The organism is Actinacidiphila yeochonensis CN732 (assembly GCF_000745345.1).
Lineage (GTDB): Bacteria > Actinomycetota > Actinomycetes > Streptomycetales > Streptomycetaceae > Actinacidiphila > Actinacidiphila yeochonensis.
On sequence record NZ_JQNR01000005.1, the window covers coordinates 115,344 to 230,686 of the forward strand.

Consider the following 115,343-nt stretch of genomic DNA (forward strand, 5'->3'; position numbering starts at 1 on the left):
GGCTACCGGCTGCCGGACTCCTACCGCACCTTCCTCAAGGCGGCGGGCGGCTGCGCGCCCAAGGGCGTCGCGCTCGACCCCCGGTTGGGGCTGCTGGTCGACCAGCCCTTCTTCACCGTCCGCGAGGACGCCGCGGTCAACGACCTCGTGTACGTCAACAAGTGCCTGCGCGACCACCTCACCAAGGACTACCTCGCGATCGGCTACGTGCAGGGCGGTCTCCTCGCGGTCAAGGCCCGCGGGCCGGAGCGGGGTTCGGTCTGGTTCTGCGCCTACGACGACGTCCGCGACGACGACCGCCGGGCGACACCCGCCGACCGGGTGGCGGAACTGCTGCTGCCGTGCGGCGAGTCGTTCGACGCGTTCCTGCTCCGCCTGGCCGGCAGCCCGCCCGAGCTGGAGACGGTGGCGAACCTGATGGTGGACGGCGGCTTCGCCGCCGCCGTCCCGGTGGAGGGGTGAGGCGGCCGATGGTCACCTTCGCACAGGCGCAGGAGCGCGCCGAGCGCTGGATCAACACCGATGTCGAGGCGTACGCGGCCCGGGAGGTCCGGGTGCGCGAGTTCGACCTGGGCTTCGTGGTGTGGTCCGAGCAGCGGGAGGACGGCCCCTCCTCCGACGCGGGGTCCATGCGGGTCGTCATCGCCCGCGACACCGGAGAGGCCACCTTGTGGCCGGGCCTGCCGATAGGCGAGCTCATCCGCCGCTACGAGGAGAAGTACGGTCAGGCGGCCGAGGAAGCGCCACCCGGGCCACCCCAGCGCGTCGACCTTGAGGCCACCTCCTTCTTCCTGAGCCCGCCGCAGTGGCTCCAGGAGGCGGCCGACCGCAGGAGTGTCCCCGACCAGCGGTCCTCCGCCCCGTCCGACACGGCGAAGCCCGCCCCGCAGGAGGGGCCCGCGGAACCGGCGGCGCCGGCCGCCGCGAGCGGCGGAACGCCGGCCGACGGCATCGACTACCGGCGGCACCGCGACGCCGCCCCGTCCCCGGTCCCGGCCCCGGCCCCCGCCCCGGCTCCGTCCGCGACAGCCGAGGCTCCGCCGACCGCGTCCGCACCGGAGCGGGCCGTTCCCGCACAGGCCGTTCCCCCGCAGGCCCCGCAGCCGGTTCTTCCGCAGACGCCGCAGACGCCGCAGGCCGCTCAGGCCGCTCCGAACGCGAAGCCCGGCGTCGACTTCCGGCGGCCTGCCGCCCGCGCGGCCGACGACAGCTGGGCCGGCAAGACGGTGAACGACTCCGGCGAGAGCCCGTCCGTGCCGGTGCCGGCCACCGTGTTCGCCCCCCCGATCAGCGGGTCCGACCTGCCCGAGGTGCTCCTGCCGTCCGGCGCCCAGCCGCCGAGCGCGCCGCCGCATCCGGGCGTGCCGCACACCATGGGCGGGTCGCCCTACCCGCCGCCCGCGGGCCCGGCTGTGCCCCTGCCGCCGCCTCCGGGCCTGGGTGCGCCCGCCGCACCGGGTGCGCCCGGCCACCCGCACGGCCAGGTGCCGCCGCCGTATGCCCCCGCTCCTGGCGGCCCGCTTCCCCAGTCGGGCCCGGGCGTCCCGCCGCCACCGCCCGGCGTCGGCACGCCCCGCCTCCCGGGCAGACCGCCCCGCACCACGCCGCGGCCATGCCCGCCGCCCCGGGCACACCGCCCACCGGTGCCGGAGCACCGCCCCACCGCCGTTCCCGGCCCCGCCCACCCCGCCGACCGGCCCCGTGATGCCCCCGCCGGCCTCGTACGGCTACCCGCAGGGCAACGTGCCCACGGTCGGCCCCGGTTACATGGCCGTGCTCCGCTACCGCGGCCAGGACGGCAGCGAGCAGCAGCTCATCCGCCGTTCGGCGCCCGGCACCCCGCACCCGGAGTGGCAGGTCCTGCACGAGCTGCGCTCCCTGGGCGTACGGCCCGAGCAGGTGCTGGAGCTCCACACCGAACTGGAGTCCTGCGACCTGCCCGGCGGCTACTGCGCCCGGATGATCCGGGAGACCTGGCCGCAGGTGCGCGTCAGCCACACCGCCCCCTACGGCCGTGACCACGCCGGCCGCCGCCAGGGTGTGCAGCACCTGCTCACCCATCAGGGAGAGCTGCACCAGGTGGCGGGTGCCCCGGCCCGGCCGCAGCCGCAGCGGGTTCCGATGCCGGACCCGCACAGCGTGCCGCGGGTGCCGCCGGTGGGCCTCGATGTGATCGGCCAGGAGCTCGCGGGCGCGTTCGGCCCCCAGGGTGTCGTCCGCTTCGACCAGCGGGCCGTCTCGCGCCAGGGCGTGCCCGACATCGTGGCGCAGACCCTGGTGTGGTCGGGGCTGCCGCTGGACTTCGGTCCGTTCTTCTGGGCGCAGGCCCAGCCGGGCCAGCCGGTGCCGACGCTCGCCGAACTCGCCGCGCAGCGCGGGGTCCAGGCGGCTCCGGACGCCGCCTCGTACCTGGTGATGGGGAACGACTTCGGACGGCAGCTGTGCGTGCAGTACGGCACCGCGCACATCGTGGCCGTGCCGCTGGAGGCCGGACCGGGCGGACAGTCCGCGCCGCCGCAGTTCGTCAACTCCAGCCTGCCGGAGTTCGCCCGCTGCCTGGCGCTGCTCGGCCGGATGTGGCGGCTGCGGATCGGGCTGACCCCGGAGCAGGCCGGCCGCTGGACGGTCGACTTCCAGGCCGAGTTGGCCGCGCAGGACCCGGCGGCCATCGCCTCGCCGGACAACTGGTGGTCCGTGCTCGTCGAGCAGATGTGGGACGGCCTGCTGTAGTCGCGGCCCCGGCCGCGCCCGCCGACAGGGGGACGCGGCCGGGGCACATCGGGTGGAGGACCACCCGGGGCCCCCTCCCTTCCTCCCCCTCCGCCCCCTCGCCCAGCCCCGACCCGCCCGGCAGCCGAGGGACGCCGCCCGCAGAAGCAGCCGCCCTCGCCGCCTGCCCGCCCGCGGCGCTGCCGCCATGCCTCCACCGCGTCGCCCCGTGGAGCCGGCCGCCGCCGTAGAACCGTGCCGCCCCGTGAAGATGCCTCGGGTGCCTCGGGCGGCAGCCCGCCCTTCCTCCCCTCCGTGTCTTCTTCGTTCTCTTCGTTCTCTTCGTTCCTTCCTTCTTCGCCTCCCGTCCACCCCGCCCACCGCCGTTTCCTGGGTAGGAGAGAGGTCGGAGTGTCGACACTCGTACAATTCGCTCATAAGACATAAATAGGACGTAGGGATCGGCTCGACGGCGCGAGAGGCAGTGGTCATGACCAGTGGGACGGCCGCATCGGCGGGGGCGGACGCACGGGGACGGTTCACCTCGGGTCGCGGGCGCGGCTACCGGCCGGACCAGGTGGACCGCTTCCTGGACGAGCTGTCCGAGGACCGTGACGCGGCCTGGGAGCGGGCGTCCCGCCTCACGGTGCTGGCCGGCGAGCTGGAGGCAGAGTGCGCCGAGCTGCGCCGCCAGGTCGAGGCGCTGGAGCCGGTCGACCTCACCTCCCTCGGCCCCGGGGCGCAGGAGCTGCTCCAGCTCGTCGAGGAGGAGGCGGCGGCCGTCCGGGAACGGGCCGAGGTCGAGGCGCAGTACGCGCGGGACGCGGCGGACACCGCCCGGCGCACCCTTCAGGACGAGACCCGGGCCGCCGCGGCGGCCCGGGTCGCCGCCGCCGAGGACGAGGCGCAGCAGGTACTGGACGACGCCTGCGGGCAGGCGGCGCAACTCCTCGGCGCCGCCCGGGCCGAGGCGGACGCCGTGCGCGGTGAGGCCGCCGCCGCGCTCGAAGCCACCCGGCAGCAGGCCGTCCGCGACGTGGCGACGGTCGACGCGGAGCAGCGGCGGCGCCTCCAGACCCTGGAGCGGGAGCTGGCCGAGAGGCAGACCGAGGTCGACAACCGCCTGACGGCCCTGCTGACCGAGGCGGAGCGCCGCCTGGAGGAGGCGCAGCACGAGCGGGCGGAGGCCGAGGAGGCGCTGCGGCTCCAGCAGGCGGAGGCGGACGCCCGGGCCGACGCGCTCATCGCCGCGGCCCGCGGGCACGAGGAGCGGGTACGGCGCGAGGCCGAACGGGTGCTGCGCGAGCACGAGGAGCACCGCGACCAGGTCCGCGCGCACCTCGCCCACATCCGGGCGACGCTCGCCTCGCTCACCGGCCGCGAGTAGCCCGGCCCGACACGGCCCGGCCACCCCGGTGCCCGCCCCCGGCCGCGCCCACGCCCCGCTCCCCGGCCCGGCAGTGCCCGGCGCCTCCGCCCGGCAGCGCCCGCCGATGCCCGGTGACACCCGCCGATGCCCGCCGACAGCCGGCAGTGCCCGACGCAGCGTCCAGCGGGACCGCCCTTCCCCGGGCTCAGACCACGCGGAGCGGAACCATCGCCGAGACGCGGAAGCCGCCGTCGGGGGTGGGCCCCGCGGCGAAGCCGCCGCCGTGGGCGGTGACCCGCTCGCGCATGCCGAGCAGTCCGTGCCCGCCACCGGGCAGCGCGGCGGGGGCGGTCCCCTGCTGGCAAGCCGGCCCGTTGACGATGAGGACGGCCACCTCGGCCTCCCGGTAGGCGAGCCTGACCTGGGCCGTCGCACCCGCCGCGTGCTTGCGGACGTTGGTCAGCGCCTCCTGCACCACCCGGTACACGGTGGCCTCGACGCGCTGCCCGCAGGGCCGTTCGTCCCCCTCGACGGCCAGCTCGACGCCCATCCCCGCCTGCTGCGACTCCCGTACCAGCTGGCCGAGCTGGGCCAGCGACGGCCCCGGCGGGACCTCCGCCCGCGGCGCGCCCCGGCCATCCGCGCGCGCGTCCCCGGGCAGCCCGTCCGCCGCCGGCGCGGCCGCGGTCGCGCCGACGGCGGACGGTGCGGTGCCGGAGCCCGCCGCGTTTCCACGGAAGCCCCCGGCGCGGGACGCGGCATCGTACGCGCCGGCGTCCGTGCCCTCCCCGTCCGCTCTGTCCCGCCCGTCCTCCCCGGCGCCGTCCGCCGGGCCGGAGAGGGCCGGACCGTCCCCGGCCGCCCCCGCCGTGCCGCCCTCGCTGCGCAGCACCCCGAGCATCTGGCGCAGTTCGGCCAGGGCCTGCCGCCCCATGTCGCCGACGAGTTCCGCGCCGGCCGACGCCTTCTGCGGGTCCTTCAGGGCCACCGCCTTCAGGGCCGCGGCGTGCACCACCATCAGGCTCACCCGGTGGGCGACGACGTCGTGCATCTCGCGGGCGATCCGGGCCCGCTCCGCCGCCCGGGCCCGCTCCGCCCGCTCCAGCGCCTTCTCGGCCAGCAGCTCCAGCTCCCGCTCCAGGCCGTCGGCACGGTCCCGCAGGCTCTCCACCAGCCGCCGCCGGGCCCGTACGTACAGGCCGAGCAGGACCGGCGGGCCGGTGAGACCGAGCGCCATCAGCACCGACACGATCAGCACCAGCGGCGGCGACATCCGGCCGCCGCTGGTCGAATGGCGCAGGCTGTGCTCGAAGTTGACGTACGCCACCAGCATCGTGCCCAGACCGCTCACGCCCGCCAGTGCCGAGGTGAGCCGCCGCGGTACCTCCGACGCCGCCAGCGTGTACAGGCCCGCGAGCGAGAGCAGGTAGCCGGTCTGTGCCGGGGTGACGGCCACCCCGACCAGCACCACGGCCATCGGCCAGCGCCTGCGCAGCAGCAGTACCGCGCCGACCAGCATGCCGAGCAGTGCGCCCAGCCAGGTCGCGGCTCCGACCCGGCCGGCGAAGGTCGCGCCCTCGAAGGACGCCTCGACCGCCGACACCGCGGCCAGGGCGGCGTCCAGCAGGAATCCGCGCCGCCGCGCCCACCACCACCAGGACGGGAGCCGTCGTCCCGCCGTCACCGCCGCCACGTCCCCTGGTACGCGCGCCCCCGTCGTACTCATGGCGTCCAGCGTAGGCGGTGGCTCCGGCGCGGTACCGGCCCGTCCCCGCCGCCCTGGCGGGGGCCGCGTCCGCCCCGCACCGCGGTGGCGGCCACGCCGCCGCCCCGGTGCCGCCGCGACGCCCTCGCGGCCGCTCCGGACCCTCCACCGGCTGTCCCCGCCACCGGACAACCGGCGGACGGTCGTCGCACATCGCCGGACGTCGCCCCACGTCACCCCGTATGCCGCCGCCGGCGGCCGCACCCCTCACGCCTCGCCCGGGCGCCGCGGGCAGCCGCCGCGTGCCGCCACCCGGCGTCCGCCTGCTGGGCCGACCGTCTCAGCGCGGCGTGCGCGACCTATCCTGGACCGGTCGGACAGCGCGGTCCGCGAGCCCTTGTTCCTCCAGCCGTCGCCCATCCCACTGCCGAAGGAGCCGCACCTGTGAGCAGCGCCGACACCCCCCCGGGCACCGCACCGGAACCCCGGCGGACACCTCGACGAGCAGCACGGCCCGCACCACCACAACCGACAGCGGCGGCGGTACGGACACCGCCGCCGCCAGCAGCAGCGCTCTGCGCGCGGATATCCGCCGCCTCGGAGAACTCCTCGGCGGCACCCTGGTCCGGCAGGAGGGCCAGGACCTGCTGGACCTGGTCGAGAAGGTCCGCGCCCTGACCCGCAGCGACGGCGAGGCCGCCGCCCGGCTGCTCAGTGAGACCGACGTCGCCACCGCCGCGCAGCTGGTACGTGCCTTCTCCATCTACTTCCACCTGGCCAACGTCACCGAGCAGGTGCACCGCGGCCGGGAACTGCGCGCCCGCCGGGCCTCGGAGGGCAGTCTGCTGGCGCAGACCGCCGACCTGCTCAAGGACGGCGACGCCGAGCACGTGCGGGAGACGGTCCGGAACCTCAACGTCCGCCCGGTCTTCACCGCGCACCCCACCGAGGCGGCCCGCCGCTCGGTGCTGAACAAGCTGCGCCGGATCGCGGAGCAGCTCGACGCCATCCCGGACACCACGGCCGACCGGCGCCGCGCCGACCTGCGGCTGGCGGAGAACATCGACCTGCTGTGGCAGACGGACGAGCTGCGGGTGGTACGCCCGGAGCCGGCCGACGAGGCCCGCAACGCGATCTACTACCTGGACGAACTGCACGCCTCCGCCGCCGGCGACGTGCTGGAGGACCTGGCGGACGAGCTGGACCGGGTCGGCGTGCCGCTGCCCGCCGGCACCCGCCCGCTGACCTTCGGCACCTGGATCGGCGGCGACCGGGACGGCAACCCGAACGTCACCCCCGAGGTGACGTGGGAGGTGCTGATCCTCCAGCACGAGCACGGCATCACCGACGCCCTGGAGCAGGTCGACCTGCTGCGCGGCTCCCTGTCGAACTCGATCCGCAACTCCGGCGCCAGCCAGGAGCTGCTGGACTCGCTCTCCGACGACCTGGTGGCCCTGCCGGAGATCAGCCCCCGCTACAAGCGGCTCAACGCCGAGGAGCCCTACCGGCTCAAGGCGACCTGCGTCCGGCAGAAGCTGGTCAACACCCGGGAGCGGCTGGCCGCCGGCACCCCGCACGTGCCGGGCCGCGACTACCTGGGCAGCTCCGGGCTGGTGCACGACCTCCAGCTGATCCAGGACTCGCTGCGGGCCCACCGCGGCGGCCTGATCGCCGACGGCCGGCTGGACCGCACCATCCGCACGCTGGCCGCCTTCGGCCTCCAACTGGCCACGATGGACGTGCGCGAGCACGCGGAGGCGCACCACCACGCGCTCGGGCAGCTCTTCGACCGGCTCGGCGAGGAGTCGTGGCGGTACGCCGACATGCCGCGCGACCAGCGGCGCAAGGTACTGGCCAAGGAGCTGCGCTCGCGCCGCCCGCTGGCCCCCACCCCGGCACCGCTGGACGCGGCCGGCGCGAAGACCCTCGGCGTCTTCCACACCATCCGCGAGGCGTTCGACCGGTTCGGGCCCGAGGTGGTGGAGTCGTACATCATCTCCATGTGCCTGGGCTCCGACGACGTCTTCGCCGCGGCGCTGCTGGCCCGCGAGGCCGGGCTGATCGACCTGCACGCGGGTGTCGCCAAGATCGGTATCGTGCCGCTGCTGGAGACCACCGACGAGCTGAAGATCGCGGACAGGCTGCTCGACGAGATGCTCTCCGACCCCTCCTACCGGCGGCTGGTGTCGCTGCGCGGGGACGTGCAGGAGGTCATGCTCGGCTACTCCGACTCCTCGAAGTTCGGCGGCATCACCACCTCGCAGTGGGAGATCCACCGCGCCCAGCGCCGGCTGCGCGACGTCGCGCACCGCCACGGGGTGCGGCTGCGGCTCTTCCACGGCCGCGGCGGCACCGTCGGCCGCGGCGGCGGCCCCTCGCACACGGCGATCCTCGCCCAGCCCTGGGGCACGCTGGAGGGCGAGATCAAGGTGACCGAGCAGGGCGAGGTGATCTCGGACAAGTACCTGATCCCGTCGCTGGCCCGGGAGAACCTGGAGCTGACGGTCGCGGCCACCCTCCAGGCCTCGGCGCTGCACACGGCGCCGCGCCAGTCGGACGAGGCGCTGGCCCGCTGGGACGCCGCGATGGACATCGTCTCGGAGGCGGCCAACGGCGCCTACCGCGAGCTGGTGGACGACCCGGACCTGCCGCGGTACTTCTTCGCCTCCACCCCGGTGGACCAGCTGGGCGAGCTGCACCTGGGCTCGCGCCCGTCGCGCCGCCCGGACTCCGGGGCCGGCCTGGACGGCCTGCGGGCCATTCCGTGGGTGTTCGGCTGGACCCAGTCCCGGCAGATCGTCCCCGGCTGGTACGGGGTCGGCTCCGGTCTGCGGGCCGCCCGGGAGGCGGGCCTGGAGTCGGTGATCGAAGAGGCCTTCGGGAACTGGCACTTCTTCCGCAACTTCCTGTCCAACGTCGAGATGACGCTGGCCAAGACCGACCTGCGGATCGCCCGCCACTACGTGGAGACGCTGGTGCCGGAGAACCTGCGGCACGTCTTCACCCGGATCGAGGCCGAGCACGAGCTGACGGTGCGTGAGGTTCTGCGCATCACCGGCGAGAGCGAGCTGCTGGCCGGCAGCCCGGTGCTGGCCCAGACGTTCCACATCCGCGACCAGTACCTGGACCCGATCTCCTACCTCCAGGTCAGCCTGCTGTCGCGGCAGCGGGCCGCGGCCGAGCGCGGCGAGGAGCCGGACCCGCTGCTGTCGCGGGCGCTGCTGCTGACCGTGAACGGCGTCGCCGCGGGCCTGCGCAACACCGGCTGAGCCGGCCGGGCCGGCAGGGCAGCCGCACCCGCGGCGCCGCGCCGGCACCGTTCCGGTACCGGGTCGGTACCGGGTCCGCGCCGCGCCGGCAGCCCCGCCGGGAACCGGAACCCGCCGCGGTTCCGGTTCCCTGCGCCCCGTCCGGAAACCGGAACCCGCCACGGTTCCGGTTTCCGGGCGGAACTTCCGCCAAGACGGCGCCATTCCGGCGTACAGCCCCTACTCTTTTCCCACGACGCCGGTGGGGGCCGGCGTTCATCAGGGGGCGAGACGCACGGGGTCCGGCGCCCAGGAGCGGGGACGGCGGTCCGCGCTCCCGGCGCCGGGCTCCACGCGCGACCACGCCCCACCGCCACTGGGGGAGTGCCCTGAAGGGGAGTGGTGTCCGTGGGTCGGATCCGGGTCCTCGTCGTCGACGACCACCGCATCTTCGCCGAGTCGCTGGCCGCGGCGCTGGCGGCCGAACCGGACGTGGACGTGTCCGCGGCCGGCAGCGGGGCCGCCGCGCAGCGCTGCCTCGACCGGGCGGCGGCCGACGGCCGCCGCTACGACGTCCTGCTGGTCGACGCCGATCTCGGTGTCGCCCCGCCTCCGCCGGTGGCGCTGGCCGCCGTCCCGGTGACCGCCCACGCCCAGCCGCGGCCGCTGGAGCCGCGCGACCCGGTGCTGGACGGGCTGGCGCTGGTCGAGCGGGTCCGGGCCGCGTACCCGGGCACCCGGCCGGTGGTGCTGGCCGAACGCGACGACCCGGCGCGGGCCGCGCGCGCCCTCCAGGCGGGTGCCTGGGGGTGGGTGGCCAAGGACTGCTCGCTGTCCCGGCTGCTCGCGGTGGTCCGCGGGGTGCTGCGGGACGAGACGCACCTGCCGCCGGCGCTGCTGACCGGGGTGCTGCGCGAGCTCACCGCGGCCCGCCGCCACCGTACGGAGAGCGAACGGCTGGTGGAGTCGCTGACCCCGCGTGAGCAGGAGGTGCTGCGCTGCATGGTGGCGGGGCTGGGGCGCAAGGCGGTCGCCGAACGGCTGTTCCTGTCCCCGCACACCGTCCGCACCCACATGCAGAACGTGCTGGGCAAGCTGGGCGTGCACTCCACGCTGGCGGCCGTGGCCCTGGCCCGGCGGGCCGGGGTGGGTCCGGTGGAACTGGTGCCCTCAGCCGGGGACGTTGTCGAACGGCGCGGTCAGCTGTCGTAGCAGCGCGGCGAGTTCGGCCCGCTGCCGCTGCGACAGCTCGCCGAGGATGGCCCGTTCCTGCGCGAGCAGCCCGGCCAGCGCCTGGTCCGCCCGGTCGCGGCCCTCGGCGGTGAGGCGGACGAGCACCCCGCGCCGGTCGCTCGGGTCGGGCAGCCGTTCGACCAGGCCCTTGTGGGCGAGGCGGTCGATGCGGTTGGTCATGGTGCCCGAGGTGACCAGCGTCTGGGTGAGCAGTTGCCCCGGCGAGAGCTGGTACGGGGGCCCGGCCCGGCGCAGCGACGTGAGCACGTCGAACTCCCAGGGCTCCAGGCTGTGCTCGGCGAAGGCCAGCCGCCGCGCCCGGTCCAGGTGCCGGGCCAGCCTGCTGACCCGGCTGAGCACTTCCAGCGGCTCCACGTCGAGGTCGGGGCGCTCCCGCCGCCACGCAGCCACCAGCCGGTCGACCTCGTCCTCCATGCGCTCAGTGTAGTAGGTCTGTCGACGTGAAGTCTCTTGACATCAAGAGACTTGTGGAGGGAGGCTGGCTCCGGAGGGCGGCCCGTGCCCACGCCGCCCGCCGAGGAGGAGCACCATGCCCGCAGCAGAGCGGAACCCCGGCCCGCGGCCTGAGCCGTCCCCCGCCTGGGACCCCGGCCAGTACCTGCGCCACGCCGGCCACCGCGTCCGGCCCTTCGCCGATCTGCTCGCCCGGGTCACCGGCCTGCCGGGCGGCCGGGCACCGCGGATCGCGGACCTCGGCTGTGGCCCGGGCAACGCCACCACCGTGCTCACCGGGCGCTGGCCCGGCGCCCGCGTCACCGGCTACGACAACTCCGCGCCGATGCTGGAAGCGGCCGCCGCCCACGCCGGCCCCACCCCCGGCGGCGGCAGCCTCGACTTCCGCCCCGCCGACCTGCGCACCTGGACGCCCGATGAGTCGTACGACCTGATCGTCTCCAACGCCGCGCTCCAGTGGGTGCCGGGCCACACCGACCGCTTCGGGGACTGGCTGGCGGGGCTGAACCCGGGCGGCACGTTCGCCTTCCAGGTGCCCGGCAACTTCGGTTCCCCCAGCCACACCCTGCTCGCCGAGGTGTGCGCCCGCCCGCGCTGGCGCGCCCGCCTCGGCCCGAACCCGCTGCGCCACGACCACGTCATGGAGCCCGCCGGGTACCTCGACGCGCTGGTGGGCCTGGGATGCGCCGCCGTCGACGTCTGGGAGACCACCTACACCCAGCTGCTCCAGGGCCCGGACCCGGTACTGGACTGGACGAAGGGCACGGCGCTGCGCCCGGTGCTGAGCCTCCTGGACGGCGATCCGGCCGCGCGGGCCGAGTTCACCGCGGAGTACCGCGACCTCCTGCGCGCCGCCTACCCGGCGAGGCCGTACGGTACGGTCTTCCCATTCCGCCGGATCTTCGCCGTGGCCAAGGCACCGGAGCGGCCGTAGCCGCCCCGCCCCCCGCGCCCGCCCCGCCGCTTACACGGGCTCGGCCCGACCGTTGACACGACGTGCCGCACGACCTCAGTACGACCGTTCGGAGGTGCTTGTCCGATGATCGCCGGCCTGGACCACGTGCAACTGGCCGCACCGCCCGGCAGCGAGCCGCGGTTGCGCGCCTTCTACACCGGCGTGCTCGGCATGGCGGAGCTGGCCAAGCCGCCGGTGCTGGCCGGCCGGGGCGGCTGCTGGTTCGCCGCCGGCGGCGCCGTACTGCACCTCGGTGTCGAGGAGGACTTCCAGGCCGCCCGTAAGGCGCACCCGGGGCTGCGTGTCACCGGCATCCACGCCTTCGCCAAGCGGCTCCAGGCCGAGGGCACCCAGCTGGTGTGGGACTACGACCTCCCCGGCCACACCCGCTTCTACTGCCACGACCCGGTGGGCAACCGGCTGGAGTTCCTGGAGCCCCACGAGCTGAGGTGAGCGGCCGGGGCACGAGCGGGTCGGAAGGCCGGAAGGCCGCAGGGCGTCAGGGCGTCAGGGCCAGGGGCGCGCGACCTCACGACGGCAGCGTCAGGTAGGCCCCGCCGAGCAGCAGCACGCCCGCCAGTGCCAGGCTCCACACCGTCCGCGCCGCGCGCAGCCCCAGGCCGACCACCGCCGCGGCCAGCAGCAGCGCCCCGCCCAGCGGCAGGAACGCGTACAGCACGCCACCGCCGCCGGACCGGATCGCGGTGTCGGTGCCGGGCCTGAGCACCACGTCGACCGTCTCGCCCACCCGGTGGCGCACCGGCAGGCTGACCGTCACCCGGGGCCGGGCCGAGGCGGTGCCCTTGGGCACGAACGGCCCGGTGCAGGTGGTGTCGCCGCAGGCCGCCAGCGTCACGCTGCCCTGCTCGCGGCCCTTGGTGAGCACCGCGTACTGCGCGGTGCGCCACGACGCCCACGCCCCGGACGCCAGGACGAACAGCGCCACCACCGACACGGCCACCACCCGGGCGGCGTGCGCCGCTCCCGCGGCGCGGCCCCGGCTCGTCTTCGCCATGCCGGTGATCTTTGGCCATGGCCTGCCGTGAGGTCAACCTGCGGAGCGTGACACCCGCCGGGCCGCGGCGCACCCGGCACCCGACCACGGCTCCCGGCGCTCAGTCAGCGGCTCGCGGCTCGCCGCTGCGGGCGTCCGGCTCCGACGGCGGAGGATCAGTCGTTGAACGTGTTCTGCGCGCGCTCCAGGCCCTCGGTGACCAGCGCCTCGACCGCGTCGGCGGCCCGGTCGACGAACCAGTCCAGCTCCTTGCGCTCGCTCGTCGAGAAGTCCTTGAGCACGAAGGCAGCGACGTCCATCCGGCCCGGCGGGCGGCCGATCCCGGCACGCACCCGCAGGTAGTCCGGCCCCATGGACTTGGTGAGGGACTTCAGCCCGTTGTGGCCGTTGTCGCCGCCGCCGAGCTTGAGCCGCAGGGCGGCGTAGTCGAGGTCGAGTTCGTCGTGGACGGCGACGATCTGGTGGGTCGGGACCTTGTAGAAGTCCCGGAGCGCGTTGACGGGACCGCCCGAGAGGTTCATGAACGACTGCGGCTTGGCCAGCACCACCCGGCGGCCGGCCGGTCCGGGCGGCCCGAGCCGGCCCTCGACGACCTGTGCCTGCGCCTTCTGGGCCCGCTTGAAGCGGCCCCCGATCCGCTCGGCCAGCAGGTCGGCCACCATGAAGCCGATGTTGTGCCGGTTGCCGGCGTACTCGGGCCCGGGGTTGCCCAGGCCGACGACCATCCACGGTCCAGCGCTGTCGCTCATCGGCGTCTCCGTCTCGTCTGCGGTCGTCCGCGGTCGCCCGCGGTCCTCCGCGGTCGTCTGCCGGTCGTCCGCCTGTCGTCCGCGGTCGTCTCGGATGGTCTCAGATCCCCCGTCGGCGGTCTCGGCGCGGCCTCGGCGCGTGCCCCTCCGACCCCGCGCACCGCCGCGCCCGCCGACCCTCCCGGAGAGGGCCGGCGGGCGCCGGACGGTGTCGCGGTGGAGTGACCCGGAGGATCAGTCCTCGGCCGGGGCCTCGGCGGCCTCGGTGGCCTCGTCGGCCTCGGCGACCGCGGTCTCCTCGGCCTCGCCCTCGGCGGGCTCCTCCTCGACCTCGATCTGGGCGGCGACGACCTGGATCACGGCGGTGTCACCCTCGACGGCGAGAGCGGAGCCGCGCGGCAGCTCGATGTCCTTGGCGAGGATCGCGGCGCCCGCCTCCAGGCCCTCGACCGACACGGTGAAGGACTCGGGGATGTGGGTGGCCTCGGCCTCGACCGGCAGGGCGGTGAGCAGGTGCTCCAGGAGGTTGCCGCCGGGGGCCAGCTCGCCCTCGGTGAGGACGGGGACCTCGACGGTGACCTTCTCGCCGCGCTTGACGGCCAGCAGGTCGACGTGCTCCAGGAAGCCCTTCAGCGGGTCGCGCTGCACGGCCTTGGGGATGACCAGCTCGGAGCCGCCGTCGATCTCCAGGGAGATCAGCACGTTCGGGGTGCGCAGCGCGAGCAGCAGCTCGTGGCCCGGGATGGTGACGTGCTTCGGGTCGGCGCCGTGGCCGTAGACGACGGCGGGGACGCGGTTGGCGCGGCGCACGCGGCGGGAGGCGCCCTTGCCGAACTCGGTACGGATCTCGGCGGGGATCTTGACCTCGGCCATGATCGACTCCTCTGTGTGGACGGTGGTGGACGGTCGCCCGACCCCGACGGGCCGTTCCCACGTTCCGAACACGAGGAGCGCGTCGATCACGGAGGCATCACCGGAAACACGTTCCGGCGACCTCCCTCGCCGAGCAACGCCCGACAGCGTAACCGGAGTGCGGCCCGTGGACGAAATCGGCCCTCTCCGGAGCCGGACCGTCCGCGCCCGGACACGGGTACGGACACGGGTACGGCGCCGCACCCGCGAGGGGTCCGGCGCCGTACCGATTCTGCTCAGCCGCGGGGCGGGCCCGCCGTCAGTGCGCGCCCTCGAAGAGGCTGGTGACCGAGCCGTCCTCGAAGACCTCGCGCACCGCGTTGGCGATGGTCGGCGCCATCGACAGCACGGTGATCTTGTCCAGTTCGAGCTCCGCCGGAGTGGGCAGCGTGTCGGTGAAGACGAACTCGCTGACCTTGGAGTTCTTCAGCCGGTCCGCGGCCGGGCCGGACAGCACGCCGTGGGTGGCGGTGACGATGACGTCCTCGGCCCCGTTGGCGAACAGCGCGTCGGCGGCGGCGCAGATCGTGCCGCCGGTGTCGATCATGTCGTCGACGAGCACGCACACGCGGCCCTTGACGTCACCGACCACCTCGTGGACCTTGACCTGGTTGGCGACGTCGGGGTCGCGGCGCTTGTGGACGATGGCCAGCGGCGCGCCCAGCCGGTCGCACCAGCGGTCGGCGACCCGCACCCGCCCGGCGTCCGGGGAGACGACGGTGAGCTTGGAGCGGTCGACCTTGGAGCCCACGTAGTCGGCCAGCACCGGCAGCGCGAAGAGGTGGTCCACCGGGCCGTCGAAGAAGCCCTGGATCTGGTCGGTGTGCAGATCGACGGTGAGGATGCGGTCCGCGCCGGCGGTCTTGAACAGGTCCGCCACCAGGCGGGCAGAGATCGGCTCGCGGCCGCGGTGCTTCTTGTCCTGCCGGGCGTAGCCGTAGAACGGCACGATCACGGTGATGCTCCGCGCGGAGGCCCGCTTCAGAGCGTCCAGCATGATCAGCTGTTCCATGATCCACTGGTTGATCGGGCTGGTGTGGCTCTGCATGAGGAAGCAGTCCGCGCCGCGGGCCGACTCCTCGAAACGCACGTAGATCTCGCCGTTGGCGAAGTCGAAAGCGCGTGTGGGTACCAGCTCGACGCCGAGTTCGCTTGCCACCGCCTCCGCCAGATCGGGGTGGGCGCGGCCGGAGAAGAGCATCAGCTTCTTCTCACCGGTCGTCTTGATCCCGGTCACTGCACCGTCTCCTTGGGGTTCGACTGGTGTTCGAGGCAGCGCCGCGCTGAGGTCAGGCGGGCTGGTCCGAGGCAGCGCCGTCCCAGGGCAGGCGGGCCGGCGGAATTGTGTGCACCACACACGGTACGCCCCATCCGGTGTACCTGTGCACCTCAGGAGGGCGGGATGAGACGACCCTCACTCCGGGTCGGGACGTGGTCAGTCCTGCTGGTCACGGGCCCGTTCGGCGGCCTGGGCGGCGGCGCTGCCCGGACGCTTGCGGGCCACCCAGCCCTCGATGTTGCGCTGCTGCCCGCGGGCCACGGCCAGCGAGCCGGAGGGCACGTCCTTGGTGATCACCGATCCGGCGGCGGTGTACACGCCGTCGCCGACCACCCGCGGGGCGACGAACATGTTGTCCGCGCCGGTCCTGCAGTGGCTGCCGATGGTGGTGTGGTGCTTGGACTCCCCGTCGTAGTTGACGAAGACGGTGGCGGCGCCGATGTTGGTGTGGTCGCCGATGGTGGCGTCGCCGACGTAGCTCAGGTGCGGCACCTTGGTGCCCTCGCCGATCCGGGCGTTCTTCATCTCGACGTAGGTGCCGGCCTTGGCGTCCTTGCCGAGCCGGGTGCCCGGCCGCAGGTAGGCGTAGGGGCCGACGCTCGCGCCGGGGCCGACCTCGGCGTGGTCGGCGACGGCGTGGGTGATCCGGGCGCCGGCGCCCACGGAGGTGTCGGTGAGAGTGCAGCCGGGGCCGACCTCGGCCCCCTCGGCGAGGCTGGTGGCGCCCAGGAGCTGGGTGTTGGGGTGGACCAGCGAGTCGGGCGCGAAGGTGACATCGACGTCCACCCAGGTGCTGGCCGGGTCCACGATGGTGGCGCCGTCGCGCATCGCGCGCTCCAGCAGGCGGGTGTTGAGCACCCGCCGGGCCTCGGCGAGCTGCACCCGGTCGTTGACCCCGGCGACCTCGCGGTGGTCGGCGGCGGTGAACGCGCCGACCCGGTGCCCGGCCTCGCGCAGGATGGCGAGGGTGTCGGTCAGGTACTCCTCGCCCTGCGCGTTGTCCGCGGTGACCTTGCCGAGCGCCTCGGCCAGCAGCCGCCCGTCGTAGGCGTACACGCCGGAGTTGATCTCGCGGACCGCGCGCAGCGCCTCGGTGGCGTCCTTCTGCTCGACGATCGCGTCGACCTGGCCGTCCGGGCCGCGCACGATCCGGCCGTAGCCGGTCGGGTCGGGCACCTGGGCGGTGAGCACGGTCATGGCGTTGCCGGCCTCGTGGTGGGCGGCGGTGAGGGCCTCCAGCGTCCCGGCGGTCAGCAGCGGCACGTCACCGTAGGTGACGACGACCGTGCCCTCCGGGACGGCGCCGCGGCGGGCCAGCTCGCCCAGGGCGGCACGGACGGCGTGCCCGGTGCCGAGCTGGCGGTCCTGGACGGCGGCGACGACCCCGGCGTCCACGCCGGCCAGGTGCTCGGTGACGCGCTCGCGGGCGTGTCCGACGACCACGACCAGGTGCTCGGGCCGCAGCGCGCGGGCGGCGGCCACGGCGTGGCCGACCAGGGTGCGGCCGCAGATGGCGTGCAGGATCTTGGGCGTCGCCGACCTCATACGGGTGCCCTCGCCCGCAGCGAGGATGACGACGGCGGCCGGACGGTTCGGGCTCACGCGGAGACTCCTCGGCATCGGATCTGGGAACGTCCGCAGCTTACCGAGGGTGCCGGGACTTCTCCCGGTCCGCTCCGCCGCCAGGACTCGAACCCGGACTTAAGGCACCAAAAGCCCCAGTGCTGCCAATTACACCACGGCGGACCGACATCACCGCCCGCCGGTGAACCGGCCGGGACGGTCGGCACCATCATGCCGTACGACCACCTCCCGGCGCGACGGTGATCGGCGGTCGCCGCCGAGCGGAACCGTCCGGCCCGGCCCGTACGGCCCGCACCGCCCGTCCGCTCCGGGCCCGTGACCAGCTCCCCTCCACCGCGCGGGAGTTGCCGCCGGGGGGTCGTCCGGCGCCACCCGGAACGCCCAGGACAGGCGGTCGCGGCACCCCCGGCGGAGAGGGGCGTCCTGGGCGCGCCGGGCGGCCGGAGACGGGGCACGGGGCCGACTCCTACCCCGGCTGGTCCTGTTGTCGGCCGGGCGCCGCTGCAATACTTACGGAGCCGTAGGTTGTGCGGCTCATCACCCCCACCCACTCCGACCAGGGGAAACACATGACCACACAGACGGAAGTGATCTCAGGGGCCCGGGAGCCCGGACCCTCCGGACAGGAGCCGCTGCCCAGCGCGACGCGGGGCGGTGAGAGCAAGCGCTCCATCGAGCAGATCACCCTGCTGCTGTTCATCTGCATCCCCTTCGTCGCGCTGGCCGCCGCCGTCCCGCTGGCCTGGGGCCGCGGGCTGAGCTGGCTGGACGTCGGCCTCATGGTGGCGATGTACTTCCTCGGCTGCCACGGCATCACCATCGGCTTCCATCGGCACTTCACCCACAGCTCGTTCAAGGCGAAACGCCCGCTGAAGATCCTGCTGGCCATCGCCGGCTCGATGGCCGTCGAGGGCCCGATCGTGCGCTGGGTGGCCGACCACCGCCGCCACCACAGGTTCAGCGACGCCGAGGGCGACCCGCACAGCCCCTGGCGGTACGGCGAGACCGTCCCGGCCCTGATGAAGGGCCTGTGGTGGGCGCACATGGGCTGGCTCTTCGACGAGGAGCAGACCCCGCAGCACAAGTACGCGCCCGACCTGATCAAGGACCCGGCCATCCGCCGCATCTCCCGCGACTTCTGGCTGTGGACCGCCATCTCGCTGCTGCTGCCCCCGCTGATCGGCGGCCTCGCCACCATGTCGTGGTATGGCGCGTTCACCGCGTTCTTCTGGGGATCACTCGTCCGGGTGGCTTTGCTGCACCACGTGACGTGGTCCATCAACTCCATCTGCCACGCGGTCGGCAAGCGCCCCTTCAAGTCCCGCGACCGCTCCGGCAACGTGTGGTGGCTGGCCGTGCTGTCCTGCGGCGAGTCGTGGCACAACCTCCACCACGCCGACCCCACGTCCGCCCGCCACGGGGTGCTGCGCGGCCAGATCGACTCCAGCGCCCGGCTGATCCGCTGGTTCGAACTCGCCGGCTGGGCCTCTGACGTGCGCTGGCCGAGCCCGGAGCGGATCGCCGCCCGCCGCCAGGAAAAGACCAAGGAAGGCGTCGGCGAAGCGGCATGATGATCGGGTGACCGACGGCAGAGACGACGCGACGGGCGGACCAGTCCCTGCCCGCCACGCACCGCCGGACCGGCCGGCCCGCCCCGTCCCGCGGGGCCGCCACCGCCGGACCGACCGCCCGGCGGGCCCGCCGGGTCCGGATGACCGGCAAGGAGCGGCGCGAGCAACTGCTGGACGTGGGGCGGGTCCTCTTCGCCGAGCGCGGCTACGAGGGCACGTCCGTCGAGGAGATCGCCCACAAGGCGGGGGTGTCCAAGCCGGTCGTCTACGAGCACTTCGGCGGCAAGGAAGGGCTGTACGCGGTCGTGGTCGACCGGGAGATGCGCCGGCTGCTGGACATGGTGACCGGGGCGCTGACCGGCGGTCATCCGCGGGAACTCCTGGAGCAGGCCGCGTTCGCCCTGCTGGACTACATCGAGCAGTACACCGACGGCTTCCGGGTGCTGGTGCGCGACTCGCCCGTCGCCCAGTCCACCGGCACCTTCGCGTCGCTGATCAGCGACATCGCCACCCAGGTGGAGGACATCCTCGGCCAGGAGTTCTCCCACCGCGGCTTCGACGCCAAGCTGGCCCCGCTGTACGCGCAGGCGCTGGTGGGCATGGTGGCGCTCACCGGCCAGTGGTGGCTGGACGCGCGCCGCCCGCGCAAGGCGGAGGTGGCCGCGCACCTGGTGAACCTCTCCTGGAACGGCCTGTCGGGTCTGGAGCCGCACCCGCGGCTGATCGGCCACCGCAAGAGCTGACCGCCTCCTCCCCCGCCGGGCCACGGGACGCCCGCCCGAGGGACGCCGCCCCACGCGGGGCGCCGCACGGCGCGGACGCGGCCGGAGACGCGCCAGGGCCGCCCGGAGTGGCTCCAGGGCGGCCCCGTCTCACCTCACCACAGGCGGCGCGCACCCTCCGCCGGGGTCGTGGAGAAGTGCCGCGCCTGCGGCAGTGCCTCGGCCACCGTCCGCGCGATCCGCTCCTCGTCGCCCGCGTCGACCAGGACGATCGCCGAGCCGCCGAATCCGCCGCCGGTCATCCGGGCGCCGAGCGCGCCGGCCGCCAGCGCGGTGTCGACCACCAGGTCGAGCTCCGGACAGGAGACCTGGAAGTCGTCACGCAGCGAGGCGTGGCCGGCGGTCAGCACCGGGCCGATGTCCCGGGTGCGGCCGGCCTCGCACAGCGCCAGCACCTGCCCGACCCGGGCGTTCTCGGTGACGATGTGGCGGGTCAGCCGGCGCAGCCGGTCGTCGGGCAGGGCGGCGAGTGCCTGCTCCAGACCGTCCGGCTCGATGTCGCGCAGCGCCGGTACGCCCAGCACCGCCGCCGCCTCCTCGCACCCGGCCCGGCGCTCGCCGTAGGCGCCGTCGGCGTGGGCGTGCTTGACGCGGGTGTCGACCACCAGCAGCCGCAGCCCCTCGGCCGCCAGGTCCAGCGGCACCTGGCGCTGGGCCAGGCCCCGCACGTCCAGGTGGAGGGCGTGGCCCTCGGTGCAGCAGGCGGAGGCGGTCTGGTCCATCACGCCGACGGGCGCGCCGACGTAGGTGTTCTCCGAGGACTGGCAGAGCACCGCCAGCTCCTGCCGGGAGAGGCCGCCCACCCCGTACAGCTCCGTCAGCGCCAGGGCGGTGACCACCTGGAGGGCCGCGGAGGAGGACAGGCCGCCGCCGACCGGCACGGAGCTGTCGTAGTGGATGTCCGCGCCGCCCACCGGGTGGCCGGCCTGCCGCAGCGTCCACAGCACGGCCGCCGGGTAGCGGGCCCAGCCCTCGGTGGCGCCGGGGGCCAGGTCGTCGATCCGCAGTTCGACGACGCCGCCGTCCATGTCGGCGGAGTGCAGCCGCAGGAGGCCGTCCTCGCGGCGGGCGACCGCCGCCCGGGTGGCCTGCGGCAGCGCGAACGGCATCACGAAGCCGTCGTTGTAGTCGGTGTGCTCGCCGATCAGGTTGACCCGGCCGGGCGCCGCCCAGGCGCCCTCGGGTGCGCGGCCGAAGGCGTCCTTGAAGGCGGCCTCGAACGCGGGGTCCGCGGTGCCCGCCTCCACCGTGGCGGCGCTGCCCCTGGTGTCCGTCATCGTGCGTCGTCCTCCCCTAGCGATTGCGTGAAGTTCCAGGCGTCGCGGACGATCTCCGCGAGGTCGGTACGGCGGGGCCGCCAGCCCAGCTCGCCGCGGGCCCGGTCGGCCGAGGCGACCAGGGAGGCAGGGTCGCCGGGGCGGCGCGGGCGGGTCACCGCCGGGATCGGGTGGCCGGTGACCGCGCGGACCGTCTCGATCACCTCCCGCACCGAGAAGCCGCTGCCGTTGCCCAGGTTGCACACCAGGTGGCGGCCGGACTCGGCCTTGTCCAGGGCGAGCAGGTGCGCCTCGGCGAGGTCGGCGACGTGGATGTAGTCGCGCACGCAGGTGCCGTCGGGCGTGGGGTAGTCCTCGCCGAAGACCGCCACCTCGGCGCGGCGGCCCTGGGCCACCTGGAGCACCAGCGGGATCAGGTGCGACTCGGGGTCGTGCCGCTCGCCCTGGCGACCGTAGGCGCCGGCCACGTTGAAGTACCGCAGCGAGACGGCGGCCAGGCCGTGCGCGTGGCACTCGGAGGCGATCATCTGGTCCACGGCGAGCTTCGTGGCGCCGTAGGGGTTGGTCGGCGCGGTGGCGGCGTCCTCGGCGATCGGCACGGACACCGGCTCGCCGTAGGTGGCGGCGGTGGAGGAGAACACCAGGGTGCGCACCCCCGCGCCGCGCATGGCCGACAGCAGTTCGAGCGAGCCGACGACGTTGTTGCGCCAGTACTTCTCCGGGTCGGCCACGGACTCGGCGACCTGGGAGGAGGCGGCGAAGTGCAGCACCGCGTCGAAGGAGCCGTCGAGCACCTTGGCGGCCTCGTGCACCCGGCCCTCCACGAACTCGGCACCCTCGGGGACGCCGGCCCGGAAGCCCGTGGAGAGGTCGTCGAGGACGACCACCTGGTGGCCGGCCTCCAGCAGGTGCGCGGCCACCACCGAACCGACGTAGCCGGCACCGCCGGTGACCAGCAGCTTCCTGGGTCGCTCGGGATCGGATGCGGTCATTTCGAGGCCACCTCTCGCAGTCGTGCGGCAGCGGCCTCCGGCGGCACGTCGTTGATGAACGCGCCCATGCCCGACTCGGAGCCCGCGAGGAACTTCAGCTTGCCCGACGTTCGCCTGATGGTGAAAAGCTCCAGGTGCAGCGCGAAGTCCTCGCGCCCGGGCGCGGCGAACGGCGCCTGGTGCCAGCCGGAGATGTACGGGGTGGGCGGCTGGTCCTCGCCGAAGATCCGGTCGAAGCGGCGCAGCAGCTCCAGGTAGAGCCCGGGGAACTCGGCGGCGGCGTCCTCCTCCAGCCCGAGCAGGTCGGGCACCCGGCGGTTGGGGTGGAGGTGGACCTCGTAGGGCCAGTGCGCGGCGAACGGGACGAACGCCGTCCAGTGCTCGCCCTCCAGCACGATGCGGCGGCCGTCGGCCCGCTCGTCGGCCAGTACGTCGTCGAAGAGGTTGCGGCCGGTGGCGGCGCGGTGCTCGGCGAGCGAGCGGAGCACCAGTGCCGTGCGGGGGGTCGTGAAGGGGTAGGCGTAGATCTGGCCGTGCGGGTGGCCGAGGGTGACGCCGATCTCCTCGCCGCGGTTCTCGAACGGGAAGACCTGTGCGACCGACGGCAGTTGCGCCAGCTCGCGGGTGCGGTCGATCCAGGCGTCCAGCACCAGCCGGGCGGCGGCGGGCGTGAGGTCGGCGAAGGACGCGTCGTGGTCGGAGGTGAAGCAGACGACCTCGCAGCGGCCCTTGTCCCCGGCGAGCGACGGAAAGCGGTTCTCGAAGACCGCCACCTCGTAGTCGGGCGCGGGGATCTCGGTGTGCCGGTCCCCCCGGGACGGGCACAGCGGGCACTGGTCGGCCGGCGGGTGGTAGGTGCGGCCCTGCCGGTGCGAGGCGATGGCGACGGTGTCGCCGAGCAGCCGGTCACGGCGCGTCTCGGACGTGGTGGCCACCCGCTCCAGCGGGCGCGGGTCGACCGCGTCCCTGACCACGGAGTCGGTGGAGTCGTAGTAGATCAGCTCGCGGCCGTCCGCAAGCCGGGTCGGCGTCTTCTTCACCTACGGCACCTCACACCACAATCAACCAACAGAACCGAACACAATGAATCACAACGCAACAGTACAGTCAATGCGCGGCGCAGGTCGAGTCAACGCGGTTTTCCGCACGGGCAACGGGCTGTCCGGACGCCGACAAGCGGGAGAACACGCCCGGACACACAACCGAACAGAGCCGAACAGAGGCGTGGGCGCCACCCACCCCGTTCGCACATCGGGCCCGGTGGTTGGTCGGAAGGACCCGCGGCGGCCGGGTCAGGGGCGCCGGGCAGGGTGAGGCGGCAGGCGGCAGGCGGCAGGCGGCAGCTGGCGGCGGCCATGAAGGGGCGGCGGCCGTGGGCGGCTCGGAGCCGGACCGCGGGCACGGCGGTGCGGCTCGGAGCCGGACCGCGGGCACGGCGGCAGGGAAGGCGGCGGGCGCACGGGGACCGGCCCGCCCGCACGGAAGGCGAGGCAGGCCCCGGCACGGGCGTGAGCGGGTGCGCGGGGCCGGCGGGTGCCCGGGGCTAGCCGAGGCGCAGCGGGCCGCCCGCGGCGCGCTCCAGCAGCCCGGTGCGGGCGGCGAGGGCGGCGGCCTCCAGCCGGGACCCGACGCCCAGCTTCATCAGCACCCGCTGCACATGGGTGCGGGCGGTGCTGGGCGCGATCCGCATCCCCGCGGCGATCACCCGCGTGTCCTCGCCCTCCGCCACCCGCACCAGGACCTCGACCTCGCGCGGGGTGAGGATGTCGAGCAGTCGGGCGCCCTCGTCGTCGGGCTGCCGGGCGGGGTTGAGCAGTTCGGCGAACGCGCCCTGGAGCAGCGGCTGGGCGACCGCGACCTCGCCGGCCCTGGCCTTGGCCATGGCCCGCTCGACGCCCTCTATCCGCTCGTCGTGGCGTACGTAGCCGGAGGCACCGGACGCGAAGGCGGCGGCGATGCCGCGCGGGTCCGGCACCGGGCCGAGCACCACCACGGCCACTCCGGGCCGCTCCCGGCGGATGCGGGCCACCGGCTCGAACGCCCCCGGCTCCGCGGGCGCGGCGGTGCCGAACAGGCACACCTCCGGCGAGCGGTTCAGCACCACCTCGGCGGCCCCGCCGGACGGCGCGGTCGCGGCCAGCACGCGGTGCCCGCGCAGCCTCAGGGCCGAGGCCAGCGCCTCGGCGAGCAGCCGGTGGTCGTCGACCACGACGAGCCGTACACCCATGTCGGGTCTCCCCCCATCCCCCGGTGTCCGGCGGGCGGCCGGTCCAGGTCCGCACTCCCTACCGCGGCCGGGCCGGTCCCAACCGTGCCCGCGGACGAGGACCCGCGCGCTCGCGGCGAAAGTACCCGGTTCCGGGCGCGGACGCGCCCCCTCGGCGGGGAGCGCGTATCGCGGCCGGAGCCCTCCGGGGTGATCCGGAGCATTCCGGGCTTGCCGCCTCCGTGGCCGCCGATCGGTCGGTTCGGCGGACACGGAGGACACGTACGGCGGCGGGCACGCGCCGGGCCGGCGCGCGCCCAAGGGGGTCAGCCGTAGACCAGGAAGTAGGTCTGGCCGCTCTCGTCCGAGTAGATCGTCTTGGACACAAAGTACAGCCGGCCGCCGTGCCACACGTAGTAGTTGTGCAGTCCGCCGTTATCCAGCTTGTCGAAGGCGTCCTGCCCGAGCGTGGCGTAGGGGGTGACGGAGCCCGTCGCGGGATCGAGGGTGACCAGCCGGCCCGGCCTGCCGTAGTCCGGCGCCTCGTAGGCCAGCGGCCTGCCGTCCTGGAAGCCGATCCCGTCGACGCCGTAGCCGCCGGTGGTCCTGGCCACCCACTTCGGCTTGCCGTCGCCGAGGTCGAAGGCCGCGACGCCGCCGACCGTCTTGCCACCGCTGTCGCTCCGGCCGTCGAGGGCCAGGTAGACGGTGTCCTTGTCGACGAGCACGTCGTGCACGGCCTGCTTCTCCGCGCCGTCGGCGTCGACGAGGTACGTGTCCCTGCCCAGCGAGATCCGCGAGCGGAGGCGGCCGTTGTCGAGCACCGCCACGTCCGTGTACAGGTTGTCGTCGGTGCCGAGCAGCACCACCACGGGGTCGGTGGAGACGATCGCGCTCACCTGGAGGCCACTGGGCGCGGTCCACGACCACTTGGCGGCACCGTTCCTCGCCGGGTCGACCACCTGCACCTTGTAGGTGTCCAGGTCGCATTCGACGACGCCCACGAACTGGGCGCCGCCGGCGTACCCGTCGTCGTCGCACCGGCCCGCGCCCGACCGCCACAGTTCCTTGTGGTCGCTGAGCCGGTAGGCGACCGAGCCGCCGGTCCAGTCGACGCCGACGGCGTCGCCGCTGATCGCCATCTCGGAGAAGTCGAAGGCGGACTCCAGGGAGGGGTCTCCGCTGGGCAGTTCCTCCGTCCACAGCTCCCGGCCCGCGGCGAGGTCGATCGCCATCACCTTGTCGCAGTCGGCCCCGTACTGAATGGCGGTCATGTTGTCGTACTGATCGCGGGCCGCTGTGCACTCGGTCCCGGAGGGCGCGGCGATCGACCAGGCCCTGGCGCCGGTATCGATGTCGTAGCCGACGACCTGGCCGACCTCGTTCTTCACCACGTACCTGTCGGTGAACCAGATGCCGAGCGCGTCCTTGAGGTCGTCCTTCTTGGCCACCGCGGCGGCGGGCTCGCCGTACAGGTACGCCAGCTCGCTCTTGTGCGCGGCCGGCGCGGTCGGACTGCCGACGGGGCCGCCCTTGGCGCCTCCGCTGTCCGCCTGCGGCTTGGACGCGTGCTTGTCCCCGCCGTCCTTGGTGGCGAACCAGGCGCCTCCGCCGATCACGAGGACCGCGGCCACGACTGCCGAGACGACGACAGCCAGCCGGCCGTTGGACCGGCACCAGGCGCGGGCCGCCCACCGTACGGGGGCTGGCCGTAGGACGGCTGCCGCGCCGCCGGGTACCCGTAGCCGGAGGCCGGGGGTGCGGGCGGCGCGGCGTACGGGTTCGGGCCGGACGGCGGCGAGGTGGCATACGGGTTCTGGCCGGACGGCGGCGACGTGGCGTACGGGTTCGCGCCGGACGGCGAGGTGGCATACGGGTTCGCGCCGGACGGCGGCGGGGTGGCATACGGGTTCGCGCCGGACGGCGGCGGGGTGGCGTACGGGTTCGCGCCGAACGGGGCGCCGGGAGCCGCCGGCGCCGGGTGGCCGTAGCCGGATGCCGGCGGGGCGGGGGCCGCGGCGGAGGGGGTGGCGGCACGGCGTCGGCGGCCGGCTCGAACGGCGGCGGGTTCCCGGCGGGCGGGGGCGGCTGCGACATGGCGGGGCGTTCTCCTCACCCGGGCGGGCGCGGGCCCGGTACGCGCCGAGCCGAACGGCCGGGCGCACCACGGTCTCCGGTCGATTCGGGCAGTAGTACGAGCGGTCACTCTTTCTACCACCGCCTGGCGGAGCGCCTTCCCGCCGCGAACGCATCCGCCGCAGGGCCGCCGACCGCCCCCGCAGCGGACATCGGAGCCCGCCCCCGCAGGCCCGGCCGGACGCCGAATCACCCAGGTCACCCCGTCGCGGACCGTTCTGACGCCGCGTCAGTCCAGGAGGACGACGGTCCCCGCACGAGCCGCCCGGGACGCGGCGGCACCGGACCGGCCGAGGGGCGAGGCGCCGCCGCGAAGGCTCAGGCGTCCTCGGCGAGTTCGAGCCACCGCGTCTCCAGGTCCTCGCGCTCCTCGCCCAGGGTGCGGAGCTCGGCGTCCAGGGCGGCCACCTTCTCGAAGTCCGTGGCGTTCTCGGCGATCTGGGAGTGCAGCTCGCCCTCGCGCTCGCTGACCTTGTCCAGCCGCCGCTCGATGCGCTGGAGTTCCTTGGCGGCCGCCCGCGCGTCGCGCGAGCTGCTGCGGGGCCGTTCGGCGGGGCGCTCGCGGGTGGCGGGCGCGGCCGCGGCCTCGGTGACGGCCTGCCGGCGCTCCAGGTACTCGTCCACCCCGCGCGGCAGCATCCGCAGGGTCGAGTCGCCGAGCAGCGCGTACACCCGGTCCGTGGTGCGCTCCAGGAAGTACCGGTCGTGGCTGATCACCAGCATGGAGCCGGGCCAGCCGTCGAGGAGGTCCTCCAGCTGCGTCAGGGTCTCGATGTCGAGGTCGTTGGTCGGCTCGTCGAGGAAGAGCACGTTCGGCTCGTCCATCAGCAGCCGCAGCACCTGGAGGCGGCGGCGCTCACCGCCGGACAGGTCGCCGACCGGCGTCCACTGCTTCTCCTTGGTGAAGCCGAACCGCTCGCACAGCTGGCCCGCCGTCATCTCGCGGCCCTTGCCGAGGTCGACGCGCTGGCGCACCGACTCCACCGCCTGGAGGACGCGCTGCGCCGGGTCCAGCTCGGCGACCTCCTGGGAGAGGTAGGCCAGTTTCACGGTGCGGCCGACGGTGACCTTGCCCTGCGGCGGCTGCACCTCTCCGCCGCTGGCCGCGGCCTCGGCCAGGGCGCGCAGGAAGGAGGTCTTGCCGGCGCCGTTGACGCCGACCAGGCCGAACCGGTCGCCGGGCCCCAGGTGCCAGGTGATGTGCCGCAGCAGCTCCTTGGGGCCGGCGGTGACCGTCACGTCCTCCAGCTCGAAGACGGTCTTGCCGAGCCGGGAGTTGGCGAACCGCATCAGCTCGGCGCTGTCGCGCGGCGGCGGCACGTCCTCGATCAGCGCGTTGGCGGCCTCGATCCGGAACCGCGGCTTGGAGGTGCGGGCCGGGGCGCCCCGGCGCAGCCACGCCAGCTCCTTGCGGACCAGGTTCTGCCGCTTGGCCTCCTCGGTGGCCGCGATCCGCTCCCGTTCGGCCCGGGCGAAGACGTAGTCGCTGTAGCCGCCGTCGTACTCGTGGACGGTGCCGCGCTGCACGTCCCACATCCGCGTGCACACCTGGTCGAGGAACCAGCGGTCGTGGGTGACGCACACCAGCGCGGAGCGGCGGCTCTGCAGGTGGCGGGCCAGCCAGGAGATCCCCTCGACGTCGAGGTGGTTGGTCGGCTCGTCCAGCACGATCAGGTCCTGCTCGCCGATGAGCAGCTTGGCCAGCGCGATACGGCGGCGCTCACCGCCGGACAGCGGGCCGATCACGGTGTCCAGCCCGTCGGGCAGGCCCGGCACCTCCAGGGAGCCGAACAGGCCGGTGAGCACGTCCCGCACCCGGGCGTCGCCGGCCCACTCGTGCTCGGGGCGCTCCCCCACGACCTCCTGGCGGACGGTCTTGCGGGGGTCGAGGGAGTCGCTCTGGGTGAGCACGCCCATGCGCAGGCCGCCCTGGTGGGTCACCCGGCCGGAGTCCGGCTCCTCCAGTCGGGACATGATGCGTACGAGGGTCGTCTTCCCGTCGCCGTTGCGGCCGACCACCCCGATCCGGTCTCCCTCGGAGACACCGAGGGAGAGCGCGTCGAGCAGGACGCGGGTGCCGTAGGTCTTGCTGACGGCTTCGACGTTGACGAGGTTGACGGCCACGGACGAGATCTCTCCACATGCTTCCTGGGGGTGTCCACAGTAGTGCCCGCCCACGGGGGCGCGGGCGGGCGCGGTCGGCGCCTGTGGAAAACGTGGACAACCGGTGGCACCGGCCGGGCCGCGAAGGCCCGCGGGCGGGGGCGGTGTGCGAGCAGGCGCACGGGGTGCGCGTCGGGCGCGGGGTGCGCGTCGGGCGCGCCCGTACGCGGGTCCGCGCGGCGGGGTCGGGCGACGGGCTCGGGCGCTACGGCAGGACCGCGGCGCCCGCCGCGGGGGCGGTGGCCACGCGGGCGGACGGGCCGAGCGCGGAGGCGGTCTTGGCGGCGGCGTCCGCGTCGGCGACCAGGAAGGCGACGGTGGGGCCGGAGCCGGAGACGATCCCGGCCAGCGCCCCTGAGCCGAGGCCGGTCTCCAGGGTGTCGGCGAGCGCCGGGCGCAGGGCCAGGGCGGCGGGCTGGAGGTCGTTGGTGAGGGCCGCCGCCAGGGCGGGGGCGTCCCCGGCCGCCAGGGCCGCCAGGAGGGCGGGGTCGGCGGCCGGCGCGGGCACGTCGGCCACGCCGTCGCCGTGGCCGGCCTCCCGGCGCAGCCGGTCGCACTCGCGGTAGACCTCGGGCGTCGACAGGCCGCCGTCGGCGACCGCGAACACCCAGTGGAACGTGCCGGCCACCTCCAGCGGGGTCAGCAGCTCGCCCCGCCCCACGCCGAGCGCGGCCCCGCCCAGCAGCGGGAACGGCACGTCACTGCCGAGTTCCCCGGCGATCTCCAGCAGCTCCTTCAGCGGGGTGCCGGTGCCCCACAGGGCGTCGCAGGCGAGCAGGGCCGCGGCGCCGTCCGCACTGCCCCCGGCCATCCCGCCGGCCACCGGGATGTCCTTGGCGATGTGCAGGTGGACGGCCGGTGCGACGCCGTGGCGGCGGGCCAGCGCGATCGCGGCCCTGGCGGCGAGGTTGCTCTCGTCGAGCGGTACCGAGGCGGTGTCCCGGCCCTCCGCGGTGATCGTCAGACGGTCCGCTGGTGTGGCCGTCACATGGTCGTACAGTCCGACGGCCAGGAAGACGTTGGCGAGGTCGTGGAACCCGTCGGCGCGCCGCCCGCCCACGGCGAGCTGGACGTTGACCTTGGCGGGCACGCGTACGGTGACGGCGGTCACGATCGGTTTCTCCTCGGTTCCTACTACGGGTGGTCGTCGGATCGTCGGGTCAGTCGGGGTTCCGCGGGCCTGGGCGTCGTGACGCCCTGGATGCCCGGTCCGTCCTCAAGGGTGCCGGGCCGGTCCGGGCCGGCGGCGGGCGGGGGCGCTCACGCCGGCCGGTTCTCCGCCACCGCGGCGAACTGCTCGACGGTGAGCTCCTCCCCGCGTGCCTGGGGCGACACCCCGGCGGCCAGGAGCGCGGCCTCGGCAGCGGCCGGTGATCCGGCCCAGCCGGCGAGCGCTGCCCTGAGGGTCTTGCGGCGCTGCGCGAAGGCGGCGTCCACGGCGGCGAACACGTCCTCCCGGGAGGCGGTGGTCGTCGGCGGGTCCCGGCGCACCAGGGACACCAGGCCGGAGTCCACGTTGGGCGCCGGCCAGAAGACGTTCCGCCCGATCGAGCCGGCCCGCCGCACCTCGGCGTACCAGTTGGCCTTCACCGACGGCACGCCGTACACCTTGCTGCCCGGGCCGGCGGCGAGCCGGTCGGCGACCTCGGCCTGCACCATCACCAGCGTCCGCTCGATGGTGGGGAAGGTCGCGAGCATGTGCAGCAGCACCGGCACGGCCACGTTGTAGGGCAGGTTCGCCACCAGGGCGGTGGGGGGCGGTCCCGGCAGCTCCCGCACCGCCATGGCGTCGCTGTGCACCAGGGTGAAGCGGTCGGCCCGCTCAGGCAGCCTCGCAGCCACGGTGGCGGGCAGCGCGGCGGCGAGCACGTCGTCGATCTCGACGGCGGTGACCCGGTCGGCCACCTCCAGCAGCGCCAGCGTCAGCGAGCCCAGCCCGGGACCCACCTCGGCCACGGTGTCGTCGGGGCGCACTCCGGCGGTGCGCACGATCCGGCGCACCGTGTTGGCGTCGATGACGAAGTTCTGGCCGCGCTGCTTGGTCGGCCGCACCCCCAGCGCGGCGGCCAGCTCGCGGACGTCGGCCGGACCGAGCAGGGCACCAGGGTCTGTCGTACTCACACCGGCAAGGCTATCCGCAGGCGGCGACGGCTCCGCACACGCGCTGCGCCGGCGGAGCGGCACCGGACCTGCTGCCCCCGCACCCGCACGGCCCTCCCGCACCGGTTCCGGTGCGCGGGGCCGGAGCCCCCGCGCACCGCGCCGCAGTGCCCGGTAGCGGTGCTCAGTACCCGAAGGCCGCCGCTGTGTTCACCGCCACGGCCGCCGCCAGGGTGTCCTCGTCCTCACCCCGGGCGGCCGCCATGGCACGCAGGGTGAGAGGGATCAGGTAGGACGCGTTGGGCCGGCCCCGGTACGGCACGGGCGGCAAGAAGGGCGCGTCGGTCTCGACGAGGAGCCGCTCCCTGGGCGCCGCGGCGGCCGCGTCCCGCAGGTTCTGCGCGTTCTTGTAGCTGATGTTGCCGGCGAAGGACAGGTAGTAGCCGCGCTCGGCGCACAGCCGTGCCATCGCCGCGTCCCCGGAGAAGCAGTGGAAGACCACCGTCTCGGGGGCGCCCTCCTCGCTCAGGACGCGCAGTACGTCCTCGTGCGCCTCGCGGTCGTGGATGACCAGTGCCTTGCCGTGCCGCTTGGCGATGTCGATGTGCCGCCGGAACGAGTGCTCCTGCGCCGCCATGCCCTCCGGGCCGGTGCGGAAGTAGTCGAGGCCGGTCTCACCGACGCCCCGCACCTGCGGCAGCGCCGCCAGGGCGTCGATCTCGTCCAGGGCCGCCTCCAGGGCCGCGGCACCGCCTGCGGGGCGCTGACCCCCGGGGTCCTCCCGCGGGGCGCCGTGGACGAGCCTGGGCGCCTCGTTGGGGTGCAGCGCGACGGCCGCCCAGATGTCGTCGTAGGCGGCCGCGGTCGCCGCCGCCCAGCGTGAGCCGTCCAGGTCGCAGCCGACCTGGACGAGGGTGCGCACGCCCGCGGCGGCCGCGGCGGCCAGCGCCTCCTCCACGGTGCCGGACTGCATGTCCAGGTGGGTGTGGGAGTCGGCGACCGGGACCCGCAGCGGCTCGGGCGCGGGAGGCGCCTCCTGCGCGTCCCGCCGCCGTGCCCCCTGCCTTCCGGTGGCCTTCCCCGCCTCCTGGTGGGCGGACCCGGCCGCCGGACGAGGTGCCCGGCCACCCGCCGTCGCAGGCGAAGGCCCGCTGCGCCCGGTAGGCCCGCTCTGTTCGGTCGCCCCCGGCGACCCGGTCGGCTGGGTCGGCTGGGTCGGCGCTGAGGGCCTGTTCGGCCCGCTCGGCATGGAGGACATGCCCTTGATCCTAGGGACGCGCGGCGGAGTCGCCGCGACCTGACCTCCAGGGGAGACCGTCCGACCTCCCCTTCTGGCCCTCGGGCGCCCCCGGCCCCTCGGGCTCCTCACAGACAGGGCTCGCCCCGTACGCCTCGTACGCCTCGTACGCCTCGAACGCCTCGAACGCCTCGGCGGACAGCACGAACCGGCGCCCAGGGATGCCGGTCGTCTGCCTGGTGCGGCATCGGCCCTCCTAGGACGCCGTCTGCCGCCCTAGGAGAGCCGATGAGCCTCGGCCGCGGCTACCGGTGCGTTGCCGATACCAGTGCCCGTGCCCGTGCTGGTGCCCGTGGTGGTGCTGGTGCCGGGATGCCGTCGGCCGAACAGGTGCAGCAGCCGCCAGCACCGCGATGCCGCCGCCTCCCCGGGCTTCCGCCGCACGCCGGTGCCGCCCGCCTCCCCGGGATGCCCTGTCCGGTCGTCGGCGCCGTGGTGCTCCCTCCCGTGCCAGCGGTGCCCGCCCTGGTGGGCCGTACCCCGGCGGGAGACGGCGGCGACCGGTCCCGAGCGCGTGATGCGCACCAGGTGGCCCCCGCAGTTGCCGCAGCTGGGCCGGGTCAGCGGCGACGGCACCTCGACGCCGTCGGCGAGATAGGTCACGTAGGTGCGCCCCGAGGTGTCGGCGTGGTGCTGGATGACGTACGCCTGCTCCCAGCCGTGTCCGCATCGCACACAGGAGAAGGCGTACGCCTCGGTGGCGTCGGACTCGGTCGCGGGGGGCGGCCCCGGTCGCGGGGAGGTGGCACCCGGGTGCGGCATGCGTCCCGCGGCGGGTCCGCTTCCTATGGTTTCGCTCATGGCAGCTCCCACTCGCCCGCCGGACGCCCTGCCCAGTCGGGACTTCCGCCTCCAGCGAACGCCTCGCGGACGGTGCCCGAAGGGCTCGGGGGCCAGACTTGGCGGAGTTTTGGGCTCTGTGTGGAAGTCGGCCGCGATCACTTTGCCGAGCTGCGGGTTTGTCCGCCGGACGCCCCTGGACGGCGCCCCCGCGCGCGCCTGGCGCCCGTCCCCGGGGAGGTCGCGCCGCCCGTGAGCGGTCACGCCGTGCGGCGGAGTGCCGCCGCATCCCTCCAGAGCCGCCGGGACGCGGCGCCCGCGGACACGCTGAGCGCCGCCTGCCCGCCGCCTGCCCGCCGCCTGCCCGCCTCGGGGCCGGACGCGGGGCCGGACGCGCGGAGATCCCGTCTCGCAACAGCCGTTCCCACCGTTCCGACAGCCGTTGGCGCGCCGGAGGCCGTACAGCTCCCTCCGGAGGGAGCTACGGCTCTCTTTCGGCCCTCTCAGGCCGTCTGGTGCTTGGCGGCCACCACCGCGTCGAAGACCTCCCGCTTGGGCAGCCCCGCCTCGGCCGCCACAGCGGCGATGGCCTCCTTGCGCCGTTCTCCGGCGGCCTCGCGGACGGCGACCCGCTCGACCAGCTCCGCCGGCCCGAGGTCCTGCGGCCCGGGCGCGGGCGCGCCGGCCACGACCACCGTGATCTCGCCGCGCACCCCGTCGGCGGCCCAGCGCGCCAGCTCCTCCAGGGGGCCCCGCCGGACCTCCTCGTAGGTCTTGGTCAGCTCCCGGCACACCGCGGCCGGGCGCTCCGCGCCGAACGCCTCGGCCATGGCCTCCAGCGTGGCGGCGATGCGGTGCGGCGCCTCGAAGTACACCAGCGTCCGCCGCTCGGCGGCGGCCTCCCGCAGTCTGGCCAGCCGCTCGCCGGGCTTGCGGGGCAGGAAGCCCTCGAAGCAGAAGCGGTCCACCGGCAGACCGGAGACCGCCAGCGCGGTCAGTACCGCCGACGGGCCCGGTACGGCCGTCACCCGGATGCCGCGTTCCACGGCTGCGGCCACCAGACGGTAGCCGGGGTCGGACACCGAGGGCATGCCCGCGTCGGTCACCAGCAGCACCCGGGCGCCGCCCGCCAGCGCGTCGGCCAGCTCGCCGGTGCGGGCGGCCTCGTTGCCCTCGAAGTACGACACGACACGCCCTGTGGGCTCCACACCGAGGGTCTGGGTCAGCCGGCGCAGCCGCCGGGTGTCCTCGGCGGCCACCACGTCGGCGGCGGCCAGTTCCTCGGCGAGTCGGGGGGGAGCGTCCCCGGGGTCGCCGATGGGGGTTCCGGCCAGGACGAGGACGCCTTCGGATGCGCTGGTCACGCGTCGAGTCTAGGGGCGCGCCCCCGCGTGCCGGGCGGGACGGCCCGCCGCCTCCGTGCCCAGGTCGCCCGGCCTCCCTCGTCCCCAGGCGAACTCCCGCACTCCGCCGCCGCACCCGGGGCGCGCCCAAGCCACACCCCGGCCGTGCCCAAGCCGCGTCCGAGCGGCGCCCCGTCCGCGCCCCGGCCGTACCCCGTCCCGGCCTCCGCTACCGGACCCATACGGGACAAAGCCCGCCGGGCTGAGCCGACCTCATCGCAATCTCAGACGCTTTCCCTACGATGGCCCGGTGACGAGTGAGACGGTGGCCGAGGACCGGGCCGATACGGGCGGGCATGCGCAGGGCGGGCCGAGCGCATGGGCCCGGCGGCTGCGCCGCTTCGGGTACGCCGAGCCGGCCCGGACCGACACCCGCGAGCGTCTGGTCCCACCGTTTCCCGAGCCGGGGACGCGCGTGTGGGAGATGCTCGGGCTGGGCCCGGCGCTGTCCCTCCGCCTCGCCCGCTGGTCGGGGTGGCTCGGCCCGCTGCTGGTCTCCGTCTTCGCCGGGGTGATCCGGTTCTGGCGCCTCGGCAGCCCGCACGACGTCGTCTTCGACGAGACGTACTACGCCAAAGACGCGTGGGCGATGCTCCAGTACGGCTATGAGGGCACCTGGCCGGACGGGAAGGTCTCCAACCCGGAGATCCTCGCCAAGCACCAGGTGATCCCGCTGTCGGACGTCGGCAGCTACGTGGTCCACCCGCCGATCGGCAAGTGGATCATCGCCCTCGGCGAGTGGATGTTCGGCCTGAACCCGTTCGGCTGGCGCTTCATGATGGCCGTGCTCGGCACCCTGTCGGTGCTGATGCTGTGCCGCATCGGGCGGCGGCTGTTCCGCTCAACGGCGCTCGGCTGCATCGCCGGGCTGCTGATGTCGGTGGACGGCCTGCAGTACGTGATGAGCCGCATCGCCCTGCTCGACCTGGTGATCATGTTCTTCGCGCTGGCCGCCTTCGGCTGCCTGCTGGTGGACCGCGACTGGGCCAGGGCCAGGCTGGCGGCGGCGCTCCCGGTGGACGCGGACGGCTTCGCCCGGCCGGACGACGCCGCCGGCTCCCGCACCGGCATGGGGTGGCGCCCGTGGCGGATCGCGGCCGCGGTGATGCTGGGCCTGGCCGCCTCCAGCAAGTGGAACGGCCTCTACTTCCTGGCGTTCTTCACCATCCTGACCGTCCTGTGGGACGTCGGCTCCCGCCGGGTCGCCGGAGCCCGCCGGCCCCGCCTGGCGGTGCTGCGCAAGGACCTGGGCTGGTCGCTGCTGACGATGCTGCCGACCGCCCTGGCGACCTATCTGCTCACCTGGACGGGCTGGTTCGCCACGTCCAACGGCTACGGCCGGCACTGGGCCGACGGCCGCGGCGGTACCTGGTCGTGGATTCCCGCCCCACTGCGCAGCCTGTGGCACTACGAGTACCAGGTGTACCAGTTCAACGTGAACCTGCACGCCTCCCACCCGTACCAGTCCAACCCCTGGAGCTGGCTGGTGCTGGGGCGGCCGGTCTCGTACTACTTCGAGTCCCCGAAGTACGGCCAGGACGGCTGCAAGACCGCCTCCGGCTGCTCCCGGGAGATCCTCGCGCTGGGCACCCCGCTGCTGTGGTGGGCGGCCTGCTTCGCCCTGCTGTACCTGCTCTACCGGTGGATCGCCCGCCGCGACTGGCGGGCCGGCGCCATCCTGTGCGCGGCCGGCGCGGGCTACCTCCCCTGGTTCCACTACCAGGACCGGACGATCTTCTACTTCTACGCCGTCGCGTTCGTTCCCTACCTGTGCCTGGCCGTCACCATGATGATCGGAGCATTCCTGGGACCAAGAGAGGCGACGGAGAGCCGCAGAATGTGGGGCGCGGTGGGCGCCGGAACCCTGGTGCTGCTGATCGTCTGGAACTTCATCTACTTCTTCCCGATCTATACCGGGATGACGATCCCCTACCACTCCTGGCAGGCGAGGATGTGGCTCGACTCATGGATCTGAGCAGGTCGACGACGTGAGGAGGGACCCGCGCAGGCGCCGTCCCCTCGTCTGGTACCGATCTCGTACGAGTCCGTGGCCGGTTCGATACCTCTGCGGCGCCTCCGCCACCTAGAGTGCCCGGAAGCGGTTCATTTGAACACGTTCAACGGTGGGGGGCTTCCGTGGCGCTGTCGCGCGGTATGAAGAACGGGATCATCGGTGGGGTCTTCACCGCCATGGTCGCTGTCGCCGGATACGGCGCTTACAACATCTGGTCGGCGCTGGAGAAGCCCGGCTCCCCCGGGACGAACTCGCCGCAGGCGTTCAACTCCCCGGTCAGCTCGAAGCCGCCGACCGCCGAGGAGGTCAAGTCCGCGGCCACGGCGTTCCTGACCGCCTGGCAGCACGGGGACTCCGCCAAGGCGGCCGGCCTGACGGACTCGCCCACGCTGGCCGGAGACGGCCTCAAGGAGTACCACGACGCCGGGGTGACGCCCAGCAGGGTCACCGTCGCCGACATTTCCGCCGCGAAGGTGTCGTTCACCGTGGACGCCCGCGTCGCCTACCAGGGCCTCAGCAAGCCCTGGCACTACACCTCCGCCCTGACCGCCGTCCGCGGCGCCGGCAACAAGGTCGTCGTCCGTTGGGAGCCGTCGGTCCTGGAACCGGCGCTGGGCGACAACGGCCATCTGGTCACCGGGCAGGCCACGGCGCCCGACCTGGAGGTCGACGACGTCCACGGCAAGCCGATGGACCTGTCGGCCTACCCCTCGCTCGCCGACATCGCGAACCAGCTCCGCACCCGCTACGCCGGCAAGGTGAAGGGCACCCCGAGCATCGAGACCTACGCGGAGCAGGAGGACGGCTCGGACTCGGCGCCGCTGGTCGTGCTGCGCAAGGGCACCTCGGCGACGCTGCGCACCACCCTCGACCCGGCGGCGCAGCAGGCGGCCGAGAAGGCGGTGGCCGCCCGGCCGAACTCCGGGGTGACGGCTCTGGACACCGACACCGGGGGCATCATGGCCGTCGCCTTCAACCCCCCGGACCAGGAGAACCTGGCCCTCCAGTCGCTCCAGGCCCCCGGCTCCACGTTCAAGATCGTCACGGCGACGGCGCTGCTCGACGCGGGTGACACGCCGCAGACCCACTCCCAGTGCGTCGACGGCTACGCCCCCAAGAACGGCCGCGCCTACCACAACGTCACCCGGGACAACCTGCAAGCCGACCTCAGCTGGGACTTCTCCAACTCCTGCAACACCGGCTTCATCCGGCTCTACCAGCAGATCGGCCCTGAGACCCTCCAGAAGACCGGGCGCACCTACTACGGGCTCGGCACCACCTGGTACACAGGGGTGACCACCAGCGACGGCAGCATCCCGGTGGGCGAGGGCGACGAGCTGACCTCCGACATGATCGGCCAGGGCCAGGTCCTGATGACGACCCTCAACATGGCGTCGGTCTCCGCGACCGTCGAGAACGGCCGGTTCCACCAGCCGACCATCGTCCAGGACACCGGGCTGATCGACAAGCGCACCGACGTGGCCACCACACCGCTGCCCAGCGGCGTGCGGCAGGGCCTGATGTCGATGATGCACCTCACCGTCACCCAGGGCACCGCCTACGGCGCCATGCACACCTTCGGGGGCACTGTCGGCGCGAAGACCGGCTCCGCGGAGAACGGCACGGGCGCGGCCAACGGCTGGTTCACGGCCTACCACGACCATGTCGCCGCGGCGGCGATGGTCCTCAACGGCGGGGAAGGCGGGGACACCGCGGGGCCGATCGTGGCGTCGGTGCTGGCCGCGGCGTCCTGAAACGCGCACGGGAGCCGGAGGCCGAGAGCGGCGGGGACACCGGCCCGGGAGCCTCACTCCACCTGCTGGAGTGCCTCCATGAAGCCGAGGTTGACGCCCAGGATGCCGCCTTCCACCGGCAGCGTGATCCCGGTGATCCAGGCGGCGTCCTGGGAGGCCAGGAAGGCCACCGCGGCGGCGATGTCCGACGGCTCCCCCACCCGTCCCAGCGGGTAGCTTCGCGCGGCGGCCTCCAGCACCCGCTCCCGCCCCTGCCAGGCAGGGGTGCGGATCGTGCCGGGAGCCACCATGTTGACGCGTACTCCGCTGGACGCCGACTCGACCGCCAGGGAGCGGGTGAGGGAGATCAGGCCGGCCTTGGCGGCGCTGTATGAGTGGTTGCCAAAGTACGACAATCCGTTCACCGAGCCGATGTTGACCACCGCTCCACGGCGCCCGGGTGCGGCCGAGAGGTGGGGCAGTGCGGCCCGTGAGCAGCGCATGGTGCCGATCAGGCAGATGTCGAGGTCACGCTGCCAGTCCTCGTCCCGCTCGTCGGTGAACCCGTCCCGGCGCTCACTGCACGAGTAGGCGTTGTTGACCAGCACGTCCAGGGTGCCGAACGCGGCGACGGCCACCTCGACCGCTTCGCCGACAGCCGCGCTGTCGGCGACGTCGCACCCGACGCCCACCGCGCGGCCGCCGTCCGCCTCGATCGCCGAGGCGGTGCGCCGCGCCGCCTCCTCGTCCAGGTCCGCGACGAGGACCCCGGCTCCCTCGGCTGCGAACCGGCGCGCGGTCGCCTCCCCGATGCCGCGGGCGGCGCCCGTGACCATGACACCGTAGGTGTCGAAGCGAGCTGTCATCCCGTCAGGCTAGGCACTGCCTGACCGCTCTGACCAGAGCCTGGGCGCGGGGATCCGCCGTCACGCCGCGCTGCATGCCGTTGGTCACGTAGCCGAAGCCGATACCGCTGTCGGGGTCGGCGAAGCCCAGGGAGCCCCCGCGTCCGGGGTGGCCGAACGCGCCCGGCCCCAGCAGCGGCGAGGCCGGCCCGTGCAGCATGTAGCCGAGGCCGAAGCGGGTGCCCACCACCAGGACCTGGTCCGGGCCCTCGGACTCCACGGTCCGCGCGGCCGCGAGGGTGGCCGGCGCGTACAACCGGGTCCCGCCGTCGACGCCGCCCACCAGTGACGCGTAGAAGCGGGCCAGCGCCCTGGCCGTCGCGACCGTGCCCGACCCGGCCAGCTCCCCGGCGCGGTAGGCCGGGTCGTTCTCGTCGGGCGGCGGCGTGATCGCGCCGAACGCGCGGCGGGTCAGCGAGCCGGGGTCGGCGTACGCCTCGTGGACGTCGCGCCGGGGCCGGGTGCGCAGCGCTCCGGACACGGCGGGCGCCGGAGCGGGCACGTCCCCGATCCGGCCGACGCGGTGCTCCTGTCCGGCCGGCAGGCCCAGCCACAGTTCCTCGTCCAGGTCCAGCGGGCGGGCGATCTCCTCGGCGACGTACCGGCCGACGCTGCGTCCGGAGGCCCGCCGCACCAGCTCCCCGACCAGCCAGCTGAACGTCTGCGCGTGGTAGCCGTGCGCGCGGCCCGGCGGGAACAGCGGCGCCTGTCCGGCCACCGCCCGGGGCCCGGACACCCCGTCCAGGGCCTGCGCGGGGGTGAGCGGCACATCCAGCGCCGGGACGCCCGCCCGATGCGCCAGGACGTCGCGGACGCTCACCCGCTCCTTCCCGGCGGCCTTGAACTCGGGCCAGTAGGCACCCACCGGCGCGTCGAGGTCGAGCTGGCCGCGCTGGTGGAGCAGCAGCAGGCAGGCCGCGGCCACGCCCTTGCCGGCCGACCGCACGGTCTGCGCCGTCTCCTGCCGCCATTCCGCACCGCCGTCATGGTCGGCGCGGCCCGCCCACAGGTCGACGACCTTGTGTCCCTGGTGGTAGACGGCTACGGCGGCGCCGACATCGCCGCGGCGCGCGAAGTTCCCCGCGAAGGCCGCACGGACCGGCTCCCAGCCCAGGGCGGCGTCCCCGTGGATGATCCGGGTACCCGGGACGCCGCCCGTCTCCACGCCGTCCGTCTCGACGCCGTCCGGGGCGGGGGCCTCTCCCTGGCCCGTGCCGAGCCCGCTCCCGGCCCCGGTCCCGGTCCCGGTCCCGCTTCCAGGGGAGCTGACCGGCCTCTCGTCCGCCTCGCCGCCCGCGCCGTCCATCCTCGTGCCTCCCGACCGCCCCCTGCCGTCCGTACCACCCGATCGTACGAACCGTCCCCGGGGAAACGCGGCGCGGGCCCGCCACGGGGACCGCGTCCTGGTCGTGGTGACCCAGGCGCGGCCCCGTCGCGGGCCCGGTGGGGGACGCTGCCTAGTTGCCGGACGTTACGACAGCGGCGGGTACGCGTTCTGCACCAGCTGGTGGAACTGGGCCGAGAACCAGTGGCCCGCGAGCGGCGAGTTCGCCAGGGCACCGGTGGGGTTGTTGCCGTTGCGTGCGTTGCCGCCGTAGGTCGGGTCGCACATCTGGTCGAAGCCCTTGCCCTCGTCGTTGGAGATCGCCTGGCTGGAGCCGTCCGACTCACCCGGGGGCTTGATCCAGACGTAGGCGTCCAGTCCGGCCGCGGGGGCAGCCGTGGGACGGGCACCGATACCGGCACCGGACTGGTTGCACCAGTTGCCGGCGTGGACGCGGCGGTCGATACGGCCGCCGTCGACGTAGGTGTCCACGCTGGTGGTGGCACCCGCGCTGGTCGGACGGCCACTGCCGCCCCAGCCGTTGCGGCCGGTGTCGATCAGCATGCCGATGCCGCTGTCGAAGCCGACGCTGACCAGCTCACTGCGCAGCGCGGTGGCGTACGACTGCTCGTCGACGTAGTTGTTCCAGTCGACCCACTTCGACGACCGCACCGACGTGCCGTTCACGTTGTCCGTCACCTTGAAGTTCGGCTCCACGGTGGCGCTGTAGTTCGCCGTGTTGGTGATGAAGCCCTGGACGTCGTGGACGGTCGCGCCGCTGGAGGTGGCGGCCTTCAGGAACTCCTGGGCGGCGGGGGCGAAGTTGCTGTCCCAGCCCAGCCAGGCGTGGTGGCCGGCGTCGATGTAGTTGTAGGTGTTCGACAGCGCGCCCAGCTTGGCCAGCGCGTAGCCGACGCCCTTCTCGTAGTTGCCGTTGGCCTTCATCGTCGCGCAGGCGTCGGTCGCGCCCGCCTGGCCGCTGGCGTTGGTGACGATGTTCGGCAGGGAGTCGGGCTCGACGATGTTGACGATCCGCAGCTTCGAGTACGCCGGGTCCGACATGATCGACGCGATCGGGTCGATGTAGCTGTGCTCGTAGGTGTCGATGTCCGTCGCGCTGAGCTCACCGTTGGAGGCGAGCGCGGCGCAGTCCCGGCCGGGCAGGTCGTAGATGACGAACTCGACGGTCAGCGGCTGGCCGTTGGCCTGCGCGACGGCCTCGTCGAGGTGGGCCTTGAGCCCCATCTTGCCGTCCGCACCCTGGATGGTGGCGATCCGGTCCAGCCACACGGCGGTCGACTGGTTGGCGATCGACGAACCGCCGTCACCGGACGCCTCGGCGGACCACTCGGGGTTGACGTAGCCCTTGGCGCCCACGTACGGGTTGTCGACCCGGGCTCCGCTGCTCGGCGGGGTGGTGGGGGGTGTCGTCGGCGGGGTGGTGGGCGGCGTGGTGGGAGGAGTCGTCGGCGGGGTGGTGGGGGGTGTCGTACCGCCGGTGCTGCCGCCGCTTCCGGTGCCGGTGCCGCCGCAGGCCACGCCGTTGAGCGTGAACGAGGTCGGTACCGCGTTGGAACCGCTGTAGCTTCCGTTGAAGCCGAAGTTCACGGTGCCGCCGCTGGCAACCGCGCCGTTGTAGGACAGGCTGGCCGCGGTGACCGAGGCGCCGGACTGGGTGATGGTGGCGTTCCAGCCCTGCGTCACCTTCTGGTTGCCGGCGAAGGACCAGCCGAGCGTCCAGTTCGAGATGGCGGAGCCGGTGTTGGTGATCGTCACCGAGGCGCCGAAGCCCACGTCCCACTGGGACGTGACCGAGTAGTTGACCGAGCAGCCGGACGTCGCCGCCTCGGCACTCGTGGTGCTCAGCGCAGCCGCCACCGCGCCGGACGCGACGACAAGCGCGCCTGCGGCCAGTGCAGCGGTTCTGCGTCGGACAATCGGGACTGCCATGTGCGGACTACCTCCATAGGGGGGATGGACCTCTCGAACGTCGTTCGAGAGGTCAAGGGAGGTGGTGCGGTGATTCATGGAGCAGTTACACGCTCTTAACGTGGGAGCGCTCCCATAGTGCGGAGGCGACCTGCCCCTGTCAATGCTTGAAGCGCGACAAGGGCTGAACGTGCAGGCGGGGGCACTGAACACAGTCGTGGCAGCCGCCACTTGAAGCGCGGCGAACCACGCCAGCGAGGGGGCGCTCTCCCCCGCGCCGTCAAAAAATGTAGGGGCGGCGCACCAGACCGGCGGGGAGGTCCGCAACCCTATGGGGGGACGTGAGCAGCGTGCACCCGCCGCAGGACGCCACAGGGTCGCGAGCGCGGCGAGGCGCGATCATCTGATCGGACAGTCGGGTGAATTGGTCACTCGCGAGGGTGGGTTTCCAACGGCAGTACCGGCGGGCACCGATCACCTGGGCCGCAGAGTCATCACCCGGGCGGCAGCCACTCGACCAGGCGACGGCACGATGACGTCTTCTCGGAAAATCACATGGCCAGACAGAAGTGCGGACCTTGGGGAACGAGGCGCGGGGGCGGGCCGCCGACATACAGTCACAACAGCGTTTTCGCGCACGTCACCCGCGCGGGTGACCTAACGGCACATCACTTAGCCCTTAGGTCGCCGGATCAGTCGTATCGCCAGGTCATCCGACCAACCCACCACCCGATGCGGTGATCTACGCGCTGTCGCGTTGACGCGGAACGCGCGAGCCATGACGACCTGGCCGCCGCGCAACACAGCAGTCGCTTCGGAAGGCCCTCTTCACCCTGCCGCCAATGCCCGCTCACGACCGCCAAAGGTTGTCCTGCCGCACCCGCTGACCTGCCGACCATCCTCGCGTAACGTGCTGCCCACGGATTTACCGGCGAGTAGCAGCGATCGAGGGGCGGGTCGATGGCACTGGACGCTGACGTCGTGGTGGTGGGCGCTGGGCTCGCCGGGCTCGTGGCCACCGCGGAACTGGCCGATGCGGGCCGCAAGGTGATCCTGCTCGACCAGGAGCCCGAGACGTCCCTGGGCGGTCAGGCGTTCTGGTCGTTCGGCGGGCTCTTCCTCGTCGACTCGCCGGAGCAGCGGCGGATGCGGATACGCGACAGCGTCGACCTGGCGTGGCAGGACTGGCTGGGCACCGCGGGATTCGACCGCCCGGAGGACCACTGGCCGCGTCGCTGGGCGGAGGCGTACGTCCACTTCGCAGCGGGCGAGAAACGCGCCTGGCTCCAACAGCGCGGGCTGCGGGTCTTCCCCGTGGTGGGCTGGGCGGAACGGGGCGGTTTTCTCGCGACGGGCCCGGGCAACTCCGTCCCACGCTTCCACATCACGTGGGGTACCGGACCAGGGGTCGTGGCGCCGTTCGAGCGCCGGGTGAGGGAGGCGGTCGCCCGGGGACGCGTCGAGCTGCGCTTCCGACACCGCGTGACGTCGCTGACGAAGACCGCGGGAAGCGTCGACGGCGTCGCGGGCGAGATCCTGGTGCCGAGCTCCACCGACCGCGGCACCGCGAGCTCCCGGGAGACCGCCGGCTCGTTCGAGTTGCGCGCCCAGGCCGTGGTCGTCACCTCGGGGGGCATCGGCGGCAACCACGACCTCGTGCGCGCGGCCTGGCCGGCCCGCCTGGGAACACCGCCCAAGAAGCTTCTGTCAGGGGTGCCGGCCCACGTCGACGGCCTGATGCTGGGCGTCAGCGAGAACGCCGGCGGCCGACTGATCAACGGTGACCGCATGTGGCACTACACCGAAGGCATCGAGAACTGGAACCCCATCTGGGCCCGCCACGGCATCCGCATCCTGCCCGGACCGTCATCCCTCTGGCTCGACGCGACAGGCAAGCGCCTCCCCGTGCCCTGCTTCCCCGGATTCGACACCCTGGGGACCCTTGATTACATCATGCGAACGGGTCACGAATACACGTGGTTCGTCCTCACCCAGAAGATCATCGAGAAGGAGTTCGCCCTCTCCGGTTCCGAGCAGAACCCGGACCTGACGGGGAAGAGCGTGCGCGAGGTGCTCAAGCGCGCCCGGCCGGGCGCGCCCGGACCGGTCGAGGCGTTCAAGCGCCACGGCGCGGACTTCGTGGTCGAACCGGACCTGGGCTCCCTGGTACGCGGAATGAACGCCCTCACCGGCGACGACCTGCTGGACGAGGCGGACCTGCGGCGTGAGATCGAGGCGCGCGACCGCGAGATGGCCAACCCGTACACCAAGGACCTCCAGGTCACCGCGCTCCGGGGGGCGCGCAGATATGTCGGCGACCGTCTCATACGGACGGCCGCACCGCACCGCATCCTCGACCCGAAGGCCGGCCCGCTGATCGCCGTCCGGCTCAACATCCTCACCCGCAAGTCGCTGGGCGGCCTGGAGACGGACCTGGACGGCCGCGTACTGGCCGGGGATACGCCACGGGCGGATGAGGGCGGTCAGGGCCGCGGAGAGCCGCTCCCGGGCCTCTACGCCGCCGGTGAGGCGGCGGGCTTCGGTGGCGGCGGCATGCACGGCTACCGGTCGCTGGAGGGCACCTTCCTGGGCGGCTGCCTGTTCTCCGGGCGGGTGGCCGGCCGGGCAGCCGCCAGCGCCACCACGTGAGGTAGCAGTCCGGCTCCTCCCGGGCAGGCCGTCCCGGGAGGACACGGACTCGTCCCGCTCGAAAAGTTGCTGGCCTTCCAGGGGCCCCGAACCATGGGAGGGGTGAGCGACGGCGCATACCTCCGGTTCCCGCACCTGCACGGCGACATGCTCTGCTTCGCCGCGGAGGACGACATCTGGACAGCTCCGATCGGGCTCCCGGGCACCGACCCCGGGCGCGCCTGGCGGGTGACGGCCGACCGCACGCGGGTGGGGCCGCCCCGGTTCTCCCCGGACGGCGCGTCCATCGCGTTCACCACCTGGCGCAGCCTCGACCCCGAGGTGTACCTGGTGCCGGTGGAGGGCGGCGCTCCGAAGCGGCTGACCTATTGGGGCAGTACCGACACCCGGGTGTGCGCGTGGACACCGGACGGGCACATCCTGGCCGTCTCCTCCCACGGGCAGCCGTTCGCCTATCACACGTGGGCGTACACCGTCCCGGCCAGCGGCGGGCCCGGCGGCGCGCTCCCCTGGGGGCCCGTGTCGGACATCGCCGTGCGCGACCGCGAGGACGGCGACCGGCGCACCCTCCTGCTGACGGGCACCCCTCCGCACGAACCGCACGCCTGGAAGCGCTACCGAGGCGGCGCCACCGGGCGCCTGTGGCTGCACGGAGCCCGTCTCGTGCCCGGTATCGGCGGCCACCTGGCGTCGCCGATGTTCGTGGCCGGCCGCATCGCCTTCCTCTCCGACCACGAGGGCATCGGCAACCTCTACTCCTGCCGGACCGACGGCACCGACCTGCGCCGCCACACCGACCACGCCGACTTCTACGCCCGCAACGCCTCCACCGACGGGCAGCGGGTGGTGTACCAGTGCGCCGGCGCCCTGTGGCTGGTCGACGACCTCGAGGCCGCTGACTCCGTGCCCCGCCGCCTGGACGTACGCCTTGGCGGCACCCGCAGCGGCCGCCGCCCCTACCAGGTGCCGGCCGCCACCAACCTTGACGGCCTGGCGATCGACGGCACCGGCCGAGCCAGCGCGGTGTGCGTCCGGGGCAGCCTGTACTGGCTCACCCACCGCGACGGCCCGGCCCGCACCATCAGCGACGTGCCCGGGGCCCGGGTGCGCATGCCCAGGATGCTGGGTGACACCGGCCTGGTCGCCTACGTCACCGACGCCGGAGGCGAGGACGGTATCGAGCTGGCCCACCTGCCCGGCAGGGCCTCCAGGGCACTCACCCGAGGGCCGGAGGAGCCAGCCGACGTACCGGCCGACATCACCGGCGACCTCGCCTTCGCGCCCCAGGCGGACAGCGACACGGACGCCGTACCGGTGGGCGCGGGCGCCCGTCAGCACCCTGAGGGGTCAACCCGCTCGGCCTCCAGCGACAGCAGGAGCACTACTGATGAGGCCACTCATTCGGGTGACCTGCGCGCCGACGCCAGGTCTCCGCGCACCAATGGCACCGCAGAAGTCACCCCGGAGAGTGACCGATTCGTGCGACTTTCATCTGAGATAACCGGTAAGGCCACCGGTTCGGGTGATAACAGCCAGCAGAGCCCCGTGATGTCATCCCCCGACTCCCCGCATGCCCGCCTCGCGGTCGGCCGCCTCGGACGGGTGACCCAGATGGCCGCGTCTCCCGACGGCGGAACCCTGGCGATCGCTTCCAACGACGGCCGGCTGCTGCTGGTCGCCACCGGGGAAGGGGCGCAGTCACCCGGTCTGGAGACAGCGGCTCCCGCGAAACCGGGCAACGTCGAGGAGCTGATCCGCTCCACCAACGGACCCGTCCGTGACCTGGCCTTCTCCCCCGACTCCGGTTGGCTCGCCTGGTCACACCCCGGCGTCGGACGCTCCCTGCGATCCATCAAGATCGCCCGACTCGCCGACCATACGATCATCGACGTCACCAATGGCCGCTTCGAGGACGAGCAACCCGTCTTCACCCGCGACGGCCGCTATCTGGCGTTCCTGTCATGGCGCGGCTTCGACCCCGTGTACGACGTCCACACGGGTGACCTGTCCTTCCCCCTGGGATGCCGTCCCTACCTTGTCCCGCTGAACTCGGCCATCCCCTCACCGTTCGCGCTGCGGGTCGACGGCAGTCCGGTCGGCGCCGGACTGGATCCCGGCGAGGGCGGCGGCGACGGCCCGGTCGTCGTCGAGGCCGAGGGCCTGCCCAGCCGCGTCACGCCCTTCCCGGTCGCCGCGTCGAAGTACAGCGCGCTGCGCCCCGTCCGGGGCGGCCTGGTGTGGCTGCGGTGGCCGATTTCAGGCGCCCTCGGCGAGACCTTCGTCAACCCCGCCGATCCGTCCGCCCGCCCCACCCTGGAGTACTTCAACCTCGGCAAGTCCCGCCGCCTCGAACTCGTCCGCCACATGGACTGGTACGAGGTCAGTGGCGACGGCAGGCGCCTCGCCGTCTTCGACGAGGGCGAACTCGCCGTGGTGCCGGCGACCGAGCGCGGCGACGAGGACTCGACCGTCTTCGTGGACATGCGCCGCGTCCTGCACGAGGTCGAACCCACCGCGGAGTGGCGCCAGTCCTACGAAGAGGCCGGACGGCTGATCCGGGACTACTTCTGGGCCCCCGACATGTGCGGCGTGGACTGGCCGGCCGTACTCGACCAGTACCGCCCGTTGGTGGACCAGGTGGCGACCCCGGACGAGTTCGCCGACCTCCTGCGCGAGGTCCTGGGTGAACTCGGCACTTCGCACGCCTACGTCCAGCCCGCCCGCCGCAACGAGGGGCCGCCCCACTACCAGCGCCCCATCGGGCTGCTCGGTGCCGACTTCCGGCGCACGAAGGACGGCCTCTGGACGGTCGCCCGCATCCTTCCGGGTGAGTCCTCCGACTCCAAGGCCCGCTCCCCGCTGGCCGGTACGGGCATCCGCGAGGGCGCCGTCCTGACCCACGTGGACGGACGCCCCGTCGACCCGGACGCGGGACCCTACCCGCTGCTGGCCGGCGCCGGCGGTACCACCGTGGAGCTGACGTTCACGCCGCCGGACGGCCGTGGCGCACCGCGCCGAGTCGCCGTCGTTCCCCTCGTCGACGACAGGCCGTTGCGCTACCAGCACTGGGTGGCCCGCCGCCGCAGCATCGTGCGGCACCTCAGCGGGGGCCGCTGCGGCTACCTGCACATCCCCGACCTGGGAGGGTCCGGCTGGGCCCAGTTCAACCGCGACCTGCGCAAGGAGGTCGCCTATGACGCCCTCCTGGTGGACGTCCGCGGCAACGCGGGCGGCAACATCAGCGAACTGGTCATCGAGAAGCTCACCCGCAAGGTGCTCGGCTGGGACCTCACCCGCAACGCCCAGCCCATCTCCTACACCAGCAGCGCCCCACGCGGCCCGGTGGTCGCCGTCGCCGACGAGGCGACGTCGTCGGACGGCGACATGATCACCGCCGCGTTCAAACTCCTGGGGCTCGGGCCAGTGGTCGGCCTGCGCACCTGGGGCGGAGTGGTCGGCATGACCGGCCGACACCGTCTGGGCGACAACACGGTGATCACCGTTCCCATGAACGCCGCCTGGTTCGACGCCTACGGGTGGGCGGTCGAGAACCACGGTGTCTCGCCCGACATCGAGTCTCTGCGTACCCCGCTGGACTGGGCCGAGGGACGCCAGGGCCAACTCGCCGTCGCAGTGCGTACCGCGCTGTCGCTCCTCGACGAGCACCCTGCCGCAGTACCCCCTGACCTCTCCACACGCCCCAACCGCGCCCGACCTCCCCTTCCTCCGCGCTCCGAGTAGCCCGGCCGACGCCCCCGCGCCCACCGGCCGTGCTGGTCGCGTCGCTTCCCGGCCCCTACTGATCCTTCGGCACAGCCCGAGGGACGCGGCCTGAGGGACGCGGCTTGGGGGACGACTTGAAAACGCGGCCGGCGCGGCCGCCGGGAGTCCAGGCGGCAAATCCCGCGTGTTCCTGGGTCTTGCAACCAGAGTCCATCCCATGAGTACGAGGAGCTCGCGCGTCAACCCCGAGTCGCTCCGCGGGACGCCCGGCTACCACCACATCACAGTCGTCCCGTCCGATCCGACCGGCCTACCTGGCCGGGCAGTTCCCCGTGGGTGCCGACGGCCAACTGGTCGGTCCCGGTTCGCTTGAGCAGCAGACGGATCAGGAGGCGAGCAACGTTCTCGCTGCCTGGAAGCGGTCTGCGCGCAACCCCATGACGTCGTACGGTCGGTCGCCCGTGTGCGCAGCAGCGACACCAACGTGCGGGGCAGCGTGTGGAGCAGGCTGACGGCATCGTCGATCGGGCCGGCATGCACCACGGCCAGCATCCTCCTCGGCGTCGCCCAACTCGGCTTCGCCGGGCAGCTGGTCGAGGTCGACCTCACCGCTCGACCTCACCGCCGCGCTGCCGCTGCCTGCGGGCGGCGGCCACCCGTAACGGCGAAGAAGGGGCACCCCGCCTGCGGGGTGCCCCTTCTCGTCCGGCGGTCGCACCGCGCCTGCGCGGGCGTCGCACCGAGATCAGCTCATAGGGACGTCAGGCCCATTCGTTCTGGCTCTCGTCGTCCTCGTCGCGGGCCACACGGCTACGCGCCAGGTCCTCGAACTCGGGACGACGCTCGCGCGCCTCCTGCTCCGCACCGCGCTCGGCCCGCTCAGGGCGCTGGGCGTTGGCGGACTTGTTCCGCTTGCCCGCCGCCCCCTTGGCCTGCTCGGCGTAGTCCTCGGCCTTGTCCTTGAACTGATCGAAAGCACCCATGGCTACTCCTCCTGGAGCGGTGGGGAATGGGGCCTCGACAAGATTGACACGATGGGAAACCCCTCGCATCCTGGGGAAATAACCGCAGGTCAACGCACGATTACGGCTACTCGACGTGACGGGTGGCCGATCTCGCCTGCTCGTCCGCGGCTCCTCCACGGCCGACGAGTCCACGCCGGGCGCCCTGGCTGCCTGCGAGCGCCGGTTCGGCGCGCCTCATCTCCCGCCGCCCGAGCGCGCCGCCGAGCAGAGAAGGCAGGCAGCCGCGTACGGGCTGCATGCCGCGCAGCCACCACTGCCCGTACACGTGCGGGGAGCGGCGCACGACACCCTCAGCGATCCGTTCCACAGCGGGCTCCAGCGGATACGTACGGTTGGTCGGCCAGGGCAGCCGGGCGCGCAGTCGCGCCAATGCCTCGTCCTCGTCGGCTCCGCGCACCATGTCGGTGTCGGTCCAGCTCAGGTAGCCGACGCCAACCTTCACCCCCCTGTGGCCCAACTCGGCCCGCAGGCTGTGCGCGAAAGCCTCAACCCCCGACTTGCTCGCGCAGTAGGCGGCCATCATGGGGGCCGGGGTAAGGGCAGCCAGTGACGCGATCTGAAGGAAATACCCTCGGGAGTCGATCAGGGAGGGCAGGAAGGCGCGTGCCGTGGCGATGCTGCCCAGCAGGTTGACGTGGATCACTCGGTCGAACGCCTCCGGATCCGAGTCCAGGAACGGGCCGGCGGTGGCCACCCCGGCGTTGGCCACCGCGATGTCGATGCGCCCGTATCGCTCGCGGACTTCACCGGCGACCCGCGCCAATGCCTCACGATCGGTCACGTCAGCCGTCCACGGTGCGGCGTTTCCGCCGATCCCTTCCGCAACCCGTACCAGCTCTTCCGGTTCCAGGCCCACAAGCGCCACCTGGGCGCCCCGGGAGGCAAGCTTTCGCGCGAGCAGCTCACCAACCCCGCGCGCCGCACCGGTGACCACTGCGACCTGGCCGTCCAAAGATCCGGTCATACGCTCTTCTCCTCCTCGGCGGCGATTACCGGTCGGGGGATGGCACCGGCCCCCGCACCATCGCCAGGCGCCCGTTCAGGCGGGATCTGTTCAAGGTGGTCGGCGGCCAGTCCGCGGACAGTGGCAGCCACCGCGAGCGGGGCCTCAAGGGGAGTCATGTGGCCGAGGCCGGGGAGTTCCGTCAGCCCGGTGCAGTGCGGCAGCAACTCGACCAGGTGCCGAGCGTGAGCAACGGGAGTCAGCTTGTCCGCCGTCCCCACCAACACGGCGGTCGGGGCGGTGAGGGCCGTCAGCCCGGCGTCCAGATCAAGTTGGGTGAGGACACGGCCCCACGCCCCACGCTCACGCGCGCCGCAGGCGTGCACGATCCGAGCCGTGAACTCCACCTGCTCGGGGGTCGCGGACGGGCTGAGCACTCCATACCGGAGCGCTGCCTTCGACGCCCTGGTGACCGGCCCGAGTGGCATCCGCGACACCAGCATCTGGCGATGCACAGCTCCGCGCAGCCGGCGTGATCCGAGGCGCGGCGGCATGACCTGAGCGGAGCCGAGCAACCGGGCGCTGCCCGTACTCGCCAGCAGAACGGCCGCGGTACGGCTCCGGACCGCCTCCCGCTCCGAGGCTGCCATGATCGTCATGCCACCCATCGAGTGCCCGGCCACCACCGCCCTCTCGCCGTCGTCCAACACCGCTGCCATGACCGCTTCCAGGTCGTCCGCAAGGGCTCGGGTGCCGTACCCCCGGGGGGAGGCCGGAGCCTCGCTCTTGCCGTGGCCGCGCTGGTCGTAGGCGAAGATCCGGAAATCCGACGACAGGTCGCGCACCAAAGGCGCCCAGAACAGCGTCGAACACGTCCAGCCGTGCGACAGCACGACGGTCGGCCCCTCCGAGCGGCCGTACTCCTCCACATGCAGGCGCGTTCCATCGGCGGACCCCGCGCTGAGGACACGGCGCGGCTCCACCCTCTCGTAGGACGTGGTCACGACGCCGCCTCCGCCGCCAGGGTGCCCGCATCCGTCCTCTGTGCTCCAGGCGGGGCGAGCATCCGATACTCCGACAGCGTCAACTGACGTGTGGCCCGGTGGAACTCCGCGGTGGTGCCAGGCCAGGCAGTGGTGTTCCGGCCGTTGGCGTCCAGATACCAGCTGTCGCACCCCCCGGTGTTCCACACCGTCTTGGCGGCGCGCCGCTGCACCTCGTCGTTCCACACTGCCACGGCTTCGGGCCTGGCATCCAGAGCGGCGGCTCCCGTCCGCTCCAGGGTGCGCAGGTAGTCGGCCACGTAGTTGAGCGATGACTCGATCATCAGGATCATCGAGCTGTTCCCCAGGCCCGTGTTGGGGCCGATGACGAACAGGAAATTGGGGAACCCGTCGACGGTGCAGCCCCGCAGGGCCGACATGCCGGTCTTCCAGTGCTCCCTCAGCGTGTGACCGTCCGCTCCGACGACGCGGTCACCGATGGGCATGTCGGTGACGTGGAAGCCGGTCCCGAAGATGATGGCGTCGACCTCGCGCTCCGTTCCGTCGGCGGTGACCACGGACGATCCGCGCACTTCGGTGAGGGCCGAGGCGACCACCTCGGTGTTGGCCTGCGCGAGGGCGGGATAGTACGTGTTGGACAGCAGGATCCGCTTGCAGCCGATCCTGTAGTCCGGCGTCAACCGTGCCCGCAGCCGAGGGTCCCTCACCGAGCGGCGAAGGTGGCCCCGCGCTATTCGCTCGGCCGCCTTCATCAGTCCGGGACGTCTGACGAACGCGCCGACCTGGAACTCCCTCACCATCCACAGCAGCCCGCGCCGGGCTTTGGCGGTACCCGGAACGGTCGTGTGCAGCCACCGCTCGGCCGCGCTGATCGGCCGGTCCATACGCGGCATCACCCAGGGCGGCGTGCGCTGGATCACCGTCAGCTTCCCCACCTGCGGCTGGATCGACGGCACGATCTGGATCGCCGAGGCGCCGGTGCCGACCACGGCCACCCGCTTGCCCATGAGGTCGAACCCGTGGTCCCAGCGTGCGGAGTGGAAGACCCGGCCGGGGAAGTCGGCGAGCCCCGGCACCTCGGGGAGCTTCGGGTCGGACAGCGGTCCCGTCGCGGACACCACCACGTCGGCGGTGAGTTCGCCACGGGCGGTCGTCAGGTGCCAGCGGCTGGGGCCGGTCTGCCAGCGGGCCCGGAGCACCTCGGCGCCGAAACGCAGATGCGGACGGAGCCCGAAGGTGTCGGCAACCCTCTCGAGGTAGGCGCGGATGTGCTCCTGCCCGGAGAAGGCGCGGGGCCACTCGGGATTGGGGGCGAAGGAGAACGAGTACAGGTGCGACGGCACGTCACAGGCGCAGCCGGGGTAGCTGTTGTCCCGCCAGGTGCCGCCGACCGCGTCCGCGCGCTCCAGGACCACGAAGTCGGTGACCCCTTCACGGCGCAGCCGCACGGCGACTCCCAGTCCGCCGAACCCCGAACCGATCACCGCCACCCGCACATGCTCCACACCGCCGTCCATGGCAGCACCTCCCGCTCGCCGGCCCATCGCGCCAGTAATCACTGGCATGATGGGACTGTAGGGCACGGCCCATTACCTTCGGTAGAGGGCTGCGCACAATTCACCCCCACGTGTCTGTCCAGCTCTCCCGGCCGAGCGTCGGAGCATCGGGGCATCCGCCCTTGAACCCTTAGGCTGGCCCCGTGGACGAGAACGGGAGCCCGGGGCGCGAGTACCGCGTCGAGGAGCTGGCCGCGGCCGCCGGGATCCCGGTCAGGACGCTGCGGTTCTACCGTGAGCGCCGCCTCCTGCCCCCGCCGCGCCGCGAGGGCCGCATCGCCTGGTACTCCGAGGAGCACCTCGCGCGCCTGCGCACCATCGCCGCCCTGCTGGAACGCGGCCACACCCTGGGCGGCATCGCCGACCTCATCGCGGCCTGGGAGCAGGGCCGCACCCTGGACGGTGTCGCCGAGCGACTCGGCCTTGAGGGCGCCCTCATGGGCCCGTGGTCGGAGGAGACCCCGGTCCGGCTCACCGCCCGGCAGCTCACCGACTACTTCGGCGAGGACGTGAGCGCGGGGAACCTGACCGCCTCGCTGGAGATCGGCTACATAGCCGTGGACGGCGAAGAGGTCGTGCACGTCAGCCGCCGTCTCCTGGACGCCTCCGCCGCCCTCGTCCGCGAAGGGGTACCGCTGTCGGCGATCCTCGCGGCAGGCCGGGAGGTTCGCAGCCACGTCGATGCCTTGGCAGACCTCTTCACCACCGTGATCAAGGACCACGTGCTGCGGTCCATGGGCCCCCTCGACGCGATGGAAGCGGACGAGGTGCACCGGATCGCCGAGTCGCTGGAGCGGTTGCGCCCCCTCGCCAAGAACATCGTCGACGCCGAGATGGCTCTCGCGATGGAACGACGGGTACGCGCCGAGATCGACGCCTGGATGAGCGCACACGCGGACGCCGCCCCGTCACCTCCTGTGTCGGACGCGCAGGACAGTGGTGCGGCCCCGTCCCCGGGCGACAGGCCGGAGGCGGTCGGCCGGCCCGCCGCGGACGGCGCCCTCCAGGGCCCGCGAGCGTCGAACCGCACGACCTGAGAGAGTGGAAGCGCCGGAACGACCAGGAGGTGTCCCGTGGAACAGCCCAACGACACCAGCGCCGAGCACGCCATCCTCGGCCGTATCAGCGAGATGGTCGCGGACGAGAGGACGCTGCGCGACCTGCTCGCAGCCGGTGGTGGCGAGGGCGTGGACGAGCGGGAGCGGCTGACCGCTCTGGAACACGAACTCGACCAGTGCTGGGACCTGCTGCGCCAGCGCAGGGCCCTCTCGGAGGCCGGAGAGGACCCGGGCGCCGCGCGCGTACGTCCGTCGTCCACGGTCGAGGGCTACCGTTCGTGACCCGCGGCGAAGAGCCCACCGGGGTCGTGGTCGCCGATGTACCGGCCGCCCATCGCTACGAGGCCCGCTCCGACGGCGGCCTCGCGGGGTTCGCCTCGTATCTGCGTACCCCTGAACTCGACGTGTTCGTACACACCGAGGTCGAGGATGCGTACGCGGGGCGCGGTGTCGGCTCGGCCCTGGCACGCACCGCCCTGGACGAGGCCCGCGCTTCGGGGCGGCTCGTCCTGGCGGTCTGTCCCTTCATCGACGCATGGATCACCCGGCATCCCGAATACGAGGACCTGCGCTACGAGCCCGCCAGCAGGGTCGCGGACTGACCTCTTGGGGTACGTCGCCCAGCGGTGGGTCGGATGTCCACCTTGGAAGCCGATCAGCGACCTATAGCAACCAGACCTCGCATCCGGGGATGGACCCGCCGGGGTCACCGACCCAGGCTTGGGGAGATCCGGAGGCCTGAGCGTGCCGAGCCACGGCAATGGGCGACGACGTCCCTCACCCTCGGTCCGAAGCAGCGCGACGTCCATGTCGGATTTCCGCCAGACCGACGCGGTGACGACGCGCGATGCTGGTGGGGTGCATACGGATTTCGACGCTTGTGTGAGGGCCGTCCAGTCGAAGGACGCCCGCTTCGACGGCTGGTTCTACACCGCCGTGCTCACCACGCGGATCTACTGCCGCCCCAGCTGCCCCGCGGTGCCGCCCAAGGCCAGGAACATGACCTTCTACCCGAGTGCCGCCGCCGCCCAGCAGGCGGGGTTCCGGGCCTGCAAGCGCTGCCGCCCCGACGCAAGCCCGGGATCACCGCAGTGGAACGAGCGAGCCGATCTCGTGGCGCGCGCCATGCGCCTGATCGCCGACGGTGTCGTGGACCGCGACGGAGTACCGGGCCTGGCCGCCCGCCTGGGGTACAGCACCCGCCAGATCGAGCGGCAGCTGAACGCCGAGCTCGGGGCGGGCCCCCTGGCTATTGCCCGCGCGCAACGTGCCCAGACGGCCCGCCTGCTGATCGAGACCACGGTCATGCCGATGGGCGCCGTCGCCTTCGCAGCAGGCTTCTCCAGCATCCGCGCCTTCAACGACACCGTACGGGAGGTATTCGCCCTGACTCCGGGCGAGCTGCGCGCCAGGGTGTCCAAGGGGCGGCCGACCGCTGCCACCGGCACCCTCGCGCTCCGGTTGCCCTTCCGGCAGCCCCTGACGCCCGACAATCTCTTCGGACATCTGGTGGCCACCGCGGTTCCAGGTGTGGAGGAATGGCGGGACGGGGCGTACCGGCGAACCCTGCGGTTGCCCCACGGGCCCGGGATCGTCGAGCTCAGCCCTGCCCCCGACCACATCGGGTGCCGCATGCGGCTGGCGGACTGGCGCGACCTGAGCCAGGCGATCAGCCGATGCCGCCGGCTGCTGGATCTGGACGCCGACCCACAGGCCGTCGACGCGCTGCTCTCGTCGGACCCGCGAATGGCACCCCTCGTCGCCAAGGCGCCCGGACGCCGTGTGCCCGGGGTCGCCGATGGTCCGGAGTTCGCTGTCCGGGCCGTCATCGGCCAGCAGATCTCCACTGCGGCTGCTCGTACCCACGCCGGGCGCCTGGTGACCGCCTACGGTGAGCACGTGGACGACCCGGGTGGCGGCCTCACACACCTGTTCCCGTCGCCGGAGGCGCTCGCCGGCTGGGCCCCGGAACGGCTCGCGATGCCGCAGAGCCGCAAGACCACTCTGGCCGCCCTGCTGACCGCTCTGACGACGGGCGACCTCGACCTGGACGTCGGCAGCGACTGGCTGCGCGCTCGGGCTGCCCTCTCCTCACTGCCCGGCTTCGGCCCGTGGACGGTGGAGACGATCGCGATGCGCGCTCTGGGCGATCCGGATGCCTTCCTTCCCACCGATCTGGGCGTCAGGAATGCCGCGGTACACCTGGGACTGCCCGCCACACCCGCCGCTCTGACCCGACACTCTGCCGCTTGGCAGCCTTGGCGCGCGTATGCGACCCAGTACCTATGGGCGACGGGCGATCATCCGATCAACACTCTTCCCAACCGAACATAAGGGCACCGGACCGAGATCACCCGGCGCTCAAGGACCCATGAGCACGACTGCAACGGAAGGCCCCGCACGATGACGACCCTCGGCGCATCTCCAGTGAACGCCGCGCACACCGTGATCGACAGCCCTTGCGGCCCACTCACCTTGGTGGCCGCCGACGGCGCCCTGGCCGGCCTCTACATGACCGACCACCGCCACCAGCCACCCCTGGAGACCTTCGGCCCCCGCTCCGATCTCATGATCTTCGACCGGGCCGCAGAACAACTGACCGCCTACTTCGCGGGTGAGAGCACCACGTTCGACCTTGACCTGCACGCAGCAGGAACCCCGTTCCAACAACGCGTGTGGGCCGCCCTCCGCACCATTCCCTACGGGGAAACCATCACCTACGGAGAGCTGGCCGAGTCTCTTGGACAGCCGACAGCCTCCCGCGCCGTTGGCCTGGCCAACGGACGGAACCCGATCAGCATCATCGTCCCCTGCCACCGGGTCATCGGTGCGAACGGGAGCATGACCGGCTACGGCGGGGGCATCAGCCGCAAGCAGTGGCTGCTCGACTTCGAACGAGGCGCCGTGCAGCCAACCCTGCTGTAACGAATGCGCGTATGAGTTGCAGCCCGAAGGAGTGACCTGGTTCAGGAGAGGCCCAGCGCGGGGACCACGACCGCGTCGATGAAGCGGTGGCTGTACTCCGGGTCCGGATCGACACCTTCGATGGCCGGACGGGCAAGTGCCGCCCCGAAGAGCATGTGCGGCACGAAGCCGCGTGCCGGGCAGTCCGCCGCCAGCTCACCCCGGTCGATCGACCGCTGCACAAGTTCGCGGAAGTTGGCCAGCTCAGGCTCGATGAGCAGGTCGCGCAGCGCTCGGAAGAGGTCCTCGTTGCGGAAGGCGGCATGCGACAGCCCGCGCATCAGCTCCTGATCGCGCTGGACCTCGGCCTGGTCGTGCAGTCGGACGAGTTCGTGCAGGTCGCCTGCGAGCGTGCCGGTGTCGATGTCGGCGAGCGACACCGGCTTGCACTGCCGAAGCGCCGTGGCGACCAGTTCGGGCTTGCCCTTCCATTGCCGGTACAAGGTGGCCTTGCTCGACCGGGTACGCGCGGCCACCGCGTCCATCGTCAACGCCTCGTAGCCGACCTCGCGCAGCAGCTCGACCACCGCCTCGAACAGCTCCTGCTCGCGCTCCGGGGTCAGGCGGGTACGCCGCGGGGTGCTGCTCGTCTCCGGCGGCATGTCGTGCTTCCCTCCTGCGTACCGGCCACGTGCCACCCCCACGTGCAGCGCATCCGTGCGCGGTGCGGGCGACTGTGGAGAAACGGTGTCGTACACCAATGAGAGTAGACGGCCCACGATCGAAACGCCACCGTTTCGATCGTGGCTCACGCCACCCGGAATCCGCCGACGCCGCCCGGAGGCTCGCAAAGGGCAGACGCCCCGCGGGCCCAGGTCCGCCGGTCAACGGCAGATCGTCCTCGACTCGATCCGCCGCTGGCCGAGGACTGGGTACCGCTCCCGCAGGCGCGACATCACCCGGCCGAGTGATCACCGCCGGCCCCAGGTGAGGTGACACCTTTGTCGAACTCGACTCTCGACGCGCGGCCCACGGCCCCCTTCACGCTTTGCGGACTCATGCGCCGCCCGCACCCTGCGGCTCTCCCGACAACCCGGCCGAGCGGCCGGCCGGGACGCGGCCTCGCCACGGCGGAGGGCGCGGCGAGGACCGGACCGGACCGGCTCCCCTGGATCAGGGAAGGGCTTTAGGGGTTCCGGGAACGGCACGGAGAAGGTCCCGCACGCTGCAGGACGCGAGCGCGCACAACGCCGCACGCCACCAGGAACCAGCCCGCGCCCACTCCACGGGCCTCCGCCGAACCGGAGGGCGATGCGGCCATCCACTGAGGCCAGATGTCCGCACAACACGAACCGCAGGCAGCTGAGCCCTCATTCAGCCCACCGCACGATCCCATCAGCCTGGGCGCGCGGAGTTCAGCCTGAACAAGCTCATCGTGAAACGCCGAGATCCCGCCCGATCAATCAGATCGGACGGGATCTCGTGAACTCTTCCTGAGCGAACTCAAGAACAGTCGTGCAAGTGGACCTGAGGGGATTCGAACCCCTGACCCCCTCGATGCGAACGAGGTGCGCTACCGGACTGCGCCACAGGCCCTTGCAACGAGGAAAACTCTAGCATCCCGACGAGGGTGCTCGTTAACGGGTTGCCCGGCAGGTCGGAGACCGACAGGGCCCCCCGGACAGCGGGCGGCTACTCGTTGGCGGCGCGCCGCCGAGCGGGGTCCTCGTACTGGTCGAAGAGCGGCGTGCGAGAGGCGCGAGGGCGCCGTGGCGTCGACGGGGCTTCACCCCTGTGGCCGCGGGGACCGCCAGCGGGCTCCGCGTCGCGCTCCTCGTGGCCCTGAGGACGCTCACCGGGAGCAGACCCCGACGTTGTCGGGCTCCACGAGTCCGAGGCGCCGGGCCCCGGACTGCGCGGAGCTACGGGGGCGGTGACATAGGTCGGCAACGGCACGGGGGCCGGGTCCCAGCCGTCAGCGTCAGCCGTCGGGCTGCGCTGCTGGTCGACCCACTCGGCGTGGTCGGTCTGCTCGACGACGGCACGGCGGTCAGCTGTACGAACCGAACGCGCCGGCACCGGGCCCATCTCGGAGCGCAGCTGCGAGCCGGCCCCTGCAGCCGGCGCCGGCCGATCCTCTCCGGCCGTCGCAGGCGCCGACTTCGGCGCCCTGGGCGCACGGAGGCGGCGGGCGGCCTCGACGGCATGGCGCTGATCGATCCGCACCTCGTAGCGTCGCCGCTCCTGGCGGCGCATCTGGCCGATGTAGAGAGTGAGGAGCACTGCGGGCACCGCGGGGGCCCAGAGCAACGCGACGCCGCCGACAGCCGCGGCGATGGCGCCGGCGGTGAAGGCAAGGAAGAGCAGCGTCGTGGTGCGGCGCCGCCGCGCGAGCACGGTGGCACGCTGCGCCTGCTGAAGGCCCGCGGGGGCAGGTGCGGCACCGGAACGCGACGCGGGCTTGCGTACCTCCGTGACGGGGACCGCGAGGCCACGCACATCGACCGCGTCACCCAGGACGGGCTCGTCGGCGCCTTGCTCCTCGCCTCCAGTCTGTTCCTGGACGTCGGGCGACGGGGCGCCGTCGCCGCGCGCCTTGGCGACGCGACGCTCCATCGCCGCCCGTCCGGACAGCAGCCGGATGGCGGTGCTGAAGCGTTCCGTCGGGCGCGCCTCGTTGAGCTCGTCCTGCCTGCGGAGCCACATCGGCACCAGGTAGGCGGCCCAGGCCCCGACGATGACTGCGTAGATGAGGCCGCTACTGCTCACGACCTACACGGTAGGGCCGAACGTGGCACCCTCATGGCAATTCGGCTCGGCGTGTCGCACGATCTGGCTGATACGGCGAGATTTTTGTGCGATAGACATTCTTAATCGAACGACAGTGTTATTTTAGGTGCGTGCCCGGCTGTCTACCCGGCCTGGCCTGTCGCCACCTGTTGAGGAGCCCGTCCGGCACCTCTTCGGCGGTCAGTGCGTAGACGAGATGATCACGCCATCCTCCGTCGATATGGAGATAGCGCGGGCGCAGCCCTTCCTCCCTGAAGCCGAGCTTCTCCGCCACTCGACGGCTGGGACCGTTCTCCGGGCGGATGCACACCTCCACCCGGTGCAGCCCGACCCGCCGGAAGCAGTGGTCGACGGCAAGCGCCACGGAGGTGGGCATCACCCCGCGTCCGGCAACCGCCTCGTCGACCCAGTAGCCGATGTGAGCCGAGCACATGGACCCCCAGGTGATGCCGGCGACGGTGAGCTGGCCGGCCAGCCGCCCCTGGTAGTCGATGACGAACGGCAGCATGCGCCCGGCATTCGCCTCTCGTCGCAGATGCCGCACCATCTGACGGTAGGTCGGGCGCTGGACGACGTGACCAGGAGGCGCCGGGGGCACCGTCGCCTCCCAACGGCGCAGCCACTCACGGTTGCGGCGGTTGACCTCGCGCCAGGCACGCTGGTCGCGCATCCGGATTGGGCGGAGGGTGATGTCACCGTCCACCAGTTCGGCGGGCCATGACCCGTTCAGCTCGGTCTCCCAGTGACGGAATGCGGATCATCATCGGAAGGATGGTGATCCGACTGCTCTTGCGGGTGATCGCCACCGCGGATCTGATCCACGGCGTGCAGAAGGAGGGGAGCGAGAACGGCCAGGCCGTCCTTAACGCCGCCGGTGGATCCCGGGAGGTTCACCACCAGGGTGCGGCCGCCAACACCGGCGATCCCGCGCGAGAGGACGGCCGCGGGTACCTTCTCACGGCCCGCGGCCCGGATCGCCTCGGCGATGCCGGGGACCTCGTAGTCGAGGACCGTCCGGGTGGCCTCCGGGGTACGGTCGCTGGGTGAGATGCCGGTACCGCCGGTGGTCACGACAAGGTCGTATCCCTCCGCGACGGCTTCCCTGAGCACCTGGGCGACAGGGTCGCCGTCGGGGACGACGCGGGGGCCGTCGACGTCGAAGCCCAGGTCGGCGAGCGAAGCGGCCACGAGAGGGCCACCGCGGTCTTCGTAGACGCCGGCCGCCGCTCGGTTGGACGCGGTGACGGCAAGGGCGCGGGGCCGGGGGTCCGGCTTGTCCGTCACGGCCTGCGCCAGTCGCCGGACTTGCCGCCGGTCTTCTCCTCGACCCGCACGTCGGTCACCGTGGCGCCCTTGTCGACCGCTTTGACCATGTCGACGATGGTCAGTCCGGCGACGGCGACGGCTGTAAGGGCCTCCATCTCCACACCGGTGCGGTCGGTGGTCTTCACCGTGGCGGTGATCTCGACGGCGTCGTCGGCCACGGCCAGATCCACCGTCACGCCGGCCACGGCCAGCGGGTGGCAGAGGGGGATGAGCTCGGGGGTGCGCTTGGCGCCCATGATGCCGGCGACACGGGCCACTGCCAGGGCATCGCCCTTCGGCACCCCGTCACCGCGCAGCAGTTCCACGACACGCGGAGCGACGAGAACGCGACCCGTCGCTCGGGCGGTGCGCGCGGTGACGTCCTTGGCGGAAACGTCGACCATGCGGGCGGCTCCCGCCTCGTCGACATGGGTGAGGTGCTGCTGCGGGCTGGTCATCGTTCTCCCGTGCGGTCTCTTGGGCAGACACCGTACCGGCCCGGAGGCTCACCTGCTGCGGGGGGCCGCGCGCCCCGAAGAGACCTGGTCAGTCGAGTACCACCACGTCGACCTCGGTGCCGGCGGCGAAGGCGGTGACCTTCTCCGGTACGACGATCAGTGCATCCGCCTGGGCCAGTGCTCCGACCAGGTGGGATGAGGCGCCACCCACAGGGGTGACCGTTCCGGACTGCTTGTCGTACCGACCCCGCAGGAACTGCCTCCGTCCCTCCGGTGATCCGTCGACGGCCTGCGTGCATACGGCCCGTACGACATCCCGATGAACGTCGTTCGCACCCATAAGGGTGCGGATCGCGGGCCGGACGAACAACTCGAAGGACACGTAGGCGCTGACAGGGTTGCCCGGGAGAGCGAGCAGCGGTGTCCGGTCAGGGCCGATCCGGCCGAAGCCCTGCGGCTTGCCCGGCTGCATCGCAAGCCTCCGGAAATCGACGTGTCCCGCGGCGCTCTCCGCCTGTTCCCCGAAGGATCCGCCCAGGCTGGACAGCGCCTCCTTGACGACGTCGTACGCGCCGACACTCACCCCGCCGCTGGTGACGATGACGTCGGCGCGGATGAGTTGGTCCTCGATGGTGGCGCGCAGCGTCTCCACCTGGTCCGGCACGGCACCCACTCGGTACGCGACGGCTCCGGCAGCCCGGGCGGCGGCGGTCAGGGCGTAACTGTTGGAGTCGTGGATCCGGCCCGGACCGAGCTCCTGGCCGGGCGGGACGAGTTCGCTGCCGGTGGAGAGGACCACGACGCGCGGCCGCGGCCGCACCGCGACGGTGCCGCGGCCGATGGCGGCCAGCAGGGCGATCTGCGGCGGACCCAGGACGGTTCCGGCCGCCAGGGCGAGCTCGCCGACGGAGACGTCACTCCCACGCTCCCGGACGAACTGCCCCGCAGTGGCCGGGCGGTGCACCCGCACCTCTCCGGTGGCGCCGGAAGGGTCGTCGGCGTATGCCGTCATGGATTCCGCCGGGCCTTCGCCGGTGCCTCCGTCGGTCCACTCCACGGGAACGACGGCCTCAGCGCCCGGCGGGAGAGCGGCGCCGGTCATGATCCGGGCAGCCTGGCCGGGGCCGACGGCGGGGAACTCGCCGACTCCGGCCGCCACGTCGCCGATGACGTCGAGGACGGCTGGGTGTTCAGGGGTGGCGGCTTCCACGTCGGCAGCGCGTACGGCGTAGCCGTCCATGGAGCTGTTGGCGAACGGCGGCAGCGAGGCCACCACGGTGACATCGTCAACGAGGACGCATCCCTGGGCGTCGAGGAGCGGCAGTTCGATCGGATCGAGCGGCCGCAGTTGTCCGAGGATGCTGTCCAGATGCTCGGAGACGGACCACACCCGGTCGGCGCCTTGACTCACTCTTGCATCTCCTCGTTGACGTACGAACGCAGCCAGGCTCGGAAGTCCGGCCCCAGGTCATCACGTTCGCATGCCAGTCGGACAATCGCACGCAGGTAGTCGGCCCTGTCGCCGGTGTCGTAACGGCGTCCGTTGAAGACGACGCCGTGCACCAGGCCGCCCTTGTCATCGCGGTGGGCCAGCTCCCGCAGGGCGTCGGTCAGCTGGATCTCGCCTCCGCGTCCCGGTCGGGTCTTCTTGAGCGTTTCGAAGACGACCGAGTCCAGGACATATCGGCCGATGACCGCATAACACGACGGCGCCTGCGCGGCCTCGGGCTTCTCCACAAGGTCGGTGACGCGGACCACGCCCTCCTCGCCAGTGGCCTCTATGGCGGCAGATCCGTACAAGTGGATGCTCGCGGGATCGACCTCCATCAGCGCGACGACACTGCCGCCGTACTGCTCCTGGACGGCGATCATGCGCGACAGCAGCGGGTCGCGGGGATCGATCAGGTCGTCACCCAGAAGGACGGCGAAGGGCTGGTCCCCTACGTGCGGCTCGGCGCAGAGGACGGCGTGGCCAAGTCCTCGGGGATCGCCCTGCCGTACATAGTGCATGGTTGCGAGGTCGCTGGACTCCCGCACCCGGGCGAGGCGGGAGTCGTCACCCTTGCGCGTGAGGGTCTCTTCGAGCTCGTAGTTGCGGTCGAAGTGGTCCTCCAGGGGACGCTTGTTGCGCCCTGTGATCATCAGAACATCCGACAGACCAGCGGCGACAGCCTCTTCCACCACGTACTGGATCGCCGGCTTGTCGACCACCGGGAGCATCTCCTTGGGCGTCGCCTTGGTAGCCGGCAGGAACCTGGTGCCGAGACCGGCTGCAGGGATGACAGCCTTGGAGATCCGCGCGCGAGTACTCGTCATGGCGGCACCATAGCGGCGGTGAATGTGCAGAAGATGAAGAGCTGATGGAATGTGTCTGATGGATATGTTTGGTCATGATATGGAAGGAATCCGCGCAAAGAAGCGGCAGCTGCGGTCCGGCCTCCTGGAGGCCAGACGCGGACTGACTGCCGCTGAACGCCAGGTGGCCGCGGATGCACTGGCGGGCATCGTACGGGAGCTGCCGTCAGTACGGAACGGCGGGACGGTGGCCGCCTACGTCTCCATGGGTAGCGAACCCGGGACTCACGAGCTGATCCGGGCCCTCCACCGCAGGGGGACGCGCGTACTTCTCCCCGTACTCCTGCCTGACAACGATCTCGACTGGGCGCCGTACGAGGGGCAGGACACTCTCGCTCCAACACCGCGCGGGCTGTTGGAGCCCGTGTCCCACCGCCTGGGTCCGGAATCGGTGCTCCAGGCGGACACCATCCTGCTGCCCGGACTCGCCGTGGACGCGCGAGGCGTGCGCCTGGGGCGCGGGGGCGGGTCGTACGACAGAGTGCTGTCGCGGCTGGACCGCTCGGACGCCCGTCCGCAGCTGGTCGTCCTGCTCTACGCACACGAGGTGGTCGACGCGGTCCCCCGTGAACCGCATGACCACCTCGTGGACGCGGCAGTCACCCCTTCGGGCATCCGCCGGTTCGCGCGCTCCCGCCGGGTGGCTAAGGAGTGAGCACCATCTTCGCCTGGGTTGCCTTGCCGACACGTCCTGCCGAGTAGTACCAGGGCAGCAGCTCGCCATTGGCCCAGAGGGATGTCTGGTCGGTGTAGTGGGCGTTGTAGGCGTGCCCGGAGGCTCCGGTGAGGTTGATCCAGCGGGACTTGTCGAAGTCCTGAAGGTTGACGATCATCCTCATGGACGGCACCCACACGACGTCGTAGCCTCCAGCGGCGTTCCACCCGGTGGCGTCGACGGCAGCCTCACCTCCGCTGAGCTCCCAGGGGCCCCGGTTGAGCATCCACTGCACGACACTGGGGCCGTCCGTGCCAAGGGTCTGGTTCTTCAGGTCCAGCTTGTGCAGCCGGCCCCAGCTCCAGGTGTCGATGTCCTTGCCGAGCTTCGCCGTCAGCTCGTAGCGGGCGTCCTTCATCGCCTGCGCCAGCAGCTGGTCGCGGGTGCTGTGGTCGGACTTCTTGGTGTCGCTGCCGAAGAACGCGGTGGTGGACATCGTCCACCAGGGGTTGTCGGAGTCCGGAAGGATGTCGCGGACGACCTCGAACCAGCGGTCGCCGCCGTCGGGCTGCGCCTCGTCGGCGTCGCGCTCGCCGCACTCCTCGACCGTCTTCGCCTGACCGCTCAGGTCGTCCACGGGACCTGTCTGGCCGGCGGGGGGAACCCTGAGGCACTGCCCCTTCGGCCTGAGCTCCTTGGGCAGCTTGTTGCCGAAGGCGAGCTTGAGGACGTTGCGCCAGACAGCGTTGAAGTAGGCCGCGGCCGCCGAATCGGAATCCTGGTTGTAGTCCCATCCCTGGAGGAGCTGCTGCGCGTCCTTGACGTAGTCACCCTTGTCGTTGGTGATGTCGACCTTCAGCAGGTAGGGCACCAGCAGCTTGGCGATCTCGCTGCTGTCGTCGTTCTGCATGGACTGCATGTCGTCCATGGAGATCTTGCCGTTGTCCTTGATCTTGGACGCGATGAGGTCGTTGATCCGCTGGCTCCGGGTCCCGTAGTCCCAGTCCGCGGAGAGCAGGTACGGGTACTTGTCCTGGTCGACCACGGGCTGGTTCGCGGTGACGATGTATCCCTGGGGCGGGTTGTACTCGTAGGGCATCGCCTTGAAGGGGACGTACCTGTCGGTCCAGGCGTACTTGGAGTCCCATCCGGGCTCCGGCCAGGCCCCGTCGTCACCGGCGGGCCGGATCGGCACGAGACCGGGCGCCTGGTAGCCGATGTTGCCCTTGGTGTCGGCGTAGATGAGGTTCTGCGAGGGCACCGCGAAGTCCCTGGCCGCCTGCCGGAACTTGTCGAAGTCAGTGGCCCGGTCCAGTTCGAAGACGGCGTCCATGGTCTTGGACGGCATCAGGGCGGTCCACTTCAGGGCGACGGCGTAGCCGCTGTTGACCCCGCCCGGCGGGTCGCTGACGGGAGCGGTTTCTCCGACGGCGCGGGCCTGGTCGTCCCGGTCGGAGATCAACGGTCCGTTGTTCGTCTCCCGCACGGTGATCGTGCGCGACTTCCCGCCCGCCACCTTGATCGTCTCGCGGCGGGTCTTGAACGGGACCTGCTTGCCGTCGTACAGGTAGGTGTTGGCGGTGACCTTCTCCAAGTAGAGGTCGGTGACGTCGGCACCCAGGTTGGTCATGCCCCAGGCGATGTCCTGGTTGTGTCCGATGATCACACCGGGCATGCCGGAAAAGGTGTAACCGGTGACGTCGTACGGGCACGCGTTGCTCACCGTGCGGCAGTGCAGACCCATCTGGTACCAGACGGACGGCAGTTCCGGCGCCAGGTGCGGGTCGTTGGCGAGCAGGGGCTCACCCGTGGTGGTGTACTTCCCCGAGACCACCCAGGAGTTGGAGCCGATACCGGTGCCGTTGGGTCCGAGCAGCGCGGGCATCTGGTCGACGATCTGGGAGATGCCTGCCAGCTGGCTGTCGACAGCGCTGTTCAGCCCTTGAGGGCTGGACGAGGACGAATCCGCACCGAAGTCACCGGTACTGCTGTCAACGGTTCCCGTGGTGACGATCGGACTGTTCCGATCGTAGGGGTAGTCCGGGTACAGCTGCTTGATCTGCGCCTGGCTGAGACGGCTGGTCATCAGCGAGCGGTCGATCTCGTCCTGCATGTTGCCGCGCAGGTCCCAGGCCATCGCCTTGAGCCAGGCGACGGAGTCGACCGGCGTCCAGGGAGCGGGCTTGTAGCCGCTCTTGAACTTGAGGGCCGCGTACTCGAGGGACAGGGCCGAGCCGCTGTGGTCCTTCAAGTAGGCGTTGACACCGTCGGTGTACGCCTGGAGGTACTGCTTGGTGGTGGCGTCGAGCTTGGTGTCGTACTCCTCCTGGGCGACACCGTGCCAGTTGAGGGTGCGCAGGAAGGCGTCCGTCTCGACCTCGCCCGAGCCGAACATCTCCGACAGGCGGCCGGCGGTGAGATGGCGGCGGACATCCATCTCGTAGAAGCGGTCCTGGGCCTGGACGTAGCCCTGGGCGCGGAAGAGGTCCTCGGGGGTGTCGGCATACAGCTGCGGGATGCCGTTGCCGTCCCGCTCCACGTCCACAGGGGCGGACAGGCCCTTGAGGTGGAGGGAGCCGGTCGTCTGAGGGAAGGAGGCGCGCACGGTGCTGACGCTCCAGTACGACCCATATCCGACACCCGCGACCAACAGGAGCACGAATGCGATCACGATCAGGCGTAGGCGGCGGGACTTCTTCCGTGCGGGCATCGCTGTCCTTCAAGGGGCAGGGTGAACCGGTGATCCGACGTGCTCGTGGTGCAAGGGCAACCATAGGCGCACGGGCTGTGCTCCTAGGACGCGGCGTCAGGGCGGCCAGACCCCCAGAACGGCGAACGTCAAGGAAGGGTAAAATATTAGCCAAGGTAAGAAGCTGAAAGGATCGGGCCCCTGACCGTCCACCACCTGAACGAGATCCTGCTGATCGGCGCCCTGGTCCTCCTGGTCGCCGCTGTCACCGTGCGGCTGGCCTCACGCAGCGGCCTTCCCACCCTCCTCATCTATCTCGGTATCGGTGTGGTCATCGGACAGGACGGCCTGTTCGGGTTCACCTTCGACGATGTCCAGCTCACCCAGGTACTCGGCTACGCGGCGCTCGTGGTGATCCTCGCCGACGGCGGCCTCGGCACGAAGTGGCACGAGATCAGACCGGTGATGCCCGCTGCGACCGTTCTGGCCACGGTCGGCACGCTGGTGAGCGTCCTCGTCACCGGCTCCGCGGCACACTACCTGGTGGGGCTCGAGTGGCGGCAAGCCCTCATCATCGGTGCGGTGGTGTCGTCGACCGACGCGGCGGCCGTCTTCTCCGTCCTGCGCAACGTTTCACTGCCCAAGAGGGTGACCGGGGTCCTGGAGGCCGAATCCGGGTTCAACGACGCCCCCGTGGTGATCCTCGTGGTGGCCTTCTCCACGACGGGGCACGTCGCGCCGTGGTACGAGCTGGCCGGGCAGATACTTCTGGAGCTCGCCATCGGGGCGGCGATCGGGCTGGCGATCGGATGGATCGGCGCCTTTGGGCTCAGACACGTCGCACTGCCCGCGTCCGGCCTGTATCCGATCACGGTGATGGCCATCGCCGTCGCTGCCTACGCGACCGGTGCCCTCGCCCACGGTTCGGGCTTCCTGGCCGTCTACGTCGCCTCCCTGGTCCTCGGCAACGCCAAACTCCCCCACCGGCCTGCCACGCGCGGTTTCGCCGAAGGCCTGGGCTGGATCGCCCAGATCGGGCTCTTCGTACTCCTGGGCCTCCTGGTCACCCCGCATGAACTCGGCGACGACGTCGTCCCCGCAATCGTCATCGGGCTCTTCCTGACTCTGCTGGCACGTCCCGTGTCCGTCGTCGCGAGCCTGACGCCCTTCCGGATCCCATGGCGGGACCAGGCCCTGATGTCCTGGGCAGGCCTGCGCGGCGCCGTACCCATCGTGCTGGCGACCATCCCGATGGTGTCGGGCATCAGCGACAGCCGGCGGATCTTCAATATCGTCTTCGTCCTTGTGATCATCTACACGCTGGTCCAGGGACCGACCCTTCCTTGGGTGGCGCGACGACTGCGCCTGGGGGACGGGAGGGGAGCCGCCGACCTGGGCATCGAATCGGCGCCTCTGGAACGGCTGCGGGGCCATCTGCTGTCGGTCGCGATCCCGCGCGGCTCCAGGATGCACGGCGTCGAGGTCGGGGAGCTGAGGCTCCCTCGCGGCGCCGCCGTCACGCTGGTCGTACGCGACGGCGCCAGCTTCGTCCCCCTGCCGGCGACCACGCTCCGCAACGGTGACGAACTGCTGGTCGTGGCGACGGATCCCGTGCGTGACTCCGCGGAGGAGCGGCTCCGAGCCGTCGACAGGGGCGGCAAGCTGGCGGGCTGGCTCGGGAGCGCCTGACCGCCGTCATCCGGCGGTGCGTGTTGTCGCCACCCGGCGGTTCGTATACGTCCTCCGTATGATGGACGGGTCCTTGTCGGATACAACCACTGCCTGACGCAGGGCCGGGTGCGCGAGACGCGCCGAGCGGACGGCCTTCGGTGCGAGAGCGCGACTTCGCGGGCGCGCGCACTACCAGGTGGCAGAAAGACCGAGTTGTGGCATCCAAGGTGCCCACCTCCGGCCCCCGGGGCGATGGACCCGGAAGTGCCTCTGCTCCTCCAGAAGGAGCCGGATACCGAAGGCTGCTCAGCACCCCCGGCGTCAGGGCGTTCCTGGTGTCCGGTTTCGCCGCCCGGCAGCCCTTCGCCATGCTCACCGTCAGCATGGTGCTGCTCGTCGACCATGTGACCGGCTCGTACGGAACGGCGGGCGCGGCGGCGGCCGTCACCGGCGCGTCGATGGCTCTGTTCGCGCCGCGAGGCGGCCGCCTCGCGGACCGCTACGGCCAGCGGAAGGTGCTCCTGCCGGGAATCACGCTGCACGCGGTCTCAGTGGCGGCCGTGGCCCTTCTCGCACTGTCCGACGCCCCGGCCTGGGCGCTGCTGATCGCCGCCGTCCCAACCGGCGCGACGGTCCCGCAGATCGGCCCCATGGTGCGCTCGCGCTGGATCGTCGCGCTGGGCGGCGGCGGTTCCCCCCTGGGAGCCACCGCCGCGGCCTTCGAATCGGTGACCGACGAGCTCACCTTCGTGATCGGGCCGGTGCTCGCCACCGCGCTCTGCACGTCCGTGCACCCGGCAGCGGGCCTGATCGCCGAGGGCACGCTGACCGTGGTCGGCGGCTCACTCTTCGCCATGCAACAGCGTTGTGCCCCGCCGCTCTCTTCCCCTTCCACAGCCACGGACGCCGGAAGGGCACCGCGATCGGCACTCTCGAACCGCGGCATGCCGGCCCTGGTCGTGGCGTTCCTCGGAATCGGCACCGTCTTCGGGGGCATGCAGGTGTCCGTGGCGGCCTTCGTACAGGAGACGGGGCACCCTGGACTGAACGGTGTGCTCTACGGCACTTTTGCCGCCGGCAACATGCTCTCGGGGATCGTCTGCGGGACCCTGAAGTGGCGAAGCGCCCCTCGTTCCAGGCTGCTCGCGGCCCTCTGCGGCCTCACTGCGGCCTGTGCGCTGCTCTGGCTGGCACGCACGGTGCCCGCACTGGGTCTGTTCGCTTTCGTGGTCGGTATGTTCATCGCACCGACGATTGTCACTGGGTACTCCCTGGTCGACACCCTGGTGCCTCAGGAGAGGCGTACGGAGTCGTTCACCTGGATGACCGGGGCGGTGGCACTCGGGCAGGCTGCCGCCGTCACCTCGGCGGGAGTCCTGACCGATGCCGCCGGATCTCGTTGCGGCTTCCTGGTCCCCATGGCCGGCACGGCGGCGGCGTTGTCGGCCGTGGTGGCCCTGCGGAAGGGGCTCAGGCCGCAGACGCCCGATGAGGTCACGAAGGGTGTGATCAGTCACCGTCAGCCGGTCCCAGTGGACTGACGGCGGGAAATACTGCACTATTGAGCGTCGTTAGCACTCAATCAGTGAGAGTGCCAGGAGGAGCAAGTGCCGACCTACCAGTACCAGTGCACCGAGTGCGGCGAGGCCCTTGAGGCGGTGCAGAAGTTCAGTGACGACGCGCTGACCGAGTGCCCCAACTGCGGCGGACGTCTCCGCAAGGTCTTCTCGGCTGTGGGCGTGGTCTTCAAGGGTTCGGGTTTCTACCGAACCGACAGCCGCGGGTCGTCGTCGAGCAGTGCACCGGCCGCAAAGAGCTCGACCTCGGAGAGCAAGTCCTCGGACGGCGCCAAGTCCAGCAGCTCGAGCAGCTCGACCAGCACCTCGTCGACCGGTTCCTCCTCGTCGAACAAGAACACCTCGGCCGCCTGAGAGGCCCCGGCCCTCGGATCTGAACGTGCGCCCCCGTTGCCATCGCAACGGGGGTTCGCCGTGCCCTGAGGCGACGCCATAAGGTGACCGCCATGGTGGACAGCAACAGCACGCAGGCCGAGATCGGCGTCATCGGCGGCTCCGGGTTCTACTCCTTCCTCAGCGATGTGAGGGAGGTCACGGTCGACACGCCCTATGGGGCGCCCAGCGATTCGCTCTTCCTGGGTGAGGTCGCGGGGCGCCGTGTCGCCTTCCTCCCCCGCCACGGCCGCGAGCATCACCTCCCGCCCCACAAGATCAATTACCGGGCGAACCTCTGGGCTCTTGCCTCGGTCGGCGTGCGCCAGGTCCTCGGCCCCTGTGCTGTCGGCGGACTGCGAGCTGAGTACGGTCCGGGCACACTCCTTGTCCCTGACCAGTTGGTGGACCGCACGAAGTCGCGCGCCGGCTCCTACTTCGACGGCGAGGCGCGCGCGGACGGCCAGGTGCCGAACGTGGTCCATGTGACCTTCGCCGACCCCTACTGCCCGGTGGGCCGCGAGGCCGCGGTCGCCACCGCGCGTTCCGGCGGTTGGGAAGCGGTGGACGGCGGGACCCTCGTCGTCGTGGAGGGGCCGCGGTTCTCCACCCGGGCGGAGTCCGTCTGGCACGCGGCGCAGGGTTGGTCCGTGGTCGGGATGACCGGGCACCCGGAGGCCGTTCTCGCCCGGGAGCTCGGACTTTGCTACACCTCGCTGACACTCGTGACCGATCTCGACGCCGGTGCCGACACCGGCGAGGGCGTCTCCCACGAGGAGGTGCTGGAGGTCTTCGCGGCGAATGTCGGCAGGCTGCGGGACGTCCTCTTCGATGTTGTCGGTGCCCTGCCGGACACCAGCAAGCGTGACTGCTTGTGCGTCAATCCGCTGGGCGGGCAGGAACCGGGCATCACACTGCCGTAAGGGGCACCTGCCCGCGTCCGCGCGGTAGTGGAGTCTGGAGGCGCCTATCTCCGCCTATCCGGGCCGGGCCGGGCTTGGCCGGGCCTGGTGATGGGCCGTCTCCAGAGTTATCCACAGGGCCTCTGACGCCAGTGTCCGCTTTGCGTCATCGTGGTGGGGATCCCGGCGCATCCGCCGGGGTCTCCACTCACCTCAGGCGGTGTCTGCTGTGCGCTCCCCCGGATTCCTCCTCTCCGTCCCCGCGGCCGGTTCCGACGGTTCCGGCCTTCCTGTCCGGCGAGCCCGGAGTTCCGCGGACTCGCAGCAGCCGTCCACGTGTGACTCCGACCGGTACGCTCCGGAAGCCCCCAAGCCCTACGCCCCGCCTCGCCGCGCGGTGCCGAGCTTCCCTCCGATCCGCCTACGCCGCGCCGGCGTACGCGGGCTGCTGGGTGCTGCGCTGCACAAACGGAGACGCGCGCTCGCCGCGGCGATGGCGGTAGCGGCGGCAGTGCTGGCAGCCTCGGCCGTGCGGAGCGCTCCCCCACCCCGTGCTCCGGCCGCTTCGCCCGGGAGATCCGGCGACGCCCTGCGGGCGGCGCCCGGCGATCGACTGGTGCACGCGCCGGTGCGGATCGCCGACCCCGCGGTAGTGGCACTGCTGCGGCCTGGCGCCCGCGTCGACGTCCTCGCCGGGTCGCACGTGGTCGCCTCGCAGGTCACGGTGGTCGCGGTACCTACGAGCGCATCTACCCTGCCGGAGCAACCTCTCACCGACGGGGCGGCGCCGGGAGGAGCTCTCGTGGTCCTCGCTGTGCCGCGCCGGACGGCGGCGGCTCTGTCCGGCGCGGCCGCCGGCTCTCCTCTGGGGGTGGTACTGTGCTGACTCGCCTGTCTGCGAGAGGCGACGGTGTCCGACTCTCGTCAGGGCCTGCCGCAGGCGGAGGCGCAGAAGGACAACTGGGTGAGAAAGCCCAGTCGGAGAGCCCTGCTGACGGGTGTCAGCGGCACGACGGCTGGCGGGAACGTGGCCTGAGCAACGGCTCCGGTGCTCGCCGGTGCGTAGTAGGACCAGGCCACAGCGTCGATGCCTCTCGTCCCGAACCACGGGCTCGCCGACGTCTGCGATACGAAGGGCCGCGTTGGGAGATCGCCCTCTTCCAACGGACCAGTCCGGGTGGGCGGTCAGCAGGCCCTGCGTCGTACGGACACCGCGGTGTCCGGGCCGGTCAGGAGCCCCCCTCCCGCGGCTCTCACCAGGCTCTTGGCGATGCGGCGCCCGTCCGTCAGACAGGTGAGCCGACGCCGATGGCGCCCGACGCCGGGGCAGCCCTTGGCGGCGCCGCCTTCGGCGAGCAAACCTCGGCGGCGGCCGAAAGAGTTGCTGTGGGGCAGCCTCAGGGGGACGACGGCCCGGCTGGGTGGTGCCAGGAACTGGCCACCCGGTTCGTGAGGGCTTTGGAGTGCGGCGATGCGAACCCGACGGCTCTGCTTCACAGGTGGTGCGGGGGCTTCTCGTTGAGGAAACGGATAAAGTCGTCGTCGGAGGCTCGGTCGCCCCAACCTCGGTCCGAGTCGTCGGCGGACGGCCGGCTGAGTGGGTCGTCGAAGACGAAGCCGGTCGCGGAACCGGTCCTTGGACCTTCAGGACGCGTTGACGGCGTCTGGGTGCTGTCGCCGTCGCCCGGGCCCCCTACGGCACCTTCACCGTGGCCTTGGGCGTCGGACGCGCCAGCGGGCCGGGAGTCCGGCGTGGCAGCGGGTTCGGGGTCTGCGCTCATCTCTCCAGCGTACGGCGAGCCGAGATCACTCCCGATGCCGCGCGTGCCCAAGCCGACACCCACAGGTACCCAAAGTGCGGGTTGGGGGGAGGGCGACGGATATACCTGGCCTCATGCAGAAGCCCGAGCCGACCGCCTTTCCCGTGCCCCTGCCCCCAAGCGGGTCCGCGACGGAGGAGGACGTCGACCGAAGCGACCCCGTGTACCGTCATTGGTTGAGCGAGGCTGTGGCGAAGGTCCATGCCGACGCCAACCGGTCCGCAGATACCCATTTGCTGTCGATCCCTCTCCCCGCGAGCTGGGACGTCGACCTCTATCTGAAGGACGAGTCGACCCACCCGACGGGCTCGTTGAAGCACCGGCTCGCCCGGTCACTGTTCCTGTACGCGCTGTGCAACGGGTGGATTCGGCCGGACCGTCCGGTGATCGAGGCGTCGAGCGGTTCGACAGCGGTATCGGAGGCCTACTTCGCCCGTCTGATCGGTGTCCCCTTTGTGGCCGTCATGGCGCGCGGCACGGTCCAGGCGAAGGTGGAACTGATCGAGTTCCAAGGCGGCCGCTGCCACCTGGTGGACGACCCGAGCGAGGTCTACGAGACCGCGGCCCGGTTGGCGGAGGAGACCGGCGGCCACTACATGGACCAATTCACGTACGCGGAGAGGGCGACGGACTGGAGGGGCAACAACAACATCGCGGAGTCGATCTTCCGGCAGATGACACGGGAGCGGTACCCGGTTCCAACGTGGATCGTGGCGACCGCGGGGACGGGCGGCACGTCGGCGACGCTGGCCCGGTACGTCCGCTACGCCCTGGCCGAGACGGGAATCTGCGTGGCCGACCCGGAGAACTCGGCGTTCTTCCCGAGCTGGCGCGACAGCGATCCGTCGGTGACGACCTCGATGCCCTCGCGGATCGAGGGGATCGGCCGGCAGAGGGTGGAGCCCAGCTTCGTACCCGGAGCCATCGACCGCATGATGCGGGTGCCGGACGCCGCGTCGATCGCCTCCGTGCGCGTCCTGGAAAGGCTGCTGGGGCGCCGGGCGGGCGCCTCGACCGGAACGGGGCTGTGGGCCGCGTTCCGGATCGTGTCGGAGATGCGCGAGCGCGGCGAGCGGGGAAGCGTCGTGGGAATGCTGTGCGACCCGGGCGAGCGCTACGTCGAGAAGTACTACTCGGACACGTGGCTGGCCGAGCAGGGCATCGAGATCGGTCCTTACGTGCGCCGACTGGAGGAGTTCCTGGGTGGCGCTCTGCTGAGCTGAGCGGCGACTTCTACACGCCTCCGAATCTGGGCGACGGCTGAAGCTCCTCCTGTCCAGTGCTGGCGGGATCAGGCGCGCGCGTTGGCGTGCGCCAGCCCGTCTGACTCCCGCAAGGTGTCCTGCATGAGCGATTCACCTCGTGCCGTGCGCCGCGGAATGCCGAGCGTTCCCCCTTCCTCGCGCACTGGTGGCGTCGTCCGCCGCATGTCGGCACGGGACCGCGGTGAAGAGCATCGGGCTTCCACTCCGTTGGAGTTGTTCTTCGACCTGTGCTTCGTCGTGGCCGTGGCACAGGTTGGCGGACGGCTTGTACACGCCGTGGCCGCGGGGCGACCAGGCCACGGGGTGCTCGGCTATCTGACCGTGTTCTTCGCGATTTGGTGGGCCTGGATGAACTTCTCCTGGTTCGCGTCCGCCTACGACACGGACGACGTGCCGTACAGGGTGACGACACTGGTCCAGATCGTGGGCGTCTTGATGCTGGCGGCGGGGGTGCCGCGTGCTTTCGACGGTGGTGACTTCCGCCTGGTCGCGATCGGATACGCCGTTATGAGGTTGGCGCTGGTCACGCAGTGGCTCCGCGCGGGCGTCGCGGAGAACGGTGGCGCTCGGGTGACCGCTTTCCACTACGCGTGTGGCGTGGCGGTCTGCCAGGTGGGATTGATGGTTCTGCTGGTGCCGCATGGTGCGCCTCCGGTGTGGGCGTTCGCGTTGATGGCCGCGGCAGAGTTGGCGGTCCCGCCGCTGGCTGAAAGGGCTCAGCCCACGTCGTGGCATCCGGGCCACATCGCAGAGCGCTACGGCCTTTTCACGATCATCGTGCTGGGTGAGTCGGTGTCTGCTGCCACGGTGGCGGTGCAGTCGGCGGCGGACGAGCACGGGACGTTCGGCTCTCTGGTGCCCATCGCGGTCGGCGGGCTGCTGCTGGTGTTCGCCGCGTGGTGGATCTACTTCGCTGTGCCCATTGAGGAGCACCTGGTGTCGAGCCGTGTGGCGTTTGCCTGGGGGTACGGACACTTCGCCGTGTACGCCAGCGCGGCGGCCATCGGTGCCGGGCTGGAAATCGCAGTCGAGCACGCGGTGGGTGAGATCGACGTGTCGACGAGAGGTGCCTCAGCGGCGGTGGCGCTGCCCGCGGCGGTGTTCCTGTTCGCCGTATGGCTTCTCAACTCACGTCGCCACACGCGCGGGGCGACGCAGCAGATGGTTTTGCCGGTATCAGCGGTGGCAGTCGCGGCGTGCATGTTCACCGGCACGCACGCAGTGCTGTGGGCAGGCCTGGTGTGCGCGGGGACAGTGGCAGTCGGAGCTGTCCTTGAGGAACGCGCCCGAGCCGTGAACCACGGACAATAGCAAGGCTCACCGGCAGCCCCCAGCCGGTCGCAGCGCGGAAGCCGTCATGTCATGTCAGGGCATTCGTCGCGGCCTCACACGCCGGTTGCGCTGAGAAGGGTGCCGACCGCGTAGGTGACGGCCATCGCCAGGACTCCACCAACGGCGTTGCGGATGATCGCCGGGCGCGCAGGGGCATTGCCCAGGTGGGCGCTGACCCAGCCGCAGCAGACAAGGGCGATCAACACGGATACGACGGTGACCGCCAGCCGCCAGCCGTCCGGCGGCAGCACGATGGCCAGGAGCGGTAGCAACGCTCCCGCGGTGAACGACACGAAGCTGGCCCACGCGGCATGCCAGGGGTTGACGAGCTCCTCCGGGTTGATGCCCAGTTCGACGCGCGCGTGAGCGCCGAGCGCGTCGCGGTCGGTGAGCTGTTCGGCAACCTCGCGAGCGAGGTCGCGCGAAATGCCGCGGTTTTCGAGCAGGCCCGTTAGTTCGTCGAGTTCGGCCTGGGGAGTGGTGGCGAGCTCTTCGCGTTCCTGAGCGAGGGCGGCCTGTTCCGAGTCCAGTTGCGTACTGACCGACACGTATTCGCCGACCGCCATGGATAGAGAACCGGCGAGAAGACCGGCGAGGCCGGCGGTCAGGAGTGCCGAGCGGGAGTCTGTAGCTCCGGCCACACCGACGACGAGTCCCGCGATCGACACCACCCCGTCGTTGGCTCCGAGGACTGCGGCTCGCAGCCAGTTCAGGCGGGTTCCGAGTCCTTCGTGGTGGGGTTCACCCGGGTGCCCGGCGGGCTGCTCGGCGTCACGGATGCGGGCCGGCTCTGCAGCAGGGTCGTCGGAGTCGTCACTCATGGAAGGCAGGGTCTCACCCCGCACGGTGAGTGGGCCCTGGACAGGCCGAACCCCGGCGCGGGGGGGATGCACCGGGGTCCGGGTCTGGAGCCGCCTCACAGCCGGAAGGCGCTGCGGGCGGATGTTTTTGGCCGAGATGCGGGGGGGCGGGTCAGGCGGCTTCGTAGTCAAGGCCGGTGGCGCGGGCCATTCGCTTGAGGTCGGCGAGAGCGTGCTTTTCGATCTGCCGGATGCGCTCCCTGGTGAGGCCGTGCTCCTTGCCCACCTCGGTGAGGGTGCGTTCGCGGCCGTCGACGATGCCGTAGCGGGCGCGGATGATGGAGGCGGTCCGCTCGTCGAGCCGGTCGATGAGGCCGTCGAGTTCCTCGCGGCGCAGCATGACCAGCACGGAGTCCTCCGGGGAGGGTGCGGCGCCGTCCTCCACGAGGTCTCCGAACTCCGTCTCGCCCTCCGCGTCCACGGACATGTTCAGCGATACGGGGTCGCGGGCCCAGTCGAGGACGTCGGCGATCCGCTCCGGGGTGGAGCCGAGTTCCGTGGCGATCTCCGAGGGTTCGGCGTCGCGGCCGTTCTCGCGGTTGAACTCACGCTGGACGCGCCGGATGCGCCCGAGTTCCTCGACGAGGTGGACGGGCAGGCGGATGGTGCGGGACTGGTCGGCGATGGATCGGGTGATCGCCTGCCGGATCCACCAGGTCGCGTAGGTGGAGAACTTGAAGCCCTTGGCGTAGTCGAACTTCTCGACGGCGCGGACCAGGCCGGCGTTGCCTTCCTGGATGAGGTCCAGCAGGGGCAGGCCGCTGCGCGGGTACCGGCGGGCGACGGCCACGACCAGGCGGAGGTTGGAGCGGATGAAGACGTCCTTGGCGCGTTCGCCGGCGGCGATGAGCGATTCGAGCTCTTGGCGGCTGGCGTCCGCTCCGGCGCTCCCGGGCAGTTCAGCGTCGGCTGCGAGTATCCGCTCGGCGTAGACGCCTGCCTCGATGTCGCGGGACAGCTCCACTTCCCTCGCGGCGTCGAGCAGCGGGGTGCGGGCGATCTCATCCAGGTACATGCCGACGAGGTCGCGGTCGGCGACTTCCCCGCCTGCGGCGCGAACGCTACTGGTCCCGCCTGCGTTGCGACGGGCGACGGCACGGGTTGCCATGCGAGCTCCCTTTCGAAAGTGCGGTCGGTTGTCCTACGCGGAGGAGGCGCGTGCTGCCTCGGCGGTTCCCTGTCCTGTTCGGCTGCCCCATCCGATGTGGATAACGACTGGAAAACGGACACAATTCCCAAGTCGTGGCCTGTTCTTTATGATCATGCAGTACCCTGTCCCGCCGCCCAGAAGGGCCATGGCATGCCCGGTCAAGCGAACGCCCTGGTCAGCCCTGGTACGGAGAAGGATCTTGTCGCGCTGACCGACATCTACAACCACTACGTCCGCGAGACAGCGATCACCTTCGACACCGTTCCGATCACTCCGGATGAACGACGGCCATGGCTGTTGTCCCATCCGGAAGACGGTCCGCACCGCCTCCTGGTTGCCCGCATGCCCGGTCCCGGGGGGCGCGTCCTGGGATATGCGACGAGCAGCGCGTTCCGGCCCAAGCCGGCGTACTCGACCTCGGTGGAGACGAGCATCTACCTGGCTCCCGGCGCGGGTGGGCGCGGCGTGGGTTCCCTTCTCTACCGGGAGCTCTTCGATGCGCTGGCCGCCGAGGACGTGCACCGCGCGTACGCCGGCATCACCCTGCCCAACGAGGCGTCGGTCCGTGTCCACCAGCGGTTCGGGTTCCAGCAGGTGGGGTTGTACGAGGAGGTCGGACGCAAGTTCGGCAGCTATCACGACGTCGCGTGGTTCGAGAAGCGCATGGCGTGACCGGCTTTTCGCGCACCGCCGGGGCCGGCGGCGCGCGGATCGCCCAGCGGCCCCGTCCTGGCGCTCCGTTCGGTCCGCGACGGCGGCACCTGCACCCCACCGCCTTGTGGGAGGCCACCTGGGTACGCCCACACCGGCCTGGTATGTCCTTCCGGCACCTGATACCGACCCAGCGCGCGGCAGGCAGCGCCGGGGCTATGCATCCGCCCTTCATTCTTGAGGCTTCAATCAAACACGGCTACCGTCAGCGGTGGAATTCAGTACTCAAGGAGGTCGGCTATGTCCGTGGCAGCTCCAGGGCGCATGCCTGCCCTCTACCTCTCGCATGGCGCCCCGCCGCTCGCCGACGATCCCGTATGGCCCGGCGAACTGGCGGCGTGGGGGGCGCGGCTGCCCCGCCCCAAGGCGATTCTGGTCGTGTCGGCCCACTGGGAGGAGGCGCCGTTGGCGATCGGGGCCACCACCCGGACACCTCTGGTGTACGACTTCTGGGGCTTCCCGGCCCACTACTACCAGGTGACGTACGACGCCCCTGGGGCTCCCGCGCTCGCCGAGGACGTGCGCAAGCTCCTGGGCGGGGCAGGGACACCGGTGCAGGACGTGCCCGATCGCGGACTGGACCATGGCGCCTACGTGCCGCTGGTGGAGATGTTCCCGGCCGCAGACGTGCCGGTGCTCCAGGTGTCGATGCCGACGCTGGACCCCGAGCAGCTGATGGAGATCGGCCGCCGGCTGACACCGTTGCGTGACGAGGGTGTTCTGATCATCGGCAGTGGCTTCTTCACCCACAACCTCGCGGCACTGCGTCACAGCGGCGAGCAGCCGCCGAGCTGGTCGGCGGAGTTCGACGGCTGGGGGCGTGAGGCCCTGCAGGCCCAGGACGTCGACGCCCTGGTGGACTTCCGGCGCAAGGCCCCCGCGGGCCGGCTGGCCCACCCCCGCACCGAGCACTTCGCCCCGCTGTTCGTCACCCTGGGTGCGGCCGAGGCGGAGCTCGGCAGTCAGCGCAGCGTCATCGAGGGCTTCTGGATGGGCCTGGCGAAGCGCTCCCTCCAGTTCGGCTGACCCTCTCCGGGAGTCGCTCCTCCTCAGGAGTTCGCCGGGGCCGCGAACAGGAGCGCGCCCCGCCCCCCGGAAGCCGGGGCGGCGAGGGCGCGCGGTGCGGTCTGGTCCGTCAGTGGGCGATGACGGGGACAGCCACGTCCTCCACGGAGCCTTCGCCTTCCTTCCGCCCGGAGGCGCCCTGGACTTCGGCGTTGAGCAGGGTGAAGGCGAGGAGCGAGGACAGCAGCAGGATGCCCATCGCCACGTAGATGGCCACGGAGTAGCCGTGGACGGCGCTCTCGGCGAGCAGAAGAGGGTTCTTCCGGTCGGCGGCAGAGTGGATGTGGCCGGTCTTCCACGCCGCGGTGGCGGAGGCGGCCAGGGTGTTCAGCAGCGCGGTGCCGATGGAGCCGCCGACCTGCTGCGAGGTGTTCACCATCGCGGAGGCCACACCGGCGTCCTGGGGCCGCACACCGTGGGTGGCGAGGCTCATGGCCGGCATGAACGCGGTGCCCATACCGAGGCCCATGAGGACCAGGCCGGGGAGTAGCACGGAGGCGTAGTTGGAGTCGACCTTGATCTGCGCCAGGATCGCCATACCCACGGCTGCGACCAGGAAGCCGGGCCCCATCAGCAGGCGCGGCCTGACCCGCAGCATGAGGCGGGCGCCGATCTGGGTGGAGCCGGTGATCATGCCGGCCACCATCGGCAGGAAGGCGAAGCCGGACTTCAGGGCGCTGTAGCCCAGCACCTGCTGGAGGTAGTAGGTGAGGAACAGGAACAGGCCGAACATGCCGATGACGGCCAGGCCCAGGGAGAGGTAGATGCCTCCGCGGTTGCGGTCGGTCACCACCCGCAGCGGCAGCAGCGGCGCGAGGACGCGGCGCTCGACCGTGATGAAGGCGCCGAGCAGGACGACTGCGGCGACGAACATGCCGAGGGTGATCGCGGAGGTCCAGCCGTCGGAACTGGCCGAGCTGAACCCGTACACCAGGGCGACCAGGCCCGCGCTGGCAAGGATGACACCGGGGATGTCGAGGCGGTTGCGGTTGCGGCCCTGAGCAGGCTCGCGGATATACGCCACGGCTCCGACGACGGCGACGGCGGCGAACGCGATGTTGACGAAGAGCACCCAGCGCCAGTTCAGGTACTGGGTGAGGACGCCGCCCAGGATCAGGCCGACCGCGGCGCCGGCGCCGGCGATGGCGCCGTAGACGCCGAAGGCCTTGGCCCGCTCCTTCGGGTCGGTGAACGTCACCGCGAGCAGGGAGAGCGCGGCCGGGGCCAGGAGAGCGCCGAACACGCCCTGGAGGGCGCGGGCACCGAAGAGCATGGCCGGGTCGACCGCCGCGCCGCCGAGAGCCGAGGCAGCCGCGAAACCGAGCAGGCCGATGATGAAGGCGTTCTTGCGTCCCCACAGGTCGCCGACGCGTCCACCGAAGAGCAGCAGGCCGCCGAACGCCAGGGTGTAGGCGGTGATGACCCACTGGCGGTTGGCGTCCGAGATACCGAGGGCGTGCTGGGCGGAGGGCAGCGCGATGTTGACCACGGTGGCGTCGAGGACGACCATCAGCTGGGCCAGGGCTATGAATATGAGCGCTGTCCAGCGCTTGGGATCAGGCTGGAGCGTTTCAGGCATGGGTGGTCTCACTAAGGGTGCGGAGTGACAGGACGCGGGGACGTTTGTCAGCGTGGTCCGGCATCGGGACGGGACCCGGAGGGTCCTGACGCGCCGGTGTGAGGAATCGAGCGGGACTGGGTGCTCGGAAGGGCATGGCACGGGTTCCCCGTGCACGGTGCTCCCGTGGTGGGAGGCGCTCACCGCCGCTGCGAAGTCGTCAACGGTACAGCCCGGCAGGTGTGACGGTCGAACTATTTACGGCAGTTCCGCAGGTCCTCCAAGGTCGCGGCGGTCCCTTCGAGCGTCGAGCGCGCGGGGGCGCGCAGGCCGTCGAGGAAGAGTTGCAGGTGGCGGTTGACGAAGCGGCCGAATCCGGAGCACCCGGTGCCCGGGAGGGGACGGGTGAGCTGGGTCAGCGCGACGATCAGGTCACCCACGGCTATGTCGCCGCGCATCTGACCCGAAAGCTGGGCGCGGTCGATGATCGCGGCGACGGCGCTCTGCAGCCGGTCGGTCGCGTGCTGGACGTCCTCGTCCGCACAGTCGAACGCTGAGGAGATCACCGGGCACAGGGCGCCTATGCGCTCCTCGACGGCTTCGAAGGCGAAGCGCTCCAGCGCGGAGAAGGCGTCGGGCTCGGCGGCCAGGGCATCCTCGGCCCGCTGCGCGGCGCCTTCCATCACGGAAAGGGCGACCTGGCGGACCAGCTCGGTGCGGTCGCTGAAGTGGCGGTAGAGGGTGGCGTTGCCGACTCCGGCGCGGCGCGCCACCTCGTCCAGCGGCACGTCCGGACCGTGTTCCACGATGGCCTCGCGGGCCGCGGACGTGATCCGCTCCCGGTTGCGGGAGGCGTCCGCGCGCAGCCTCGGCGGGTGCGGCACTGCGGCTGCGGTGACGTCGAGCATGGCGGGCCTCCCCTCACGGTGATCGTCCGGATCGGCGGGAGTCCCCCACCGGCGAAGCGAGGGTTGGCTCCCCGCTTCTTTCATCTGTCGAAACGGAGAAAGGGTCCCCGGATATTTCCCGTCTCGAATGTGACGCACACCACATATCGTTGAGGGGCTTTCCTGCCCCTACGACAGGTCCCGCGACGACGCCTTCCTCTCGTCCGGAGCCGGGAGGAGTTCCACCGAGCAGGAGTCCGCCGAACGCCTCTCCGAACAGGGCGTCGTCGCAGGACACGGCAGAGCGGAGCCCCGGGACCGGTACGGCGCCAGCCTGACGGGCCGGTGCTGAGGGGGTGGTGGGCGCACACCCGTGGAGACGCGTCCGGCCGCGCCCGTGGATGACACGGCCGGACGGGTTGGCGAAGAACGCGTGAGGGAGGACTGCCGCAGCGGGTCGCCGCCGGCGAGGTTCCCGGCGATCGCGCAGCACCGGGCAAGGAGCGGGCGGTCACGCGCTTCACGTCGACCACGCCGGCGGGAGTCCGGGCTCCTGGGTCGGGCGGTTCGCGCCGCGGACCGGAAGGTGTCGGTGGCGCGAGGCTGCCTCAGCGGCTTCCGGACCGGGCCAGCCAGCGTCCTTCGTGCAGGCTGACCTCGATGGGCCGGCCGAAGCACTGGGTCATGTTCGATCCTGTCAGCATCTCGTCGACGGGGCCGCTGGCGAGCACCCTGCCGTCCCGCAGCAGGAGGACGTGCCCGATGGCGGGCGAGAGCTCCTCCAGGTGGTGGGTGACCGTGATCGTCGCCAGCTCCGGGCGGGTCAGCGCCAGGCGGTGCATCGCGTCGATCAGGTCCTCCCGGGAGGGCAGGTCCAGCGCGTTGAAGGGCTCGTCGAGCAGCAGCAGCGACGGGTCGGCCATCAGCGCCCTGGCGACCAGGATGCGGGCTCGCTGGCCACCCGAGCAGACACCGAACGGCCGGTCGGCGAGGTCCTTGATCTCCAGCTCCGCCAGGATCTCGTCGGCGCGCTCCCGCACACCGGCGTCGTACTGGCGCCACAGCGGCTGCACGGTGCCCGTGTGGCCGGTCAGGACGACGGTGTGGGCGGTGGCGTCCAGGGGGACCTTCTGCGCCGAGGAGACGAGGCCGATGTGGGCGCGAAGCTCGCGGATGTCCACCCGGCCGAGGCGGTGGCCGAGGACCTCCACCGTGCCGGTGGTCGGATGCATGAGCGCGCCGATCAGCCGCAGGACGCTCGTCTTGCCGGCCCCGTTCGCGCCGAGCAGCGCCCAGTGCTCACCGGAGCGCACGCTCCAGGTGATGTCGTCGAGGATGACCTGGTCCGTGGTGTAGCGGCGGACGCTGGCGGCGTCCAGGGCCGCGACCACGCGGGGACCTGCTTGCGGCGTCTCCGTGCCGTTGACTGCCATGGGCGGAACAGTAGCTGTATCTGCCATCTTGTGAGGGGGCGTTCCGCGATGTGGATGCGCCCCGACGGGATGACGACTCCACCCGGGTGGGCCCTCTGTTCGCCCGGACCGGCCTCCTGGATGCGGCACCGGGAACCGGAGGGCTCACATGGGTGCGGCCGCGCCGGTGGGGTCGGACAGGCTCTTGGGCACGCCCGGCCGGTACAGCAGCAGGGTGACGATGAAGCCGACGGCGAAGAAGCCGGCCGACCACCAGTAGGCGGTCATGTAGCTGTGCAACTGCGCCTGGGCGGCGAGCTGGGGGCTCGGGCGGTGACTGGCGGCGTAGCTCGCGGCGGCGCTCGTCGCCAGGGTGTTGAGCAGGGAGGTGCCGATGGACCCGCCGACCTGCTGCGAGGTGTTCACCATCGCGGAGGCGACACCCGCGTCGTACGGCCGTACGCCCGCGGTGGCGAGGTTCATGCCGGTGGCGAAGATCATGCCGAGGCCGAGGCCGAGGAGCAGCGTCGGCGGCAGCACGTGGGGGGCGTAGCTGCTGCTGCCGTTCAGACGGGTCAGCCACACCATGGCTCCGGCGGCGAGCAGCATGCCGGTCGGGACGATCGGTTTGGCGCCCAGCCGGGGGACCAGGACGTTGGTGGTCGTCACCGAGGTGACCATGATGACGGCGACCATCGGCAGGAACGCGACTCCTGTGAGCACCGGGGAGTAGGACAGGGTGCGTTGCAGGTAGTACGTCAAGAAGAGGAAGACGCCGAACATACCCGCGCCCGAGATGAACATCGCGAGGTAGGACGCTCCCCGGTCGCGGTCGCCGGGCACGCGCATCGGCAGCAAGGGGTGGCGGGCGCGCAGTTGCCACCAGCAGAAGGCCAGCAGGAGCGCCGCGCCGGCAGCCAGGAAGCCCCAGGTGCTGGGGGCGCTCCAGCCGTGCCGCTGGGCGTCGGAGAAGCCGTAGACGATGCAGAACAGGCCCGCCGAGACCAGGAGCGTCCCGGGGATGTCCAGGCTGGGCCGGTCCGTGGGCCTGCCCGGGTGCAGCAGGCGCATGCCGCCCACGAAGGCGATCAGAGCGAAGATCAGATTAACGTACAGGCACCAGCGCCAGTCGAGGTATTCGGTGAGCAGGCCGCCCAGCAGGAGGCCCACGGCGCCGCCGGCACCGGCGATGGCACCGTAGATGCCGAACGCCTTGGCGCGCTCTCCAGGGTCGGTGAACGTCGTGGTCAGCAGGGACAGCGCGGCGGGGGCCAGAAGGGCGCCGAAGAGGCCCTGGAGGGCGCGCGCACCCACGAGCACCTCGAAGCTCGGGGCAGCACCGCCGATGGCGGAGGCCACCGCGAAGCCGACCAGACCGATCAGGAAGGTCTTCTTGCGTCCGATGAGGTCGGCCAGGCGGCCACCGAGCAGCAGCAGAGACCCGAAGGCCAGCGCGTAGGCGGTCACCACCCACTGCCGGTTGCCGTTGGAGAAGCCGAGTGCCTGTTGGGCCGAGGGGAGCGCGATGTTCACGATCGTCGCGTCCAGTACGACCATCAGCTGAGCGAGTGCGACAACCCCGAGCACCAACCAGCGGTGCTCGGGAGGCGCCCCCTGGTGGCCGGCGCTCGCGCCGTCGCCGCTCGGCGGCGACGGCGTCGCCGTGGAGGTGTCCTGCGGGTCTCGGGACATGAGCTGGATCTCCTTAGCGCGACAGCGCTCCCCCCGCACGCCCACCCACCGTATGCGCAGGCCAGGTGACCTGCCACGCGAGACGATCCCGCGCCTGCGGCCGAGCCTCGACCCGCCCGTCCGGCTCCGGGGCTCCGTCCGGGGCGGGCGTCCCAGACCCTGGTCCGTCACGACAGCGACGTCGATCGCCTCGGCCGATCACCACGGCCGATCAGCACGGAGGGGCGGGGCGTTCGGGTCTCCGGGGCGCGCTGGAAGGTGCCCTGGTGGTACACCCGTGACCGCCATCGGGAGACCGTCCCGGGTGGCGATGACGGTCACGGAGCCGGGCGGCCGCCCTCGCCGACGGCCCGGGGACGCGGTCGCGGAGGGCGGTGCGCCGCTCGCCACCGCTCGCTTCCCCACCGGCGGCCGAACGTGCACCCGGCGCTCCCAAGGGCCGACCGGCGATCGACCGGGGCCCTTCCGGATGTGCGGCACCGACGAGAGGATCACTGACCGGCCGTCGATCCTCACTAACCCACCGTCACCCGACTGGCGCGGTCCGAAGAGCACACCGATGCCGATGCCGTGGGTGTCTCCACTACTCGGCGAGCGATGCGGCACCTATGCGGGGTTCCCATCGCCGCCGCCTTGCCGGGGAGCAGCGTGCGGGTCCACCCCCCTGGACCACCCGATGCCGACCCGCCTGCCACCCGTACGGGTGACCGCACACCGCCTGGTGAGGTCGGTGTCCCGCAGTTCGCCACCCGAACGCCGTAGCACCGCGCGCGGCACCTATGGGAGCCGTTTCTGATGGTCATGGGATCGCACTGATCCGACGATCCGAGCAGGTGGCGAGGGGAGCGCGGATGCCGAGCAGCGCCTACCCCGGCGGGGCCTCCTCCGAGCACACTCCTCTGGACGACTCCGAACGGCGTGAACTGGCCGATCTACGGGCCCGGAAGGGAGGCACCCACCACGTCCGTTCGGCGCTGTCGGCGGTGCTGCTCGTACTGGCCGCGCTGCTGGCCCCGCTGAGCGTGGTCGCGGTCTGGGCCGCCGACACCGTGGGGGACACCGGCCGTTACGTGGCGACCGTCGGGCCTCTGGCGTCCAAGCCCGATGTCCAGAAGGCGGTCAGCCGCCAGGTGACGGACGCGCTGGTGGCGCGGATCGACCTCGACACCCTCATCTCGCAGGCTGTGCCCTCCGACCGGCCGCTGCTGCGGAAGGCGCTGGGGCCGCTGCGCAAGACGGTCACCGACGGCGTCAGGGACCTCGTACAGCAGCAGGTGACGTCGTTCGTCGCCAGCGACCGCTTCGCGGTGCTGTGGCGGCAGCTGAACCGCCGGGCGCACGCGGCCTTCCTCGGCGCGCTCACCGGCGACAGCGACACGGCGGTACAGGTCAGGGGTGACGAGGTGGTGCTCGACCTCGCGCCGGTCGTCGATCAGGTGAAGCAGCGCCTGGCCGACCAGGGGCTCACCGTGGCCCGGCACATCCCGACGGTGCACACCGAGTACACGCTGCTGCGCTCCGAGAAGGTCCACAACGCCAGGACGGGCTTCCGGCTCCTCCAGCTGGTGGGCAACTGGCTTCCGGTGGCGACGGTGGTGGCCGCGGCCGCCGGGGTGCTGCTGGCGGTACGGCGGCGGAGGGCGGTGGTGACGATCGCACTGGCGATCGCCGTGACCGTCGCGCTGCTCGGGGTCGCGCTGTCCGTGTTCCGGGTGTTCTACCTCGACCAGTTGCCCGCGGGAAGCAACGAGTTCGCCGCCGGCACCGTGTACGACCAGCTCGTCCGCTTCCTGCGGGTGAGCGTGCGGTCGGTGGTGGTCCTGGCGCTGGTCGTCGCCCTGGGCGCGTGGCTGAGCGGCCCCGAGACCTGGGCCGTACGGGTGAGGGGGTTCTGGGAGTCCGGCATCTCGGCGGCGCGTGAGGGGGCCGGGATCAGGTCGACCGGCGCCGTGGGCACCTGGGTGCACCGCTGTCGCCGAGTGCTCCGCTGGATCGTGGTCCTGGTGGCGGCGGTCGTCCTACTGGTGTGGTCCTATCCGACCGCCATGGTCGTCTTCTGGATCGCGCTGACCGCCCTTGGAGCGCTCGCGGTGATCGAGTTCCTCGACGACCAGCCCCGCCGTTCCGGGGCCCCGGAACGGTCGGGTCCTGGCGAGCGGCCCGCCCACGGCGCCGGCTCGTCGGCCGCATAGGCGCCGGACCGGCCTCCCAGGGGGCCGGACCGGCGCCGCCCGGCCAGGCCCCCTGCTCCCTGGTGCCCGGCATTCCTGGCCCTCGGAAACAGGTGCCCCTGGGACGCGGTTGCGGCGTCCCTCTCCTGGGGCGGCCTCTCACCCCTCCACGGCCAGGGCGGCGAGCTGCTGCGCGAACGGGATGACCGGTTCGTCGAGAGGATCGACGCTCCGGCGTACCGGGCGGGCTTCCAGGAACGCGGCCAGTTCGCCGCCCGCGCGGTCGATCCGGGCGGCGAGGGCGCCCTCGCCGTCGGACGCCCAGTCCTCCGAGGCGGCATAGACCGCGGTCGGGACGACAAGGGCGCGCAGGTAGGCGAAGAGCGGCCGCATGGCGTGGTCGAGCACCAGGGAGTGCCGGGCGGTGCCGCCGGTGGCCGCCACGAGGACCGGCAGGCCCACCAGCGCGTCCTTGTCGATGATGTCGAAGAACGACTTGAACAGGCCGCTGTAGGAGCCCGTGAACACCGGGGTGACGGCGATGAGGCCGTCCGCCGAGGTGACCGCGTCGACGGCGGCGCGCAGTCGGGGAGCGGGGAAGCCGGTGACCATGTTCTGCGCGATGTCGGTGGCGAGTTCGCGCAGCTCGACCACTTGGACGTCGACGTCGGCGTGCCGCCCGGTGGCGGCGGCGAGGCGGTCGGCCAGCAGCCGGGTGGAGGAGGGCCGGCCCAGCCCCGCGCTGACCGCGACGAGTCGCTTGCTCATGCGCGCACCTCCTTCGCGGTGTCGTCGGCCTGCGCGGCCTCCTGGTCGCGCCGGGCCAGCAGGGCCTGGTGGGTGGGGCCGTCCGGGACCTGGGCCGGGCGCCCCTTGGCGAACTCCTCGCGCAGCACGGGCACGACCTCCTCGCCCAGGATGTCCAGCTGCTCAAGAACGGTCTTGAGCGGCAGGCCGGCGTGGTCCATGAGGAACAGCTGGCGCTGGTAGTCGCCGAAGGACTCGCGGAAGGCGAGGGTCTTCTCGATGACCTCCTGGGGCGATCCGACGGTGAGCGGGGTCTGCTCGGTGAACTCCTCCAGCGACGGCCCGTGCCCGTAGACCGGAGCGTTGTCGAAGTAGGGCCGGAACTCGCGGACGGCGTCCTGGGAGTTCTTGCGCATGAACACCTGGCCGCCGAGGCCGACGACGGCCTGCTCGGGCGTGCCGTGCCCGTAGTGGGCGTAGCGCTCGCGGTACAGGCCGATCAGGCGCTGGAAGTGGTCGCGCGGCCAGAAGATGTTGTTGGCGAAGAAGCCGTCACCGTAGTAGGCGGCCTGTTCGGCGATCTCAGGGCTGCGGATGGAGCCGTGCCACACGAACGGGGGCACGCCGTCCAGCGGCCTGGGCGTCGAGGTGAAGGACTGCAGGGGGGTACGGAACCGCCCGGCCCAGTCGACGTCCTCCTCACGCCACAGCTTGTGCAGGAGCGCGTAGTTCTCGACGGCGAGCGGGATGCCCTGGCGGATGTCCTTGCCGAACCACGGGTAGACGGGGCCGGTGTTGCCGCGGCCCATCATGAGGTCGACCCGGCCGCCCGCGAGGTGCTGGAGCATCGCGAAGTCCTCGGCGATCTTCACCGGGTCGTTCGTGGTGATGAGGGTGGTCGACGTCGACAGGATCAGCCGCTCCGTGCGCGCGGCGATGTAGCCCAGCATGGTGGTGGGCGACGACGGCACGAAGGGCGGGTTGTGGTGCTCGCCGGTGGCGAACACGTCCAGGCCGACCTCCTCGGCCTTCAGCGCGATGGCCACCATGGCCTTGATCCGCTCGTGCTCGCTCGGCGTCCGCCCCGTGGTCGGGTCCGTCGTGACGTCGCCGACCGTGAAGATCCCGAACTGCATCGCTCCCACCGTCCCATTTGGTTGATTGTTCAACGACAGCAACAGTGAGGGTACCTTCCGCATTCCCGCGCCGGTGCGGCACCGGTCACCCCGAGGGCTGGCGCACCGGACCTCCCTCCGGACCTCCCGGGCTCCCGCCTGGCGGCCCCGCGGGTTCCACGCGGCCTCCGGGCCTCGGATCCACCCGTCCGAGCCCCCCACGCCCCGCGTGAGCCCCGTACGGGCGGCTCGGGGCGGGCGCCTCGAGCCGGGCTCGCAGAGCGGCATACAGGTCCCCGCGGTCCTACCCGCATCCGCTACCCTGTCCTGGGCCGTCGTCTTCGGCGGCCCAGGACTCTCACCGACCCGATGAGGACCGCCCGGCCGCGTATCGCTCCGGGTACCCACCGGACTCCCGGCGAGACCCGCCTCAGTAGCTCAGGGGATAGAGCACGGCTCTCCTAAAGCCGGTGTCGCAGGTTCGAATCCTGCCTGGGGCACAGCCCGCCCGACGCGGTGTGGACGCAGATCAGCAAAGGCCAGGTCCGGAGCCCTCCGGACCTGGCCTTTCACCTTCCCCGGTCCCGTGCTCGGCTTCTGAGCACCCGAGAACGGTCGGCCTCCTGCCGGGCGAAGCCCGGCAGGAGGCCACGGGTGCTCGCTACACGAAGTGCACGATGACGCGGCCGCCGTTCCCGGCGTCGACCTCGTAGCGGCGGTAGAGCTTCTTCAGATGGGGCTGCCCGAGGGTGGCCAGCACACGTGCCCTCAGCTTGCCGGACCCCTTTCCGGGGATGATCTCGACCCGTTCGGCCTTCGTGGCCGCGGCTTTGAAGATGATCTGCCGGACGGCGTTGTCGATGTCGCGGTCGCTCCTGAACAGGGGGTGCAGGTCGAGGGTGAGTGTCACGGGCTCGCTCCGTCTTCTTCCGGTCCGGTACAGCCGCGGCGCGGCCTCCCAAGGTGCCTGGCTCCGGCCCCCGGAGGGCGGATCGGGCTCCTGGGGGGCCGGTCTCGGACGCGGCACCCACGTCGCCGGCGCAGTGCACCGCACCGCACCATCGCCAAGGATCGCACCCCGGCGTCCGGCTTCCGCTACGGCTTCCGGGCCACTCCGCCGCACATGGCGACCTCGGTGTCCTGCACCTCTCCCGCGGTCCCCGGGTCAGGGCGCCAGTTGTGCACCAGGACCACACCGGGGTCGACCAGTCGCAGTTCGTGGAAGAACGGCTCGACCTCCTCCCTGGAGCGGTTGCGGGCCGGGATGCCCCGCTTGGCGTACTCCGCCACCACGGTGCCCATGGGTTTCGGGCTGGAGTCCGTGGTGACCGTCGATATCGCCAGGTAGCTACCGGACGGCAGCCGGTCCAGGTAGCCGCGCACCAGCTTGTACGCGGCCTGGTCGTCGAGGACGAACTGGAGGACGGCGATCATCGAGAGCCCCACCGGCCGCGAGAAGTCCAGGGTGTCCCGCACTTCGGGGGAGTCGAGGATCGCGCCGGGGTCGTTCATGTCCGCGTGGATGTAGGTGATCCGCCCCTCGGGGGTCCCGGTCAGCCGCGCTCCGGCGTGTGCCAGCACGATGGGGTCGTTGTCCACGTAGACGACGCGCGCCGAGGGGGTGACGGCCTGGACGATCTCGTGCAGGTTGGGTGAGGTCGGGATGCCGGTGCCGACGTCCAGGAACTGGTCGACGCCCTGCTGTGCGATCCAGCGGGCCGAGCGGTGCATGAACTTGCGGTTCTCCCGCATCGAGACCCGCAGGCTCGGCCAGCTCTCCAGCATGCGGTCGGCAGCGGCCTGGTCGATCGGGTAGTTGTCCTTGCCCCCGAGGATGAAGTCGTAGACGCGCGCCGAGTGCGCGACGCTCGTGTCGATCTTCGGGGGTTCGAAGGTCGACGGCCGTTGCGTCCAGGACATGTCGTCGGACATCGGATCTCCTTGGGAAGTACGTGTGCCGGAACTGCCGCGACCGGCTGGGTACCGTTCCCGCGCGCCGGGGAGGGCCGTCCCCCGGGGAAGGCACCGGCCGCTTGGGCTACGGCCGCCCCCGGGACCGCCACAGCGGTTCCAGAGCTCTGGTCGGCGGGTGGTCGCGGGTGGTGCCTGTTCCTGGGCATGGGGCGCGCCGCATGCGAGGTACGGCTCCAGGGTGCGGGCCAATCCCGCCTCCTCCCCCAGCGGCCTCCGCAGCAGTCTGCCATCTGCCGGGTGGGAAGCACATGCCGGACCGGACACCGTGGAATTGCCAACCCCCTTCCTGCTATGGGCTTTTCGAGCAGGACGCGGGGAAGCTGTGCCGCTTGCGGCCCTGGGTTTCCCGGGCCCGCGAGCCGCGGGGGCGGACGGGTCCGGGAGAGCCCAGGACGGCACCCAGAGGGGTACGGGGGCGGAGGCTGCCCTGAGCGGGGACCTACTCTTGGGGAAAAGGCCGGCAGAAACGGCTGGCGAGGAGGGTGGCGTCCTTGGTGCGCAGACCGGGGCGGAAGGCCCCGCCGTCGCCGTTGCCGCAGCGCGACGGGGTCGACGCTGTGCGGGTACGGCTCCCGGGGGTGCCAGGGGGCGGCCCGGGCTCCGCGTCCTGGGACACGGTCGGCGCCTACCTCGCCGCGCGCTACGGCCCGGCCGTGGGGGCCGGCCGGGTGGAGGCGATGGTGGCGCAGGGCCGCTTCGTCACCGTGCACGGGGCGGTCACGGGCGACACACCTTATGAGGCCGGTTTGTGGATCTGGTTCCACCGGGACCGGCCGGCCGAGCGGCCCGTGCCCTTCCCTGTCCGGGTGATCCACCAGGACGAGCGGATCGTGGTCGCGGACAAGCCGCACTTCCTGGCGACCACACCGCGCGGCAGCCATGTCGCCGAGACGGCGCTGGCCCGGCTGCGGCACAGCCTGGACCTCCCGCAGCTCACGCCCGCGCACCGGCTGGACCTCCTCACCGCGGGGCTGGTGCTGTTCGTCGTGGACCCGCGGCTGCGGGGCGCCTACCAGAACCTCTTCCGCGACCGCCTGGTGCGCAAGGAGTACGAGGCGGTCGCACCGTACGACCCAGGGATGCCGCTTCCGCTCACGGTTCGCAGCCGGATCGTCAAGGAGCGCGGGCAGCTGGCCGCCCAGGAGGTGCCCGGCCCGGTGAACGCGGTCACCCGCGTCGAACTCCTGGACCGCCGGGGCGGACTCGGCCGCTACCTGCTGCTGCCCGAGACCGGGCGTACGCACCAGTTGCGCGTGCACATGAACGCGCTGGGGCTGCCGCTGCTGAACGACCCGGTGTACCCGCGAGTGCTCCCCGGCGCCTTGGAGGTCCAGGACCTGCCCTCGGAGGGGGAACTCCTGGAGGCGCCGGTGGAGGCCGGCGGGCCCGGGCCGCAAGGCGTCGGGGGACCAGGCGGGCGGTTCACGGCGCCGCTCCAGTTGCTGGCCCGCGTACTGGAGTTCACCGACCCCGTGAGCGGCGGTCCGATGCGCTTCGAGAGCACACGCACCCTTGAGGCGTGGTCGGACGACGCGGCCGCGAGGGGCTGAAGCCCGCCCCGGCGTCAGGCATCAGGCCAGCCGTCAGCCGTCAGCCGTCAGCCGTCAGCCGTCAGGACATGGTCGGCGCCGGCTCCAGGACGGCGAACGGGGCGCCCTCGGGGTCCTTCAGCAGGGCGATGCGGCCCACGCCCTCCATGTCGGTGGCCGGCATCACGACCGTGCCGTGGTGTGCGGTGGCGGCCTCGACGGTCACGTCGGCGTCGGCGACACCGAAGTACGGCTGCCAGTAGCTGCCGTCGGGGAGCATGTCCGGTGAGAGCTGCATGATGCCGCCGTGGGACAGCTCCTGCCCGCCTCCGGCACGGGAGACGACCGTGTAGACGCCCGCCCCGCCCGGCAGGGGCATGCCCTCGCTGTCCCAGGAGAACACGGAGGAGTAGAAGCGCACCGCCTGGGCGCTGTCCGGGGTGTAGAGCTCGGTCCAGCAGAGCGCGCCCGCGCCGACCCGGTCCAGGCCCTTGGTTGCGGCGGGCTGCCAGACGGCGAACTCGGCGCCCGCGGGATCGGCGTAGGTGGCCCGGCGGCCACGGTCGAAGACGTCCGCCGGCGCGGCCCGGACACTGCCGCCCGCCTGCTCGACCGCCTTGGTGGTGGCGTCGGCGTCGGCCGTCTCGAAGTAGACCGTCCACACCGGGGCGGCACCGTCGCCCTGGAGGGGGCCAGCGGCCGCCACCGTCCGGCCGTCGAGCTGGAACATGCCGTAGCCGCCTGCCTGTGGGCCCGCGGACTGGAACTCCCAGCCGAACAGCGCCTTGTAGAACGCCGCCGCGGCGGCGACATCCCGGCTGCCGAGGTCGAGCCAGTCCGGCGCGCCGGGCACGTAGTCGTCACTGAGCATCGTGCCGTCCTCCGTTGGATGCGGGGTCTGTTGGAGGGAGGCCGGGGATGTGCCGTTTCGGGGCGCTATGGCTCCGACGGGGACGTTGTGCACTCCCTCACACCCAGCATGGCAGCCATGGCCGCGCCCCGCCGGTCGGCGCAGGTCAGGACCCTCACAAAGGGCCTGCGGGCGGAGTCGGCGGGCTCGCGCCGGCGGTATTCCGGTACGGGGCTGTCGGTGGCGGCCTCTAGTGTGGTTCGCATGGACGGGGGAGATCTCGATCAGGCGAACGCCGCGCTGCGCGCGTACGTGCAGGCGCACGGTGACCGGCCGTGGACGGCCGACGAACTCGCCGAGCTGGCGCGGTTGCGTGCCCAGTGGACGGCGGCGACCCGCAACCGGGTGGAGATACGCCCGGTGGCGGGGCCGCTGTGCGGCGCCTCCGTGGTCACCACCGCCGCCTGAGAGGCCGGCCCGGGCCGGCGCCCACACTCTTGGACGCCTGCCGCGCCCTTGCACGGCAGGCGTCCAAGGGCGCCCGAGGACGCCGACGCCCCGCTGACCGGTGTGCGGACGGTCAGGGTCAGGGCCGCCGGGCCGCTTCCAGGAGGCGCCAGGAGGGGTGCCAGAGCCCCGTCCAGCCCCGTCAGACCCTGGCCACGGCGTGGGGGGGACGGACCGAGTCGCTTCCGGGAGAGGGCTCCGCCGTGTCGCTCCCGAGGGCGACGATCTTGTTGGCGGAGTCGACGTGGACCACGGACGGCCGCAGGGCCCGTGCCTCGGCGTCGTCGACCTGCGCGTAGCTGATGAGGATCACCATGTCACCCGGGTGGACGAGGTGGGCCGCCGCGCCGTTGATGCCGATGACGCCCGAGCCGCGCTCGCCCTCGATGACGTAGGTCTCCAGCCGGGCGCCGTTGGTGATGTCGACGATGTGGACGAGCTCGCCGGGCAGCAGGTCGGCGGCGTCCATGAGGTCTGCGTCGATGGTGACGGAACCCACGTAGTGCAGGTCAGCCTGGGTCACGGTGGCCCGGTGGATCTTGGACTTGAACATGGTGCGCAGCACGGTGCCGCCTCCCGGTCACAGAACAGGTCGCGTCCCCGTCCGGGGTACGCGCCGACCCCTCAAGGGTAGGGCGGCCCGCGGGAAGGGCCGCAGCCGGTGCCGGATGAGTGCGGAACGTCTCAGCGCGAGAGGCGCGGGCCCGGCGGCCTCCGGGCCCGGAGGGCGCCGGACGCCGCGATGGCGTGGAAGTGCGGCCCTGCCTGCCACGACGCGCACGGGGGCACGCTCATTGAATACCCCTAGGGGGTATAACCTGGGCGGTGTGGGCGAAACGCGCCCTGTCACCCGGCACCTGGGTACCGGCCCGCGGGCGTACCCGCAGAGGAGGAGCACATCATGAGCGAGGCGGTCTACTCCGTATCCGGTATGAGCTGCGGCCACTGCGAGTCGGCGATCAGCCAGGAGGTCGGCGCGCTCCCTGGCGTCACCTCGGTGAAGGCGGTCGCCGGGACGGGGCTGGTGACCATCGCCTCGGAACAGCCTCTCGACGACGCGGCCGTGCGCGCGGCCGTCGACGAGGCCGGGTTCGAACTCGTCGGAAGGGCCTGACCGGCCGCGACTCAGACGGGCCCGCGAGCCGTTCCGGGGCCTCCGGCGCGGCTTCCCGCCGCCGCCAGACGCCCCGGGCCCGCAGAGCCGCCCCGGAACCCGCCGCCTACGGACGCGAGGATGACCGACCCGACCTTCGACCAGGGAGTCCAGGGAGTGGATGTGACCACCGCCACCGCACACACGCACAGCGGGTCCGAGCCGCGCCGGGTGGAGCTGGTGATCGGCGGGATGACGTGCGCCTCCTGCGCCGCCCGGATCGAGAAGAAGCTCAACCGGATGGACGGGGTGGCGGCGACCGTCAACTACGCCACGGAGAAGGCCCGGGTCCAGTACGCCGACGGGGTTGCGGTGAGCGACCTGGTCGCCATGGTGGAGGCCACCGGCTACACCGCGACGGCACCGGCGCCCTCCACCGTCCCGGAGGGGGCGAAGGCGTCGTCGGCGACCGGGGATGGCCCGGGGGCGTCGTCGGCAACCGGCGGGGCCCCCGACGCCGGGGCCGGCACGGCCTCCCCGGAGTTCCGGGGCGCCCCGGCGCGGAAGACGCCGAGGCCGGACAGCGATCCGGCGCTGACGTCGTTGCGCCGCCGCCTGGTCACCGCCGTGTCGCTGGCCGTCCCGGTGGTCGTGCTGTCCATGGTGCCCGCACTGCAGTTCACCTACTGGCAGTGGGTGGCGCTCGTCCTGACGTCTCCTGTGGTCGCCTATGCGGCATGGCCGTTCCACCGCGCGGCTCTCGTCAACGCCCGCCACGGGGCGGCCACCATGGACACCCTGGTGTCCGTCGGCACCCTGGCCGCCTATGGGTGGTCGGTGTGGGCGCTGTTCCTCGGGGGCGCGGGGATGCCCGGTATGACGCACCCGTTCACGTTCCGGGTCTCGCAGAGCGGCGGGTCCGACCAGATCTACCTGGAGGCGGCCGCAGGGGTGACCGCGTTCCTCCTGGCGGGGCGGTACTTCGAGGCGGGGGCGAAGCGCCGGGCGGGCGCGGCCCTGCGGGCCCTGCTGGAACTGGGCGCCAAGGACGCCGCCGTACTGCGTGACGGACGTGAGGTACGGGTGCCGCTCGGCGCGCTGGCGGTGGGCGACCTGTTCGTCGTGCGGCCGGGCGAGAAGGTCGCCACCGACGGCGTGGTGCGTGAGGGCGGTTCGGCGATCGACGCCTCCCTGCTGACCGGGGAGTCGGTCCCGGTGGAGGTCGGCCCCGGCTCGCCGGTCACCGGAGCGACGGTGAACGCCGGGGGCCGCATCGTCGTCGAGGCCGTCCGGGTGGGCGCCGACACGCAGTTGGCACGCATGGCCCGGATGGTCGAGGACGCGCAGAGCGGCAAGGCAGCGGCGCAACGGCTCGCCGACCGGGTGGCCGGCGTGTTCGTACCCTCCGTGATCGTGCTGGCGCTGGCCACCTTGGGGGTGTGGCTCGGCCTGGGCCACGACACCGTCGCGGCGTTCACCGCGGCGGTCGCCGTGCTGGTCATCGCCTGCCCGTGCGCCTTGGGCCTGGCCACGCCGACGGCGCTCCTGGTGGGCACCGGGCGGGGCGCCCAACTGGGCATCCTGATCAAGGGCCCCGAGGTGCTGGAGTCCACCCGGGCGGTGGACACGGTGGTGCTGGACAAGACCGGCACGGTCACCACGGGCGCGATGGCGCTGGTGGAGGTGCACCTGGCCGACGGCGAGGACGAGGCGCGGGTGCTGCGCCTCGCGGGAGCCGTCGAGGACGCCTCCGAGCATCCGGTGGCGCGTGCGGTGGCGGTGGCGGCGCGCGAGCGGTCCGGCCCGCTTCCGGCTGCGGCCGGCTTCGTGAACCTGCCCGGCCTGGGTGTGCGCGGCGTGGTGGACGGGCAGACGGTGCTCGTCGGCCGGGAGCGGCTGTTCGACGAAGGGGCGCAGAGGCTCCCCGAGCGGCTGGCGCGCGCCAAGGCGGCCGCGGAGGGCCGGGGGGCACGGCGGTCACAGTGGCCTGGGGCGGGCGCCCCAGGGCCGTCCTGGTGGTCTCCGACACGGTGAAGCCGACCAGCGCCGAGGCAGTGCGCCGGCTGCGCGCCCTGGGGCTGCGGCCGGTACTGCTCACCGGTGACAACGCGTCCGCGGCGCGGTCGGTCGCCGCCCAGGTGGGCATCGACGGGGCCGACGTTCACGCGGAGGTGCTCCCCGAGGACAAGGCGGCCGTGGTGCGCCGCCTCCAGCAGGAGGGCCGGACGGTCGCCATGGTGGGCGACGGCGTCAACGACGCGGCCGCGCTGGCCCAGGCCGACCTCGGTCTGGCGATGGGCACCGGCACCGACGCGGCGATCGAGGCGGGCGACCTGACGCTGGTCCGGGGGGACCTGCGTGCGGCGGCCGACGCCATCCGGCTGGCCCGCCGCACCCTGGGGACCATCAAGGCCAACCTGTTCTGGGCGTTCGCCTACAACCTGGCGGCGATCCCGCTGGCCGCCGCCGGCCTGCTGAACCCGATGATCGCCGGCGCCGCAATGGCGCTCTCGTCGTTGTTCGTGGTGGGCAACAGCCTGCGGCTGCGCCGTTTCGCTCCCCTCACCGACGCGTCCTGACGCGCCGTCCCGGCTCCTCCACGGACGCCAGGGGTGACGGATTGTCAGAATTGTCAGAGGTGCGTGTGACCATTGCCGGGTGAGTCCGAGAACGCGCGAACCGTCCGCGTCCACGTCCGCGCCGCGCCTCGGTGACGCCGTGCGGCGGGCGCGGGCCGCCGAGCGGCACCGGCTGGCCGCCGGCCGGGCCGCGTCCTCCTGCGAGGAGGTGGCGGCGTCCCTGGTGGCACTCCACGCCACCGATCCGGCGACCGTCTTCCTGTCCGTGGCGGCGCGCCTCGCCGACCCGGGCCAAGGCGTACCCCTGGTCGAGGAGTCCCTCTACGGGCCGGGCCCGACGCTGCTGCGGCTGCTGGCCATGCGGCGGACGATGTTCGTGGTCGAGCGGGACAAGGCGCCCATGGTGTTCGCCGCCGCCGGGCGGCGCGTCGCCGAGCGGGAGCGCGAGAAGCTGCTGGCCTTCCTCGCGGAGGGCGGCGGCTGGGACGAGCGGTGGCTGGCGGCGGCGGAGGCGGAGGTGGCCGAGGTGCTCGGCACCCGCGGGGAGCTGTCCGGTGCGGAGTTGGGCCGGCTGGTGCCGCGGCTGCGCGAGCAGGTGACGGTGGCGCGCGGCAAGCCCTACGAGAGGACGCAGAACGTCGCCGGCCGGATCATCCGCGCCATGGCGGCGGAGTGCCGCCTCCAGCGGCGCCGCCCGGCCGGGACGTGGCTCAGCGGCCAGTTCCGCTGGGCGGTGGCGGAGCCGCCGGCCGCGGTCCCGGAGCGGCAGGCGCGGGCGGAGCTGGCGCGGGCCTGGCTGGCCTCTTACGGTCCCGGCACGGAAGGCGACCTGAAGTGGTGGACGGGCTGGGGGCTGCGGGAGGTGCGGGCGGCTCTGCTCGACGTGGCCGCCGAGCCCGTACGGCTGGACGACGGTACGGAGGGCTGGGTGCTGCCCGGCGACACCTCGGGGCCCGCGGAGGCCGCGCCGGTCGCCACGCTGCTGCCGGCGCTCGATCCGACGCCCATGGGGTGGCAGCGGCGCGAGTGGTTCCTGCCCGACCGTCACCGCGGAGCGCTCTTCGACGCCACCGGCAACGTGGGTCCCACGGTGTGGTGGGGCGGCGAGGTGGTGGGAGGTTGGGGACAGCGCCCGGACGGCGCCGTGGTGTGGCGGCGGTTGGCCGACCGGGGCACGGAGGCGGTCGACGCGGTCGAGCAGGCAGCGGCCGAACTCACCTCCCGGCTGGGCGGAGTGCGGGTCACCCCGCGTTTCCGTACGCCGCTGGAACGCGAGCTGGCGGCCTGAGGGGTACTCCCGCGGCCGAGGGCGCCCCTTGGGGCGGCGACGTGCCATCCGGGGCCGGGGCCGGCAGGTCCTGGTAAGCAGCTCGGCCGCCACGGGGTTTCGCCGCCCCAGTTCGGGCGGCTGCCGCGGGTTCTCGGCCGCCCCAGCTCGCGGGACGGACGGGCTCGGCGGCAGACGCCGCGGGCGGACGACCTGTCAGGTCGTCCGCCCGCGGCGTCGAAGGTACCGGCCCGGTCAGCTCACCCGGGTGAGCTTGGCTCCGAAGCCGGGAGACCGCAGGTCGCTCTGGAGCGTCACGGGCACGGCCGTGCGGGCCGCACCGTCACCGAAGCTGAGGCTGCCGACCTGCGTGCCGGCCTTGGCGCTGTGCGGCACGCCGCCGCTGGACGGGGTGAGGGTGAGCCGCTGCTGCATCCCCGGCCAGCCGATGACCTTGAGGTCCTCTCCGGCCACGACGGGAGTACTGCCGCCCAGCCCGTCGTCGACCAGCCCGACGACGTCGCCCTTGTGCACGATCGTCTGCGACCCCATGGCCTTCTGCACGGAGTCGATGAGCGCCTGGCTGCGGTCCAGGGCCACCTGGAGGCACTCGGCGGGGGTGGACTTGCCGCCGCGCTGCTGGAGCACCACACCCAGGATCAGCTGCTGCTTGCCGTCGATCGTCCGGTGCGCCGCCCACATCAGGGCACCGCCCGCGGGGGTGCTCGAACCGGTCTTGATGCCGACGACGCCGATGTTCACCAGGTCGTTGTTGTTGTTGTAGATCCGGTCGACGCCCGGGATGTCGACGTTGGGCAGGGCGACCACCGAGCGGAACACGTCGTTCTTCATCACCTCGCGGGCCAGCTTGAGCTGGTCGACAGCCGTGGACACGGTCGTCTCCTCGATGCCGCTGGCGCCGGTGTAGGTGGTGTTCGACATGCCGAGGGTCTTGGCGGTGGCCGTCATCTTGGCGACGAACGCCTCCTGGGTGCCGGCGTCCCAGCGGGCCAGCAGCCGGGCGATGTTGTTGCCGGACGGGACCAGCAGCAGTTCGAGCATCTGCCGTTCGGTGAACTTCTGGCCCTCCTGGACCGGCGCGGTCGACTGGTCCTCGGACGTGGCCTCCTGGGCGGCCTGCGCGTCGACCGTGATCGTCGGGCCGTCCTCCTTGCCGCTCAGCGGGTGGTCGCGCAGCACCACGTAGGCGGTCATCACCTTGGTGACGCTGGCGATCGGCACCGGGGTCTGCTTCCCGTGCACGCCCAGGGAGCCCAGGCCCTCGACCTCGGCCACGGACTGCCCCTCGGTGGGCCAGGGCATGGACTGCGCCAGCGCGGTTCCCGGGAAGGTGTACGAGGAGGCCGCGGTCACCCGCAGCGACGGCGCCGGCAGCGGCCGCACCGCCTGCACGACGGCGAAGACCAGCACCAGCAGCAGCGCCAGGGGCGTCCAGATCTTCACCCGGCGCAGCACCGTGCGCACCGCCGTCTGCGGCGGGGGCGGGGTATTGGTCAGCTCCGCGAGGAGCGTCATCGGGGCCTTGTCCGGGACGTCCGGCACGGGCATGCGGCGGGTGCCCTCGGGCCCGGGGACCTCGCTGTCCGAGCTCTCGCCGACGAACGCGCCGTCCTTCGCGGACGCGCCCGCGGTGGACGGGCCGGTGGGGGTGGCCGCTCCCACCGCCGGGGACGGGGTCGCCGCCGGCTGAGCCGCCGGCAGAGGGGCCGCGGTCGACCGGGGGGCGTCCGCAGCCTTGGAGGAGCCTTTGCGGCCCCTGTCAGCGCGCGTGGGGGTGCCGGGCGGCCCGAAGGCCACAGGGCCGCCGAAAGCGCCCTGGCGCCCCGCCTCCGGCCCCTCGGGCCGCTCGGCGGGCAGGTCCGACACGAGCGGCTTGACGACGGGCCTACGGAGAGCGGCCCGTTCCTCGCCTGCCTGCTCGGAGGCGGCGTCCTTGCCGTCCTTGCCGTCCTTGCCGTCGGGGCCGCGGTCGGCTGACGGCCCGGTCTCGGGCGCGGCCTTCCGGGTGGCAGGAGCAGCGGGGTCCTCTGCCGCCGAGCCGTTCGAGGCCCGGTCAGAAGCGTTGCCGGGGGCGGTTTCGGGAGCCGCCGCCGCGAGGACCGCGTCGTCGGCCGTGTCGGCGGCTGCGTCGGTCTGCGCGGGAAGACCACTCTCCCGGCCGCCCGCCGTCCGAGGGGACGGCGGGGCCGTCGGGGTGACCGCCCCGTCCGCACCTTCCGCGTGCGCGGTCGAGACCGCGACGGGCTCCGGCCGGGGTCCGCGGACCCCGGCGGACTGCTCTTCCTCGTCGGAATCCACCGAGGCCGGAACCTGCTGCAGTGCGGCTCGCGGGTCGGACGGAACCTCTGCGGCGGGCGCCGCGTCCTTGTCAGCGGAGCGCTCCACCGTGTCGGCCCGTGCCTCCCCGCTCGCGCCCGCGCCGCTGGTGCCCGCACCGGGTTCCTCCGGCTGCTCGCCGGAGTCCCCCTCGGCGACCGGGGCCGCACCCGGGCCCGCGGAGGCTGCCGAGGCGTTTTCGGCCAACTCCGCTCCATCCCCAGGAGTCCCGTCCGTCACATCGACCCCAGCGGCCCCAATTTCCGGGTCACGATTCGGTTCCGGTTTCACCGCGTCCCGAGCCGGGTCGCGGGTCGGGCGACCCGGCTCCGCGGGGGTCTCGCGGGGCGGCTTCGACGCCTCCCCGGCCGCGCCGGCGCGGCCCTGACCGCCCTCCTCGGCACCGCCGCGCGGGGCCTGCGGAGCCACCTCGCCGGCACCGCCGGAAGCCTCCACGTCGTAGCCGGAATCCACCTCTGAGCTGCTGCTTTCTGCCGTGCCGGGTTCAGCCGGGGGGCGCGCAAGCCCCTCTCGTTCCGCATCCGCGGCGCCGGTTCGCACGCTCCGCGCCGTGCCCGCATCCACCGCCTCCGACGCCTCCCCGGACGGGCGGAAGACCGCCAGTCTCGGGTCGGCGGCCGGGCGCAAGCCCGCCTCCCCCGACGCCTCGCGCTGCTGCTCCCTGCCGGGGGCCTCGCCCGCCACGCAGACCTCCTCCACGATCGTCACCAGTTGTGCACACACCGTCAAAAGCGCTCGTCAGGCGGCCGTCCGCACACCGTGGAGCACACAGCAAAGTGTCCCGCCACGGGCGCGTGGGCCGTCACCGACACCCCACCACCCCCTAGACGAGAACGACATACCAGCCGGTTCCAACAGATAAGGAGAAGGCGCTCTCGACAGGCCGGTGTGAGAGGCGTCACCCTGTCATTCATCCACGCGGGGAGGCATGGATGGGCAAGAGCCGCAGAACAATTCCGGAAGAGCTGTTGCTGCTCGCCCTGGACCCGACGACCGGGACCACGGCGCAGCCGCAGTCGCTCGACCTCGGCCTCGCCGGGGCGCAGCTCGTCGAGCTGGCCCTGGCGGGACGGATAGCCCCTGACGGGGATCGTATAGCCGTGGTGCACCCACGGCCGACTGGAGATCCGACTTTGGACTCCGCGCTCGAACTGCTGCGCCGACGCGGCAGCCCGGTGCGGGCCGTCCACTGGATCGGCGGGCCCCGGCTGGGGCTGCGCCAGACGTACCTCGCGCACCTCGAACGGTGCGGCATGGTCCATGCCGTACCGGGTCAGATGTGCGGGGTGCTGCCGACGACGCGGTACCAGGCGACCGACAGCGCCGTCAGCCGGGAGATCCGAACCCGGCTGGACAGCGCGATCCGCACCGGCGTACCGCCGGACCCGCGGACCGCGGCGCTCGCCGCCCTCGCCCATTCCGTGGGACTCGGCAAGCACCTGTACCCCGGGAACGAGGGCCGGTCGTCCCGATCGCGCCTTCGGGACCTGATCAGGTACGACCCCATGGGCGGCCTCGTCGCGCACGCCGTGATCGACGTGCAGAACGGGGTGGCGGCGCAGCCCAAGCGTCAGCCCGCCCAGACGCAACGCTCGACCGGGCACGACAACATGGCACGAGCCGGGGCGCGTTGACCGACTCGCAGCACAGGACTGCCGCACGACAAAGAGTACACGAGACGTAGCTGCCCGTACACGGGGTGGTGGGAGCGCGCGCCCGTCCGGGTCTCGCGCCATGGAGACGGACTCCGCCTGCGGGCGGGGCCGTTCGAGCGCCGCCGCCGTGTGCGGGGTCCCGGCCCATAGGACTCTCGTCCGGGCCGGGACCCCGCACACGACATCCGTTCGGCGCCCGCATACCCGGTGAACGCCGGTTCGTGGGCGGCTGGTTCCCCATCGCGGCGAATTACCCGGCTGGAATTCCCGCGCCACCCGCTGGCCGCGACCGCTCCACCCAGGAGCGCCCCAGAGGCGTCTCGGGGGCGTCGCAGGGAACGCGGCACTGCCACGTTCCGGGCCGTGCGGTCCTCCGTCCGCACCCCCAGGCAACCTTGTCCTCACATTCGCCAGCGCGCGATGACCGCTAGTGGCAGGCTGCTGACCATCAGTAGGTTCAGCGTGGAGGTGCAGTCCCAGTGGTCGCCAGCGTCAACCCCACCGTCCGGCGCCGCAGACTCGGTTCGGAGCTTCGCAAGCTCCGGGAGCAGAAGGGGATGACGGCCGAGGAGGTCGCGGCGAAGCTTCTGGTGTCCCAGTCGAAGATCAGCCGCCTGGAGAACGGGCGGCGCAGCATCAGCCAGCGGGACGTACGTGATCTGTGCGGGGTCTACGGCGTGGAGGACACCCGGATCGTCGAATCGCTCATGCAGATGGCCAAGGAGTCACGGCAGCAGGGCTGGTGGCACGCCTTCGGGGACATCCCCTACAGCGTCTACATCGGGCTGGAGACGGAGGCGGCGAACCTGAGGGTCTTCGAGCCGCAGGTGGTGCCCGGACTGCTCCAGACCCCCGACTACGCGACCGCGATGATCTCCGGCAACCTGCCCGAGGCCACCACCGAGCAGGTGGAGAAGCGGGTCAGTGTGCGGATGCGACGCCAGGAGCGGATCACCGACGAGAGTTCGCCGCTGCGGATGTGGGCGGTGATCGACGAGGCGGCGCTGTGCCGGAAGGTGGGCAGCGACGAGATCATGCACGCCCAGCTGCTGAGGCTGGTGGAGATGAGCCGGCTGCCGCACGTCACCGTGCAGGTGCTGCCGTTCGAGGCGGGTGCCCACCCGGGGCTCAGCGGTCAGTTCGCGGTCCTGGAGTTCACCGACACCACCGACGCGACCGTCGTGTACCTGGAGGGCGTCAACAGCGACCTCTACCTCGAGAAGGACACCGACGTCCAGGCGTACAGCGTGATGTACGAGCACCTGCGCGCCCAGGCGCTCAGCGCGGAGCAGACACGCGTGTTCATCGAGGAGGCCGCGCGCAGGTTCGCCTGACGAGTCGTCGATCGGCGCCATCTGCGGTCGCTGGGCGCAGGGTACGCGCCCGCCGACGGGCTGCGGAAGGCTCCACGGAATATGCCATCCGGTCGAGTGAAGGCCGCCTCTGCTCCATGAGGGTGACGAGTAGCGTCGAGCCCATCAGACGCCGGCGTATCGCACGCCGCGCCCCAGCACAGATCCGGAGCAGAGATGGCCATCAAGCTCGGCAGCACCCCCGCGTGGACCAAGTCGTCGCGGTCCACCGGCAACGGCGCCTGCGTGGAGGTGAAGTCCCCTGAGGTGGAGTCGGTGGTCGTACGCGACTCCAAGGACCCGCGGGGTCCCGTCCTCACCTTCTCCCCCGACGCCTGGGCCTCGTTCGTCACGGACGTGGACGGCGGAGCGTTCGACCTGCGCTGACCCGGAGCCCCCGGGAACGGGCCGCCCGCAGCGGCGGCCGACAGCACTCGGGTGCGCCCCCGGCGCACCCGCCCGCACACCGCAGCCCTCTCGTCTGGCCGCCGTCCTGGCCGAGAGGGCTCGCTGCTGTCCGGGCGCCGTCGCACCGGTCGGCGACCCGGTCAGCGGCCCGGTCGGAACGCCCGGGAAGGCAGAAGGGGCGGAGGACGAGGAGGGCCCGGAAGGTCAGAACACCTTCGCCAGCCGGGACAGCCCGGTGGTGATCTCCTCCGGGGTGTGGGTGGTGAACGACATCCGCAGCGTGGCGTGGTCGGCGTCCGCGGCGTAGAAGGGCGCCCCCGGGACGTAGGCGACGTCGTGGCCGACCGCGGCGGGCAGCAGCGCGGTCGCGTCGTGCCCGTCGGGCAGCCGCACCCACACGAACATGCCGCCTTCGGGACGGGACCAGGTACTGCCGGGCGGCAGTGCGGCGGGCAGTCCGCCGAGCAGGGCGTCGCGGCGTTCGCGGTAGGCGGCCCTGACCCGCTCCAGGTGGGCGTCCAGGTCGCGGTCGGCGAGGTAGCGGGCGGCGGCGGCCTGGTCGACGGTCGAGGTGTGCAGGTCGGCGGCCTGCTTGGCGATCACGCAGGCACGTCGCAGTCCCTCGGGGGCCCGCACCCATCCCAGCCGCATGCCCGGCGCCATCACCTTGGAGAAGCTGCCCATGAGGACGGTCCGGTCGGCGGCTCCCTCCATGGCGGCCACGGGTGGCTGGTATTCGCCCTCGAAGCGCAACTCGCCGTAGGGGTCGTCCTCGGCGATCCACAGCCCGTACCGGGCGGCCACCTCGGCGACGGCGCGGCGCCGGCTCAGGGGGAGCGTGCGGCCGGTCGGGTTCTGGAAGTTCGGCACCAGGTAGAGCAGCTTGGGGCGTTCGCGCGCCACGAGGTCGGCCAGCGCCTCTGGGAGCACGCCGTCGTCGTCGGTGGGCACCGGGACCACGCGGGCGCCCGCGAAGCCGAAGCACTGGAGGGCGGCGAGGTAGGTCGGGTTCTCCACCAGGACGGTGTCGCCGGGTTCCAGCAGGGTCGACGCGATGAGGGTGAGGCCCTGCTGGGAGCCTCCGGTGATCAGCAGGTCCTCGGGAGCGGTAGGGAGGGCCCGGGCCGACAGCCGGGCGGCCACGGCCCGCCGCAGCAGGGGGTCGCCCTCGGTGGTGGAGTACTGGAGCACGCTGCCGGGCCGCTCGGACAGGACCCGGTCGTACGCATGCCGGAGCCCCTCGGCGTCGAACAGTTCGGGGGCGGGCAGCCCTCCCGCGAAGGAGATCACCTCGGGCCGCGCTGTGAGCGCCAGGATCTCCCGTACCGGGGAGGCCCCCACGGAGCGTGCGCGGTGGGCGAGTTGGGGCAGATTGGCGGAGGCTGCTGGCGTCATGGCGGGAAGCCTACGAAGATTCATTGCCCTGTACAGGTATTTTTGCCATTCGGGTACTCGTGTGACCGAGGTGCCCTGCCGGTGGCCTGCGGACGTCCTCGGACGCGCGGGCGGTGCCCTGGTAAGCCCGCCCCGCCCCCGAGAGCCCGGGTGACGTCCGGGCGCGGAATACGCCGTCCAGGGAGCCCAGATCGACTCGACGTCCTATGCGATGAATCCAGCGTCCTAGGTGCCGAGGTCGGCTCCTTTCCTAGGAGCCCTGCTTCTGCCCCCTGGGGTACGGGGCGGCCTCCCGGGAGCCTGATCCGACCCGGTTCGCGGCACGGTCTCATAAGATGCCGACCGATGTCGCCGAGTGTGCCCGGCGGGCGCCTTGCCGGAGAGGTACCGAAGGGCACTAAGCGGCCGGGTAGCGGTCCAGCCAGGCGGGGCTCGCGCCGACCGGACCGTGGAGAGCGGGCGCCTGGGTCATCTCCATGGCGAAGTCGTCGGCGAGTTGGAGGATGGTGGCGCGCCCTTCGAGTTCGGCGATCCAGGCAGGCGGCAGGGCGGTCTCGCCGTGCTGCACGCCGAGCAGGTTCCCGCACACCGAGCCGGTGGAGTCGCTGTCCCCTGAGTGATTGACCGCGAGCAGCAGGCCGTGCCTGACGTCCTCGGCGACCAGCGCACAGTAGACGCCGATCGCCAGTGCCTCCTCGGCCGTCCGCCCCTCCCCCAGGGACTCCACGCGCTGCGGGGACGGCATGCCCTGCCGCACGGCCCCCAGGGCCCTCTGGAGCGCGTCGGTCGTCTCCTGGTGTCCGGGGCGGGCGCCGAGCAGCGCCAGCGCGTGCTGCACGGCGCCGTCCAGCGCCTCCCCGCGCGCGAGCCCGTGCACGATGACGGCGAAGGCGCCCGCCGCCAGCTGGCCCGTGGGGTGGCCGTGGGTCTGGGCCGCGCATTCCACGGCGAGTTGGAGGACCAGCTGCGGCTCCCAGCCGACCAGCAGGCCGAAGGGCGCCGAACGGGTGACGCTGCCGCAGCCCTTGGAGCCCGGGTTCTTGGGCTCCTCAAGGGTGCCCATGCGATCGTCGGACAGTCCGCTCAGGCAGGCCCCGCCGGGCGCCCTGCGGGCGTAGAGCCATTCCTCCCGGGCCAGCCAGCCGGTGTCCTTGCGGCGCTCGTCGGGCCCCCACTCACTCTGGGTCGCCGCCCAGCGGCGATAGGCCCGGTGCACGTCGGTGGGCGGGTGCCAGGCGCCGGTGTCGCGGCGTACCTGGGCGCGTATCAGGCCCTCGACGGTGAACAGCGTCATCTGGGTGTCGTCGGTGACGGCGCCACGCCGGCCGTAGGCGGGCACGAAGTCGGTCAGGCCGTCCGAGCCGTGCGCCTGCCGGATGCCGCCCAGGGAGTCCGATCCGACGCCCGCGCCGAGGGCGTCGCCGATCGCTCCACCCAGCAGGCAGCCGCGCACCCTGCTGCGGAAGTCCTGCTGCTGTGCCCGTCCCCAGACAGCGGTCAAAGCAGTCCCCTTCGAACATCCCCCGATCCGAACCCGACGTGCGGCAGCACGATATCCGACGGACCCGTGTGCGGAGGGGCGGCGCCGGTGCGCGGGTGGTCGTCCGCGAGGGACGTCCCTCCCGCTCTTCCGGCCTGTCTGCCGTTACGGTGCCGCACCCGCCGGGTCCTCGGACAGAGGCGGGTGCGCGTGACTTCCCGCGTCGGCGGCCCCGCGGCCGGCGTCCGTCGGACTCGCGGCCACCCGGACCGGTCCCGCCACCACCCGGAGGGGTCCGCCGCCCGGAGAGCGCGCGCTCCCGTGGCCCGCGCGCCGGCCGGGTGGTCAGCGGCCGGCGCTGAGGACGCCGATGGCGTTGGCGACGGGGCGTTCGGCCGTACCGGAGGGGTGGTTGCGCACAGTGGACGCCGGGGCGCCGGGGTTCCGGGTGACGAGGGTGGTGGAACCGCCCCCGTCGAGGTTGACGGCGTCGTCGGCGCCGGCCCGCCGCATCAGGTCGGCGACCTCGGCGACGGTCAGGCCCGCGTCGGACTCGGCGTCGCCGTCCAGGGCGAGCAGGTAGAAGGTGCGGCCGTGGTCGCCGTAGCCGGCGGCGGTGCGGGTGGCCGCGGTGGCGGTGTCCAGGCCGGCGAGCGGGGAGCCGTCGCGCAGGACGGGGAAGCCGCCGACCGCGAAGGTGAACCGGGTCCGGCCGGTGCCCGCGGCAAGGTGCTCGGAGACCTCGGCGCGGTCGCCGATCCGCAGGCCGCGCAGGGTGTCGGCGCCGGTGTCGCGGCCGACCAGCACCGTGGTGCCGCGGGGGACGGCTCCCGCGCCCGGCGCGGGCGCGGTGGAGACGACGCGGCCGCCGCGGACGGCGACCTCGTAGGTGTCGGTGGCGCACCCCGCCGCGCGGGAGGTGTCCGAGCCGCACACGGCCCGTTCCCGTGAGACGTCACCCCAGTCCGAGGTGTAGGCGCCGATGCCGCCCTGGGGCAGCGCGTACTGGTTGTAGCCGGACAGGGGGACGTCGCCGCCACGGGTGCGGACCCGTCCGGCCAGGGTGAGGGTGTCGAGGCGGGCGCGGCGGTCGATCCCCACGCCGATGACGTCCCGGGTGGTCTCGCCGGGCGGCAGGGCCGGACCGAAGCGCTGGGAGTCCGGGACGGCGGCCTTCAGGGCCCGTCCCGCCGCGATCTCGGGGCCGTCGGAGGATCCGGTCGGCGTTACTCCGGGGTGCTCCTCGCTGATGTTGAAGAAGTCGCCGTTGACGGCTCCCACGGCGCCGGCCGCGTCGGCGAGTTGCGACACCGTGGCGCGGGCGGCCACCGCGCCCGGGGTGAGCAGGCCGACGCGTACCCGGGGGTCGGAGAGGTCGGCCGTGAGCAGGTATCCGGTCACCGAGCCGTGGGACGCGGTCACCGTGAACTGGGCCAACCGCACTCCGTGGGCCACCCGCTCCACGTGGCTGAAGGGCAGGCCGCCGGCCGCGCCGGCCGCCGACGCGCCCGCCAGCGTGCCCGCCACCGCCGCGAACGCGGCCGCCACCGCGCCGCCGATCCGCGCCCGCGTCCTGGTGCGACTGTCCACGGTCCCCCCTCTGTCCCTCAACTCTCCTTCTGACAGGAGGACTTCACCAGCCCTGACGAGACCAGCGCCATCCCGGCGCGGTAACCGGCGGTGGCGGAAAGGTGAATTCACCCGCGTGGCACATCTGCCCAGCTGCCGAGCCGGGTGATCCGGCCGAGCCGGACGGCGCCTTCCGCTCCGCCCCGGTCACCCGCTGACGTGGATCGGCAGCAGGGTCCGCCACACCGCGTTCTCGACCCCGTGCACGGCCGCGATCCAGCCGACGTTCTCCTCGTCCGTGCCCAGGCGGACGGCCTGGGCGAGCTCGTCGAGCACCTCGCCGAGGTCGGCGTGGGACATGGCCGGCTCCAGCCGGCCGTCGGCGCCCCCGTCGTCGTGGTAGCGCTGGTAGGCGCGGGCGCCGCGGAGGACGCCGACCGGACGCCACTGCTGGGCGAGCCGCCACACCGGCTCACCACCGATCCGGATGCCGTCGGCCTCGACCACCTCGGCGCGGGTGCGGTCGACCACGAGGGGCGTCCAGGCGTCGGTGCCCGTCAACACCATCGCGGGAGCGCAGGTGCGCACGGCCCGGTCGAGCGACGCGGGGGCCCGGCCGGTCTGGACGAGCGGCACGGCGGCCATGCCGGCGTACAGGCAGTCCAGCAGGGCGCCCGCGAAGTCGGCGCCCTGCGGGTAGACCAGCAGGACCCGGCTGCCGGGCTGGAGGGTCCGGCCGAGGCGGGCGGCGACGGCGCGGGCCCGGCGGTCCAGTTCGGCGTAGCTGCGGCCTTCGGAGTCCGCGGCCGCCGGTCCGGGGAAGGGCAGGACGGGCACCTGCTGCGGGTGGCGTTCGGCGTGCAGACGCAGCCTCGGGCCGAGCAGCCGCCCCGCGCCGCCCTGGGCGGTGCGCGCCCCACCACCCCCGCCGCCGCCTCTGCCGCGCCGGGGACGGGGGCGGCTGTGGCGGCCGCCGGTCACCACGTCCTGCCGGGAGGGTGCGGCCGCCAGGAGCCGCGGCCCCTCGGCGGGCGCGGCCGGGGACGGCGAGGGGAGGCGGAACTCGACGTCGGACAAGGGGGATTCTTCCCGGCTGAACCAGCCGGAAACAACCGTATCGGGTGAATCACCCACGCACCACGTACACATCGTGTCCCCGTCACCCCGCTCGGCGCGATCCGCACGCCGACATCCGACTTCCCCACACAGCACAACCTCCGCGCGACGCTTGACGGAAACCTCGTGTCGAGCCCGACTCCGGGCTGCGAAACCCCGATCGGAGCCATGCACGGGGTGACCCGGGCCGCCCGACACGGCAGACTGGCTCCGCGGCATCGAATCCACGGTTCCGCAGGCCATACGGAAGACTGTTCCGTCCAGCGATGAACGATCGATATACGCGCACGGGCCAGCGTCGCGCGACCCGCCCACGGGCGCATCAGGGGGCACGGAATGGAGACCACGGAGCTGGGAGCGGATCTTCGGTTCGCCGTCCTCGGCCCGGTACGGGCCTGGCGCGGGGACCAGGTGATCCGGACGGGGTCCCCCCAGCAGCGCGCCCTGCTCGCGGCACTGCTGCTGCGCGGCGGGCGGACCGCGACCGCCCCGGAACTCCTTGACGCCCTGTGGGGCGAGAACCCGCCCAACACCGCGCTGGCCGCGCTGCGTTCGTACGCCTTCCGGCTGCGCAAGGCGCTCGGCCCCGGCTGCCTGGTCACCGACTCCGGCGGCTACTCGCTGCGGTTCGCGCCGGACGCCCTGGACTGCGCGGTCGTCGAGCGGCTGGCTGCCGAGGCCGAGCAGGTGCGCCCCGCCGACCTGCACCGGGCCAGGGAACTGCTGGTGCAGGCGCTGGACATGTGGCACGGCGAGCCGCTGGCCGGACTGCCCGGCCCGTACGCCGGCACGCAGCGGGTGCGGCTGGCCGAGTGGCACATCGGGCTCACCGAGATCCGCCTCGAACTGGACCTGGAACTGGGCGCCCACGCCGAAGCCGTCTCGGAGCTGACGGCGCTGTCCGCCGACCACCCGCTGCGCGAACGCCTGCGCGCCCTGCTCATGACCGCCCTGTACCGCAGCGGACGGCAGGCGGAGGCCCTCGGCGTCTACGCCGACACCCGGCGGCTGCTCAGCGAGGAGCTGGGCATCGACCCGGGCGCCGAGCTCGCCGACCTGCACCAGCGCATCCTGCGCGCCGACCCGGACCTGGCCGCTCCGACCGTCGACTCCCCCGCCGCCGCCGAGTTCGCCCGCCCTGCGCAACTGCCGGCCACCGTGCCCGACTTCACCGGCCGCGAGGAGGAGATAGCCGACCTGGGCCGACAGATATCCGAGGCGGCCAGGAGCGGTTCGGCCGGCGGCGTGATGGCGGTGTCGGCCGTCGCCGGCATCGGAGGCGTGGGGAAGACCACCCTGGCCGTCCACGTCGCCCACACCCTGCGGGACGAGTTCCCCGACGGCCAGCTGTACGTCGACCTGCAGGGGACCGAACCGCGCCCGGCCGAACCCGAGGCGGTCCTCGGCGGCTTCCTGCGCGCCCTGGGGGTGCCGACCTCCGCCGTCCCGGACTCGCTGGCCGAGCGGGCCGCTCTCTTCCGGTCGAGTCTGGACGGACGGCGGGTGCTGGCGCTGCTCGACAACGCCCACGACGCCGCTCAGATACGCCAGTTGCTGCCCGGCACCCCGGGGTGCGCGGCCCTGGTCACCAGCCGGATGCGGATGGTCGACCTGGAGGGCGCCCATCTGGTCGACCTGGACGTCATGTCGCCCGAGGAGGCGCTGCTGCTCTTCACCCGGATCGTCGGCGAGGAGCGGGTGCACAGCGAACGGCAGGCCGCCCTTGCCGTCGTGGGTGCCTGCGGCTTCCTCCCGCTGGCCATCCGCATCGCCGCCGCCCGGCTGGCCGCCCGGCGCACCTGGACCGTGTCCGTGCTGGCCCGCAAACTGGCCGACCAGCGCCGCCGCCTGGACGAACTGCGGGCGGGCGACCTCGGCGTCAAGGCCACCTTCGCCCTCGGCTACGGACATCTGTCGGCGGCCCAGGCACGCGCCTTCCGGCTGCTGTCGCTGCCGGAGGGCCCCGACATATCGCTCGACGCGGCCGCCGCGGTGCTGGGCCTGGACCCCTACGCCACCGAGGAGCTGCTGGAGGCGCTGGTCGACATCAGCCTCATCGAGTCGACCGCGCCGGCCCGCTACCGCTTCCACGACCTGCTGCGGCTGTACGCGCGCGAGTGCGCCGAGCACGACGAGACGCCGGCCGAGCGGTGCTCGGCACAGTCCCGGCTGCTGGACTTCTACCTGGCCACGGCGGTCGGCGTCTACGCCTGGGAGAACCCGGCCGACCGCGTCCTGGACCACCTGGCGGCCACCGACCGGCCCGGCCTCGCCTTCGACACCGGCGAGGAGGCCCTGGAATGGCTGTACTGCGAGGCGCAGAACCTGCTGGCGGCCGTGGAGCACTCGGCCGACGGGGGATGCGGGGGCCGGACCCGGCGGGCGGTGGACCTGCTGCTCGCGGTGTGGGACCTGATGGAGTCCGGTATCCACGCAGGCCAGTACGAATCAGCGGCGCGGGCGCTGGTGGCCGTCTCCCACGCCCGCGCGAACGCCCTCGTGGAGGGGCGGTCGCGCCTCCTGGTGGCCCAACTCCTCAGGATGACCGGCCGCTTCACGGAGGCCGACGAGGAGGCACGGCGCGCCATGGTCGCCGGCACGGCCGCCGAGGACCCGGTGACGTGCAGCTACGCGCCGAACCTGCGCGGCATCATCGCGCACAAGGACCGGCGCTACGAGGAGTGCTCGGCCTTGCACACGGCGGCGCTGGACGCCTTCCGCGCCGACGGCAACAGCTACGGCGAGGGCGCGGCGCTCAGCAACCTGTCGTGGGCCCAGCTGAGCCTCGGGGACGGCGAGGGGGCCGTGGCCACCAGCCGCGCGGCGGTGGCGATCTACCGCGAGCTGGGGGCGGGCTTCCGGCTGGGCAACGCGCTGTACGCCCTGAGCATCCCGCTGACCGCCGTGGGCCTGCTGGAGGAGGCGCAGGCCGGCCTCACCGAGGCCCTGCAGGTCTTCCGCGACGCCCGGCAGCAGTTCTGGGAGGGCATGACCCTCTACCGCCTGGCGACGGTGCACCTGGCGGCCGGACGGTGGCGGCAGGCCGCGGCCCACGTCGAGCAGAGCCTGGTGATCCTGCGCGAGGTGGGCGGGGAGTGGCGCACGGCCAACGCGCTGACGGTGCTGGGCCGCGCGCTGGTCGAGATGGGCCAGCGGGTACGCGCCGTGGCGTGCTGGAACGACGCGCTGGGCCTCTTCACGGCGCTGGGTTCGCCCGAGGCCGAGGACGTACGGCTGCTGCTGGCACCCGGCGGGACGGCCGCGGCAGCCGGCTGACCTCGGGGGACGCCGCGCGGCAACAGGACCGTAAGGCCGCGCACGGAGAACGTTTATCGGTTGATTATCGCGGCCTGCCACGATTTCATCGCCCCATCAAGGCCCCACCCGGTGGTACACGGGGGTTGTCACCGGGTGGGGCGTCAGCACCTTCGCGAACGGCACCACACAGGAGCAGCCCTATGAGCACTGAGAAGCAGTCCGAGTCCGTCGCGGCCGCTCCTGCGGCCGAGACCGACCACACCTCGTCGCACCACGGCCACGTCACCGAGGCCGAGCCGGTTGCCGCCGAGACCACGGTGACCGAGGCGGCCGCGACCACCCAGTCGGGCGGCATCAAGCCGCTCAACCAGTTCAACGACTCCGCGCCCAAGGGCTGATCCGCACCCGGCTCCGCACCGCGGGGCGGTGCCGTCAGGACGCGAGACCACCTGCCGTGGGGGCGGCGGGCGGCGGGCGCGACACCGGCGGACATCGCAGGCGGAGGAGCTGACGGGGGGGACGGGGGACCAGGGGGACGGGGGATGGACCGCGGAGGTCGCCGATGGGGGTCGGCGGCCGCCGGGGAGGGGGAACGGGGGAAACAGGGGGAACGGGGGAAGCGGGGGGAACGGGGGTCCGGAGGGCAACGGCGGGCTGGCTCAGGGGGCCGGCTCACCTCCGGGCGACGGCCGGCCACAGCGCGGAGGGGGCGCTGTGGTCGGCCGTCGGCGTTCCCGGACGTTCGGGTTCGTGATCGTCGGGGTCCCTGATCGTTCGGGTCCGTGATCGTTCGGGTTCCCGCACGTTCGCCCGTCCGCCGTCCCCCGGGCGGGCGCCCGGGAGGAGGGCGGCAGGAGGACGAGGCCCGCCTGGCACACCTGAGACACCGGGCGTAGCGTCGGCCCCGAGGGGGTCGTGCGAGCGAGGCGGTGTCATCCCCCGATGGTCCGCACCATCCTGGGCGGAGTACTCGCCCTCGCCGGAGCGGCGGCCGCCGTCCGGAGTCCCTTCCGTGTCTGGTACGACGGCCGTCACGGCACCGACGTCCGGGTCGATGATCTCTTCACCGGCGTCGGCGTCACGCCGCACGACGCGGCGCCGCTCGGCTCCCTCCTCCTTCCCCTCGGCTTCGCCGCCCTGCTCACCCTTTTGGGCGTACTGATGCTGTCCTCGGCGGTGATCGGCCTCGCCGGGGTGCTGGTAGGCGGCGTCACCGTGCTGTGGGCCGTCCGCCAGGAGCAGGCCTCGGGCTCGCTGGTGCCGGCAGGTCTTGGCAGCGGCACCGCGTGGGCGCTGAGCGCGGCCGTGCTGCTCCTGGCGGGCGCGGCGGTACTGCGCGGCGCCGCCAGACGCATGGACGAGGCGGGCCGGGTGTCCTCGGCGCCGTCCCCCGTGCCGAGCAGGGCCGCGGAGCGCGAGCCGGACCGGCACCCCCTGCTGCCTGAGGCGATCCGCGCCCCCGGGACACCAGGGCCGGTGCCCGGAACACCGGAGCCTGACGGGCTCGCGGGAATGGCCGGACACGGCACGGCGCGGCACCTGGCGGCTGGTCCGCCGGCGGAGCCGGACCTTCCGCCCTCCGGGGCTCCGCGGCGTTGGTGAGCCCGACGCGGCCGGGCGGCCAGGCGGGGTCATGCCCGCCGGGCCGTCGCCCCCGTACCCTGTGCGGCGTCCAGCGCGTACACGCA

Annotated in this window: 91 protein-coding genes, 3 tRNA genes and 2 pseudogenes (2 of these 96 cut by a window edge); 43 read left to right on the forward strand and 53 right to left on the reverse strand. The window is 72.4% G+C overall.

Annotated features, from left to right (window positions below; genetic code table 11):
* The 3 genes and pseudogenes from BS72_RS12660 to BS72_RS12675 form a co-directional block, all read left to right on the forward strand.
* Positions 1 to 462: the end of an SMI1/KNR4 family protein gene (locus BS72_RS12660; RefSeq protein ID WP_078901311.1), read on the forward strand. The gene continues 549 nt to the left of window position 1, outside the view; 462 of the gene's 1,011 nt are visible here — the last part of the coding sequence; its start codon lies off the left edge, out of view; its stop codon occupies positions 460 to 462.
* 8 nt (positions 463 to 470) lie between these two features.
* Positions 471 to 2,730 (forward strand): annotated as a pseudogene (locus BS72_RS39890) (SUKH-4 family immunity protein).
* A gap of 469 nt (positions 2,731 to 3,199) precedes the next feature.
* Positions 3,200 to 4,096 carry a DivIVA domain-containing protein gene (locus tag BS72_RS12675; protein ID WP_078901797.1) on the forward strand — a complete coding sequence of 299 codons (897 nt, stop codon included), beginning with the start codon at positions 3,200 to 3,202 and terminating at the stop codon, positions 4,094 to 4,096.
* 187 nt (positions 4,097 to 4,283) lie between these two features.
* Here the strand turns inward: BS72_RS12675 and BS72_RS12680 are convergent, their stop codons facing one another.
* Positions 4,284 to 5,804 (reverse strand): sensor histidine kinase, encoded by a 1,521-nt coding sequence (locus tag BS72_RS12680; protein ID WP_037910437.1) that lies wholly within the window; start codon positions 5,802 to 5,804, stop codon positions 4,284 to 4,286.
* 554 nt (positions 5,805 to 6,358) lie between these two features.
* Here BS72_RS12680 and ppc point away from each other — a divergent pair.
* Together ppc and BS72_RS12690 are read left to right on the forward strand one after the other, a co-directional pair.
* Positions 6,359 to 9,052, forward strand: a complete 2,694-nt coding sequence (ppc, locus tag BS72_RS12685) for a phosphoenolpyruvate carboxylase (protein ID WP_037915501.1) — start codon at positions 6,359 to 6,361, stop codon at positions 9,050 to 9,052.
* Positions 9,053 to 9,439: 387 nt separating this feature from the next.
* Positions 9,440 to 10,243: a response regulator transcription factor gene (locus BS72_RS12690; protein WP_037915503.1), complete on the forward strand. Its 804-nt coding sequence runs from the start codon at positions 9,440 to 9,442 to the stop codon at positions 10,241 to 10,243.
* Here BS72_RS12690 and BS72_RS12695 read toward each other — a convergent pair.
* A complete protein-coding gene (locus BS72_RS12695; protein WP_037910438.1) occupies positions 10,202 to 10,699 on the reverse strand; it encodes a MarR family winged helix-turn-helix transcriptional regulator in 498 nt (165 codons plus the stop codon). The genes BS72_RS12690 and BS72_RS12695 overlap by 42 nt on opposite strands.
* Positions 10,700 to 10,814: 115 nt before the next feature.
* Between BS72_RS12695 and BS72_RS12700 the strand changes: the two genes are divergently transcribed.
* Positions 10,815 to 11,672 (forward strand): trans-aconitate 2-methyltransferase, encoded by an 858-nt coding sequence (locus tag BS72_RS12700; protein ID WP_037910441.1) that lies wholly within the window; start codon positions 10,815 to 10,817, stop codon positions 11,670 to 11,672.
* Positions 11,673 to 11,777: 105 nt separating this feature from the next.
* Positions 11,778 to 12,146, forward strand: coding sequence for a VOC family protein (locus BS72_RS12705; protein WP_037910442.1), 369 nt, complete (start codon positions 11,778 to 11,780; stop codon positions 12,144 to 12,146).
* A 76-nt stretch (positions 12,147 to 12,222) separates the two neighbouring features.
* On the opposite strand, the gene BS72_RS12710 is transcribed toward BS72_RS12705, so the two are convergent.
* From BS72_RS12710 to BS72_RS12735, 6 genes are all read right to left on the reverse strand, one after another.
* Positions 12,223 to 12,708, reverse strand: a complete 486-nt coding sequence (locus tag BS72_RS12710; RefSeq protein WP_037910443.1) for a hypothetical protein — start codon at positions 12,706 to 12,708, stop codon at positions 12,223 to 12,225.
* A gap of 155 nt (positions 12,709 to 12,863) precedes the next feature.
* Positions 12,864 to 13,457 (reverse strand): aminoacyl-tRNA hydrolase, encoded by a 594-nt coding sequence (pth, locus tag BS72_RS12715; RefSeq protein ID WP_037910444.1) that lies wholly within the window; start codon positions 13,455 to 13,457, stop codon positions 12,864 to 12,866.
* Positions 13,458 to 13,691: 234 nt separating this feature from the next.
* Entirely contained in the window at positions 13,692 to 14,330 is a 639-nt protein-coding gene (locus BS72_RS12720; RefSeq protein ID WP_037915505.1) for a 50S ribosomal protein L25/general stress protein Ctc, read from the reverse strand.
* Positions 14,331 to 14,628: 298 nt separating this feature from the next.
* Entirely contained in the window at positions 14,629 to 15,606 is a 978-nt protein-coding gene (locus BS72_RS12725) for a ribose-phosphate diphosphokinase (RefSeq protein WP_037910447.1), read from the reverse strand.
* Positions 15,607 to 15,804: 198 nt separating this feature from the next.
* Positions 15,805 to 17,250, reverse strand: a complete 1,446-nt coding sequence (glmU, locus tag BS72_RS12730) for a bifunctional UDP-N-acetylglucosamine diphosphorylase/glucosamine-1-phosphate N-acetyltransferase GlmU (RefSeq protein WP_037910448.1) — start codon at positions 17,248 to 17,250, stop codon at positions 15,805 to 15,807.
* Positions 17,251 to 17,322: 72 nt separating this feature from the next.
* A tRNA-Gln gene (locus BS72_RS12735) sits at positions 17,323 to 17,394 on the reverse strand.
* 407 nt (positions 17,395 to 17,801) lie between these two features.
* Here BS72_RS12735 and BS72_RS12740 point away from each other — a divergent pair.
* Positions 17,802 to 18,803: an acyl-CoA desaturase gene (locus tag BS72_RS12740; protein WP_037915506.1), complete on the forward strand. Its 1,002-nt coding sequence runs from the start codon at positions 17,802 to 17,804 to the stop codon at positions 18,801 to 18,803.
* A gap of 140 nt (positions 18,804 to 18,943) precedes the next feature.
* Positions 18,944 to 19,546, forward strand: coding sequence for a TetR/AcrR family transcriptional regulator (locus tag BS72_RS12745; RefSeq protein WP_037910451.1), 603 nt, complete (start codon positions 18,944 to 18,946; stop codon positions 19,544 to 19,546).
* A gap of 134 nt (positions 19,547 to 19,680) precedes the next feature.
* On the opposite strand, the gene galK is transcribed toward BS72_RS12745, so the two are convergent.
* From galK to BS72_RS12770, 5 genes are all read right to left on the reverse strand, one after another.
* Positions 19,681 to 20,862, reverse strand: coding sequence for a galactokinase (galK, locus tag BS72_RS12750; RefSeq protein ID WP_078901313.1), 1,182 nt, complete (start codon positions 20,860 to 20,862; stop codon positions 19,681 to 19,683).
* Entirely contained in the window at positions 20,859 to 21,854 is a 996-nt protein-coding gene (gene galE / locus BS72_RS12755) for a UDP-glucose 4-epimerase GalE (RefSeq protein WP_037910454.1), read from the reverse strand. The genes galK and galE overlap by 4 nt, the downstream gene beginning before the upstream one ends.
* Positions 21,851 to 22,894, reverse strand: a complete 1,044-nt coding sequence (gene galT / locus BS72_RS12760; protein WP_037910457.1) for a galactose-1-phosphate uridylyltransferase — start codon at positions 22,892 to 22,894, stop codon at positions 21,851 to 21,853. Before galT ends, galE begins: the two co-directional genes overlap by 4 nt.
* 503 nt (positions 22,895 to 23,397) lie before the next feature.
* Positions 23,398 to 24,081 (reverse strand): helix-turn-helix transcriptional regulator, encoded by a 684-nt coding sequence (locus BS72_RS12765; protein WP_037910461.1) that lies wholly within the window; start codon positions 24,079 to 24,081, stop codon positions 23,398 to 23,400.
* Between the two features lie 305 nt (positions 24,082 to 24,386).
* Positions 24,387 to 25,694, reverse strand: a complete 1,308-nt coding sequence (locus BS72_RS12770; RefSeq protein WP_037910463.1) for an outer membrane protein assembly factor BamB family protein — start codon at positions 25,692 to 25,694, stop codon at positions 24,387 to 24,389.
* A gap of 168 nt (positions 25,695 to 25,862) precedes the next feature.
* Here BS72_RS12770 and BS72_RS36460 point away from each other — a divergent pair, with 168 nt between their 5' ends.
* Entirely contained in the window at positions 25,863 to 26,051 is a 189-nt protein-coding gene (locus BS72_RS36460; RefSeq protein WP_037910466.1) for a hypothetical protein, read from the forward strand.
* Between the two features lie 463 nt (positions 26,052 to 26,514).
* On the opposite strand, the gene BS72_RS12780 is transcribed toward BS72_RS36460, so the two are convergent.
* From BS72_RS12780 to rsmI, 6 genes are all read right to left on the reverse strand, one after another.
* Entirely contained in the window at positions 26,515 to 28,320 is a 1,806-nt protein-coding gene (locus tag BS72_RS12780; protein WP_037910468.1) for an ABC-F family ATP-binding cassette domain-containing protein, read from the reverse strand.
* A 244-nt stretch (positions 28,321 to 28,564) separates the two neighbouring features.
* Positions 28,565 to 29,473: a 4-(cytidine 5'-diphospho)-2-C-methyl-D-erythritol kinase gene (locus BS72_RS12785; protein WP_037910470.1), complete on the reverse strand. Its 909-nt coding sequence runs from the start codon at positions 29,471 to 29,473 to the stop codon at positions 28,565 to 28,567.
* A 146-nt stretch (positions 29,474 to 29,619) separates the two neighbouring features.
* Entirely contained in the window at positions 29,620 to 30,480 is an 861-nt protein-coding gene (gene rsmA, locus BS72_RS12790) for a 16S rRNA (adenine(1518)-N(6)/adenine(1519)-N(6))-dimethyltransferase RsmA (RefSeq protein ID WP_037910471.1), read from the reverse strand.
* A gap of 163 nt (positions 30,481 to 30,643) precedes the next feature.
* Positions 30,644 to 31,471, reverse strand: a complete 828-nt coding sequence (locus BS72_RS12795) for a TatD family hydrolase (RefSeq protein WP_051951905.1) — start codon at positions 31,469 to 31,471, stop codon at positions 30,644 to 30,646.
* Positions 31,472 to 31,972: 501 nt separating this feature from the next.
* Positions 31,973 to 32,557, reverse strand: a complete 585-nt coding sequence (locus BS72_RS37190) for a hypothetical protein (protein ID WP_198545882.1) — start codon at positions 32,555 to 32,557, stop codon at positions 31,973 to 31,975.
* A 482-nt stretch (positions 32,558 to 33,039) separates the two neighbouring features.
* A complete protein-coding gene (rsmI, locus tag BS72_RS12805) occupies positions 33,040 to 33,900 on the reverse strand; it encodes a 16S rRNA (cytidine(1402)-2'-O)-methyltransferase (protein ID WP_037910472.1) in 861 nt (286 codons plus the stop codon).
* 289 nt (positions 33,901 to 34,189) lie between these two features.
* Here rsmI and BS72_RS12810 point away from each other — a divergent pair, with 289 nt between their 5' ends.
* Positions 34,190 to 35,914, forward strand: coding sequence for a dolichyl-phosphate-mannose--protein mannosyltransferase (locus BS72_RS12810; protein ID WP_037910473.1), 1,725 nt, complete (start codon positions 34,190 to 34,192; stop codon positions 35,912 to 35,914).
* 161 nt (positions 35,915 to 36,075) lie between these two features.
* Positions 36,076 to 37,707, forward strand: a complete 1,632-nt coding sequence (locus BS72_RS12815) for a penicillin-binding transpeptidase domain-containing protein (protein WP_157856215.1) — start codon at positions 36,076 to 36,078, stop codon at positions 37,705 to 37,707.
* A 53-nt stretch (positions 37,708 to 37,760) separates the two neighbouring features.
* Here BS72_RS12815 and BS72_RS12820 read toward each other — a convergent pair whose 3' ends face one another.
* The 3 genes from BS72_RS12820 to BS72_RS12830 form a co-directional block, all read right to left on the reverse strand.
* A complete protein-coding gene (locus tag BS72_RS12820; RefSeq protein WP_037910475.1) occupies positions 37,761 to 38,552 on the reverse strand; it encodes an SDR family NAD(P)-dependent oxidoreductase in 792 nt (263 codons plus the stop codon).
* 4 nt (positions 38,553 to 38,556) lie between these two features.
* Positions 38,557 to 39,897, reverse strand: coding sequence for a serine hydrolase domain-containing protein (locus BS72_RS12825; RefSeq protein ID WP_078901315.1), 1,341 nt, complete (start codon positions 39,895 to 39,897; stop codon positions 38,557 to 38,559).
* Between the two features lie 165 nt (positions 39,898 to 40,062).
* Complete coding sequence (locus BS72_RS12830; RefSeq protein ID WP_107498772.1) at positions 40,063 to 41,865, reverse strand: glycoside hydrolase family 6 protein; 1,803 nt, start codon at positions 41,863 to 41,865, stop codon at positions 40,063 to 40,065.
* 939 nt (positions 41,866 to 42,804) lie between these two features.
* Between BS72_RS12830 and BS72_RS12835 the strand changes: the two genes are divergently transcribed.
* The 3 genes and pseudogenes from BS72_RS12835 to BS72_RS38190 form a co-directional block, all read left to right on the forward strand.
* Entirely contained in the window at positions 42,805 to 44,493 is a 1,689-nt protein-coding gene (locus BS72_RS12835) for an FAD-binding dehydrogenase (protein WP_037910477.1), read from the forward strand.
* Between the two features lie 93 nt (positions 44,494 to 44,586).
* Positions 44,587 to 48,234 (forward strand): S41 family peptidase, encoded by a 3,648-nt coding sequence (locus tag BS72_RS12840; RefSeq protein ID WP_063836059.1) that lies wholly within the window; start codon positions 44,587 to 44,589, stop codon positions 48,232 to 48,234.
* A gap of 199 nt (positions 48,235 to 48,433) precedes the next feature.
* A pseudogene (locus BS72_RS38190) lies at positions 48,434 to 48,829 on the forward strand (RidA family protein); the annotation flags it as partial.
* Between the two features lie 148 nt (positions 48,830 to 48,977).
* Here BS72_RS38190 and BS72_RS36465 read toward each other — a convergent pair.
* From BS72_RS36465 to BS72_RS12860, 4 genes are all read right to left on the reverse strand, one after another.
* Complete coding sequence (locus tag BS72_RS36465) at positions 48,978 to 49,199, reverse strand: hypothetical protein (RefSeq protein WP_037910479.1); 222 nt, start codon at positions 49,197 to 49,199, stop codon at positions 48,978 to 48,980.
* A gap of 106 nt (positions 49,200 to 49,305) precedes the next feature.
* On the reverse strand, positions 49,306 to 50,205 hold the full coding sequence (locus BS72_RS12850) for an SDR family oxidoreductase (RefSeq protein ID WP_037910481.1): 900 nt from the start codon (positions 50,203 to 50,205) through the stop codon (positions 49,306 to 49,308).
* Entirely contained in the window at positions 50,202 to 51,188 is a 987-nt protein-coding gene (locus BS72_RS12855; RefSeq protein WP_063836060.1) for an alpha/beta fold hydrolase, read from the reverse strand. Before BS72_RS12855 ends, BS72_RS12850 begins: the two co-directional genes overlap by 4 nt.
* Complete coding sequence (locus tag BS72_RS12860) at positions 51,185 to 52,705, reverse strand: flavin-containing monooxygenase (RefSeq protein ID WP_037910486.1); 1,521 nt, start codon at positions 52,703 to 52,705, stop codon at positions 51,185 to 51,187. The genes BS72_RS12855 and BS72_RS12860 overlap by 4 nt, the downstream gene beginning before the upstream one ends.
* Before the next feature lie 182 nt (positions 52,706 to 52,887).
* Here BS72_RS12860 and BS72_RS12865 point away from each other — a divergent pair, with 182 nt between their 5' ends.
* The 5 genes from BS72_RS12865 to BS72_RS12885 all read left to right on the forward strand — a co-directional run bounded on the left by BS72_RS12865 (position 52,888) and on the right by BS72_RS12885 (position 56,727).
* Entirely contained in the window at positions 52,888 to 53,781 is an 894-nt protein-coding gene (locus tag BS72_RS12865; RefSeq protein WP_078901316.1) for a MerR family transcriptional regulator, read from the forward strand.
* A gap of 36 nt (positions 53,782 to 53,817) precedes the next feature.
* The gene (locus BS72_RS12870) at positions 53,818 to 54,084 is read left to right on the forward strand and encodes a DUF2630 family protein (RefSeq protein ID WP_037910488.1); all 267 of its coding nucleotides are present in this window, start codon (positions 53,818 to 53,820) and stop codon (positions 54,082 to 54,084) included.
* On the forward strand, positions 54,081 to 54,404 hold the full coding sequence (locus BS72_RS12875) for a GNAT family N-acetyltransferase (protein ID WP_051951055.1): 324 nt from the start codon (positions 54,081 to 54,083) through the stop codon (positions 54,402 to 54,404). The genes BS72_RS12870 and BS72_RS12875 overlap by 4 nt, the downstream gene beginning before the upstream one ends.
* A 256-nt stretch (positions 54,405 to 54,660) precedes the next feature.
* The gene (locus BS72_RS12880) at positions 54,661 to 56,136 is read left to right on the forward strand and encodes an AlkA N-terminal domain-containing protein (protein WP_037915529.1); all 1,476 of its coding nucleotides are present in this window, start codon (positions 54,661 to 54,663) and stop codon (positions 56,134 to 56,136) included.
* Positions 56,137 to 56,205: 69 nt separating this feature from the next.
* On the forward strand, positions 56,206 to 56,727 hold the full coding sequence (locus BS72_RS12885; protein ID WP_051951056.1) for a methylated-DNA--[protein]-cysteine S-methyltransferase: 522 nt from the start codon (positions 56,206 to 56,208) through the stop codon (positions 56,725 to 56,727).
* A 41-nt stretch (positions 56,728 to 56,768) separates the two neighbouring features.
* Here BS72_RS12885 and BS72_RS12890 read toward each other — a convergent pair whose 3' ends face one another.
* From BS72_RS12890 to galU, 8 genes are all read right to left on the reverse strand, one after another.
* Positions 56,769 to 57,368 (reverse strand): TetR/AcrR family transcriptional regulator, encoded by a 600-nt coding sequence (locus BS72_RS12890; protein WP_037910492.1) that lies wholly within the window; start codon positions 57,366 to 57,368, stop codon positions 56,769 to 56,771.
* Positions 57,369 to 58,228: 860 nt separating this feature from the next.
* A tRNA-Ala gene (locus BS72_RS12895) sits at positions 58,229 to 58,302 on the reverse strand.
* A 96-nt stretch (positions 58,303 to 58,398) separates the two neighbouring features.
* Complete coding sequence (gene sepX, locus BS72_RS12900) at positions 58,399 to 59,475, reverse strand: divisome protein SepX/GlpR (protein WP_037910495.1); 1,077 nt, start codon at positions 59,473 to 59,475, stop codon at positions 58,399 to 58,401.
* A gap of 118 nt (positions 59,476 to 59,593) precedes the next feature.
* Positions 59,594 to 60,226 (reverse strand): GNAT family N-acetyltransferase, encoded by a 633-nt coding sequence (locus tag BS72_RS12905; RefSeq protein WP_198545990.1) that lies wholly within the window; start codon positions 60,224 to 60,226, stop codon positions 59,594 to 59,596.
* Entirely contained in the window at positions 60,223 to 60,780 is a 558-nt protein-coding gene (locus BS72_RS12910; protein WP_078901317.1) for a MogA/MoaB family molybdenum cofactor biosynthesis protein, read from the reverse strand. Before BS72_RS12910 ends, BS72_RS12905 begins: the two co-directional genes overlap by 4 nt.
* Positions 60,777 to 61,259 (reverse strand): cyclic pyranopterin monophosphate synthase MoaC, encoded by a 483-nt coding sequence (moaC, locus tag BS72_RS12915; protein ID WP_037910497.1) that lies wholly within the window; start codon positions 61,257 to 61,259, stop codon positions 60,777 to 60,779. Before moaC ends, BS72_RS12910 begins: the two co-directional genes overlap by 4 nt.
* Positions 61,260 to 61,347: 88 nt before the next feature.
* A complete protein-coding gene (gene glp, locus BS72_RS12920; protein ID WP_037910499.1) occupies positions 61,348 to 62,670 on the reverse strand; it encodes a molybdotransferase-like divisome protein Glp in 1,323 nt (440 codons plus the stop codon).
* Positions 62,667 to 63,575, reverse strand: a complete 909-nt coding sequence (gene galU / locus BS72_RS12925; protein ID WP_037910502.1) for a UTP--glucose-1-phosphate uridylyltransferase GalU — start codon at positions 63,573 to 63,575, stop codon at positions 62,667 to 62,669. The genes glp and galU overlap by 4 nt, the downstream gene beginning before the upstream one ends.
* A 79-nt stretch (positions 63,576 to 63,654) precedes the next feature.
* Between galU and BS72_RS12930 the strand changes: the two genes are divergently transcribed.
* Positions 63,655 to 64,269, forward strand: coding sequence for a 5-formyltetrahydrofolate cyclo-ligase (locus BS72_RS12930; RefSeq protein WP_037915538.1), 615 nt, complete (start codon positions 63,655 to 63,657; stop codon positions 64,267 to 64,269).
* Here BS72_RS12930 and BS72_RS12935 read toward each other — a convergent pair.
* The gene (locus BS72_RS12935; protein ID WP_037910504.1) at positions 64,259 to 66,979 is read right to left on the reverse strand and encodes a penicillin acylase family protein; all 2,721 of its coding nucleotides are present in this window, start codon (positions 66,977 to 66,979) and stop codon (positions 64,259 to 64,261) included. The two genes, BS72_RS12930 and BS72_RS12935, sit on opposite strands and share 11 nt — an antisense overlap.
* A gap of 171 nt (positions 66,980 to 67,150) precedes the next feature.
* Here BS72_RS12935 and BS72_RS12940 point away from each other — a divergent pair, with 171 nt between their 5' ends.
* From BS72_RS12940 to BS72_RS12960, 6 genes are all read left to right on the forward strand, one after another.
* Complete coding sequence (locus BS72_RS12940; protein WP_232792605.1) at positions 67,151 to 68,647, forward strand: potassium/proton antiporter; 1,497 nt, start codon at positions 67,151 to 67,153, stop codon at positions 68,645 to 68,647.
* 209 nt (positions 68,648 to 68,856) lie between these two features.
* A complete protein-coding gene (locus tag BS72_RS12945; RefSeq protein ID WP_407639037.1) occupies positions 68,857 to 70,170 on the forward strand; it encodes an MFS transporter in 1,314 nt (437 codons plus the stop codon).
* A 66-nt stretch (positions 70,171 to 70,236) separates the two neighbouring features.
* Entirely contained in the window at positions 70,237 to 70,560 is a 324-nt protein-coding gene (locus tag BS72_RS34000; RefSeq protein ID WP_078901319.1) for an FmdB family zinc ribbon protein, read from the forward strand.
* A gap of 92 nt (positions 70,561 to 70,652) precedes the next feature.
* The gene (locus BS72_RS12950; RefSeq protein ID WP_037910508.1) at positions 70,653 to 71,501 is read left to right on the forward strand and encodes an S-methyl-5'-thioadenosine phosphorylase; all 849 of its coding nucleotides are present in this window, start codon (positions 70,653 to 70,655) and stop codon (positions 71,499 to 71,501) included.
* 1,873 nt (positions 71,502 to 73,374) lie between these two features.
* Positions 73,375 to 74,523 carry a PLP-dependent cysteine synthase family protein gene (locus tag BS72_RS12955; protein ID WP_037910510.1) on the forward strand — a complete coding sequence of 383 codons (1,149 nt, stop codon included), beginning with the start codon at positions 73,375 to 73,377 and terminating at the stop codon, positions 74,521 to 74,523.
* Between the two features lie 156 nt (positions 74,524 to 74,679).
* Positions 74,680 to 75,876, forward strand: a complete 1,197-nt coding sequence (locus tag BS72_RS12960) for a low temperature requirement protein A (RefSeq protein ID WP_051951058.1) — start codon at positions 74,680 to 74,682, stop codon at positions 75,874 to 75,876.
* Positions 75,877 to 75,950: 74 nt separating this feature from the next.
* Here the strand turns inward: BS72_RS12960 and BS72_RS12965 are convergent, their stop codons facing one another.
* Together BS72_RS12965 and BS72_RS12970 are read right to left on the reverse strand one after the other, a co-directional pair.
* Entirely contained in the window at positions 75,951 to 76,718 is a 768-nt protein-coding gene (locus BS72_RS12965; RefSeq protein WP_078901323.1) for a VIT1/CCC1 transporter family protein, read from the reverse strand.
* A gap of 151 nt (positions 76,719 to 76,869) precedes the next feature.
* Positions 76,870 to 77,865, reverse strand: coding sequence for a sigma-70 family RNA polymerase sigma factor (locus tag BS72_RS12970; protein ID WP_037910514.1), 996 nt, complete (start codon positions 77,863 to 77,865; stop codon positions 76,870 to 76,872).
* 192 nt (positions 77,866 to 78,057) lie between these two features.
* Here BS72_RS12970 and BS72_RS12975 point away from each other — a divergent pair, with 192 nt between their 5' ends.
* Positions 78,058 to 78,579: a GNAT family N-acetyltransferase gene (locus BS72_RS12975; protein WP_037910517.1), complete on the forward strand. Its 522-nt coding sequence runs from the start codon at positions 78,058 to 78,060 to the stop codon at positions 78,577 to 78,579.
* A gap of 279 nt (positions 78,580 to 78,858) precedes the next feature.
* Positions 78,859 to 79,644, forward strand: coding sequence for a dioxygenase family protein (locus tag BS72_RS12980; protein WP_037910520.1), 786 nt, complete (start codon positions 78,859 to 78,861; stop codon positions 79,642 to 79,644).
* Positions 79,645 to 79,753: 109 nt separating this feature from the next.
* On the opposite strand, the gene BS72_RS12985 is transcribed toward BS72_RS12980, so the two are convergent.
* From BS72_RS12985 to BS72_RS13000, 4 genes are all read right to left on the reverse strand, one after another.
* Positions 79,754 to 81,262, reverse strand: coding sequence for an MFS transporter (locus BS72_RS12985; RefSeq protein ID WP_037910522.1), 1,509 nt, complete (start codon positions 81,260 to 81,262; stop codon positions 79,754 to 79,756).
* 233 nt (positions 81,263 to 81,495) lie between these two features.
* Positions 81,496 to 82,149 carry a TetR/AcrR family transcriptional regulator gene (locus BS72_RS12990; protein WP_037910524.1) on the reverse strand — a complete coding sequence of 218 codons (654 nt, stop codon included), beginning with the start codon at positions 82,147 to 82,149 and terminating at the stop codon, positions 81,496 to 81,498.
* Positions 82,150 to 82,736: 587 nt separating this feature from the next.
* Complete coding sequence (locus BS72_RS12995) at positions 82,737 to 83,561, reverse strand: ABC transporter ATP-binding protein (protein WP_051951059.1); 825 nt, start codon at positions 83,559 to 83,561, stop codon at positions 82,737 to 82,739.
* Positions 83,562 to 83,705: 144 nt separating this feature from the next.
* Positions 83,706 to 85,232 (reverse strand): MFS transporter, encoded by a 1,527-nt coding sequence (locus BS72_RS13000; RefSeq protein ID WP_078901324.1) that lies wholly within the window; start codon positions 85,230 to 85,232, stop codon positions 83,706 to 83,708.
* An 851-nt stretch (positions 85,233 to 86,083) separates the two neighbouring features.
* Between BS72_RS13000 and BS72_RS13005 the strand changes: the two genes are divergently transcribed.
* Entirely contained in the window at positions 86,084 to 87,424 is a 1,341-nt protein-coding gene (locus BS72_RS13005; protein WP_051951060.1) for a hypothetical protein, read from the forward strand.
* Positions 87,425 to 87,562: 138 nt separating this feature from the next.
* On the opposite strand, the gene BS72_RS13010 is transcribed toward BS72_RS13005, so the two are convergent.
* Together BS72_RS13010 and BS72_RS13015 are read right to left on the reverse strand one after the other, a co-directional pair.
* Positions 87,563 to 88,171, reverse strand: coding sequence for an FMN reductase (locus tag BS72_RS13010; RefSeq protein WP_037910530.1), 609 nt, complete (start codon positions 88,169 to 88,171; stop codon positions 87,563 to 87,565).
* Positions 88,168 to 89,286: an LLM class flavin-dependent oxidoreductase gene (locus tag BS72_RS13015; RefSeq protein WP_037910532.1), complete on the reverse strand. Its 1,119-nt coding sequence runs from the start codon at positions 89,284 to 89,286 to the stop codon at positions 88,168 to 88,170. The genes BS72_RS13010 and BS72_RS13015 overlap by 4 nt, the downstream gene beginning before the upstream one ends.
* 406 nt (positions 89,287 to 89,692) lie before the next feature.
* Between BS72_RS13015 and BS72_RS13020 the strand changes: the two genes are divergently transcribed.
* Positions 89,693 to 89,765: transfer RNA gene (locus BS72_RS13020), tRNA-Arg, on the forward strand.
* Between the two features lie 161 nt (positions 89,766 to 89,926).
* On the opposite strand, the gene BS72_RS13025 is transcribed toward BS72_RS13020, so the two are convergent.
* Both BS72_RS13025 and BS72_RS13030 read right to left on the reverse strand, forming a co-directional pair.
* Entirely contained in the window at positions 89,927 to 90,175 is a 249-nt protein-coding gene (locus BS72_RS13025) for a Smr/MutS family protein (RefSeq protein WP_037910533.1), read from the reverse strand.
* 185 nt (positions 90,176 to 90,360) lie between these two features.
* On the reverse strand, positions 90,361 to 91,197 hold the full coding sequence (locus BS72_RS13030; protein WP_232792381.1) for an SAM-dependent methyltransferase: 837 nt from the start codon (positions 91,195 to 91,197) through the stop codon (positions 90,361 to 90,363).
* Between the two features lie 533 nt (positions 91,198 to 91,730).
* Between BS72_RS13030 and BS72_RS13035 the strand changes: the two genes are divergently transcribed.
* Positions 91,731 to 92,789 carry a pseudouridine synthase gene (locus BS72_RS13035; protein ID WP_107498773.1) on the forward strand — a complete coding sequence of 353 codons (1,059 nt, stop codon included), beginning with the start codon at positions 91,731 to 91,733 and terminating at the stop codon, positions 92,787 to 92,789.
* Between the two features lie 61 nt (positions 92,790 to 92,850).
* Here the strand turns inward: BS72_RS13035 and BS72_RS13040 are convergent, their stop codons facing one another.
* On the reverse strand, positions 92,851 to 93,639 hold the full coding sequence (locus BS72_RS13040) for a VOC family protein (protein WP_037910538.1): 789 nt from the start codon (positions 93,637 to 93,639) through the stop codon (positions 92,851 to 92,853).
* Positions 93,640 to 93,882: 243 nt separating this feature from the next.
* Between BS72_RS13040 and BS72_RS13045 the strand changes: the two genes are divergently transcribed.
* Positions 93,883 to 94,086 (forward strand): hypothetical protein, encoded by a 204-nt coding sequence (locus tag BS72_RS13045; protein WP_037910541.1) that lies wholly within the window; start codon positions 93,883 to 93,885, stop codon positions 94,084 to 94,086.
* A 181-nt stretch (positions 94,087 to 94,267) separates the two neighbouring features.
* Here BS72_RS13045 and panD read toward each other — a convergent pair whose 3' ends face one another.
* Positions 94,268 to 94,690 carry an aspartate 1-decarboxylase gene (gene panD, locus BS72_RS13050; RefSeq protein WP_037910544.1) on the reverse strand — a complete coding sequence of 141 codons (423 nt, stop codon included), beginning with the start codon at positions 94,688 to 94,690 and terminating at the stop codon, positions 94,268 to 94,270.
* 336 nt (positions 94,691 to 95,026) lie between these two features.
* On the opposite strand from panD, the gene BS72_RS13055 reads away from it, so the two are divergent.
* From BS72_RS13055 to BS72_RS13065, 4 genes are all read left to right on the forward strand, one after another.
* Positions 95,027 to 95,239 (forward strand): heavy-metal-associated domain-containing protein, encoded by a 213-nt coding sequence (locus tag BS72_RS13055; protein WP_037910545.1) that lies wholly within the window; start codon positions 95,027 to 95,029, stop codon positions 95,237 to 95,239.
* 231 nt (positions 95,240 to 95,470) lie between these two features.
* Positions 95,471 to 97,252 (forward strand): heavy metal translocating P-type ATPase, encoded by a 1,782-nt coding sequence (locus BS72_RS13060; RefSeq protein ID WP_407639038.1) that lies wholly within the window; start codon positions 95,471 to 95,473, stop codon positions 97,250 to 97,252.
* A complete protein-coding gene (locus tag BS72_RS39895; RefSeq protein WP_407638969.1) occupies positions 97,201 to 97,797 on the forward strand; it encodes an HAD-IC family P-type ATPase in 597 nt (198 codons plus the stop codon). Before BS72_RS13060 ends, BS72_RS39895 begins: the two co-directional genes overlap by 52 nt.
* A gap of 79 nt (positions 97,798 to 97,876) precedes the next feature.
* The gene (locus BS72_RS13065; protein WP_051951061.1) at positions 97,877 to 99,085 is read left to right on the forward strand and encodes a DNA glycosylase AlkZ-like family protein; all 1,209 of its coding nucleotides are present in this window, start codon (positions 97,877 to 97,879) and stop codon (positions 99,083 to 99,085) included.
* A gap of 234 nt (positions 99,086 to 99,319) precedes the next feature.
* Here BS72_RS13065 and BS72_RS13070 read toward each other — a convergent pair whose 3' ends face one another.
* Positions 99,320 to 101,608 carry a D-alanyl-D-alanine carboxypeptidase gene (locus BS72_RS13070; protein ID WP_051951062.1) on the reverse strand — a complete coding sequence of 763 codons (2,289 nt, stop codon included), beginning with the start codon at positions 101,606 to 101,608 and terminating at the stop codon, positions 99,320 to 99,322.
* 746 nt (positions 101,609 to 102,354) lie between these two features.
* On the opposite strand from BS72_RS13070, the gene BS72_RS13075 reads away from it, so the two are divergent.
* From BS72_RS13075 to BS72_RS13085, 3 genes are all read left to right on the forward strand, one after another.
* Positions 102,355 to 103,056, forward strand: coding sequence for a GOLPH3/VPS74 family protein (locus tag BS72_RS13075; protein WP_037910551.1), 702 nt, complete (start codon positions 102,355 to 102,357; stop codon positions 103,054 to 103,056).
* Positions 103,057 to 103,556: 500 nt separating this feature from the next.
* On the forward strand, positions 103,557 to 104,411 hold the full coding sequence (locus BS72_RS13080; RefSeq protein WP_037910553.1) for a helix-turn-helix domain-containing protein: 855 nt from the start codon (positions 103,557 to 103,559) through the stop codon (positions 104,409 to 104,411).
* 195 nt (positions 104,412 to 104,606) lie between these two features.
* The gene (locus BS72_RS13085) at positions 104,607 to 104,816 is read left to right on the forward strand and encodes a DUF397 domain-containing protein (RefSeq protein WP_037910555.1); all 210 of its coding nucleotides are present in this window, start codon (positions 104,607 to 104,609) and stop codon (positions 104,814 to 104,816) included.
* Between the two features lie 225 nt (positions 104,817 to 105,041).
* Here BS72_RS13085 and BS72_RS13090 read toward each other — a convergent pair whose 3' ends face one another.
* From BS72_RS13090 to BS72_RS35420, 4 genes are all read right to left on the reverse strand, one after another.
* Positions 105,042 to 106,232 carry an aminotransferase-like domain-containing protein gene (locus BS72_RS13090; RefSeq protein ID WP_037910556.1) on the reverse strand — a complete coding sequence of 397 codons (1,191 nt, stop codon included), beginning with the start codon at positions 106,230 to 106,232 and terminating at the stop codon, positions 105,042 to 105,044.
* A gap of 397 nt (positions 106,233 to 106,629) precedes the next feature.
* Positions 106,630 to 107,733, reverse strand: coding sequence for an ADP-ribosylglycohydrolase family protein (locus BS72_RS13095; RefSeq protein WP_198545883.1), 1,104 nt, complete (start codon positions 107,731 to 107,733; stop codon positions 106,630 to 106,632).
* A 324-nt stretch (positions 107,734 to 108,057) separates the two neighbouring features.
* Positions 108,058 to 109,302 (reverse strand): phosphodiester glycosidase family protein, encoded by a 1,245-nt coding sequence (locus BS72_RS13100; protein ID WP_407638970.1) that lies wholly within the window; start codon positions 109,300 to 109,302, stop codon positions 108,058 to 108,060.
* Positions 109,303 to 109,488: 186 nt separating this feature from the next.
* Positions 109,489 to 110,358 carry an AMP-binding protein gene (locus BS72_RS35420; RefSeq protein ID WP_232792382.1) on the reverse strand — a complete coding sequence of 290 codons (870 nt, stop codon included), beginning with the start codon at positions 110,356 to 110,358 and terminating at the stop codon, positions 109,489 to 109,491.
* A 375-nt stretch (positions 110,359 to 110,733) separates the two neighbouring features.
* Between BS72_RS35420 and BS72_RS13110 the strand changes: the two genes are divergently transcribed.
* The 3 genes from BS72_RS13110 (at position 110,734) to BS72_RS32265 (ending at position 115,257) form a co-directional block, all read left to right on the forward strand.
* Entirely contained in the window at positions 110,734 to 113,673 is a 2,940-nt protein-coding gene (locus BS72_RS13110) for an AfsR/SARP family transcriptional regulator (RefSeq protein WP_037910560.1), read from the forward strand.
* Positions 113,674 to 113,855: 182 nt separating this feature from the next.
* On the forward strand, positions 113,856 to 114,053 hold the full coding sequence (locus BS72_RS13115) for a hypothetical protein (RefSeq protein WP_037910562.1): 198 nt from the start codon (positions 113,856 to 113,858) through the stop codon (positions 114,051 to 114,053).
* Positions 114,054 to 114,597: 544 nt separating this feature from the next.
* A complete protein-coding gene (locus tag BS72_RS32265; RefSeq protein WP_051951063.1) occupies positions 114,598 to 115,257 on the forward strand; it encodes a hypothetical protein in 660 nt (219 codons plus the stop codon).
* Positions 115,258 to 115,286: 29 nt separating this feature from the next.
* Here BS72_RS32265 and BS72_RS13125 read toward each other — a convergent pair whose 3' ends face one another.
* Positions 115,287 to 115,343, reverse strand: the 3' portion of a protein-coding gene (locus BS72_RS13125) for a serine/threonine-protein kinase (RefSeq protein WP_198545884.1). Its footprint extends 2,427 nt past the window's final position; only the last 57 of its 2,484 coding nucleotides appear in the window; its start codon lies beyond the right edge, outside the window — the gene reads right to left on this strand; the stop codon is at positions 115,287 to 115,289.

Coding starts and splice junctions, on each gene's coding strand:
- BS72_RS12675 (WP_078901797.1), top strand. CDS start 3,200: ATGACCAGTGGGACGGCCGCATCGGCGGGGGCGGACGCACGGGGACGG.
- BS72_RS12680 (WP_037910437.1), bottom strand. CDS start 5,804: ATGAGTACGACGGGGGCGCGCGTACCAGGGGACGTGGCGGCGGTGACG.
- BS72_RS12695 (WP_037910438.1), bottom strand. CDS start 10,699: ATGGAGGACGAGGTCGACCGGCTGGTGGCTGCGTGGCGGCGGGAGCGC.
- BS72_RS12700 (WP_037910441.1), top strand. CDS start 10,815: ATGCCCGCAGCAGAGCGGAACCCCGGCCCGCGGCCTGAGCCGTCCCCC.
- BS72_RS12705 (WP_037910442.1), top strand. CDS start 11,778: ATGATCGCCGGCCTGGACCACGTGCAACTGGCCGCACCGCCCGGCAGC.
- BS72_RS12710 (WP_037910443.1), bottom strand. CDS start 12,708: ATGGCGAAGACGAGCCGGGGCCGCGCCGCGGGAGCGGCGCACGCCGCC.
- pth (WP_037910444.1), bottom strand. CDS start 13,457: ATGAGCGACAGCGCTGGACCGTGGATGGTCGTCGGCCTGGGCAACCCC.
- BS72_RS12720 (WP_037915505.1), bottom strand. CDS start 14,330: ATGGCCGAGGTCAAGATCCCCGCCGAGATCCGTACCGAGTTCGGCAAG.
- BS72_RS12740 (WP_037915506.1), top strand. CDS start 17,802: ATGACCACACAGACGGAAGTGATCTCAGGGGCCCGGGAGCCCGGACCC.
- BS72_RS12745 (WP_037910451.1), top strand. CDS start 18,944: ATGACCGGCAAGGAGCGGCGCGAGCAACTGCTGGACGTGGGGCGGGTC.
- galK (WP_078901313.1), bottom strand. CDS start 20,862: ATGACGGACACCAGGGGCAGCGCCGCCACGGTGGAGGCGGGCACCGCG.
- galE (WP_037910454.1), bottom strand. CDS start 21,854: ATGACCGCATCCGATCCCGAGCGACCCAGGAAGCTGCTGGTCACCGGC.
- BS72_RS12765 (WP_037910461.1), bottom strand. CDS start 24,081: ATGGGTGTACGGCTCGTCGTGGTCGACGACCACCGGCTGCTCGCCGAG.
- BS72_RS37190 (WP_198545882.1), bottom strand. CDS start 32,557: ATGAGCGAAACCATAGGAAGCGGACCCGCCGCGGGACGCATGCCGCAC.
- BS72_RS12820 (WP_037910475.1), bottom strand. CDS start 38,552: ATGACAGCTCGCTTCGACACCTACGGTGTCATGGTCACGGGCGCCGCC.
- BS72_RS12825 (WP_078901315.1), bottom strand. CDS start 39,897: ATGGACGGCGCGGGCGGCGAGGCGGACGAGAGGCCGGTCAGCTCCCCT.
- BS72_RS12830 (WP_107498772.1), bottom strand. CDS start 41,865: ATGGCAGTCCCGATTGTCCGACGCAGAACCGCTGCACTGGCCGCAGGC.
- BS72_RS12835 (WP_037910477.1), top strand. CDS start 42,805: ATGGCACTGGACGCTGACGTCGTGGTGGTGGGCGCTGGGCTCGCCGGG.
- BS72_RS12840 (WP_063836059.1), top strand. CDS start 44,587: ATGGGAGGGGTGAGCGACGGCGCATACCTCCGGTTCCCGCACCTGCAC.
- BS72_RS36465 (WP_037910479.1), bottom strand. CDS start 49,199: ATGGGTGCTTTCGATCAGTTCAAGGACAAGGCCGAGGACTACGCCGAG.
- BS72_RS12850 (WP_037910481.1), bottom strand. CDS start 50,205: ATGACCGGATCTTTGGACGGCCAGGTCGCAGTGGTCACCGGTGCGGCG.
- BS72_RS12860 (WP_037910486.1), bottom strand. CDS start 52,705: ATGGACGGCGGTGTGGAGCATGTGCGGGTGGCGGTGATCGGTTCGGGG.
- BS72_RS12885 (WP_051951056.1), top strand. CDS start 56,206: ATGACGACCCTCGGCGCATCTCCAGTGAACGCCGCGCACACCGTGATC.
- BS72_RS12890 (WP_037910492.1), bottom strand. CDS start 57,368: ATGCCGCCGGAGACGAGCAGCACCCCGCGGCGTACCCGCCTGACCCCG.
- moaC (WP_037910497.1), bottom strand. CDS start 61,259: ATGACCAGCCCGCAGCAGCACCTCACCCATGTCGACGAGGCGGGAGCC.
- galU (WP_037910502.1), bottom strand. CDS start 63,575: ATGACGAGTACTCGCGCGCGGATCTCCAAGGCTGTCATCCCTGCAGCC.
- BS72_RS12930 (WP_037915538.1), top strand. CDS start 63,655: ATGGAAGGAATCCGCGCAAAGAAGCGGCAGCTGCGGTCCGGCCTCCTG.
- BS72_RS12935 (WP_037910504.1), bottom strand. CDS start 66,979: ATGCCCGCACGGAAGAAGTCCCGCCGCCTACGCCTGATCGTGATCGCA.
- BS72_RS12950 (WP_037910508.1), top strand. CDS start 70,653: ATGGTGGACAGCAACAGCACGCAGGCCGAGATCGGCGTCATCGGCGGC.
- BS72_RS12955 (WP_037910510.1), top strand. CDS start 73,375: ATGCAGAAGCCCGAGCCGACCGCCTTTCCCGTGCCCCTGCCCCCAAGC.
- BS72_RS12960 (WP_051951058.1), top strand. CDS start 74,680: ATGCCGAGCGTTCCCCCTTCCTCGCGCACTGGTGGCGTCGTCCGCCGC.
- BS72_RS12965 (WP_078901323.1), bottom strand. CDS start 76,718: ATGAGTGACGACTCCGACGACCCTGCTGCAGAGCCGGCCCGCATCCGT.
- BS72_RS12970 (WP_037910514.1), bottom strand. CDS start 77,865: ATGGCAACCCGTGCCGTCGCCCGTCGCAACGCAGGCGGGACCAGTAGC.
- BS72_RS12975 (WP_037910517.1), top strand. CDS start 78,058: ATGCCCGGTCAAGCGAACGCCCTGGTCAGCCCTGGTACGGAGAAGGAT.
- BS72_RS12980 (WP_037910520.1), top strand. CDS start 78,859: ATGTCCGTGGCAGCTCCAGGGCGCATGCCTGCCCTCTACCTCTCGCAT.
- BS72_RS12985 (WP_037910522.1), bottom strand. CDS start 81,262: ATGCCTGAAACGCTCCAGCCTGATCCCAAGCGCTGGACAGCGCTCATA.
- BS72_RS12990 (WP_037910524.1), bottom strand. CDS start 82,149: ATGCTCGACGTCACCGCAGCCGCAGTGCCGCACCCGCCGAGGCTGCGC.
- BS72_RS12995 (WP_051951059.1), bottom strand. CDS start 83,561: ATGGCAGTCAACGGCACGGAGACGCCGCAAGCAGGTCCCCGCGTGGTC.
- BS72_RS13000 (WP_078901324.1), bottom strand. CDS start 85,232: ATGTCCCGAGACCCGCAGGACACCTCCACGGCGACGCCGTCGCCGCCG.
- BS72_RS13005 (WP_051951060.1), top strand. CDS start 86,084: ATGCCGAGCAGCGCCTACCCCGGCGGGGCCTCCTCCGAGCACACTCCT.
- BS72_RS13010 (WP_037910530.1), bottom strand. CDS start 88,171: ATGAGCAAGCGACTCGTCGCGGTCAGCGCGGGGCTGGGCCGGCCCTCC.
- BS72_RS13015 (WP_037910532.1), bottom strand. CDS start 89,286: ATGCAGTTCGGGATCTTCACGGTCGGCGACGTCACGACGGACCCGACC.
- BS72_RS13030 (WP_232792381.1), bottom strand. CDS start 91,197: ATGTCCGACGACATGTCCTGGACGCAACGGCCGTCGACCTTCGAACCC.
- BS72_RS13040 (WP_037910538.1), bottom strand. CDS start 93,639: ATGCTCAGTGACGACTACGTGCCCGGCGCGCCGGACTGGCTCGACCTC.
- BS72_RS13045 (WP_037910541.1), top strand. CDS start 93,883: ATGGACGGGGGAGATCTCGATCAGGCGAACGCCGCGCTGCGCGCGTAC.
- BS72_RS13055 (WP_037910545.1), top strand. CDS start 95,027: ATGAGCGAGGCGGTCTACTCCGTATCCGGTATGAGCTGCGGCCACTGC.
- BS72_RS13060 (WP_407639038.1), top strand. CDS start 95,471: ATGACGTGCGCCTCCTGCGCCGCCCGGATCGAGAAGAAGCTCAACCGG.
- BS72_RS13075 (WP_037910551.1), top strand. CDS start 102,355: ATGGGCAAGAGCCGCAGAACAATTCCGGAAGAGCTGTTGCTGCTCGCC.
- BS72_RS13085 (WP_037910555.1), top strand. CDS start 104,607: ATGGCCATCAAGCTCGGCAGCACCCCCGCGTGGACCAAGTCGTCGCGG.
- BS72_RS13090 (WP_037910556.1), bottom strand. CDS start 106,232: ATGACGCCAGCAGCCTCCGCCAATCTGCCCCAACTCGCCCACCGCGCA.
- BS72_RS13110 (WP_037910560.1), top strand. CDS start 110,734: ATGGAGACCACGGAGCTGGGAGCGGATCTTCGGTTCGCCGTCCTCGGC.
- BS72_RS13115 (WP_037910562.1), top strand. CDS start 113,856: ATGAGCACTGAGAAGCAGTCCGAGTCCGTCGCGGCCGCTCCTGCGGCC.
- BS72_RS32265 (WP_051951063.1), top strand. CDS start 114,598: ATGGTCCGCACCATCCTGGGCGGAGTACTCGCCCTCGCCGGAGCGGCG.